Origin of the sequence: Lysinibacillus mangiferihumi, assembly GCF_003049665.1 — a bacterium.
GTDB lineage: Bacteria > Bacillota > Bacilli > Bacillales_A > Planococcaceae > Lysinibacillus > Lysinibacillus mangiferihumi.
In genome coordinates, this window is sequence record NZ_PYWM01000002.1 from 1 (window position 1) to 115,343 (window position 115,343).

A 115,343-nucleotide genomic window follows, 5' to 3' on the forward strand; every position below is an offset into this window, starting at 1 on the left:
TTAGTCGCAATAACCTTAACAGAAATGGATTCTTTTTTCATCTTTTAAGTGAAAAAGAGAATCCCACAGAAAAGCTGACAAATAAGCTTTTCCGTGGGATTTTGTATATGTTGATGAATAATCTAGGTATAATATTATTGTTATTAAATATTATTATAATAATTAATTTGTTCTAGGAGTAATTACACATCGTTAAATAATGAATACAATAGATGAGGAAGTACCAGTTTGTATGAAAAATCGTAAAATTAAACTAATATTAGTATTAGCGACAGTCTTATTGTCATTGTTCACAAGTTTAAATGTGCTCACCTCATATGTGAAAATGAAAAAGACGGTGGAAGAATCCATTGCTAACCAAAGCCTAGAAGCGGCTATTTCCATCGCATCATCAATTGATGTTAAGTTGTATCAACAATTTTCAAATAATCCTGTGAAAAATGCAACTTATTGGGAAATAAGAAAATACTTAAATGATGCAAGAGAAAAATTAGGGGCCTTAAATGTCTATACTTTAGAAATTGATAATCCTAAAGTGTCAAAAACGATGATTGCTGGTGTTCCTAATCATTTCACAGAAGGCTTTGATATTGGACAAATTTGTACTGTTCCAGAAAAGCAAATCAATCAAGCTTATCAAGGGTTGACATATGTTACGAATGTCATTAATGACCCTCAACACGGAGATTATCTTTCCGTAGGCGCTCCTATTAAGAATGAAAAAGGTCAAATTATTGGCTATCTTGGGATTGATATAAGCGCAGACAAACTTAATGGTATCAAAGGCAAAGTATTAGAAAATAATTTGTTCTTGTTTATTTATAATGGAATATTTATATTAATCGTTATTGCATCATTTTTCTTTTTACAGAAATGGTATCAAAAAGAAGTGACAAAAGAAGTAGAGGTAACGGAAGATACCTACCAAACTGAAATAAAAGCGTTAATTACCTCTGTATCTTCTTTAAGACATGATTTTACCAACCATATTCAAGTGTTGCATGGGCTTTTACAATTGGGAGAGCCAGATCAAGCGAAACAATATTTATCATCATTATCTAAAGAGGTACAGGAAATAAAGTCATTAAAATTAAATATTAATCATCCAGGGCTGTCGATTTTATTGCAAACAAAAAAGTTAGCCGCTCAAAATCATAATATTGAGATGGATATATCGGTTTCGCAGGATACTTTCGATAAAATAAAAACGACTGATATCATTAAATTATTATCAAATTTAATCGATAATGCGATTGATGCGACAATTGAATTGCCTGAAAGTGAACGTAAAATAAAAATTAGTTGTTATGCAGATGAAATGAAGTATGTGTTTGAAATTGTTAATACAGGACCAACAATTACGGACCCGGATCAAATCTTTAAGCAAGGGTTTACAACGAAAAAAGCTGAACTAGGAAAAATTAGAGGTCAAGGCTTGTTTATTGTGAAAGAAGTTGTGAAAAAATACAACGGCAACATTTCTATCCAATCGACAGGGGAATTTGAGACAATGGCGATTGTAATTATTCCTTTAAAGTAAATAGGGAGTTGTTATCTCCTTCACGGCTAATCTTCGCGTGAAAAGACACTTTTTAACTGAATAGTATAATAGCTTAAGCTTCCTACTTATTAGCGTAGGAGGCTTTTGTTGCTAAGTAAATGTGCATGTTCTGAATAGCATGTATTAGCTAATATCAATCATACATTAACAGTAAATCTAAGAGGGCAGGTTAGGAGGATAAAAACCATTTGGAAAAGCCAATCCTTGATTTACTAAGAGCAGGTGGATTGATTTTATATGTTAGACATGGAGAAGCAACTGTTGGTGAAGATCAGCCATATGTTAATTTTCAAAACTGTTATACACAAAGAAATTTATCTGATTACGGTCGGCGAGAAGCCGTTTACTATGGACAAATGCTACGTTATTGGCAAATTCCAATTCGTTCACCTATAATGACAAGTCCGTTTTGTCGAACAATTGAAACGGCACAGCTTGCATTTCCAACAATGTATCTACAAATTGACCCGTTTTGGTTTTCAATTACTAAATTAGCAGAAACGATTTCCACAACTGAACAACAACAAATTTTAAAGGATGTCCAAAAATATTTAGAAGTAAAACCACCACTTGGAACTAATCAAGTAATTATTGCGCACAGTTTTCCGAAAGGGACTGCCTTAGGTGAAATTACAAGCATGGGAACCGTTATTATCAAGCCCAAAGGTGTGGGCAATGGCTATGAAATTGTAAAACAGCTAACATTAGCTGATTTAGCAACCTTAGGGACGTCACAATAATAATTTTGGGGGATAGAAATGAAACGAGAAGGGAAGGGATTGCAAAATGATATAAAAAGAAAAAGGCTATGGACGTATTGTGCTTAATGATGAGAAAGACAATCATGTCTTTGTTCATTTTAGCTCGATTTTGCTGGATAAGGAAAGATTTCCAAATACATTTCGCTTTCTGAAACAAGGCCAAAAAGTCTCCTTTGATTTACTTGAAATACCCAATTCTACTGATCAAAAGCAGGTTGCAGAAAATGTCATTGTGCTGTCAGACTAATGTGCACCAATCTTTTTAGAGAGCATTAATTCCAAGTGCAGAATTAGATTTAGGAAAATGATGAAATCAGCGACAATCAGAGTAACTTACTTTTCACAGATAGGGATGGCACACAGTAATATTTTAGATAGTAATATTGATTAAATATACATTTAACCTTATGATTATTTACAGTTTTGAATACTAAAAGGGCAGGTCACTTACAATTGAGTGACCTGCCCTTTTTAGTTTGTACTGTTTCTGGCAATAAATATATTAGGAAAAATAAATTACTTGATGTATATATTATTTAAAAAATAAAATATTCTAATAATTTTTGTCGTTGTATGGTAAACTTGATTGTGTTATATAACAATATAAAGAAAAATATTTGTAAGTCGTATAGGATTTCCTTAAACAGGAGGAAATGAATAAAACCAAGGTTTAAGTCTTGATAGATTTAATGGAAGCGTATACAGTAACTAATGAGGCAGGTGACAGACAATCGTTTGATTTATAAAACTTAGCTTAATGAGAAAAAATAATCGTCGAGCTTTTGTTATTGAAGATGATTGGAAGCAATTGTTTCGTTTGTTGAAAGAAGTGTGTCTTTTGACCTTTATACATAATTGGAGTGAAAATGCTGGAATATCCCGTCGAAAAAGCGAAAATTAGTTTGAAGGTACCTTGTGAATGTTAGCAAATCATGTAAAATAGAGTCGATTAAGCACTTTTAGACTAAAAGGTCTAGTGCTTTTAGTATGAGTGAAGTTAAAAAATATCTTTCATTAAAAAATGATGGATAAATTATTTTAGTAGTAGCATACTAAAATTCAATCAGTTGACTTTATACAACATAAACATCTTTCAGGCGATGCATTTATCCGATTTGATATGTAACGGCAGATCAATGCACCATACTCCTGGAAACAGGGGGAAGGTTTTTGTTTTAAATATGTACAAAGGACATTATGAGCGGACTTCGCACTTTTTACTACTTTTTGATTAGTTTATTACTATAATATTGTAGTAGATATTTTATTCTTTAAATAGTTGTGATAGACTATTGTAAGTTTATAGTTGATACAGAAAAGGTGTGTGACTAGTTTACACCTACATCATTTCTGCAAATCTTAAAATATAAGGATGGTAAAAATGAGTAACAGAGTAACTAAATCAGACGTCATCTTAATTGGTGCCGGAATTATGAGTGCGACTTTGGGGACAATGCTCAAAGAATTAGCACCGGACTGGAATATTACTGTGTTTGAAAAACTTTCAAACGCCGGTGAGGAAAGCTCTAATGAATGGAATAATGCAGGAACAGGGCATGCAGCACTATGCGAGCTTAACTACACTTCTGAAAAACCAGACGGTACTATTGATATTAGCAAAGCAATTAATGTTAATGAACAGTTCCAGGTTTCGATGCAGTTTTGGTCATATCTTGTAAAGAACAAGCTGATCCAAAATCCGCAAGATTTTATTATGCCATTACCACATATGAGTATGGTAAGAGGTGAAAAAAACGTTGAGTATTTAAGAAAACGTTATGAAACAATGTCAAATAATCCTCTTTTCAAAGGGATGGAATTCTCTGATAATCCAGAAAAACTGAAAGAATGGATTCCACTTATTATGGAAGACCGCCCAGCAAATGAGGCCATTGCTGCAACAAAAATTGACACTGGTACAGACGTTAACTTCGGTGCTCTAACACGTATTTTATTTGACCACCTAAAAGCGAAAGATGTAGATATCAACTACAACCATAGTGTCGAAAGCATTAAACGTACGAAAGACGGTTTATGGGAATTAAAAGTACATGATAAAGATGGCTGTAAAATGGAATACCATACAGCAAAATTCGTCTTCCTTGGAGCTGGCGGAGGAAGTCTTGAATTATTACAAAAATCAGGCATTCCTGAAGGAAAACACATTGGTGGATTCCCAATTAGTGGATTGTTTATGGTATGTAAAAACCAAGAAGTGGTTGAACAACATCATGCAAAAGTATATGGTAAAGCTGCAGTTGGTGCACCACCAATGTCTGTTCCACATTTAGACACTCGCTTTATCGATAACAAAAAATCATTACTATTTGGACCATTTGCTGGTTTCTCACCAAAATTCTTAAAAACAGGTTCAAATATGGACTTATTTGCTTCTGTAAAACCGCATAATATTACAACATTATTAGCGGCAGGGGTTAAAGAAATGTCCTTAACAAAATATTTAATCCAACAACTGTTATTATCAAAAGATCAACGTATGGAAGAGTTACGTGAGTTTATCCCAACTGCTAAAAGTGAGGACTGGGATATTGTCGTTGCAGGTCAACGTGTACAAGTTATCAAAGATACTGAAGCTGGCGGTAAAGGAACATTACAATTTGGTACGGAAGTAGTAAGTGCTGCTGACGGATCAATCGCTGCATTATTAGGTGCTTCACCAGGTGCATCTACTGCCGTTCACGTTATGCTGCAAGTCATTCAAAAATGTTTCCCTCAACAAGCAAAAGAGTGGGAGCCAAAACTAAAAGAAATGATTCCATCTTACGGTATCTCATTATTACAAAATCCAGCGCTTCTTGAAGAAGTTCATACTTCAACAGCAGAGGCTCTAGGTCTAAATAAAAACTAATCAACTTATGAACCTTTGATCCATTTTGGATTGAAGGTTCTTTTTACAATAGGGAATGAGTTGTTACGTTGAGAAAAAGGAGAGAAGCTATTCTTTTTTTATATTGCTGTTGTTTCTAAATTTCCAATATATCGCTAAATAAGGAACTAATATAACAAAAAAGTAGTTAGAATGAAAATTATAAATGAACTAGCTTCTGTTGTAAACAAAATAAATATCCAGTATACTTTTTTCGTATGGCATATTAGAAAAGATTGATAAAGGATGAGTATAGATGACGTTTGAAGAAGTATTACCGCGTTTAAAGGCGGGCGAGAAAGTGATTCGTGAAGGATGGGGCGGTGCTGAATTATATGTCAAGCTTGTAGGTCAAAGCGAGCACGACGGAGAGAATTTGAACCCCTTTTTTTTAATTAATGTGCGTGGCGAGGGCTACACGATGTTCACACCAACAGTATGTGATTTATTAGCCGAAGATTGGAAAATCGTAAATTAAATTTAGTGTCGTTTAAAAAGGTTATAATAGTATGCTAAGTGATTCTTAGTATGCTATTTTTTTGATATGAAGGTTAAGCTTTTAGGCGGTATAGTTTATAAGAGCTGGCACATTGCATGTAGAGTTGCGACTTGAAGGGCTTTAAAAAATGTCTCTTCTTTCAGTATTTTTAGTAGTAGATTACTTTTTTAAAAGGAGAGATCCTATGAAGTTTGCAGAATATAATGGTAAAACAGTGTTTATTACAGGTGCTGCGTCAGGTATTGGTCAAGCACAAGCTATTGCTTTTTTAGAAAACGGTGCTAATGTTTTTGGTTTGGATGTAGATGAGCGAGGGTTAGGGCAATTACACCAGCAATACCCTGAGCGCTTTGCTTATACGCTAGGAAGTGTCTGTAAGAAAAGTGATGTAGAGCACGCTTTTCAAGCAGTAATGGCAAGCTTTAAAAGCGTAGATATCTTACTGAATACAGCTGGCGTTTTAGATGGTTTTGCCAAAACGCTAGATACCGATGAGGCGCTATGGGACAAAATTATAAATACAAATGTAAAGGGTACTTTTTTTGTAACGAATACGATTTTACCTCATATGTTACAACGGAAATCGGGCATCATCGTTAATATGGCATCTATTGCAGGGCTGATTGCAGGAGGTGGGGGTGCGGCTTATACAGCATCCAAGCATGCCATTGTGGGCTATACGAAACAGTTAGATTTAGATTATTGTCGCGAGGGGATACGTGCGAATGCCATTGCACCAGGAGCTATTCAAACAGCTATGACCAAAGCTGATTTTGAAGGCGATGGTGAAATGGCAAAATGGGTTGCCAACGAGACACCTGCTGGTCGCTGGGCACAACCAAGCGAAGTGGCGAATTTAACGCTTTTTTTGGCGAGTCATGCCGCTGATTATATACATGGAGCTGTTGTACCAATTGACGGTGGATGGATTGCGAAATAGTATTGGTCAATGAATCAATCTTCTGCTATAATACGCAAGTAAGCAAAAATAAGCTTACACTACGGCACTTCAGTTAGGGCAATATGCTCTCTTCCTTTGGTCGTAGTTATTACTAAAATAGCAACTTGCTATTTTACAAAGGAGAATGTAAATTGAATACATCTATTGTAAAAGATTCATCGCGTACTTCTGTAAGGGAACTTACAAAAGTAGCACTTGTCGCAGCCTTATATGTGGCTGTAACTGTATTATTGTCAGTGATTAGCTTTGGAGCAGTGCAGCTACGTTTGTCGGAGATGTTCAACTATTTGGCGCTGTACAATAAACGGTATGTAGTAGCTGTAACCCTAGGTGTTGTATTGGCAAATTTTATGTCGCCGACTTGGATTCTTGATGTGCCTATCGGCGGAATTGCAACATTTCTAGTATTAATTCTTTGTCGAATGGTAACTAAAAACATTAAGCAGGATAGTTGGAAAATGGTCATCACAGCAGTGATTTTTGCACTATCGATGTTTACTGTTGCAGGCCAATTAACGATACTGTATGATCTGCCATTTTGGGCGACATGGTTTACGGTTGGTGTCGGAGAATTATTATCGATGACTGTTGGTGGCGTGACCATTTACTTATTAAATAAAAAAATAGATTTATCCAAATAGAAAAAACACATTCGCGCAAGCGAGTGTGTTTTTATTTGTAAAGGGAACAGGCGTGTATTGCAAATAAAAAATTCTCGCTGATTTAACAGCGAGAACAACTCCAAATTTATTTGAAAATCGGTGTTTTTCTTAAGAGAATACAAACCGGAATTGCCACAATCATTCCTAAAGCATTTTGAACTAAGTCTCCAGGAATAGAAGTCAATGGTGCAACCCAATTGGCATATAAAATACCTTCCCCAACATAATAAACGGCTACCATAAATGGAACTGAAATAATCATAGCAAGAACATTAATGGCAATGCTGTTTCCTTTGCGTCCGTTCGACCAAGCGATTTTCCCTACGATATAGCCTTGTAAGCCACGAGCTACGATTGTAATAGGCGCCCACAATGTCCATCCAGATACAACGTCAAATAAACCCATGCCTATTGCACCTGCAATGGCACCTTTTTTAGGACCAAAAAGAATAGATGCGATAAAGAGCATACCTGTACCAAGATGAACCAATCCACCATTTGCTTTAATAGGTAGTTTAATATTCAATGTGAGTGTTGCTACAAACACAAGTGCAATTAACATGGCTGATAGAATTAGATCAAAAGTGCGTGAATGTGAATAGCTTATTGATTTTTGCATAGTTGTAAACCTTCCTTATTTGCTTTTTCAATATCAAAGAATAGTTGCGCAAAACCTTACTTCGTAAATCAATGCTGCATGCTAGGATAACATTAGCAAAGGCTTGGCCTATTTAAAAGTATCAATTTTGCAAAAAAAATAGTGGTCAGTTTTACATCTTGCACTAACCTGTACTTAGAGATATGAAGTAAACGCTGCTTGTTAACGGAAATTGATAAAAAGAATAGAGTCGAAAATGGAAATAATTACTTATCTAATTATAAGAAGATTTGTCTTGGGATTTGCTATTTTGAAATAATTTATTCAAGTAAATAGCTAGGTGAAAATATGATTTCAATACACAACATAATTTCACTTTCTTTAGCCAAACTAATAGAAATGACTAAAGGAGGATGAAGAAATGCAACAGCAATCATATAATGCAGGGGATATTGTTTATATCTTTTACCGCAATCCACATATTCAAGATGTCGCAAATATACAGGAAGCGGCAGTTGTTAATAATCCAGAAAATCCAAATGAATTGGCGTTATTTCTTTTTGAAACTTACTATCCGTTAACGAATGACTTTGTTATTTTTTCAAGTGAGATGGATGCGGAGCAAGCGTATCATCAATATTTTCATTGATGGAGGTAGAGGATGCGAAAACCATTTACACCTCAGCTCGTTTATTTTGAACCTGATGCGCTCGACTATCCGCTTGGACAAGAACTAAAAGAGAAGTTTGAGCAAATGGGCGTAGAAATTCGTTATACTACATCACATAATCAGGTGCGCAATCTTCCTGGAGACAATGATTTGCAAAAGTATCGGATTGCCAAGTCAACGCTCGTCGTGGGTATTCGAAAAACATTAAAATTTGATACATCTAAACCGTCAGCAGAATATGCTATTCCTTTTGCCACTGGATGTATGGGGCATTGTCATTATTGTTATTTGCAAACAACGATGGGCAGCAAGCCTTATATTCGCACATATGTCAATGTTGAGGAAATACTTGAAGCTGCAGACAACTATATGGCAGAACGAGCACCTGAAATTACGCGCTTTGAAGCATCGTGTACATCAGATATTGTTGGAATTGATCACTTAACACATACGTTAAAAAGAGCGATTGAGCATTTTGGACAAAGTGAGTTTGGTTTACTGCGATTTGTAACGAAATTCCATTATGTGGACCATTTATTAGATGCCAAACATAATGGCAAGACAAGATTTCGTTTTAGTGTAAATGCGGACTATGTGATTAAAAACTTTGAGCCAGGCACATCTCCTTTAGATAAGCGCATTGAAGCGGCTGGAAAAGTAGCGAGAGCAGGCTATCCTTTAGGTTTTATTGTTGCGCCCATTTATCTGCACGAAGGTTGGGAGGAAGGCTATTATCATATGTTTGAGCGTCTAGATGCGGAATTGCCCCATGATGTAAGGGACGATATTACCTTTGAATTTATTCAACATCGCTTTACAAAGCCTGCGAAAAAAGTAATCGAAAAAAACTATCCAATGACAAAATTAGAATTAGATGAAACTGCGAGAAGATACAAGTGGGGGAAATATGGGATTGGTAAATATATTTATCAAAAAGAAGAAGAGGAAGACATAAAAGAACATCTTTATGGCTATATGAAAAAATTTTTCCCCAATGCGAAACTAGAGTATTTTACGTAAACATATCGTAGAATTCCGTTCCAGGCGCTCCCTTTCCGCAGGCACGGCTTCAACTAATTTTTGCGACAAAAGCCGCAAAAATGGATTTTCAGCTCATGCTGTTCATGCTAGAGTGTCGCGCCTTCCACTCCAATCAACTAGTAAAGCTCCTAGCATGCCGAATATTTTTGAGGTAACAATAAACCTACCTCGCCTTTGCAAAGAATTCTACGTGGCCATGAGATTGTCATAGTAAACGTTTAAAAGAAGTATTTCATTTTTTGATGTTCCTTGAAAGCGTCCGCACGAAGTGGAAATCCAGAAACAGTTTCATTCTATGAGTTTGTTTACACTTTCAGACACACCGTTATGTATGGTGTGTTTTTCTTGTAGCGCTGCATCGTATAATCTTTAAGTTGCTGGTAAGGCTAACAATAATCGCGACGAAAAGGGGGAGTTACTATCATGATGTCATTTCAACCAAGCTGTTGGTCGGAGCACGGAGAGCTTACTGCGGTTATGCTTTGTGCGCCTTCCAAATTAGATGTACCCGATTTAAAAACGGCAGAAAATGTACAATGGAGTGCGGCTGTTTCACATACCCAAGCAATGGAAAGTTTTATGGAGTTGAAAGAGACTTTACAACAGGCAGGCGTGCACGTAATAGATTACGCAACACATCTATTAGCAGATGCGCAGCACCTTAGCGAACAACTTCTAAATCGTTATTTTGTGCGTGACCTTGCATGTGTATTTGGTAACCGAATGCTACCAGGTGCAGCGGGTAGCTCGATTAGACGACCGGAATATGGACATGCGCACACATTACTTCAGAAATGGTTTCCGCAACACTTTATGCCGGCTAAGGAAAGTAGCCATGTATTAGAGTTTGGAGATGTGATGGTGTTAAATCGTGATGCTGTGCTTATCAATATAGGTGTAAGAACGACTAGGCAGGGTGTAGAGCATATAAAAGACAATATTTTTGAAGCAGGTTTCTCTGAAATAGGCATTATTGATTTGCCTCGAAGCTCGGATACACTGCATTTAGATATGAATTGTAATATTGCCAACAACGATGTCGTAATAGCGAAAAGTTTTATGCGTTATTTTCCTATCCAAGTAATTACAACAAGTGCGACTCGTTTTGATATGACAGAACAATTTTTCAATCGTCATGGGTTTGAGTTGTATTGGTTAGAAAAATATAACACCATTCCTGATATTAATTTTTTAAATCTCAATCCCGAAACATTGTTAGTCAGTAAAAAAGCGACGAAACAGCATTTTAAAACGCATCCAAAATTACAAAAGAAAAATATTGTGGAAATTGACGTGACAGAGCTTGAAAAAGGCGGTGGTGGTATTCGCTGTATGACATTACCATTAGTGCGAAAATCAGTATAGAGGTGATTTCTATGGAGTCAAAAACAAGCAAAGGCCAAATGTCTTGGTGGCAGTTGTCCCTGTTAGGTGTAGGGTGTACGTTAGGGACAGGTTTTTTTCTCGGAACAAGCATGGCCATTGCAAAGAGTGGACCTGCTGTTTTAATTCCATTTATTTTAGCAGCCATTGGCACGTACATTGTCTATGATGCACTCGTGAATATGTCTGTTGCCAATCCTGACAAAGGATCATTTCGTACGTATGCAAAACAAGCCTTTGGCAATTGGGCAGGTTTTAGTAATGGTTGGGTCTATTTAATTTCTGAACTATTAATTATGGGGAGCCAATTAATGGCATTAGGTATTTTCACGCGTTTTTGGTTTCCTAGCATACCGCTATGGATGACTGCATCAGGTTTTGGTGCACTTGGCTTGCTCATTATACTGACGGGAATGAAAGGCTTTGAAAAATTTCAAAATGTATTTGGGGCAATGAAAGCCGCTGCTGTTGTAATGTTTATTGTAGTTGCTGCTATCCTAGTGATAAAGGGTATGAATAGTGGGCCAACGCAAGTAGATGTTATTCTAGCAAACTTTCAAGGCTTCTTTTCGGAAGGAGTAAAGGGCGTTTGGCTTGGTTTACTCTATGCATTTTTTGCTTTTGGTGGCATAGAGGTGATGGGGCTACTCGTAATCGATTTAAAAGATCCCCAGCAGGCACCGAAAGCCGGAAAAGTAATGATTGTTATCCTTACTACGATTTACGTAATTGCACTAGCCTGTGCCCTTGCATTAGTACATTGGGCATCATTTACAATAGACGAAAGCCCGTTTATTACTGCCCTTGCAAATTTTAATATCCCATTTGTGGCGGATATCATAACCGGTATTTTAATTATTGCTGGATTTTCTACAATGGTTGCGTCCTTGTATGCTGTTGTCACGATTTTAACGGCTTTAGCTGAAGATCACGATGCACCAGCGGTATTAGCGAAAAAAGGAAAAATGAAAGTACCGTTACCAGCCTTTCTGTTCCTCACTGGTGGTTTAATTATCACTATTACAATCGGCTTCCTGATTCCAGAAAAGATTTTTGAATACTTAATAACGGCAGCGGGATTAATGTTAATTTATAATTGGCTTTTTATTTTAGTAACCTATGCAAAACTTATGACATTAACGAAGTGGCAACATGTAAAAAATATCGTTGGGATGCTGCTAATTGCGGTGACTGTTTCTGGCACTTTAGGTGAAAAAACAAGCAGACTCGGTTTTTACATAAGCTTACTGTTCATCGTCATCATTGCACTGGCAACATTATTTGTTATGAAAAAACGGAGCAACAATCGCTCCGTTTAATTTTTTCGTTGTTGTGGCAAAATGAGTGGTAAATTTCCTCTTACAAACGGACATTGTGCAGGGCTATGTTCATCATCACTTAAAAAGTATTGCTTCCATTCAAAATTATCTTTTTGCCCATACCATTTTAAGTCAGGGTGTTCTGGAATAGCATCATATTGTTCGATGCGCTTTCGTATTAACTTTTTTAGTTTTTGGCCTAGCACGGTCGTGTCATTTATATCTTCAAAGACCCAGCGTGGTTGAAAGGCCATCAGTAAAGTTGAAAACTGGCGGCTTTTACGCAATTGATGGGCAGGTGTTGCGCAAAAGACAAAATAAGGCTCCCCATTAAAACAAAATTCCCATGTATGATTAGACGGATTTACGGGGATTTCTCTAGGCCATTCTTTTTCGTCAAAGGCAGTTACATGATTTAGCATGGTCCAAAATAAAGCTCTGTAATCTTCTACATCATAATTTTCAAGCATATCTTTTGGCGTCTCAAAGAAAATGGCGTGCGAAGTATATTTCCCAGCAGATCGAGCACAGTCACCATATTCCTTTAAGCAATTTGCCAAATCTTTAGCTGATTGTAACTCTCGGGGATCGCCAACGAAACTGTAGCGTAGTTGATTTGAAATAAACCCTGTGCGCGCAGGAATACAGGGGAATGCATTTGCATCTTCAGCAACCATTGAAGCAAAATCTTGAAATGCCGTCTGTTGCCATAAGGGAAGGGAAGCCAAATGCTGTTCAAGCCAAATTTTATCAAAAACTGCTCCCATATGAGTCACCTCCTTTATACATCTTTAGACTATTAAGGAAAGTGTCATTGGGTGACGATTATTAGGGATTATTTATAACTAGTCTACATAGCGCGCGATATTTTGCCGTTCAAAAGGTGTGTAAAAAATTATGTCAAACCGATAGTTGCATACCATTGTAAATAACCAGATATTCTATATTTAAATAATTTGAATTTTTTGAATTTTTTAATTATTATTCATTTTTAACTTTCGTATATTTTCATGATTTGATAAGATAAAAGTATTATATAACATATAAATATACGGGAGGTCTGTACTATGAAATTTCGTTCAATTCTTTTAACATCAGTAGTTATTCTTGGTCTTTCAGGGATTGGATTTGGAACTAATTATGTAAAAGCTATGCCATTAGATGCAAATCAAACGAAAGAACCAGCCCTTTCTGAGCATGAATTAATGACAATCAAAGCAAACCAACTAAAAATGGGAAGCGATGAAAAAACTGCTAACCAATTGATCGAAAAGTATAAAAAAGGAGAACTAGCTGATGCAGATTTAATGAGTTTTAGGGATGCTGTAAGCTCAAATACTACCGTTGAAGGTGATACTACTACAACAACTTATGAATTTCCAGATGGCTCTAGAGCCCAAATGCAAATTACTGAATTAAAGCTACTAGGAAGAATAACTCCATTTGCTAGTATTAGCGGAGGCCGTTGTCAAACAACAACAGTTGGAACAGAGTGTAAGTCAGTAAAGGTTAGTAATAATACACCTTTTTATGGGATGTCCTATTATGTTAACTACTACCTAAATCGTTTTGGAACTGATTCTATTACTTGGGTAGGAAACTTCAATGTTTGGACAGTAACGGGTAGTTATGCCAATCCATCTCTTCGAATACTTAAACCAGTAAATACTTCTTGGCACGATGAAGCGCGATTATCAGCACAATTTAACATGATTTTTGAAATAGGTTCCTTTAATAGAAGTCTATCTTTCTATGTGGGTAATAATAGAACTGGCTGGGGCTGGAATTCGTATTATTAATGTTAAGTAGGAATTTGAAAAATAAAAACTGTTTTAAATGAAAGAGTTGGTGTCCTCTTTTTTCGTAAATAAAAGGAAGGCTGTCCTCTGTTAAAAACGTAGTTTATCGAATTATAAATGATGTGCAAGGGGCTACATGCCTTCCTACATTAAAATTAAGAATTATTTATCGATGTCAGTGTGATGAGTTTAAGTAGATAAAAAATTAAACATATTGAAGACCAATAATCGCAACATTAAAATCATTAATGTAGAACTGAGTCAATGTTTTTTTATTCTTTGATATTACAAAAATTTACAAGGGGAGAATTTTAATAATGCCAAAAATACTTGTTGGAGATATATTTGCAGTTATTGCTACATTAGTTGCACTTTCGATACCACTAACAATTATTGGATTATTAATTTATATCGCTAAACTAATTAAAAATCTTGAAAAAAAGTGACCTCAAATCAGTTTGTATTTGAGGTCACACGTATGTTAAAGCCTATCTTCTTGTTTAAAAACCTTCTGTTGCAAAATATCCAAAGCGTGTTTGATTTCCTCTAAATCTTCTTCTGGAACATGTTGAATGAGCTGTTGAAAGCGTTCTTCGATACGGGCAAACGCTTCATGCATCATTTGTTCACCATCTGCTGATAGACGTACAAAAAATTTACGACGATCCGCTATATCACTTATTTTTTCAATTAAATTTTTTTCTTGAAGTTTCTTAAGCTCGCGACTTGTATTGGGTAACGACATATGATGACAATCACTAATTTCGGTAATCGTAACAGGTTGGCTTACTTTTAAATACTCTAAAATTTTGTATTGAACAGGCGTAATAGCATCCGTATTGATGTTTTGTGTTAAGTCACTTGTTACTTGGTGGACGGCTGCGGTAAACGTAACAAATTGATTGAATAATGCATTCTTGTCCAAATATCTCACCTCTTACTGACAAGATATCAAAGAACTTATCTTAAAACAATTATCATTTGACAACTAAAAAGGTGTTCGGTATTATTTACTTATCAAATGATAAGTAATGGAGGATGTTATGAACACGTTAGTTATTTATACGTATCCAAATCATCAAAGTTTGAATTACGCTTTTTTACAGCAAGTCCTTAAAGGGTGTAATGAAAATCCGTACATAACCGAATTACAAGTGTTAGATTTATATGAGGATAAATTTGATCCAATTTTACACTTTCACGAACATAAACGAAGACGTGATATGTATCGCGAGCCTAACTTAGAGAAATATAGAGAACAACTTACATGGGCAGATCAGATTGTTTTTATCTATCCAATTTGGTGGGGAAGACCGCCCGCAATGCTTTTAGGCTATATCGATCAACTATTTGCCTCTAATTTTGCCTATAGAGATAAAAAAGGCTTGTTTCCAGAAGGACTTTTAAAAGGGAAGTCGGTCGTCTGTGTGTCTACAATGAAAGGCCCGACAAATTATCCGCTCTTTTGGTTGAATAATGCGCATAAAGTGTTAATGCGAAAAGCATTGTTTAATTTTGTAGGAATTAAAAAGGTGAAGTTTTTTGAATTTGGAAATATGGAAAGTAAAAAGGGAGGGCAACAAAAAAAGTTAGAAAAAGTCTATCAGTATTTTAGGCAGTGCCAGTCACCCAAACAATTCTGAAAATTTTCTTGATATCTATTTTACAAATTGAGGTATTTGACAAGCTAATGTCAAATACCTCGTTTTTATTTGGAATTATATAGGTTGAAGTAGGTTGCTACGAACGTCTTCTACGCCATCTATTTGCCGTGTGGGGTTGTGCTTGGCTTTCTTTTGAAGGATAAATAGGTTGTGGTACAAACTGTGAGACATTTTGTGTATGAGTCGCAACATGAGGCGCTGTTTCCTTCGCAACGGACAATTGCTTATTAGCCCTTCTAGATGCGTGCTGTGTTGGCTCAGTCGCTGCTGTAATACTTTGCGCATTATTCAACAAGGGGGGAGTGGTGTCAGGAGGATGTGACATGGTCGTTGCTGTGGTGCTATGGCTTTCTGTAACATGCGCTATTTCAACATGGGGCTCCGATACGGGATGCACATCTTTCATTACGAGAATAGGTCGCATCATATCATGATCCTCATGTTCAAGGAAATGGCAATGCCACATATAATTCCCGATATGGTCTTTCCAGTGCATAATAATTTTTGTAACCTTCCCTGCATCAGCTTTGACGGTATCTTTCCAACCTCGTTCGTAGTCACGCGGTTTTTCTGCAGGACCAGTAAATGCTAGCCTACCTTCATTTTGATAGAGTTCCACGTCAAATGGTCGTCGTTCAAGAATTTTAAATTGAATTAAATGCAGATGAATAGGATGTATAAACGGCGTAGCATTAATAAAATTCCAAACTTCTATACTATCAAGCGCAGGCTTTTCGGTAGCAGGGTCATGGTACATTCGGTCATTTAATAACAACATAGGTCTTCCGAAGTCATCCGTAGTGGCACTTAACGGTAAGTTGCGTTCAATCTGTGCATGATGAGGGTGTAAATCCATTGACATTGCAAGTCTTGCAGGCACTTCACTCGTATCCTCATTTCGAAGTGGGCAATTTACATTAAACTGCATAATGACGCTAGTATGCTCATCAAAAAAATCGGTATCACCATTCATTAAAGTGATTTCTTGACCTTCGCATGTTGAAAAGTCAATGATGACATCTGTTCGCTCAGCTGGCAATAATTCAACCGAGTAAATTGCATTTGGGGCAGTTAAAAAGCCACCATCTGTGCCAAGCTGAATCATTGGCTGCTTGTTGGACAGGCTTAAAACATAGCCTCTTCTATTTGAACCGTTTAACAAACGAAAACGATATTTGCGAGGTTCAACATTTAAATAAGGCCATATTTTACCATTAACAACGATCGTGTTTCCAACAAATCCAGGTGTAATGGATGGATTCACCGGCACTGGGAATGGAGGACCTTCTGGATAGAACAGTGAACCGTCTTCATTAAAGGATTTATCAGCAATTAATAACGGATATTCATAATCGCCACATGGTAAGTTTGAACGTTCTTCTATGGAGTCTCGAAGCAGGTAAAAACCTGCAAGTCCAGCGTAAACATTTAGGCGCGTTAAAGCCATTGCATGGTCATGATACCACAAAGTTGTACCTGATTGATGGTTCGTATATTCATGTATTTCTTTATTAAATTTAGGACCAGTATACGTATAGTCCCTTGTATACCAAGCTTCAGGATGTCCATCGCTTTCCCAATCTACATTGGCACCGTGAAGATGAGTTACTGTTCGAACCTCTTGGGAGTCATTAGCCGCATGAAGAGTAAAATCAACTGGCAAAAAATGTTTGGTCGGCAATTGATTTTTATATTTGACATAAATCGTTTTGTCTTTTGAAGCCTCGATGGTCGGACCTGGATAAAGCCCGTTATATCCCCAAATCGTGGATTTTGGAAAGTTTTTATGAAAACTATGCTCTGCTTCCATCATCTGCAACTCGTAATAATCTTTCTTCGGATGTCTGCTACTGAATTTTGGTTTTGCGGTAACGGGTTTCGGTAAGGCATCTACAAATTTGGGGATTGTTGCTGGGTCAGCAGGATTGATTTTTTTATTCAAAACATCACGTCCCTTACATTTTTACAAACTTAACTTCATCATATGGGTAAAAACAATAAGAAACGAGGACAATAATGGAAGTATTTGTGCTAATATATAAAAAATATTAAATTTCAAAAATTCATGCAATCTGCTAATGAGTAGCCAATAAGTCATATATTTACTATACATATAAACGAAAGCAGCGTTTTTAGTTGATAGCGTAAGGGCCGCTGATGAACGAGCAGTCCCTTTGCTTATTGTGGCTTACTAGCATAAAGGAAGGGCAAGTACTATACGCTCTTTGATAAAACATTCATCATTCGATATGTTTAGTAATTTATGGGATATGATAGAAATGACGGACGAGTGTATAGGACTTCGCTTATAATTAATGAATAGGCTAACTGCTACATTAAGGTGTGATGGATAAGGGAAAATCCGAGCATAGAGAAGTGGTGATGAATTGGAGTTAACATTAGAACAATTAAACAAAACAATCCTGGAAATGCGGACGAAAGGGCGTTTGACAGAAGCTCTAACTCTTGCTGAACAGGGACTTTTAGTAGCAGTAGAAAATGATAATCATAGGCACGGACTAGATTTATTCTTCCAAAAGATATTAATTCATCATGCTCTAGGTGATACATTAAGCATGGTACGTCATATCCAAGAATATGAGGAGTGCTGCCAAAAGTACGGCACGAAAAAGGACTTTATGAATTACAATCTGGTCATGTCCTTAATATATGATCTGGTTGGTTTCAGAGAAAAAACGGTGGAAATGACAAAAAAGTCTATTGAATATGCTACGCAGTTAAAAGATATTAAAATGCTTGTACGTTGCCATAGTAATCTATGCTATTTAGAAGTTGAAAATGGCTGTTATATGGAGGCTCTTGAAGCGGCTTTTATTGCAAGAAATTATAATGTGGAGCTTGCAAAGACTCTTCCAGAATTAGCAAAATTACAAGAGATTCGCATTCATAATAATATGGCGGATGTGTATATTTTAGAGGGCGATTTTGTTACTGCTCAAGCTTTGTTGGATCAGACATTGAATTCTGAAATTATTCAAAATCATAAACGAGAAAAGGTAGCCGCATTGTTTGGCTATGGTTTTTTATACGAGCATCAACATCGACTTGAAGAAGCGGTAGACTATTATAAGCAAGCGATAGAATTAGCGCAATCCTATGGTGATAACCCCATTACGAAGAAAGTTATGCGCATGCTTTTAAACGTACTTTATCAATTGGATTATCGTAATGAAATATTTGATGTGCAACGCGCCTATATAGAGCTATCAGAAAAAATGAGTGCAGATAATCTGCTTCAACAGGTGATGAATCTAGAATTTAATCGACAAAAAGAGACTCTGGAAAAAAGGGCGCTATATGATCCGTTAACAGGTGTTCTAAATCGTCATTTTCTTGATATAGAACTGAACGATTGGTTAAATGAGGCACAGGCATGCCACCAATATGTCGGTGTAATTGTACTCGATATTGATTATTTTAAAGCATACAATGATCAATATGGCCACTTATTTGGCGATATGGTGTTGCAACTACTTGCTACGGGGCTAAAAGATTTTTTGCATAATCAAGAAGCGGTGATTATCCGTTATGGTGGTGATGAATTTATTATTTGTCTTCGGCATAAGAGTAAGATGTTTTTAAATGATAGTATAAAAGAATTGCATGCCTTCATGTTAACTTTAAAATTAGAACATGAATATGATAGCTATCCACTAAAAGTTAGTTTAGGTGCCTGTTTGAATGACCAAAAAAATTATGAATATATAAAGCTTTTTAAGCAAGCAGATCGCAACTTGTACAAAGCCAAAAATAACGGGCGTGCTAGTTATGTTATTAGTGTACAATAAAAAGTTTTACAGCTTTAGTATCATTGTCAATTTTAGTAAAAATCTATTTTCATCATTCCCACTGTCAATACTAGGCAGTGGGAATAAATTTGTTTTCAATGATGGTCCTTTTTAATTATAGAAAAAAGAGATTTCCCTCAAAAAACTTTTCTCTTTGTGAAAAAGAATAGGAACTTTTGACGGGAAAGGGCTGTCTATTTTCATGAAAGAGTAAAAATTGAAAATAGATACTCTAATCATTTGAAAACGTTGGTTTATCAACGTACAATAAATGAAATTAGCAAACACGACAACGAGATTTTGGTGTATAATGTTGTGGTATGAGGAAAGAAAGCAGGTTGGCAAAAATGGTAAGCAAAATGAAAGTGTGCGCAGTGATAGACACGCAAAAATATCAGGCATTCTTAGCAAACAAAAAGCTAGGTGTGAAACATAAGGTGAATATATGAAAAACTGGTTGATTTTCATTTCTGTCTTTATGGTTTCCTTATCACTTGTCATTAGTATTTTAGTACTCTGGAAAGCCGAGGCTCCGTTTAGTTCAATTGAAGAAAAGGCTGAACAGTTGGCGCTTGATGCCAAAGCTCTAGCAATTGTCACGGAGTCCTACACATATAATGGCAAAAATTCGTATGTTACTGTATTTGGGGTAGACGAATACGGTGACAAAAAGGCTGTCTTTGTTCCAACGAATCTAGAAGAGGATTCCATTCAGGAAGTATTTTTGAAAGATGGTATTACGGAAAAGCAAGCATTATCGGTTTTTAAAAAAGAAGGAAATGTACAAAAGGTTCTTCATATGAAATTAGGCTATGAGGAGGCTGGAGCTGTTTGGGAAATTACATACCTAAACGATCAAGATAAACTCAACTATGTCTATATTTTGTTTAAGGACGGCGACTGGTGGAAGCGCATTAAGAATTTATAAGAGGAGTAGATCCCGTATGAAAAAATTATTAGCAAATCGAGTGAAAACTTTAACACCATCTTCAACATTAGCAATTACTGCAAAAGCAAAAGAATTAAAAGAGCAAGGTATCGATGTAATTGGTCTAGGTGCTGGTGAGCCAGACTTCAACACACCACGCAATATTCTAGATGCGGCTATTGACTCTATGGAAAAAGGTTTAACAAAATATACACCTGCAGGCGGTCTTCCAGTTTTAAAGAAAGCCATTATTGACAAACTTCAACGCGACAACAATCTTACATATAAACCGAACGAGGTTATCGTAGGTGTTGGGGCAAAACATATTCTTTACACATTATTCCAAGTGATTTTAAATGAAGGCGATGAAGTAATCATCCCTATTCCTTATTGGGTATCGTATCCAGAGCAAGTGAAACTAGCGGGTGGCGTGCCTGTATATGTTGAAGGAACACGTGAACAAGGTTATAAAATTACTGCGGATCAATTACGCGCAGCTGTTACGGAGAAAACGAAAGCAGTTATCATTAACTCGCCAAGCAACCCATCTGGTATGATTTATTCTCGCGATGAGCTAGCAGAACTTGCGGCTGTTGCAGAAGAAAAAGATATTTTAATCGTGTCAGATGAAATTTATGAGAAGCTTGTATACAATGGTATTGAGCATTATTCAATTGCACAACTTTCAGATGCATTGAAAGCACGTACAATTGTAGTCAATGGTGTAGCTAAATCTCACTCTATGACAGGCTGGCGTATCGGGTATGCAGCAGGTGATGCAGACATTATTAAACCAATGACTGACCTTGCTTCACACTCTACATCAAACGCGACAACAACTGCACAGTATGCAACAGTGGAAGCGTATAATGGACCACAAGACACTGTAGAAGAAATGCGCCAAGCATTTGAATCTCGTCTTGAAAAAATCTATCCACAAATTAGTGCAATTCCTGGCTTCAATGTATTAAAACCGCAAGGCGCATTTTACTTATTACCAGATGTAGCAGAAGCGATGGCTCATACTGGTTATGATTCAGTAGATGCATTTGCTGCGGATATTTTAACTGAAGCAAACGTAGCAGTGATTCCGGGCTCTGGCTTTGGTGCACCAACTACAATGCGATTATCTTATGCTACATCTTTAGAATTATTAGAAGAGGCAGTCCGTCGTATTGATGCATTCGTAAAATCAAAATGGCAAGACTAATCCTTCTAACCAACTTTGGAGGATTTTTATGAAAAAAATTATGATTCAAGATATGCCACAGCATATCGGTGAAACAGTCAAGCTAGGTGCTTGGTTAGCTAACAAACGTTCAAGTGGTAAAATTGCTTTCTTACAACTGCGCGATGGTTCAGGTTTTGTGCAAGGCGTTGTTGTGAAAGAAGAAGTAGGCGAAGAAATTTTTGCGATTGCAAAAGGTATGACGCAAGAAACGTCGATGTACGTGATTGGCGAGGTGAAGGCCGACGAGCGTTCAAGCTTTGGCTGTGAACTAGCAGTTACAGGCATTGAAGTGTTACATGCAGCGACTGATTTCCCAATTACGCCTAAAGAGCATGGCCCTGAATTTTTAATGGATAACCGCCACCTATGGTTACGTTCTCGTAAGCAACATGCGGTGATGAAAATTCGTAACGAAATTATTCGTGCCACTTACGAGTTTTTCAACAATAATGGCTTTACGAAAATGGATCCACCAATTTTAACGGGTTCAGCGCCTGAAGGGACTTCAGAGCTATTCCACACGAAATATTTTGATGAAGATGCGTATTTATCTCAATCTGGTCAGCTTTATATGGAAGCAGCTGCAATGGCGTTAGGGAAGGTTTTCTCTTTCGGTCCGACGTTCCGTGCGGAGAAATCTAAAACACGCCGTCACCTTATCGAATTCTGGATGATTGAACCGGAAATGGCTTTTGTGGAATTTGAAGAAAATTTAGAAGTACAAGAACAATATGTGGAGCATATTGTACAGTCTGTTCTGGCAAACTGTACGCTAGAATTAGAGCGACTTGGCCGTGATACATCTACACTTCAAAATATCAAAGCGCCATTCCCTCGTATTTCATACGACGATGCCATTAAACTATTACATGAACAAGGTTTTGATGATATTGAATGGGGAGATGACTTCGGTGCGCCACATGAAACTGCCATTGCCAATTCATTTGACAAACCAGTATTCATTACGTGCTATCCAACAGGCATCAAACCATTCTACATGCAACCACATCCTGATCGTGATGATGTTGTGTTATGTGCTGACTTAATTGCACCTGAAGGTTACGGTGAAATTATCGGCGGTTCAGAGCGTATTCATGACTACGAATTATTAAAATCTCGTCTAGAAGAACATAACTTATCATTAGATGCTTATGCATGGTATTTAGAACTTCGTAAGCAAGGATCCGTACCGCATTCTGGATTCGGTCTAGGGTTAGAACGAACAGTTGCATGGATTTCTGGGACAGAGCATATTCGTGAAACGATTCCATTCCCACGTTTATTAAACCGCTTATATCCATAATCGGTTAGCAATAAACAGAAACAATTGCAAAGTCGCGTAGTGAAATTTCTACGCGGCTTTTCTACTTACTTAGAAAAAAGGAGTCATGTCTACATGAATACAAAAAATAATCGACTCCGTACATGGACTGAGCAGAGAACGATACACATTCCTCAGCTCTTTTTTCAGTTTTATAAGGAGTTAAATATTGAGGATGATGAGGCGCTTATCGTCTTGCATTTACTTGCCTATCATGTTGAAGGAAATGATTTTCCTACACCAACAGACCTGATGAATCGTCTCACGATGCCTAGTAATGAAATTACATCGCGCTTACAAAGACTTATGCAAAAAGGCTTCCTTGAGATTACACGTGACGTTGATAAGACTACTGGCAAGCTGTACGAAAAATATTCGGTGTACCCTCTTTGGGAACGTATCTTGCATATTATAGAATTGAAAGAGCAACAAAAATCAGCAGCTACGCTTCGTCAAGAAGAGGGCGAGGTATTCCGTTTATTTGAAGAAGAAATGGGGCGTCTTTTATCTCCTTTAGAGCTAGAAAAAATTGGTTCTTGGTTAGATGAGGATAGGCACAGTCCTTCACTTATTAAAGAAGCGTTAAAAGAGGCTGTGTTTGCTGGAAAACTAAGCATTCGCTATATCGATCGGATTTTGTTGGAGTGGAAAAAGAAAAATATAACAACACCACAAGCTGCACATAAGCAAGGCGAACAGTTCCGTGAAAAGCAAAACTTGACTAGACCGCAATCCCGCACGTTACAGCAAGAAACGCAGTCGACAAATAAAGTACCATTTTATAACTGGTTAGAAGAAAGAGAATAGGGGGATTTTAGGGAATGTTAACAAAAAAACAGTGGGAGCATTGTTTAGCTGAAATGGACCGCATGTTTCCTGATGCACATTGTGAACTTGTGCATGACAACCCGTTCGAGCTGACAATCGCCACGTTATTATCTGCACAATGTACAGATGTACTTGTTAATAAAGTAACGAAAACGTTGTTTCAAAAATATAAAACACCCCAAGATTATTTAGCGGTGTCCTTAGAGGAGCTACAACAGGATATTCGTTCTATTGGTCTTTATCGAAATAAAGCAAAAAATATTCAACTTTTATGTGAGCGACTTTTGACTGAATATGGTGGGCAAATTCCTGCAAGTCGAGAGGAACTTGTTACCTTGCCAGGTGTAGGTCGTAAAACAGCGAATGTTGTGCTATCCGTAGCCTTTGACATACCAGCGCTTGCAGTCGATACACATGTAGAGCGCGTATCTAAACGATTAGGCTTATGTCGCTGGAAAGACTCAGTTCTTGAGGTGGAAGAAACGATTATGAAAAAAACACCGATGGACAAGTGGTCGAAAACCCATCATCAGCTAATTTTCTTCGGTCGCTATCATTGCAAGGCACAAAATCCAGGTTGCGCAACATGTCCGTTATTAGGTGATTGTCGTGAAGGACAAAAGCGTTTTAAAAAAGGACTGGTGACCAAAGCATGAATATTGATGCAATCACAAAAGAAAAAATTGATGAATGGTTTGCACAGTGGGCATTGCTAGAAGCGCAAATACATGCAGCCCATCAAGCACGTAATGGGAAAGCAAAAGGCCTTATGGAAGAGGCTATACGTTTGTTTGAACGTTTAGTTAACGAAGCAGGTGAAGAAGTATTGCCCATAAATGGAGTGGAACGTTTAACTTTTATTAAAACGAAACCAGGTCAATATGCGTGTTATCGTCAAATAGATGAATTATTTAAAGAAACGAAAAAACGAACGGCACGTTTGCGCTTACAGGCGACTAAACGCTAAAGTATACATGATAAATAAAAGGTTGTCCGATAAGTGATTGAACTTAAAAAGGACAACCTTCTTTTATTTATAAAATATAAAAACAGGTGGAGAAACATTTCGGTTTCTGCACCTGTTTTTTAGTATTTAGTAAATCTTAAATTAATTATTGTTCACTATCATTCTCTTGGTTTGGCACTACGGGGTCAGTTGGTGTTACAGGAGGTTGGCTACCAGCATCGTTGCCATTGTTGCCAGTACCATTGCCAGTATTTCCATTGTTACCGTTATTGCCGTTATTACCACCGTTGTTATTGCCATTATTGCCGTTATTGCCATTGCCGTTATTGTTGCCATTGTCCTCACCATTGCCTTGATCAGGCGGTGTAGGTTGTTCTATATCCGGATTATCTGGATCTTCTGTTCCTAAATCCTCATCAGGCATGCTCGAAATCTCGAAAGATGTCGTTCCTGGTTCACTGCGTGTACCATCTACAATCGCTACGACAGAAATCGTGTAATTCCCATCTTCTAATGTGTTGCTAACAGTTAAATCTTTTTTGTCAGTAGTTCCAAGCACTACTGTTTCGCCACCTTCGCGTGTAGCAGATACTTCAAAAGTAGTAGCCATTGGTTCATCTGTTTCTGGGTCAAGAATAGCATCATGTTCCCAGCCAATATTAATAGATTGACCTGCTAAATCTAAACTTGCACTTACATTGTAAGGTGTAGAAAGTTCAGGTGCTTCATACTCATTTGAAACCTCTGTAGGTTCTGTACCACGAACAAATAGTTCTGTTTGGCGCAATTCACTTGGTGTATAATCACTAGCTAGTTTCAGTGGGCTAGAGCCTACTTCAATCGTCGCTTCTACAACCGAGCTTGGTTTTTTGAAACGTGCAGTTTCAATGTTCGCAGAAAGGTCTTTCATAATATTTTTAAATAAATGTTGTGGTAAACGGCGTTCATCCCATGTTGTGATTGGATCTGAACGTTTTTCGTATCCACTCCAAATAGCGATTGAATAATTAGTAGTGTAACCAGCGAACCATGAATCTGGCACACTTGTATCTGGTAAATTATATTTATTAAACTCATCTTTTGAATAGTTGGTTGTACCTGTTTTACCAGCAATATCTAAGCCTGAAACATTTGCGGCCGTACCTGATGCATCTGGTTTATTGCTGACTACATCACGTAACATATCTGTGACCATATAAGCCGTGTAATCTTCCATGGCAACAGTTGGTTTTGGTGTATAATCTTTCGATGATTTGCCGTCTCGATAAACAATTTTTGTAATTGAATAAGGATCAGTGTATACACCGTTATTCCCAAATGCCGCATAAGATGCTGCCATTTGAATAGGGGACATTGTAATGTCACCACCGCCAATTGCATCTGTCTCGTAAGCATTTTCTGCTTCAATTCCTAAGCGGCCGATAAATTCTTTCGCTTTGTCAGCGCCAACTTCTTTAAACGTTTTAACAGCTGGTACATTTCGAGAAGCATATAACGCTTTACGTACTGTCATAGCACCTAAATATTTCCCATCCCAGTTTGTAATCGTTTGGTTTGTATCTGTATATTTCATTGGATCATCGACAAGTGTTTTACCTGTTGACCATTTTAAATATTCAATTGCTGGACCGTAATCGAGTAATGGCTTCATTGTTGACCCAGGGTGGTTAATCTTTAAGTCATCTGCATAGTTAAATGTACGGTTGCCGTAATTTCGTCCACCGCCGACTGCTTGAATTTGACCAGTTTTTGTATCAACAACAGCAACGCCTGATTCAATTTTCTCTGTTGGGAAATTGCTATCGTCGTTCATGATGTTTTCTACAATTTGCTGTGCATTCGGATCAAGTGTTGTGTAAACTTTAATACCTTCAGCCATAGCAGAACCATCGCCATTTTTCTCTAGTTCATTAATGACGATATCTAGGAAGGCATCGTATTTAGAACCAGCAAATGATTGGCGTGTAGCGTCGTCTGAAAGACCTGCTTGCACATCAACTTTTTTCGCTTCTTCCATTTCAGCTTTTGTAATTTTTCCATGCTGGTACATTAAGCCCAAAACTGTATTTCGGCGTTTCTCTGCCAGCTCTGGATTTTTTAATGGATTGTAAGCGTTTGGACGTTGAACTAAGCCAGCAAGTAGCGCTTCTTCATCCAATGATAAATCTTTTAACTCTTTACCATAGAAGTATTGAGCTGCTGTCCCAAAGCCGTAAATACGGCCGGACATCAACATTTTATTGAAGTACATTTCAAATATTTCTTCTTTTGAATATTTGCGTTCAAGTTGAAAAGCAAGCCATGCTTCTTGTGCTTTACGTTTTAATTTTTTCTCATTTTGTAAAAATGAATTTTTGACAACTTGCTGTGTTAATGTTGAAGCCCCTTGTGCCCCAAAACCATCACGGAAGTTGGCAAGTATTGCACCACCAAGACGATAAAAGTCCATACCATGATGTTTAAAAAAGCGAACATCTTCTGTTGCGAGAATGGCGTTAATCATATCTTCGGGAATGTCTTCGTATTTTACGTATTTTCGATTTTCCGCACCGATTGTGGCGAAAATTTCACCGTTTTTATCATAAAATTCAGAGGAAACGGGGTCCTTCAATAAATCTTCATCAAGTTCAGGAGCGGTACTTGCATAATAGGCAAATACACCTGCCCCGCCGACTAAGCCAACAATCCCTATAATAAGTATTGTTAGAACAATACGCTTCAACCAAACCTTAGTCGAAGATTTCGTTGCTTTCGGCGCTTTCTTTTTATTTTTTTGAGCGAGAGCTTTTTGATGCTCCCCGCGTGTTTGACGACGTTCACTCATTTTTTTATCTCCTCACTTTCAGAGCCATGACTTGTTGCTTCAATAAACTGCTGGAGAACAGGCAAATAATCGATACGTGGATAATAGCTTGTTGGAATTTCATAAGCTTCCTTTTCAATGGTTGAAAAGGGAATCGATTTACGTTCACCATTGTTCATTGCATGCCAGGCCTTTTGTAAAACTTCGTATGGCACTAAAAAATAACGCTCAAAAGCTGAAAAACGAACGATAATAAATGCCACACCATTTTGTTCCTTCACTTGCTGCATATGTTTCATTTGATGTGTGTGTATATTTTTTAGTGGAAAGCTCGTCTTCGAGGCGGTCTCCTTTGCATCAAAATCAATATAGTGCCCATTCCAAACACCATTGTAGTCAGTTGTAGAGGGCGTTCGGAAATAAGCTTCACGAATAACGGCAGCACTTCGTGATGGATACTCTACTTTGACGATTTGTACGGGAACAGGTTTCTTATGAATAATAGCAAGTCGCCTTTCTAAATAATAGTCGTTTGCTTCATTAATTTCATCCTCAAGCGTCTTCCCTCGATTACTATAGGAGAAATCCTTCTTTCTCCCCTTTTTTTGTGTTTTTTGAATAGCTTGTGCAGGGGTATAGATTTTCCCATTTGGATAACGAATTGTCACTTAGCTCACCCTCTATAATACTGCTATTATACACAATAGTTTACCATGATTTTTGTAGAACTTCACCACAGTCAGCACATTGCTCTAAAGTTAGATGACAATTGCTAATTCATAGCATAATTCGCTGTTTAAAGTAGAAAATTCGTCAAGTAAACAACTGCATTCGTCATAGAAATTGCCATATTAATGCTTTCATTTATTGCTAGATTCGTATAGAGATAGAGTCTTTTATCAGCCTATTTACCAATGCTGCTCATGGGTAGCATTTATTAAAAATTTATCGAAATACTTCTTCTTTCAGCTAACTTACGCTTTTTTTGTCACGCATGAAGGTTATTTTATACATGCGAGGAATACATAAGTAAAGATAAAAGGAGGCGTTGTATTGAACAAATTAGGACAATTAGTTGCGCAGTTGGATCTGGTCAATCAATTACTTATCACGAGGGTGTCATTAGAAAATAATGCACATAGCCTGCAATTTTTTATGCAGCTCAAATCTGTTAGCCAGAAAGTAAGCTTAGCAGAAAAGAACTGGCAAGTAAAGAATGCTTGTTCGCCTATTAGTAGTGAAAAATGATAGACTTTGGTACACTAACCTCATACCTATAAAAATGATTCATTAGATGCAATCGTTTAATGCTTTTAGCGAGTGTTATGAATGACGAAGAGACGCTTTCAGGTAGTTTGAAGTAGTATGTCGTAAAGATAAGAGTAAGGCATATGAACCTGAACTTTTGTTTTATCAACATTTGACACAGTGTATTATTGGTTGTGAACGATAATCACACAATCATTAGCTAAAGGTACAATGAAAGAGATGAGGTGCGAAAATTGTTATTAATACAGCAAACTTCCATATTAATAGATGAATGTGAAAAATGTGTTGCACGCTTTTGGCAAATGCGCGAGGAGGATCGGACGCCAGATTTTTTTGCAGAGGTCAAGCCGCATGTGGATGTCATCCATCAACTGCTGAACGAGTGGCAGCAAGAGGCAACTGCTTGGATTCAAAAAAACAGACCGAAATATATGCATATAGGACAAATTGCTTCAGCGGTTGAATCGATGGAGCAATTTGTTGTGCAATCTTTTTATAAAGAAACAAGTAAAAAACGCTTTTTAGATGCAACGCATTCTACTTCCTATACGTTAAATAATTTTTATCGCTTAGTGAAGGAGGCGCAATATAATGTTATCGAAAAAACGGACAATTAGTGAATTGTTAAATGAATGGCGCTATGATGACGAATTAAAAGAACGAATCATTCATTGGCACACTTTAGAAGGCCGCGATGCGAAGCACGCGCCTTTCCCAGAGAATTTACACCCTGCGCTTGTTAAAGCATTACATGCCCGAGGAATTACACAATTGTATACACATCAACGGGAAGCTTTTGATTTGGCGGCGAGTCACAAATCCTTTACTGCCGTAACACCGACAGCATCAGGGAAATCTTACTGCTATCATTTACCTGTATTACAAAAAATTTTAGAAGACCGCAATGCACGGGCAATTTATCTATTTCCAACGAAAGCGTTAGCACAGGATCAAAAAAATGATTTAAATGAACTGATTGAACAGAGTGGAGAGGACATATTAAGTTATACGTATGACGGTGATACGGCTCCTGGTATTCGGCAAAAGGTGCGGAAGGCAGGGCATATTGTGATGACCAATCCAGATATGTTGCATTCAGGTATACTACCGCATCATACGAAGTGGGTATCACTCTTTGAAAATTTAAAGTATATCGTTATTGATGAATTACATACATATAAAGGTGTATTTGGTTCACATGTGGCACATGTAATTCGCAGATTGAAACGTATTTGTGAATTTTATGGTAGTAAACCTGTTTTTATTTGTACGTCAGCAACGATAAAAAACCCAAAAGAATTAGCTGAAAATTTAACAAATGATACCCACGCTTTAATTGCTGATTCAGGTGCTCCAGTTGGTAAAAAAACATTCCTTTTTTACAATCCTCCGATTATCCATAAAACATTTGGCGTTCGGCGTAGTGCGGTTTTAGAGGTAAGTGATCTTGCCAAAAGACTTTATATAGCTGGCATTCAAACGATTATTTTTGCTAAAAGTCGAGTGCGTGTTGAAATGATTGTTACTTATTTGAAAGAACTGACGCGCAATAAGCTACAAGACGAATCTGTGCGTGGCTATCGAGGAGGCTATTTACCGTCAGAGCGACGTGTGATAGAACGTGGGCTTCGTGATGGTACAATTCAAACCGTTGTTAGTACGAATGCGCTGGAGCTAGGGGTGGATATTGGTCAATTACAGGCATGTATTATGACGGGCTACCCGGGAAATATCGCAAGTGCATGGCAACAAGCGGGCCGTGCTGGTCGACGTCAAGACGAGGCGCTTATAATTTATGTTGCACAGTCTACTGCACTAGATCAATATGTGGTAGATCACCCACTATTTTTACTAGGGAGTGACCCCGAGGAGGTACGTATATATCCTGAAAATATGTTAATTTTAATGGATCATCTTAAATGTGCGGCGTTTGAGTTGCCTTTCACAACAAGCGATATGTACGGAGAATATGACATACAAGAACTGCTCGACTATTTAGCAGAAGAAGGTGTTATTTTTAAAACGAGTGAAAAATGGCATTGGATGAGTGATCGTTTTCCTGCACATGATATAAGCCTCCGTTCAGCATCTCAAGAAAATGTAGTAATTATTGATATGACAGTACCTGCACGTACGAAAGTCATTGGGGAGATGGATCGCCATAGTGCTATGACATTACTACACGAAGAAGCAATCTATTTGCATCAGGGCATTCAATATCAAGTAGAAAAACTCGATTGGGAAGAAAAAAAAGCTTTTGTGCGAGAAGTAGATGTTGATTATTACACAGACGCGAATTTAGCAGTAGAGATGAAAGTACTTGAAGAAGATCGAAGTCGCAACTACCAAGGTGGGACTATTAGCTTTGGTGATGTAGGATTAGTCGCACAAGCTACCATCTTTAAGAAAATAAGCTTGAATGATAAACAAGATAATATTGGCTCGGGTCCAATCCATCTACCACCAGATGAAATGCATACAAGCTCGTCATGGTTGTCCTTTAGCAATACACTACAATGGTCAGAAGCAGAATTAACAGAGGCGATGACAGGTGCAGCCTATGCGATGAATGCTTTTATCCCGCTATTCATACAATGTGACTCCAGTGATGTAGCAGTAGTACCACAGGTAAAGGCTACACATAATAATCTGCCAACGTTTTTTGTGTACGACAAGTATCCAGGCGGAATTGGTTTAAGTGAAAAAGTGTATGATTTATGGGAAGACTTATTGACCAAGACAATGAATCATGTCGTAAACTGCCCTTGTGAATCGGGCTGTCCATCATGTATTGGGCCTCAAAATTCTTTAGTAAACATGAAACGGAAAGTTAAAGAGTTACTGCAAATTTTATATTAATATACACAAAAAGGGGGGTTGGGGTGTACTATACATCCCGAACCCCCTCTTCTTTTGTTAGTTGTATTTTGCTATTAATGCATGTCAATTTTCAAACTTATTGGAATGGTGCCATAAATACTTTTGACATGCATTGTAACATTCTTTAGTTTATTAATATTGTTTCTTGAATTATTCCATCCGTCGATTGTCTTAGTAAGTTGGTGTTGGTAGTGTTATTCCTTGAGGTAAAGTCCATGAAGGATTAGTCTTTCATCTTCAACATCGAGGGTTGCTGTAGGGAACAGCATTTTAATTATTGTTTCATTTTAATATCCCAGCACTTAAAAAGCTAACTACGGAATTATCATTCAACTTGTTTACGTTAAGAAGTGGAATCTTATTCTTTTCATGTTCAAGAGCCTTTTATATCTCTGTTAGCTCCTTAACTAACTTTACTTTGTACCTGGTTGAAGAAATAAATGAAGCTTAATTGTTTAATATCTTACATAATGAATTTAGTTGGTATATATTGAAATTTATTGCTCAAATTGTTACTTTAAATACAGTGTTGTAAAGAGGAGTGTATAAGTGTAATTAAAAACGTAGTGACTAAGAAAATAAATTATTAAAATACTTAGGAGATGTTGAAGATTGAAAGAAATTATGAACATGACAAAAGAAGTTTATAATAATGCTAATGATAGATATCCTGAATTTCTGAAAAATTTAAAATGTTATTTTGAAAAAGCGATTAGTGGTAATAAAAATTTATTTAGAACGAATGTTTGTGATTTATTTAATCTGTACTTAGATAATCTACCAGTTGAAGCTAGAAATCACTATAATTGTAGTTCTTGCAAGCATTTCATTGAGCGATTCGGTGGTCTTGTAACTATTGATGAAAATGGAATAATCGCTTCGGCTATTTGGGATGAAGATATCACCCCTCCATTTTTTAAAGCTGCTGTTTCAGCAATAAAGTCTGAAGTGTTAAATTCGAAAGTTATTGGCGTGTTTATTCCAAGTTCCATTGTATTAGGTCGCCCTCGTACTGGAGAGTGGAATCACTTATCTGTTGAAGTTCATAGTGAAATGGTGAACAGCTCAAGATTAAAAACGGCGGGGCAAGTAATGGCTGAGAAGTTGGAAGAATTCAAAATGCTAACTAACACATTACTTGATTATTCTTTTGATACAGCTAAGCAAGCAGTATTACTTTTACAATCAGAAACACTATACCGCTCGGATAGGGTATTAGGTATTGCAGAGTGGTTTGAATCTTTACATGAAAAACAAAACCGTACTGTTAATAATAATCAGAAAACTAATATTGTCTGGTTAGCTGTTGCATCAGCTCCTGCTGGATTTTGTCACATAAGAAGCTCTATGATAGGCACGTTATTAGATGATATTGCTTCAGGAATGCCAGTTGAATCTGTTGTTCGACGTTTTGCTGAAAAAATGAACCCAGCGAACTACATGCGCTCACAATCTGCTCCAACTCAAAATGCCATTTTAGAAGCAGAAAAAATTGTTGAAAAATTAGGGTTAACTAATGCATTACAAAGACGATATGCTACATATGAAGAAATCCCATTTTATTTATGGGAGAATCATTCTGAAACTAAAGTTGTCGAACCGAAAAAAGGTGTTTTTTCAAGTATTTTGCCTAAAGGAAAAACCACATCTAGAGTTTCTCTTCCGAATACCGTGATGACGTGGGACAAATTCAAACGAACAATACTACCTTCAGCTGAAATTATTGAAGTATTAATAGATAATCCTAGTCGTTTAATGGCGTTAGTCACTGCTTCCGATGAAACAGCACCAAACATTTTACAATGGAGTAATCCATTTAGCTGGTATTATCACGGAGGAATAGATGGTGAAATTAAAAGAAGAGTAGAAAATGCTGGCGGAAGATATGAGAATAATGAGATACGAGCATCTTTAATATGGGAAGGGTACACGGACTTAGATTTACATTGCGTAACACCACATGGGGAACACATCTACTATGGAGATAAAAGTGACAAATTTGGTGGATGGCTAGACATTGATATGAATGGTGGAGGTCATAGAGACAGTTCTCCTGTAGAAAATATCAGATGGAGTGAAAATGCCCCAGTGGGACACTATAGATTTTATGTTCACAACTATTGTGAAAGAGGGAAAGGAAGCACCCCTTTCAAAGTTGAACTAGAAGTAAATGGGAAAACATACTCGTTTATCGGAGTTGCTGGTGGAGAAGGTTATGTAACGGATGTATTTGAGTTTAATTATGCAAAAGGTCAACAGCCGAATATCAGTAATAATTCATATTCTAGTGATGATTCATGGAGCGTTCAATTAAATAATTTTATAAGGGTAAATGGTATTACAACATCACCAAATTTATGGGATGAAGTACAAGTACCTCATTCAGGAAGTCATATTTTCTTCATTCTGGATGGAGTAAAGGACGCTTCAGAAGGAAAAGGCAGAGGATTTTTCAATGAGACGCTTAAATCTGAACTAAGACAAATTAGAAAAACATTAGAAGCCTACACTGCTACTACAGCAATTGAAGGTGCTGATAATGCAACTGCATGTGGAGTGGGGTATTCCAAAGATATTGATTGGAATCTAACTGTTAAAGTGACGGCGAATAATTCTACAAGAATCATTAAGATTGATAGATGGGATTAATAGGGGGGAGAAAAATCTTCCGTTCTCAATTATCAGATCTAGGTCCACAAGAATCATTCATTCATTCGAAAAGTAAAGTTACCAAACTGCTCAATTTCTAAGCAGAAATTATTAGTTTATAAAATAACACACGCTACAAAGGAGAATGGAATTCTTTGTAGCGTGTATTTTTATATTGTTAATAGATGCTAGCATAAATAATCCTTGTAGTTTTACAATTTTAACAATTATAAAAAAATGAGCATGAATCTGAAGGAATTGCATTAGGGGATGATGGCTATTTTAAACCGAATGATCCTCTGACACGGGCACAATTTGGTGCATTGATGTACCGAGCAATGAATCGCTAATCGAAAAAGCACATCTTCTCTCTTTTACATAAGTGAAAAGATGTGCTTTACTAATGATTAAGATTTAAAATGATAGTTTTAAAGGACCTGTTTAATTGAGAGAAGTAGTAGCATAAAAGCGTTTTTGGTTGGAATATTCATTTTTAAACAATTTAAACAGCGCCTTTGTCATTATGAAATTACCTAGAATAGAGGCTTGTATAAAAATAATGCATGGTAGCTTTTGTAAATGAAGATATTCATATGCAAACAATCGGCGCATAACAATTCATTAAAATTCATTTTGGTACGTATGATAACATTGGCTTATTCACCATATCTAAAAGTAACGTGATTATCGTACACCTTTTTTGACTAACAAATTGAGGCAATGATAGGTACAGTATAGCGCGAAGCCTTTTAGTCGTCTAGATTTGGTATGATAGTATGTAGCATAAGAGATTCTAGGTAATCTATAGGGTTATTCAGTGGAACATATTTTTACAAGGTTGCTTTGGCAACAGCCTTTCCACCTTAATTGATAGCACGAAATGGATGGCTTGCTAACAGTATTAAAAAATCTTACAGGTAGAAAATGAGTGAAGTCGATGTCTTACGAAAATAAAATACTACAAATGAAAAAAATGCTCGGAAAAAAGGTGCAACAACCAGTTACAAATGAGCAATCAACTTATCAAAAGCCGATTATACCAAACTATGTTAATCAGTGGGAGAAAGCTGGTCTTACGCGTATCGATAACGAGTTCGGTATTGTTTTTAAGCGACAAGTGCACTATCCTTTCCATTATCAGCACGGTCATTATCCATTACAGTCATTTTTTGACGCGCTAATTAAATGGCAATCTGCTGATTTTGATCATCCTTATGCATTAGATGTGGATGAAAATGTCCTGTTTTTTGATACAGAAACGACAGGATTAAAGGGTGTTGGAACACAAATTTTTCTTCTTGGTTTTTTAGAAGTGACCAAACACGATTTTGTATTAACACAATATGTCTTAGCCGATCCAGCACATGAAGCAGCCTTGCTGTTTGAGTCAAGGCTTTGGCAAAAAACAGCGACGATTATTACGTATAATGGCAAAAGCTTTGACTGGCCACAGCTAGAAACACGTTGGACACTCAACCAAAAAGTTTTACCTAAACTTCGTACCCAGCGCCAAATCGATTTATTGCATAGCTCGAAGCGATTATGGAAAAATGATATGGAGCGGTTGAAACTAAAATCAGTAGAAGAAGAAAAGCTTGGTTTCTCACGCGTTGGGGATATCCCAGGCCACTTAGCGCCAATCATTTACTTAGATGCTGTGAAAAGCGGTGTGCCAGATGCGCTTATGAAGGTACTTGTTCATAACGAGTGGGATTTGCTGTCGCTCATTACCTTGTATGTTCATTCTACTTACTTATTATTTGAACAATCGAGTGATGAATCAGCCAATACCTACACGAATATCGGGAAATGGTATGCTGATTTAAAGAAACGTCCGCAAAGTGTTAACGTTTTAGAAAAGGTAACAGCTCAATTTGATGCGCGTGAAGCGGGAAATGCTCAATTTTATCTAGCTTTGCAACTTAAAAAAAATAAGCAGTATAGCGAAGCAGTTGATGCCTTCGTTGCTTCACTCCATTTTATAGAGCCACGAAAAAAGTTGCAGGCACTAGAACAACTAGCCATAATCTATGAGCATCACTTAAAAGATATGAAACAGGCCCTTGTTTATACATTAGAAGGCATACAACTGATTACTTCGACTGAGGATTGGCGAATGGAACAAAAACAAAAATGGGAAATTTCTTGGGAAAAGAGATTGCACAGATTAGGAAATAAGCAATAATTTCCCGGGGAAGCGCAAGAAACGACAAGTTTAGCCTTACAATTAATGTTTTCAGACGATATAATGTTATGAAATATGCTATAATGAATTCGTGTATGTAGTGCGAGGAAGGGCGATGTGTATGGACATTAAATTAACTTCAAAAATGATTCTTGAAAAGGAATTTAAGAAAAATTTTAAAGGCTATAATGTAGAAGAGGTCGATTCTTTTCTTGATGAAATTATTCAAGATTATGAATCGTTTGAAAAAGTAGTTGCTCAATTAAGAGAAGAGAATAGACAACTAAAAGAAGAAATTGAGAATACACCAAAGAGACAACCACAACCAGCCGCATCCGCAGCGGGTACAACCAACTTTGATATTCTAAAACGTCTTTCAAATTTAGAAAAACATGTATTTGGTAGTAAACTTTACGAATAATTTTTATCATTTACATTGTATTTATCATAAAAGTCTAGTATAATCTTCGTATCATCATGAAATTCGAGTAATCGCTGCGGCGCTAGACGTCGTAGAGGAAAGTCCATGCTCACACGGTTCTGCGATGGCCGTAGTGTTCGTGCTTACTGAAAAAATAAGGTAAGGCAGCTTAAAGCTGACGGCGGAAGGAAGACCTAAGTCTATTGGATATGGTCGACACTTCCTGAAAGTGCCACAGTGACGAAGCTTGTTTGGAAACATACAAGGTGGAACGAGGTAAACCCCACGAGTGAGAAACCCAAATTATGGTAGGGGCACTCTCTTGAAGGAATTGAACGGATAGAGGGACAGAGTTCGCTCTGTAGATAGATGATTACTACCCGGTCGTACGAGGCGTAAGCTGTTTGAGTACTCGGGAACAAAACATGGCTTATTGAATTTTTTGATGCTTATCTAAGAAATAACAAGCGCTCTCCAATTCGGTGGAGAGCTTTTCTTTTGAACTAATAAAAGAAGTATCTGTTACTTAACGATGTCTAGTCATACGCGATATAGGCCTGAGGTAATGTGAATACCATGGATTGTGCCTCTGTCGATACGCTTCGAAGTTATAACATCACCGTTATCGTATGAACGCGACATACATACCTACTAAATGAGTAGGAACGCGCTTTTCTAAAAATAAGGGTAGTATCGATAAATAGGATGGAGCGGAAATATGGGCGGAGTAATTACTAATCTGGAGAAGATTAATTCGATTTCTAAATACCCCACTTCCTTACTGAAGAAAATTTTTGAAAATGTATCTGAAGGCATTATGATTACGGATAAACATAAAAAAATAGAGATGGTTAATCCAGCATTTGAATTCGTTACAGGCTATAAACGCGATGAAGTGATAGGAAAAACGCCCGCGGTATTGCAGTCAGGTGTACATGAGTTATCATTCTATTTGACAATGTGGGAAAAGATACGACAAGAAGGAATATGGCAAGGGGAAATTTGGAATCGTCGTAAAACAGGAGATGTATATCCTGAATGGTTAACAATTGTTAGCATAACGAATGATAGTGGAGAAATTACTAACTATTGTGGCATTTTCTCAGATTTATCTGAAAGAAAAATAGTAGAAAATGAACTAGAAAAACGTTTGTTAACTGATTCATTAACAGATGTATCGAATCGATTTGCTTATATTGAGAGAATGGATAGCTTACTGGAATCGTCTTCTACTATTTCTCATTCAGTACAGCATGCTGTCTATTTCTTGGACTTGGACAGATTTAAACAAATAAATGATACTTTAGGGCATGCGGTGGGAGATACGATTCTGATAGAAGCAGCAAGACGTATTCAAACATTGCTCAAAAACAAAGATATCATTGCAAGATACGGTGGAGATGAATTTATCGTCACATTGACGAATGTAAAAAATGTTCGTGAAGCGGCAACATTTGCAGAGCAAATTATTGGTATTATGGAACAGCCGATGAACATTAATGGACAAGAAATTTTTGTTTCAACAAGCATTGGCGTAAGTATGTATCCGGCTGATGGCGAAACATCCGAGCAACTTATTACTTGTGCAGATAAGGCGATGACCTATTCCAAAAAGAATGGTCTTAACGGCTATTCGTTTTATTTTGATGAATTACAAACAGACACGCAGCGCGTTCTTTTGTTAGATTCTGAATTGCGTAGAGCGATTGAAAATCGTGAATTTGAGTTGCATTTTCAACCTAAAATTATGTTGGAAAACGAACATATACAAGGACTAGAGGCGCTTGTTCGCTGGAATAATGAGCGACTTGGCTTTGTATCGCCTGCAGAATTTATTCCTTATGCGGAAGAAACGGGCCTTATCATTCCTTTAAGCGAAGTAATTATTGAGAAAGCATGTGAAGCTGCAATCAAGTTACAACAATTTGGTCGCAAAATACCAATTTCTATCAATATTTCGAGCATTCATTTTAAACAGCAAAACTTTTTAGAGTCGATTCAAACAATATTAGAACGTTATAACACGTCTGCCAATAATTTTGAAATAGAGGTTACAGAACGCACTGTTATGAATAGTGCAACGGAAACGGTAAGCAAGCTTGTGCGTTTAAAGCAGCTTGGCTTTAAAATCTCTATTGATGACTTTGGTACAGGCTATTCATCATTGAGCTATTTAGTTCGATTCCCACTCGACTGTTTAAAAATCGACCGTAGCTTTATTCAGCATATTTGCTCGCTCGATGAAAAACAGGCAGTTGTAGATGCTATTATTCAAATGTCGCATCGTCTAAAAATGAAAGTTGTAGCAGAAGGTGTAGAACAAGCGCAACAAGTGGATATACTACGGAAAATGAACTGTGATATTATCCAAGGCTATTATTACAGCAAACCATTACCACTTCCCGAATTGCTGGAGTATATTGAGTATTGGGAAATTGAACATCAAGGAAGGAAATAATGTATGGCAAACTATAAATTAGTCGCAACGGCTGCAATGGGCTTAGAAGCGATTGTAGCACAAGAAGTACAGGCACTCGGTTATACAACGACAGTCGAAAATGGCAAAGTTTATTTTGAGGGTGATGAAACGGCCATTGCTCGTGCCAACTTATGGTTACGTGTAGCAGATCGAGTGAAAATTGTTGTAGGACAATTTCCTGCAAAGTCTTTTGAACAATTGTTTGAAAGTGTAAAGGCACTACCATGGGAAAAATATTTACCGGTAGATGCATCTTTTCCTGTTTCAGGGAAATCAGTAAAGTCTAAATTATTTAGTGTGCCAGATTGCCAAGCGATTACCAAAAAAGCAATCGTAGAACGCATGAAGCAACATTACAAACGCCTTGGTTTTTTAGATGAATCAGGTGCAACATACAAAATTGAAGTTTCAATCTTAAAAGATGTGGCTACACTTACTATTGATAGTTCTGGCGCTGGCTTACATAAGCGGGGCTACCGACAAGCGCAAGGGGAAGCACCGCTAAAAGAAACATTAGCCGCTGCACTTGTTCAGATTTCTAAATGGAATCCGAACCGTCCGTTTGTCGATCCATTTTGTGGTTCAGGTACAATTGCCCTAGAAGCAGCAATGTATGGACAAAATATCGCACCAGGCTATAATCGAGAATTTATTTCGGAAAGTTGGCCGTGGATGAAAGCGAAAATTTGGGATGCTGTGCGAGATGAAGCGGATAGTATAGCCAACTATGAGCAACCACTTGAAATTATTGGATCAGATATTGACCATCGCATGGTAAGTATTGCACAAGAAAATGCGCTAGAAGCAGGTTTTGGGGATATTATTACGTTTAAACAAATGCAAGCTCGTGATTTTACAACACAGCTAACAGATGGTGTAATGATTGGGAACCCTCCATATGGAGAGCGTATTGGCGATGTAGAAGTTGTAGAGCAAGTCATTCGTGATTTAGGACAAGTCATGAAAAACTACCCAACTTGGTCGGTATATATGCTATCCTCCATGAAAAACTTCGAAGAATTATACGGTCGTCAAACAACGAAAAAACGTAAATTATTCAATGGTTTTATTGAAACAAATTATTATCAATATTGGGGACAAAAGTCCAAGAGAGACTAACTAGAATAACGGAAGATAAGATTTTTTCTTATCTTCCGTTTCGTCGCGTATAATAGGAACAGATTGTATGAGGGGGAACGTCAATTGCGTAAATCTTTACCATTTGCATTAACGAAGGATCGCTCGTTTTTCGAGTCATTAGGTGACTGGATGGGCGATGTCCTTTATGATGAATTACCAGAAAAAGGATTTGAATGCCGTGATGAGCAAATTTTCATGGCCTATCAAATTGAACAGGCGTTAAAAGAAAAAAATGTGTTATTTGCTGAAGCTGGAGTAGGAACAGGAAAAACGATTGCATATTTACTGCCGGCTGTATCCTATGCACGCTATACAGGTAAGCCAGCGCTAATTGCCTGTGCAGATGAAACATTAATCGACCAGCTCGTGAAAGAGGGCGGCGATATTTATAAATTACAAAAAACACTCGGTTTAGAAATTGATGTCCGTTTAGCAAAATCGCGTGATCAATATTTATGCTTAAAGCGTTTCGAAGAAGCAGAAAAAGTCGAAACGGATGAGTGGATCGATGATATTGCTTTTTCAATTCCCGATGGTGTCTATGCACAAGGTTCGATGATTGCAGTGCAACCATATGGTGATCGCAGTGATTATCCAACGGTTAGTGATGAAGATTGGCATAAAGTGAATTATAATGCGATTATGCAATGTTCAGTCTGTGATTTGCGTAATCGTTGTGGTCAAACATTACATCGTGCACATTATCGTAAATCAACGGATTTAATTATTTGCTCGCAAGACTTTTTAATGGAGCATTTAGCAACGAAAGAGTCCCGTGAACGTGAAGGGCAGTTAGCGTTACTTCCCGAAGTATCAATGATGGTGCTAGATGAAGGGCATTTATTGGAATATGCGGCGCAAAAAGCAATGACATATAAGGTGCAGGCAACGACGATTGTTCCTCTGTTAGAGCGTTTAATGGTAGATGGAGTACGTGAACGAACTTTGTATGCAATGGAAAAATTGCAAGACGATCACGAACTATTTTTCGATCAGTTGCGTGATGATATTGTGGCGTCTGAGGAAGAACGGAAGCGTATTAATAAATCTGCAACACTTTTAAAGTATGGTAAACAATTGATTGCCGATGTAGATGTACTACTAGAAGAATTTGTTTTTGAATCAGAAATGTATATGATTCCAGAGTATGAGTTAAATATGGCAGAGGAATATTTAGAGCAATATCAAGCGTCGCTTCGCATTTTTACTGCACAAGGCGATGCTGTTGATTGGTTAGAGGAAACTGATGGTGAAGAAACATTGGTTATTATGCCACGACTGATTACAGAAGTTTTAGAAGAAAAGTTATTCTCAAAAAAGCTTCCAATCGTATTTTCTTCTGCAACATTATCCGTCAATAAGGATTTCTCATATATTGCTTATAGTCTTGGTATCCATAATTACCAATCTTTCTCAGTTCCATCACCGTTTGATTATGAAGCAGTGATGAGAATTTATTTACATGAGCTATCTCAAAATAATAAAACAGCCCGTGTCCAACAATTGTTGCGAGACGGTGAGAAAACATTAATATTATTCAAATCAAAACAAGCGATGTTAAACTTTAAAGCAGAATTACCACTAATGGAGCGAATGTATGTGGCGTTTGAAGGAGATCGTGAATTATCAGCTATTGTTCGTGATTTCCAAGAAGGTACAGTAAAAACGCTATGTTCCTACCATTTATGGGAAGGTTTAGATTTGCCAGAAGAGGCGCTAACACGTGTGATAATATATGACTTACCTTTCCCACCACATGATCCATTATTTGACGCAAAACGGACGTTTGCTGAAAATCCGTATGAAGAAGTAGAGTTACCATTTATGCAATTGCGTTTGCAACAAGGAATGGGACGATTAATTCGCACATCGAATGATCATGGCGATATTCATATATTGTTAAATGAGGAAGAAGCAAAACAGCAGAAAACATTTGAAAATATTTTAGCAGTGACACCAGAAATAAAGTGAAAAAAAGGCAAGTTTACCATTGGCGTAAACTTGCTTTTTGCTATTTTAAAATAATAATTATTGTGCCGATTTTAGAGATTGTCGAAAAAAGTGTTGAATATTTCTGTTTTAAACTATATAGTTCTTTGTAATGCAATGAATTTTCTTAAATTTTCTTCTTGAAAATAATTTTGCAAAAGGTTTATAATGATGACAAGAAATTTTAAGGAATAGTCACAATCACTGTTGAGTATTCTATGATAGGGGGTGGACCTGTCGAGCATTCAATCGTTGTGTAGTAAATATACAAGCTTATCAGGTAAGGATATCGAGAAGTTAGTAGAAATTGAAACTACACTATCTTATTATGCTGAGTTGACAGATTGCTATATGTTCATAGATTGTATGATGGAAAATTTACCACATGCAATTGTTGTAGCAGAGGCATTCCCTACAAAAGAAATTGGTTTATATGAAAAATCAGTGATTGGAAAATTTGTCTTTGAAAGCTTCGAGCCAGCAGTATTTGCAGCTTTTAAACATAAAGAAAGATCATCCATTTCTAGAGCAATCACACAGGAAGGTCTAACTGTAGAACAAAACGTTGTCCCCCTCTTTAATGATGATGGACAGGTTATCGCCGTGTTGATTCAAGAAAAAAAGGTTAAGATGCAAACTGCACCAAAGGATGATTTTCAAAATATGCCTTTTGCATTAATTGAACATATTGTCGAACCAAACGCGCAGCCAATTCCAGTTGTGTCTGATTTATTAGTAGAGTCAATTATTCTGACAAATCATGAAAATAAGGTCATTTATAGCAATCCTGCAGGATACCGATTTATAACGGAACTTTCAGGACTAGAAAATTTCGATAATGTTGCTTTGGATAAAATATTACCTTTTTTACAAGAGGTCTATGATAAAGGCGATGATGTCTTTTTCTTAGAAATTACGATTGATCGTAAATCTTTTATTGTGAAAAAAATTCCTATCCGCAGTCAAAATGATAAAGTGACACTGCTTATTATTCATGATCTAACAGAGCTAAAGCTGAAAGAAAATGAACTGATGATGAAAACATTTGCTATACGGGAAATTCACCATCGCGTAAAAAATAATTTACAAACGGTTACAAGCCTATTGCGACTGCAAATGCGCAATGACCTAGCAGCTTCAAATGCAAGTGCTTTTCAGGAAGCATTAAATCGCATTTATAGTATTTCTTCTGTTTACGAACTTATTTTAGAAAATGAGGATAATGCGGAAGAAAAAGTGGATGTTATCGCTTTGTCTAAAAAGATAGGGTATAAAATGGTTGGCACTTCTCATACAGCAGCCATTCAATTAATCTTCCATCACGATGAACTACAGCTATATTGTCATTCTAAAAAGGCGGTTTCACTCGCATTAATTATTTGTGAGCTATTACAAAATGCTTTAAAGTATGCTTTTATTGATCGTGAGGAAGGAACAATTGATATAAAATTTCTTCAGGATGCATCTTTTATTTCACTTCATATTTCCGACAACGGCGTTGGGATGCAAGAAGTGAAGGCATCTTTTGGAATGGAGATTATTACAAGACTTGTTGAATATGATTTAGCTGGCACATTTACAATTATCCCTAGTGAACAAGGTACACATACTCAAATTCAGTTTCCTGTAAGTGAGGAGGTATTTATCCTAAATGACTAGGAAAGTTATGATTGTCGAAGATGAATCACTTATTGCAATTGATTTGAAGTTTATGCTAGAAGATAATGGTTACGAAGTAGTAGCACAGGCAAATAATGGCGAATCTGCGATTGAACTAGCTTATACACATAAGCCTCAGCTGATACTAATGGACATCAAAATGCCGAAGCTAGATGGACTAAAGGCGAGTAAAATTATTGAACAGCAGCTCGGTATACCAGTGCTTTTTATATCTGCTTATAGTGAAAAAGAGTTGTTATTATACATGAAACAGGATAATATTTTAGGGTATGTTATGAAACCGTTTTCTGAGAAAAATGTCCTACCAGCGTTGGAAGTGGCGTTTCATCAAATCGATAAATTTAACCGTTTAAACGGAGAATTATTGCATAAGCAAAGCGAAATAGAAAAGCGAAAAGTCATCGAACGGGCGAAAGGTTTACTGATGCAAGCAGAAAATCTTAGTGAAGACGAGGCTTATAAAAAAATTCGCAATGAGAGTATGCAAAGTCAACAGGAAATGGTAACAATAGCAAAACGAATTATTCATACATTACAAGTAAATAATTGAAGCAAAGACGCTTTAAAGAGAATTTTTCTTTAATGCGTCTTTTTTTTATATATATTTATCAAAATCAAAGGGGGGATAAGTAGGATGGCAATGATAGGAACGATCATCGTTTATATTATTATGATTTGTGCAGTTTTAGGTGCAATCGGAGCGATTCGAGATGCAGAGTATGGAATTGGTAAAGAATTTATGAATGGACTCCATACGGTAGGTCATATTTTTGTACCTGCGGCAGGAATCATGGCAGCTATACCTTACTTAACGTGGTTTATTAGTCATTTTATTAGTCCGATTTTCGAATTGATTGGAGCTGACCCAGCAATTGCAGCTACAGCAATTTTAGCGTCGGACATGGGGGGATATCAATTAGCAAATGCTTTAAAGGAGTCGTATGAAGGATGGGTGATGGCGCTTGTCGTCGGTTTTATGTCAGGTGCAACCATTGTATTCTCGATTCCAATGGGGCTTGCGATGTTAGACAAGCGTGATCATAAGTATATGGCATTAGGCATTATGGCAGGCGTATTAACTATTCCGATTGGTGCATTTATTTCGTCGATTATGATTGTGATGTTTAACACAGAGGTTCGTGAAGTGATTAGTACAACATCTGCACCAACCTATGTGTTTGCCATTTCTATTTTACAAATATTACTTAATTTATTACCGTTATTTATTTTTGTTATCTTAATTGCGTTAGGGCTAAAGCTTATCCCGAATGGCATGATCAAAGGGTTTATGATTTTCGGTCGTGTGATGGATGCAGGTATTAAGCTTGTGCTTGTATTCTCTATTGTCGAAATTTTTACAGGCATTTTTACTAAGATTTTTGGGGCATGGGGCTTTGATCCCATCATGGCAGATAGTGTCGACCAATTCCGCGCATTAGAAACGGCTGGTTATATCGGTATTATGTTAGCGGGTGCCTTCCCAATGGTGTACTTAATAAGAAAATATGCTTCTAAACCGCTCGAGACAGCAGGGAAGAAATTAGGTCTTTCTTCAGTAGGAAGTGCAGGGATTTTAGCGACAAGTGCTAATATTTTGGCTATGTTTACGCTTGTTCGTCAGATGCCACCAAAAGATAAAGTGATCAACATTGCTTTCGGGGTTTGTTCAGCATTCCTGTTAGGCGACCATTTATCCTTTACGGCTAATTTCCAACCAACGATTATATTACCTGTTATAGCAGGGAAGCTTTTAGCAGGGGTGCTTGCCATAATTTTAGCTTACAAGCTATCAGTACCGACCGCATTAAAACTAGAACAAGAGGATCGTAAGGCAGGCATTATTAAAGAGGGAGAATATTTAACAGATCAAAAGTCATGATAGAAAGAGGTGATGATATGTGAGTGAGGAAAAGAAACGTTTTATTCAGGAGTTTGTGCCGGGTAAGCAACTAACATTGAGTCATCTAATTGCAAATCCCGATCCAGATATGTTTCAAAAGCTTGGGATTCAAGAAGCGGGTGCACTCGGGATTATGACTTGTACACCGAGTGAAACAGTCATTATAGCTGGGGATTTAGCCACAAAGGCAGCCAATGTAAAACTAGGTTTTTTAGACCGTTTTACAGGTAGTCTCGTTATTGTTGGTAGTGTATCTGAAGTAGAAATGGCGATGTTGGAAATCAATCGTTTTTTATCGGAAATGCTCGGTTATACGCCATCTAAAATAACGAAGTCATAGGATGTGTCAAATGAAAAATCGAGTAATGATAATAGGTGGTGTGCAAGCTGGTAAATCAACGCTAATGAATGCGTTATTAGGCAAAGATAGACAAGCTATTAAAACCCAAGCACTCGTATTTGATGACTGGATTGTTGATACACCTGGAGAATATATAGAAAATCCAATGTACTACAGAAATATTATGGCAACATCACTTGAAGTAACACATGTGATTTATTTGCAAGATGCCACGTCATCAAGGAGTGTTTTTCCTCCGCAGTTTAGCTTGGGTATACCCAAAATTCAAATTGGTGTGATTACCAAAATTGATGCACCCCTTGCAGATGTAGAAAGAGCAACAGCATTGTTAAAAAATGTGATGACGCACGGTCCAATTGTGCAAACATCAGCATGGCAAAAGCTTGGCATTGAGTTGATTGCACCACTTATTCAACTTCGGTCAGACGAAGAAATTCGCCAGTTTGTCAAGGACCGTGATAGTCCCTATCTCATATATTGCCCATAGTGGCATAGAGGAGGCATAGGTTGAAGACAGAAAAAATTTATAGTGCAGGCATTGATATTGGGACAAGTACAACAAAGATGGTTGTCAGTCGTTTTCTGTTGAAAAATGTTGCTGGGGTGACCCATGTGCCACGAATAGAAATTATTGAAAAAACGGTGTTGCATCAAAGTCCTATTATTAAAACACCGTTTCTTACGAAAGACATTATTGATATGGAACAAATAGAAAAATTTATATTTCAGCAATATCAAGTGGCTCAAATTTCACCGGCGGATATTTCAACAGGCGCCATTATTATTACTGGTGAATCTGCTACGAAAGAAAATGCTAGAGAGGTTGTCCATACCCTTGCAGATGCAGCTGGACAGTTTTTAGTTGCCACTGCGGGTCCGGATTTAGAAGGGATTATTGCTGCAAAAGGGGCGGGGACTGTGCAACAGTCCAAAAACACGGCTAAAGTAATTGCCAATATAGATATTGGTGGCGGTACGGCGAATATTGCAGTGATGCAGTTCGGTGAAGTGATCGGCACATGCACCTTACATGTTGGTGGTAGATTAATTGAATTTCAGCATGGCAAAGTCTATTCTATCTCACCTCCTATAAAGCAATTAATGAAGCATTGGTCTAATCCATTACAAGTAGGTGACTCTGCAGAAGACGCGCGCGTTGCACAACTTATTCAAGAAATGGCGGACTTTTTAGCTAACACGTTAAGCGGACAACTACAAGATGCACAACATCCATTATTGTTAGGACATTTACCAAATTGGCATAAGCCTGTGGATGCAATCGTTTTTTCAGGTGGTGTAGCTTCTTGCATTTATGATCATGATTGTTCGCAGCGCCAATATGATGATATTGGTGAAAAACTAGCGAACATGCTTCTACAACATGAGCAACTTCAAGCGTTTTTATGGCTACAGCCGCAGGAAACTGCTCGCGCTACAGTGACTGGAGCAGGAACCCAAACAACCGAAATTAGTGGTGCAACGATTCAAGTTGATGCGGATGTATTACCGTTAAAAAATATTCCTGTATTTAATTGCTCAAGTGTTGCAACGAAAGCGTTTGATCAAATAGTGAAGACAGCTGTGGACAGAGCAGATGCACTTTTTTCACTGGATGATCACCGCGTACCTTTTGCACTTTATTTTAGTGAGTTACCGTATTTGAGTTTTGATGATGTCCATGCATTGTGCGAGGCCATTTTACGATACTTAGGAACAAGAAGCTCCAAGGACATACCAATTATCATAGTCATTCAATCAGATTATGCAAAGGTCATAGGGCAAACGCTACAAGCCATTAATCCAACAGTTCCTATACTATGCATCGATCAAATTAAAGTAGAAACAGGCGATTACATTGACATTGGGGAAGTGCTACCTTCTGGTGTTGTCCCCATTGTAGTGAAAACACTTGCTTTCCACTCAAAGTAAGGAGGATGAACGTGAATCTATCGGTGATATTTGGTGGAGAAAAATATAATTTTCATTCATTAAAAGATGTGATGGCTAAGGCCAATGAGGAAAAATCTGGAGATCAGCTAGCAGGGATTGCTGCTGAATCTGTCCAACAACGAATTGCGGCAAAAGCTGTTTTAAGTGAATTGTTAGTCAAGGATATACGTGAGAATCCGCTAGTTCCACCTGAAAATGATGAAGTGACACGCATTATTGAAGGCGATATTAATGAACAAATATATGGCGAAATAAAAAACTGGAGTATTGAACAGCTTCGAGAATACATTTTATCGAATGATACAGGTGATCGAGAGTTAAAACGTTTAAGTAAAGGCATGAATTCAGAAGTAATTGCAGCCGTTACGAAATTGATGTCTAACTTAGATCTTGTTCATGCAGCCAATAAAGTAGAAATCTTATCAACTTGCAATATTACGATAGGGCAAAAGGGCACGCTTTCTTCAAGATTACAGCCGAACCACCCAACAGACAATATCGATGGCATTATTGCCTCATTAAAAGAGGGATTGTCCTATGGAATCGGTGATGCTGTTATCGGCATTAACCCAGTAGATGACTCGGTCGAAAGTGTTAAAAAGGTGTTACAGGCGACAAAAGAATTTATTACTGATTGGTCGATTCCAACGCAGAACTGTGTATTGGCTCATATTACAACACAAATGAAAGCCATTAAGCAAGGAGCTCCTGCCGATATGATTTTCCAAAGTATTGCCGGGACAGAAATTGCAAACCGTTCATTTGGCATTTCTGCTGACTTAATTCGAGAAGCAGAGGAACTCGTGAAGAAACAGGGAACGGCAACGGGCCCGAATTTATTTTACTTTGAAACTGGGCAAGGTTCCGAGCTCTCGGCTGAAGCACATATGGGCATAGACCAAGTAACACTCGAATCACGCAACTATGGATTTGCTAGACATTTTAATCCGTACATAGTCAACACAGTTGTTGGCTTTATTGGCCCTGAATATTTATATAACAACAAGCAAGTCATTCGGGCAGGGTTAGAAGATCATTTTATGGGTAAAATGCACGGCATTCCGATGGGCGTTGATATTTGTTACACCAATCATATTAAGGCTGACCAAAATGATGTGGAAGATTTAAGTGTGTTACTAACTGCAGCTGGTGTCAACTTTATTATTGCGGCACCGATGGGAGACGATATTATGCTGAACTATCAGTCTATGAGCTTCCATGATGTTGCAACATTACTCCAAACATTTGGTAAAACACCAGCACCTGAATATTTAGCTTGGTTAGAAAAAATGGGCATTTACGAAAATGGTCGTCTTTCAGCTAGAGCTGGCGATTTATCGATATTTGAAAGGTAGGTGAGACCATTGAATGAACAGCTAGTATCTATGATTACACAGCTTGTGATGGAGAAAATGACCAATACTTCGGGCACTTCTTCAGAAACAGCTCCACCAGCTGAAGAACAAAAACAACCATTAATTAAATTTTATGATAGTGCGGCTAAGCATACAGAAGAACTATCAAGTCCACAGGCAACATCAGATCAATCGTTAATTAAGCTTTACCAAACAGCTTCAACAAAGGATTATTCGCACAATACTACTAATTATGATGTTTCCACAACTGTAGAAACGGCGAAGGCTTTTCAATTTGAAGAGCAAAATGTATCAGAAAGTGTGCAAGCAGCTAAAAAGCATACACCTGCAAGAATTGGTGTTGGTAGAGCGGGGACAAGACCAAAAACAAAAACTTGGTTGAAATTCCGACTCGATCATGCGGCTGCAGTAGATGCAGTGTATGGAGAAGTGACAGAAGCACTATTACAAAAACTGAATGTCTTCCAAGTAACAACAAAAGTAACGGATAAAGAAGAATACATTACGAGACCTGATTTAGGTCGCCGCTTATCTGATGAAGCGAAGACACTTATTCAATCAACATGTAAAGCACGCCCAACCGTGCAAATTATTATTTCCAACGGCTTAAGTGCGAGTGCGATTGAAGAAAATGTCCAAGATGTATATTTAGCATTACAACAAAGTCTTAACAATTTAAATATTGAAATAGGCACTACTTTTTACATCGATAAAGGGCGTGTAGCGCTGATGGATGAAATTGGCGAACTATTGCAAGCAGAGGTCATTGTTTACTTAATTGGTGAACGTCCTGGTCTAGTGTCAGCAGAGTCGATGAGTGCGTATTTATGTTATCAGCCAAGAATAGGTACGGTTGAAGCAGATCGAATGGTTATTTCGAACATTCATAAAGGTGGTATTCCTCCATTAGAGGCAGGAGCTTATTTAGGAACTGTCGTGCAAAAAATATTGCAATACAAGGCAAGTGGCGTAAACCTTGTCGCAAAAGAAGGTTAGGGGGAACAAGCAATGCATCCTCATAAAATTATGGCTGATATTTTGGCTATGCAGATGATTCCTAGAGTGAATAGAGACTTGGCAGCACAGCTTGCGTTGAAGCCAAATCAGCATAGCATTGGGCTAGTCACACTAACCATTGATGATGTCGGATATGTGGCTTTAGATGAAGCGACAAAAAAAGCAGATGTGGAAGTGGTTTATGCAAAAAGCTTCTATGCAGGAGCGGCTCATGCGTCAGGACCATTATCTGGTGAAATGATTGGCATTATAGCGGGTAGCTCCCCAGATGAAATTCGCAGTGGGCTGGAGGCAATTGAGCAAAAAGTGCAATTTGATACGTATTTCGAAGCCATTAATAATAATGAAAACCATGCACTTTTTGCGCATACTGTGGCAAGCTGTGGCAGCTATTTAGCACAGTTAGCAGACGTTAAGATTGGCACTGCGCTCGCTTATTTAATTGCACCACCACTTGAGGCAGTTGTCGGTTTAGATGCCGCTTTAAAGGCAGCGGACGTAGAGCTAAAGCTATTTTTTGGGCCACCTTCCGAAACCAACTTTGGTGGCGGCATAGTTAGTGGCAGTCAGTCTTCCTGCCAAGCTGCTGCAGATGCATTTAGAGAAGCAATTGAACATGTTGCGAGAAATCCGGTTATTTAGAAAGGAGGCGGCTTTATGGCGACATTAGATAAAGACTTATTAGCCATTCAGGAAATGAGAGACGCTGTTAGTCAAGCAAATGCAGCACAAGCGGCCTATATGCAATATTCCCAACAACAAGTGGATAGTATTGTGAAGGCTGTTGCGGATGCCGCATTTAAAGAGGCAGAACGATTAGGCAAAATGGCTGTCGAAGAAACAGGGATGGGTATCCAAAATCATAAAAAAATGAAAAATGAAGTAGCGTCTAGAGATGTATATGAAGATATTAAAGATTTAAAGACAGTTGGCGTGATTGGCACAGATCGACTAAAGAAAGTAACAGAGATTGCTAGTCCATTTGGCGTTATCGCAGGAATTGTGCCAACAACAAATCCTACATCTACAGCCATTTTTAAAACGCTTATTTCTTTAAAAACGAGAAATGGCCTTGTGTTAAGCCCGCATCCATATGCCGTTAAATGTACAAAGGAAGCTTTAGATATTTGTAGGGTTGCGGCAGAAAATGCTGGTGCGCCAGAAGGGTTGTTACAATGTTTAACAATGTCTTCAATGGAAGCGACACAACAATTAATGAAACATCCACAGATTCACTTAATTTTAGCAACGGGCGGTGGGGCGTTGGTCAAAGCGGCATATAGCTCTGGAAAACCAGCCTATGGGGTAGGTCCTGGCAATGTACCGGCTTACATCGAAAAATCAGCCAATATTCAAAAAGCCGCTCGTCAGCTAGTGCAAAGTAAATCCTTTGATAATGGCACAATTTGTGCGACAGAGCAGGCCATTATTGTGGATAAAGTGATAGCTGAACAAGTTTTAGCAGAATTAAAGAAACAGCATGCTTATATATTGAATGCTGAAGAAAAATTAAAGATGGAAAAGTTAATATCTCCTGTTCCAGGCAAAGTGAATCCACAAATTGTTGGAAAATCAGCGGTGAGTTTAGCACATTCTATCGGCATTATGGTGCCAGAAGAGACGAAAGTACTTGTTGGGTTGGAGACGATGATTGGAAAAAACATTCCATTTTCATTAGAGAAGCTATCACCAATATTTGCTTTCTACACAGTAGAGGATAGCACAGAGGCCAAACAAGTGATGATTGATCTACTAAATATTGGAGGACGAGGACATTCTTGTTCTATTCACACGGAAAATACAGCGTTAGCAGAGCAGTTTTCGCTTGATTTACCAGTGTCGCGTATTGTTGTGAACACGCTATCTTCAATTGGTGCGGTTGGTGGTACGACTGGATTAGCACCATCCTTTACATTAGGTTGTGGGACATTTGGAGGTAATATTACGTCCGATAACATTACAGCTAGACATTTATTAAATATTAAGCGCATGGCTTATGGCATGAAAGATATTGAGGTGCCAGCTCCGGAATTTGATTTACATCCGGTAGTAGAAAATATAAAGGCACAAGCACCATCATTGGATACAGAAGTGGTGCAACAAATTGTTGATCAAGTTTTAAAGCAAATTACATTACAAACTAAATAATTGGAGGAATGACAAATGAGTACAGCATTAGGAATGGTAGAAACAAAAGGTCTTGTAGGAGCAATTGAAGCGGCGGATGCAATGGTCAAAGCGGCAAGTGTCAATTTAGTAGGGAAAGTCCATGTTGGTGGCGGAATTGTTACTGTCTTGGTTCGTGGCGATGTAGGTGCAGTAAAAGCAGCAACGGATGCAGGTGCAGCAGCAGCTCAACGTGTTGGAGAATTGCTATCTGTGCATGTAATTCCACGCCCTCATAACGAATTAGAATTAATTTTACCAAAAGCAGAAGCTTAATTACACGACTGAAGAGGCATTCATCGCTTGTAAATTAATGTGATGAATGCCTACTATCAACAGTAAAAAAATCAGTTACTAGATTTAGAGGTGGCTAACTTGAATATAAAATCACAAGCATTTCCAGTTGCCATTTCAGCCCGTCATATACATGTAAGTGAAAAAGATTTACAAGCACTATTTGGTCCAAACGCTACGTTGACAAAGGATTTTGACCTTTCGCAACCAGGGCAGTTTGCAGCAAAAGAGCGTGTCTCCATTGAGGGACCAAAAGGAGTCATTCACAATGTGCGTGTATTAGGACCTGTAAGGGCAGCAACGCAAGTGGAAATAAGTCGAACAGATGCGATGAAACTAGGTTTAAACCCTCCCCTAAGACAATCGGGAGATATCGAAAATTCAGCTAGTATTAAACTTATCCATCAACAACGAGAAGTGTTAATCGAGCAAGGAGTCATTATTGCACAGGCCCATATTCATATGACAGAAGAAGATGCGAAAGCATTGGAAGTACACAATAATGAAATCGTCTCTGTAGAAGTTGACAGTGAAAGACCTGTAACATTTCGTGCTGTAGTAGTACGTGTCTCAAATAATTTTAGCTTAGAAATGCATATTGATACAGATGAGGCCAATGCGGGCTTTATTGCACAACAAGCACAAGGAAGAATTGTGAAGTCATGTTCGTAAGGAGGAGGTTTGATGCAAGAACAATTAGTGCAAAAAATCGTCGAAGAAGTTTTACAGCAAGTATTAAAAAATCAGCCTTCCCGCCCAGATGACGGTAAAATTCCAATCGGCGTATCCGCGCGACATGTACATCTTGCACAGGCAGAAGTGGAGCAGCTTTTTGGAGAAAACTATCAATTAACGCCGAAGTTTGAGCTTTCGCAGCCAGGACAATTTGCTGCAGAAGAAACGGTCGTCATTGCAGGACCAAAAGGTTCTATTGAAAGAGTTCGCATATTAGGTCCAGCCCGAACGTTAACACAAGTAGAAGTGAGTTGGACAGATGCGATGAAACTCGGCGTCAAGCCGCCATTAAGAATATCTGGGGATATTAAAGACTCTAGCCCTGTGACGTTAATTGGTCCGAAAGGTAGTGTTGTTTTGCCAGAAGGTCTTATTATTGCACAAGCGCATATTCATATGTCCCCTGCAGATAGCGAAAGATTCCAAGTAGTAGATGGGCAGTCCGTACAAATCAAAGTGCAAGGACTACGACCGATTATTTTATCCAATGTGATGATTCGTGTATCTGAGCGCTATCGTTTGGAAATGCATATTGATACGGATGAAGCAAATGCAGGCTTAATTCAGCAAGGTGCTTTTGCAGAAATTGTTAATGGACAAGTGATGGAACCTTTGACTGTAAAGGAAATGCCACTAGTCTCAAAGCAAGCGCCTGCAAAACAATCTATCTATCACTTTGAAAAAAAGCTACTTTCACAGGTAGATGTGCTGGAAATCGAAGCTCAAGAAATTGTCGTGCCCAAAAGAACCATCGTGACAGCATTAGCTTATGACAAAATACGAGAGCTGAATAAAAAAATAACGATTCGCTCTGAATAATAAGTATTATCCAGACAACCTAAAGAGGGTGAGTTTATGCAGATGGGAAGAGTGATTGGCAGCGTATGGGCAACACGTAAGGAAGAAGGGTTAAATGGCTTAAAACTATTAATTATCCAACCAATTGATTCCAACCAACAGCCAATTCGTACGGAAATAGTAGCAGCTGATCGCATCGGTGCAGGGATTGGTGATGATGTACTGATTACGAGTGGAGGGTCTTCCCGTTATATTATGAAGGACAATCCCCTCCCTATTGATGCAGTTGTAATCGGAATTATAGACTCTACAGATGTAATGCGAGGTGAAGACAATGAGTAGCGCAATTGGCATGATTGAAACAAAGGGATTAGTGGGGTCTTATGAGGCTGCGGATGCGATGATTAAAGCATCTGATGTCACGATTGTTAAACAAGAATTTGTCGATGGTGGTATTGTAACAGTCGTCGTAACAGGCGATGTTGGCTCAGTACAAGCAGCAGTCGATGCTGGTAAAGAGGCGGCAAAACGCGTTGGAGAATTATTAGGCGCACACGTCATTCCTAGACCAGACGAAGATGTTTTCAATATGATTAAAGGACCAGAGACGCCAAAGAAAAAAACGGTCTCAACACCGGCACGTGCTAAAAAAACAACAGAAGCAGCAACTACGGACAATTGAGGTGAAGCATAATGGCATTTCGCAAAAATAAAATTGCTGTTATTGGAGCCGGTCACACGGGTGCAACATTGAGTTTATTCCTCGCACAAAAGGAATTAGGCGATGTTGTGTTGCTAGATATTCCAGAAGCTGAAAATCCAACAAAAGGGAAAGCACTGGATTTATTACAAACAGGACCGATTGAAAAATTTAATGTGTCGATCCAAGGAACAAGTAATTATGAAGATATTGCAGGAGCATCTATCGTTATTATTACAGCCGGTATTCCACGTAAACCTGGGATGAGCAGAGATGATTTAGTGACGACAAATGCGAAAATTATTCAACAAGTTTCGAGACAAATTAAACACTATGCACCTGATAGCATTGTGCTTGTATTAAGCAATCCAGTAGATGCGATGACGTATGTATGTTATAAAGAAACAGGATTTCCTAAAAATCGTATTATCGGGCAATCCGGTGTATTAGATACCGCACGCTTTAATGCATTTGTAGCACAAGAGTTACAAATTGCACCCGAAGATGTATCAGGATTTGTATTAGGTGGACATGGTGATGACATGGTGCCATTAATCCGTTATTCCTATGCAGGAGGCATCCCGTTAGAAAAACTTATTCCCCAAGATAGACTACAACAAATCGTCGAACGTACACGTAAAGGCGGAGGTGAAATTGTAGGCTTATTGGGCAATGGTAGTGCTTATTATGCGCCAGCTGCTGCCTGTGCGCACATGGTGGAAATCATTATGAAAGATCAACGGAAAATTATTCCTTCCATTGCCCTGTTAGAAGGAGAGTACGGCTACCATGAATTATTTTTAGGTGTACCGACGATTTTAGGCGGTAATGGCATTGAATCGGTCATTGAATTGCACCTTACACAGGAAGAACAAACGGCGCTCAATCAATCAGCACAAGCCGTTAAGCAAGTATTACAAATTTGCCAAAACATTTAACTAGTATCTTTGAAGACAAATAGCGTTTCCCCAACGTTATATGTCTGCTTTACAATATGTTTGATTGGAAACCGAGCATAAAACTAGTTGAAAACCCCATTTTAAAATAAATGCTCCCTTCAAATAGAAGGGAGTTCTTTGCTTTTAAGCCTAAAGATTACTAATGATAATTTGCGCAATCGCTGATAAGACATGGGAGATGCGCATTCCACAAAAGGCTACATGTTGGTAGTGCGAGGATTCTGAATTATCAGATTTGTTTTAGTGACTGGCACTCAAATATACAGAAATATGCTAAACTAGTAACGTAAAAAAGGAGGATGATTGGATATGACTGTACAGCAATTTACAGACTATGTGAAAAAAATGCAGCACTATCAGGAAGCATTGGGGGTAATCTATTGGGATATGCGTACTGGTGCACCTAAGAAAGGGGTAGCGCAGCGTTCAGAAGTAGTTGGCACATTATCAGCCTCCTTGTTTGACATGCAAACAAGTGAGCAATTAGGGGGACTACTGACGGCTTTAGAGGCACAAAACACAGAACTGGACTATGTAACACGCCGTTTAGTCGAGGAAGTACGCAAAAATTACGATCAAAATAAGAAAATTCCCGCTGAAGAATATAAAGAATATGTTATTTTACAAGCGAAAGCGGAAACAGTTTGGGAAGAAGCAAAAGCGACAAATGATTTTGCGCAATTTTTACCTTATCTAGAGCAAATCATTGAATGGCAAAAGAAATTTATACAATATTGGGGCGTTAAAAACGGTTCTACATACAATACGTTACTCGATTTATACGAACCAGATATGACGACGGAGGTGTTAGATCAAGTATTTGGCGAATTACGTGAAACGATTGTGGCGCTTGTCCAAAAAATCGCAGCTTCTCCAAATAAGCCAGATACAACGATGTTATTTAAACAATTTCCGAAAGAGGCACAGCGAGCATTGTCATTAGAGATGCTAACGCAGCTTGGCTATGATTTTGACGCAGGTCGCTTAGATGAAAGTGTCCATCCATTTATGATTGGCATTAATCATGGAGATGCGCGTATTACAACGAAATATGACGAGCATGATTTCCGTTCTGCGATCTTTGGTACGATTCATGAATGTGGTCATGCGATGTATGAGCAAAATATTGATGCCAAGCTTGCCGGTACACTATTAGCAACTGGGACATCGACAGGCATCCATGAATCGCAGTCACTATTCTATGAAAATCTGGTCGGTCGCAATGAAAAGTTCTGGGCGCACAACTATGAGCGCTTGCAAAAGCATTCACCAGCACAGTTTGGAGATGTTCCGTTAAATGATTTTCTGCGTGCTATTAATATGGTAGAGCCATCACTAATTCGCATTGAAGCAGACGAGTTAACCTATCCACTTCATATTATGATTCGTTACGAAATTGAACGTGATTTGTTCAATGGGGATTTACAAGCAAAAGACCTTCCAGAAGTGTGGAATGCGAAGTATGAGGAATATTTAGGCATTCGACCTGACAACGATGCCAAAGGCGTTTTACAAGACGTACACTGGGCAGGGGGGATGTTTGGTTACTTCCCATCTTATGCTTTAGGGATGATTTATGCGGCACAATGGAAGCATGCGATGGATCAAGATCTTCCAAACTTTGATGACTTACTCGCAAAAGGTGAGCTCCTTCCAATTCGCGAGTGGCTAACAGAGAAAGTACATCAATACGGTGCGCTGAAAAAGCCGTTCGAGCTACTACAAGATGCGACAGGGGAAGGCTTAAATGCCAAGTATCTTGCAAACTACTTACAAGAAAAATATACAAAATTGTATCAGCTATAAACAACAAGCGATTTCTCAATTACGAGAAATCGCTTGTTTTTAAAACATTTTACCAGAACTTAAAGCCTTTTGAGCCTGCTGGTGAATTTGAAATAATATCAAAGATTGGAATTGTGTAAGCGAAAATGATTAACGCTACTAAAATGACCAGCCATACTTTAAAGTTTTCAAGCATGGGTGGTGTTGGACCACTGCTTTCATGAATTGAAGCAATTGGGAATTCCTCTTCGCCTTTTGGTGCAAACCAAGCTAGCTTAATCACGATATACGTAATAACTAAAATCGCAATAAATAAAATGGTACCACCAACCGCTTGCGCAATTTGATAGGGAATCCAATCATATGCTTGTTGTGCACCGCCATATTCTGAATAGTCAGAGCGACGTGGAGCACCGAGTAATCCCGCAATATGCATGGCTGTTGACATGATTGTCATACCTACTGCCCATAAAACGCCAGAAACAATACCAAGCGAATTTAATGACTTTGTCAGTTTACGACCTGTTAAATGAGGGATTAACCAGAATGCTGCCCCAAAGTATGTTAAAACAACTGCACTTGCAAATGTTAAATGGAAGTGCCCTGTAACCCAAATAGTATTATGAATAAGTTGGTTCATCTGGTAAGATGCATTGACAATACCACCGGCACCACCAGGAATGAAAGCAAGCATACCGATAAATGGAACGATAAAACGTGCATCTTTCCAAGGTAATTTTTTAAACCAACCGAAAAGCCCTTTACCACCAAGCTCACGACCACGTAATTCAAACGTTGCGAATAAAGAGAAGGCGGTCATTAAGGAAGGCACAACAACTGCCATTGTTAACACTACTTGAATAAATTTCCATGTTGTATCAATACCAGGCTCTGTTAATTGGTGATGTAAACCAACCGGTACTGAGAAAATTAAAAACAGCATGAATGATAAGCGAGCTAATGAGTCAGAGAAAACTTTTCCGCCAATGACTTTAGGAATGACTACATACCACACCATATAGGCTGGCAATAACCAGAAGTAAACGAGCGCATGGCCGAAATACCAGAAAAGTGTACGAGAAAGTAATACATCTACGCGTTCAATAAGACCAAGTGACCATGGTAACAGTTGGAATAAAACGGAAACGGCTACACCTAAAGAAGCAACGAACCACAGTAAATTATTGACTACTACCATAAAAGATAGTAGGGGGGACGTTTGGCCTTTATGTTCTTTGCGCCACTGAACATAGCGTGAAATTTGTCCTGCCGAACCAATCCAAGAGCCAACAACTACGAGTGTTAAACCGAGATAAAAAATCCAGTGCGCTTGCAATGGTGCGTAAAATGTATAAAGGACAGTTGCTTTATTTAATAACACCATGACTGCAGCCGCAACTGTACCGATCGTCATTAACCAAAAACCAATCCATCCAAGTAAGCGCTGTTTATCTGTAAAAGTACCAGATGTACGACTAACACCTGCGATTTGAAAACCGAATATAAAGAACGTTGTTAAAATAAGACCGAGTAAAACACCATGAACTGTTAATACTTGATAATAGCCAATACCAGCTGGCAATTTGAATTGACCTGAACGTACAAATACTTGTAATAAACCGGCGAGACCACCTAATAATAATGCGATAAATGCCACATAAACATGGGCAAGCGCTAGTTTCGCATCACGACGATCCACCTTTGTCATAGCGTTATTTAGACTCATTTGGATCCACCACCTTTAGCATAGAATGCATAAGCGTATGTCCTGTACCGCAGTATTCATTACATACTATTAAAAATTCACCAGTTTGATTGATTTCAGCTACATATTCAGAAATATATCCAGGTTCAAGCATCATGTTAATATTAGTGCCTGCAATTTCAAACCCATGAATCACGTCTTCACTTGTTGCGATAAATTTTACTTTTGAACCAAGTGGTACTTCAATTTCAGGTGGATTGTAAAAGAAAGCAGATGCTAAAATAACCACCTCATAATCCCAATCCTTTCCTTCCACTTTGTGTACACCTGGATTTGTAAATGGTGCAATTTCTTTTACTTTTTCATAATCGATGGTTTTCTTATTACTGTTCGGATGTGAGCCTTGATGGAATGCACCGATACCAAGAATAATAAGAAATGCAACTAACGTAGCTACGCCAAATACCAACCAGTACTTCTCATATTTATGTATATGCATATCTCTGTTGTCCTCCTCTGTTGTATTACTTACATCATGCTAATGAAATAGTGCCTTTTACTAAGGAAATTAAAAGCGGTCCATAAATAAATTGAAGCAGTAAATCCAAATTAAAATAATGATAAAGCCTACTCCGAACACGCCATAAAGTGAACCTTTTAGATTATCTTCTGGTTTTTTATTATTAGCCATTCTTACTCCCTCCTAAGCTTTCATAGTGCTTTCTTAAAGTCATAATATTAAAATTCAATTCAATTTGATGTGAAAAAAATCACACATTCAAGTAGAATGTGTGAAAAAAATGTGAAATATTGAAATGCGAAAGGAGTTGGCTCTAACATAAGCCAACTCCTTTTTATGCGTGTAACAAAGCGTATTCATAAATACTAGCTGTAGTTACATAGAATGTATCGTTTGAAAGAGCCACGGTTAACTTGTGATGACTTCTTCTTCAATCGTCAGTAATACCGTAAGTGCACCAATGTTGGGAATCGTAACAGGTAGAACAAATGCTTTTTCAAAGCCATAAAGTTTTGTGTTACCGACCATAACAGTAGGTGGTGTAATATCAATTTCTAAATTTTCCTGTCCTACTGCTGTACATAAATTACCTGCAATCATATTGCCAAATTCACCAGTGAAGGATTCTAGCATTTCTCCTTCTAATGGCATACCAAACATTGTACTGCCGATACCGCTAAATACTTCAGGGGAGGAATCTATAATTACACGTCCCTTTACATCTCCAATTAGGCCAATTAATACACCCATTTGCTGTTGTTGAAAGGGCTCAGAAATAATACTTGGCGCTTTCACTTGGATGTCCATAGGTAGGATTGTTTTTAATGCATGGATTGTCCCGTTTAAAATAGTTTGAAAGTACTTCGAATTACTCATCATTACCGCATCCTTTTTCCGACTTTTCTACATCTTACCATGCTGAAAGGGTAAGATGAAAGTATGTCTTGACGAAATCGGATGAAATTTATATTATATTAATGAGAATGATTTTCAAAATCAACGAATTTGTGCTATAGTGTACATAATAATAAGAAAAGGAGCGGTCAGCAATGACATTCGTTTTCATTGGAGCAACATTAGCAATTTATATTGGAGTAGGGAAATACGTTATGAAGCAGGCGACTGCACATTTAAATTAATAGTACTATAGTTTGTGGTACTGATTTTCAATCGTTTTTACAGTACATTAATATTTAATTCAAGAGTATGACTTGTGTCATACTCTTGAATCTCTTTAGATTATATATTTTATGCACATTTTTCGGGAGTGGAATTTATGGGTTCATTATGTAATTGCAAGGAACTTGTGCAAATAAAAGTGGAAGCAGATATTGGTGCTGATCCATTATGGTGTAAGGTTTGTGGCTTTAATTTGGATATGGATAAAATGGAGATTTCTGATTCTTTAAAGATACAGTTAAGATCATGGATAAATGATTATGGAGCTTGGATAAATGTGGACTCTGATAGCTTAATTGTTGGAGGTGAGAATCTAGAAAAACAACATAATGAAATAGGACTAAGATTAACGGAAAAAGTGATAAGTGAAATAAAAAATAAAAAAATTGTTTTTCAACCTTCTTCAATATATGAATCATTTGGAGATTATACTAGTGATGAAAAGTTAATCTAACCTAATCAATGTAGGGAAATAATTTAAACAATTCTATAAGACCAGAGTTTTGAATTCTATCAGACTCTGGTCTTTTAATTTTGCCTGCATATATTTGTGATTACCCCAATTAATAGCTGGATACAGTTTAATGAAATGACATTATAACAGAATAATTTAACTATATTAAAAATTTATTTTTTTCTGAAAACTGTTGAAATAGAGAATTATTTTTTGTAATATTTTAAAAAATGAAATTACATTTCATATTTTGGAACGGAGGTTAAAAATGGGAGTTAATATTCTTGAAGTAAAAGATTTGAAAATTGGTTTTAAACACGACAAAAAAGAAATTGCAATTGTGAACGGCATATCGTTACAACTTGAAAAAGGAAAAACTTTAGGAATTGTTGGTGAATCAGGGTGTGGAAAAAGTATGACTTCACTTTCACTTATGGGGTTGTTACCTAGTGGTGTCGATTGGCAAAACGGCGATATTTACATAGATCAAATACAAATTAATAAAAACTTAAAAAAGGACTGGCGGAAGATTCGAGGTAAAAAAATTTCAATGATTTTTCAAGAACCAATGAGTTCGTTAAATCCAGTCTATAAAGTTGGGTCTCAAATTGTTGAAATGATTCTTAGCCATGAAAGTATTTCTAAAAAAGAAGCTCATGAGCGTGCGGTTGACATGATACGACTTGTTGGAATCCCTCGTCCAGAAAGAGTAGTAAATGAATATCCTCATCAACTGTCAGGAGGTATGCGACAGCGGGTCATGATTGCTATGGCATTAGCTTGCAATCCAGAAATATTAATTGCAGATGAACCCACGACTGCATTGGATGTGACGATACAGGCGCAAATATTGGAATTAATGAAAGACCTTCAAGAAAAACTACAAATGTCTATTATTTTAATCACTCATGATCTTGGGGTAGTAGCAGAAATTTGTGAGCGAGTGATTGTTATGTACGCTGGGGAAATTGTTGAAGAAGCAACAGTGTTAAATTTATTTAATCATCCTCTCCATCCATATACAAAGGGGCTAATAAACTCATTACCAAATATAGATGCAGAACAAGAATATCTATCATCAATTAATGGGGTTGTACCAGCACCAGCAGATATGCCATTAGGATGCAGATTTTTCGATCGATGTGAGTTTGCAACCGACAAATGTCAAAATAAACCGAGCTTATTTACGACGAATATAGGTACTAGCGTACGATGTTGGATTTATGAAAATGGTGAATTAGAAGGGGGAATGTAAATGACAAATCCATTACTAGAGGTAAAGCATTTAAAAAAATATTTCCCATTAAAAGGCTCACGAACGGATTATTTAAAAGCGGTAGATGATGTTTCGTTCACTGTAAATCAAGGCGAAGTTTTAGGGATAGTTGGTGAATCAGGTTGTGGTAAGTCCACGATGGGAAAAACACTAATCCAGCTTTTTACGCCAACAGAAGGTGAAATTTTACTAAATGGTGAAAATATTACGGTACTTAGTTCAAAAAAGGTGCGCCAAAAACGACGTGAAATGCAAATTATTTTCCAGGACCCATTTGCTTCACTTAATCCTCGAATGAAGGTTTTTAAAATTATTGAAGAACCTTTAGTCAATTTTAGGATTGGTACAAAAGAAGAAAGAAAACAACGGGTCTATGACGTTGCTAAGCAGGTGGGACTAACACATAAACAACTAGAACGTTTTCCTCACGAATTTTCGGGGGGACAAAGGCAGCGTATTGGGATTGCAAGGGCACTTGTGTCAAATCCAAAACTAATTGTTGCGGATGAGCCGGTTTCAGCACTGGATGTCTCTATACAATCTCAAGTATTAAACATTATGAAAGACTTGAAAAAAGAATTGAACCTTACGTATATTTTCATTTCACATGATTTAAGTGTAGTACATCATTTTTGTGACCGAATTGGGGTGATGTATTTAGGAAAGATAGTGGAAATAGCAGATAAACATGAATTATTTAATAATCCAAAACATCCTTATACAAAAGCATTATTATCTGCATTACCAAAATCTCATCCTTTGCAAGAAAAGGAACGTATCGTGCTAAAAGGGGATGTTCCAAATCCTGCAAATCCCCCATCTGGTTGTACATTTCATACAAGATGCCCTAACTGTATGGAAATATGCAAAGTGACGACTCCAGTTTTAAAAAGTATAAGCGACAAGCATGAAGTATCTTGTTTACTTTATGAAGAGCTCGAGGAGAGAGTGTTATGAGTAAAACTATAGAAAAAGGTTTAAATATTTTAACTTTATTTACAGAAGAAAAACCTTCATGGCGTTTAGATGAACTAGCCAATGCAACAGATATTCCTAAATCTACCTTGCATCGATTTCTTAAGACATTTACGGATTTAAGGATATTAAAACGTCCTTATATTCAAAGTGGTAGCCAATTAGTATTGAGTGATTATTATTTGCTAGGGAATAAGTTAATAGAATTAGGAGCCATTGCTGCTAATTCTATTGAAATTCGTTCACTTGCTATTCCGTATATGAAAATGCTACAGCAAAAATTTGATTTGGCAGTTCAACTTATTGTGATGGATGATACAGATGGTCTGTATATTGAAAAAATCGAAAGTTTAAAACCTGTTCTATTATATACACGAGTAGGGAGAAGGGCGCCACTTTACGCAGGCGCATGTTCACGAATCATTTTATCTTTCCAATCAGAAGAAAAAATTAAAAATGTATTACAAAAACCGCGCAAAAAATATGCAAGCGGGACACCTGTTACAGATAAAGATATTTATGAGCATATTGAGTTTGGGAAAAATAATGGATATGCCTATAGTGTTTCAGAATTAGAGGAAGGCACAGTATCAATAGCAGTGCCAATATTTAATAGTAATCAAGAAGTTGAATATTCCATTAGTATTGCAGGAATAGAATCACTATTACCTAAAGAAAAAATAAACGTTTTTCTAGAAGGATTGTGGAGTACTGCTGCTTTGATTTCATCTGAATTAGGTTATTCAATGCCATATCCATATGGCGTATAAATAATAATACAACAGAGGGGGAAGTACAATTATGAAGAAATACAACTGGCTTACAATGCTACTTGTATGCATAATGCTATTGTTAGTAGCATGTAGCGGTGGAACATCAACGGAAAATGGTAATAAAAACAATGGAAAATCGTCTGGAAAAAATCCAGCGACTACACGCGGTAATGAGTTGGTCGTACGTGTTGCTGGTGATCCACAAAACTGGGATCCAATCGATACATATTTAGTTGCTTGGAGTACAGTTGGAACATCTGTCTTTGAAGGTTTAGTAAGTCGTTCACTTGATTTGGAAATTCAACCAGGTTTAGCGGAGTCTTGGGACTATGTTGATGATAAAACAATTGTATTCAAATTACGTCAAGGTGTTACATTTCATGATGGAGAACCTTTTAACGCTGAAGCAGTTAAATTTACATTTGATCGTTTACTAGGAGAAGAGGGCCAAAAAGGGCCTCAATATTCAAACTATACATCGATTAATCGCGTTGAAGTAACGGGTGAGTATGAAGTGACAATGCATCTTAACTCGATTGATCCTGTCTTATTAACTAAATTATCTGGTTATGGAGCTGTAATTGTTCCTCCAAAATATATTGAAGAACATGGAGCAGCGTACTTTGATATGAACCCTGTTGGTACAGGTCCATTCAAAATGACAGATTATCAACGTGATAAACAAGTAGTCATTGAGCGTTATGAGGATTACTGGAATAAAGACGCAATAAAACTAGATAAAGTGACATTTAAGGTAATTCCGGAAACGGCAACAGCCTTAGCAGAATTACAAACGGGAAATATCGATATTATGACACGTCTGGAAGTTTCACAAGCTCCATCAGCAGAGGATACAGACTTTATAACTCTTATGGATGTTGCAACACCAACTGCGTACTCAATTCGCTTTGATACTTCAAAAGCGCCAGTAGATGATGTCCGTGTACGTCAAGCAATTAACTATGCAATTGATAAAGAAACAATTGTAAAAGAAATTTTAGGCGGTTATGGTAATTTAATTAGCTCATTCCAAAGCGAACTTTCTTTTGGCTATAACAAAGATTTACAACCATATCCTTATGATCCTGAAAAGGCAAAAAAACTACTTGCTGAAGCAAAAATTGCAGAGGGAACTACTTTAGATTTCTTTATTCCAGGTACAGATGGAACATTTAAAGAGATAGCCCAAGCAGTAGCTTTTTATTTAGAAGAAGTCGGTTTAAAAGTGTCCATTAATAGTGTGGAGAATACAACCTTCCAATCGGAGTTAATACCAAATGGTGAAGCAGGCCACATGTATAAAAATGGTTGGGGTGGCTGGACTTTAGATTTCGATAATACAGCCTATTTAATGTATCACGAAGGAGAGTTCTGGAACCCATCATATAAAAACGATGAGGTAGAGCAATTATTAGCAAAGGAACGTGCCACGAATGATAGTGCAGAACGTGAAAAAATCTTCAAAGAATTGACAGAAGTATTGTATGAAGATGCGACAGAAGTAAACTTATATTCTGAAGTTGAAATATATGCAGTTAATAAAAGAGTGAAAAATTTCCAACCACCACATGATGGCCGCTTTAGATTTGAAAATGTCACTGTTGAGTAAGTAGCAAAAGGGGGAGGTAGTATGCAATCTACTATCTCTTCCATTTTAAGTGAGGAGGATGGGTGTATGCTTTCTTATATATTGAGACGTTTATCGCATACCGTGTTGGTGATAATTGCTGTTTCATTAATAATATTTTTCTCAATTCGTTTAACAGGAGACCCGGTAAGTATTATGTTCGGTGCAGGTGAACCATCACAGCAGGCGATAGATGAGCTTACAGCGAAATTAGGTTTGGATAAGCCCGTTTGGGAGCAATATTTTATCTTTATGAAAGACTTATTAATGCTTGATTTTGGTACATCGTATCGCTCGAATAGTCCGGTTCTAGACTTGCTATTGGAACGTGCTTGGCCTACTATTGCTCTCGCTTTAGGTGGTATGTCAGTAGCATTGACAATTGCCGTTCCAATTGGAATTCTGTCAGCGGTTAATAAAGGAAAACCGGTTGATATTTTTGGACGCATTTTCTCATTGCTTGGCATATCATTTCCAAACTTTTGGTTAGCGTTTATGTTAATTTTAATTTTTGCAGTAAAGCTAAAATGGCTACCTGTATCAGGATTTGATAGTTTTAGTTCGTTAATATTACCCTCTATTGCTTTAGGTCTTATTTTATCAGGTATATTAGTGCGTTTAATACGAACGTCGATGCTTGATGTACTTAAAATGCAATATGTGACAACTGCAAGAGCTAAGGGAATTAGAGAATGGCTTGTAATTGTAAGGCATGCATTCAGAAATGCGTTATTACCTACAGTAACATTTGTTGGCTTACAGTTTGGCGGATTATTAGGTGGTGCGGTTATAGTTGAACAAGTATTTTCTTGGCCAGGCATTGGTCGATTAATTGTAGATTCCATTAATCAGCGAGACTATCCAGTGGTACAGGGCGGAATAATCATTTTAGCACTATTGATGATTATAGTTAATTTGATTGTAGATTTATGCTATTCATTGATTAACCCGAAAATTAGAACAGGGAGAGGTGACAATTAATGACCCGAGCCATAGATACAATGACGACAAAAAAGACAAGTATAGTTTTGCAGTTTATTAAAGACAATCCGACAGGGATTATCGGTTTAATCTTAGTATTTTCTTCAATTATATGTGCAATTTTTGCACCCTCTATTGCGCCCTATGATCCTGGTGCTGCTAGTTTAGGTCATCGCCTAGATATGCCTAAGTGGATTGATGATACTGGTAAATCCCAATATTTATTGGGGGGAGATCAGGTAGGTCGTGATTTATTAAGTAGAATTATTTATGGGGCGCGCATATCACTTTTAGTTGGGCTTTGTGGTGTTGCCATCTCTTTAACTCTTGGTACATTTTTAGGAATTGTGGCTGGTTATTTTGGTAAATGGTTGGACGATTTAATTATGCGCTTAGCTGAAGTTCAATTAGGGTTACCATTTATTCTATTAGCTATCGTTATTATGAGTGTTTTTGGAACAGGTATTGAGAAAATTATCGTTATTTTGGGACTTACATACTGGGTCAGTTTTGCAAGATTGATTCGTGGTGAAATTTTAGCTCTTAAAGAACAGGAATATATTCAAGCTGCTAAAGCAATTGGGGGAACAGATTTTAAAATCATTATTAAGCATATTCTGCCGAATGTTGCATCGCCTATTTTAGTATTAGCAACAATGTGTATTGCTGAATTCATATTATTAGAGGCATCTTTAACATTTTTAGGTTTAGGAGTTGAACCTACAGTGCCATCTTGGGGTGGTATGCTTGCGGATAGTCGAAATTATATGACATCTGCATGGTGGATTTCGGTATTCCCTGGTATCGCAATTATGTTAACTGTTTTAGGTTTTAACTTATTAGGAGATTGGTTACGTGATCGCTTAGATCCTAATATGAAAGTTTAGGTGATAATGTGCATACTACTATATTTTCAACTTTATTTAATACGAATCTATCGGTAAAAAAACCTTCTTTATATATCGATTTGCCGCCACACCTTGCACCATTAGGATTAATTGATTTTTGTGTACGTTTAGGTTTAGAAGCTAATGAGATTGACTTTGATTTATTTGAACCTGCCAATCAAAACTATTCTATGGTATTTTATCAGCATCATACAACATACATGACTAAAATGAACACTACTTTTGTTGTTTATTATGAAACAGAAGAAGCATTATCAACTTTGTTAAGTGAAATAGCGAGGGAAGGCTTATCAGATAATAGTGACATAAATCCAACTACTTATTATGAGAGTTTAAGTCACCTTTGGTCAGCCTATGGTACTGGTGAAAAAGATGAGGCACATCCTTTACAACATTTAAGTGTCCAAATAAATTTACAACAAGATATTAAAAGCCATACCATTTTAAAAGAAACTTGTTATCTTGGATTGCGCTTAGGATTGTACTCTACTTCGGTTTCTTTCCCTGTAGTAACCGAGGAAGCACGTCATTTGTCGATTGTTGTTAAACAAGGGATAGAAAATGTGATGGAGCTTGTTGCTCAAAATACAATTCATATTGTAGGATTTAAAGAAAATCTTCCAGATGTTCTGCGTACGATTGCAAAAGAAAAACATGCTTCAGAAGGCGGTTTATTTGGTGTTTGGGAATTCAATGAAAAGCAAGTCACCAGAGAACAACTTCTACATGAAGAGTCATGGCAAGATCAATCAGAAGCTACGTATTTATTAAATGCATTACAAGGTGAAAATAACACCATGGTAGATGCAGAGATTTATCTTACAGCAACAAAAGTTAATCGTGAGCGTTATCGTTTAGATTTATTGGAGAAATTACCTAATTTAAAGTCGGTTAAAGTACGTTCTGCATTTAAGACAGGACTTTATTGGTTATTAGAAGAAGTTCTTCCATCAATTCGAAAGCCTTTTAAGCAGGTGAAAATTATATGTAAAGATGGGAGAAAGGAACAAGGTTTGGAGCAACGGAATCGCTGGATTATGGAGCTTTATCCGATAGATGAATTAATCGAAATGCATTATGGGGTGCCTAAAGAAAATGTCATATTTGAACTTTCGCATTCCCAACAACATGTTTATAGTGTTTATGTAGATGACCAATTAGTAGATGTTTTAAACCCTCTAATTAGTGAATTAGATTATGTAGATAGCAAGAAAAAAACCTATCCAACGACAGCAGGTTACCGTCTTTTTAAAGATGGAGTATTTATTCAAGAAAAAGTTGTATTGTCTGATCGGGAACGTTTTTATAAATATTATATGAATAAATGCTTACCACATATAGTTCAGAAATTAACCATTGATAAAGACAATAGCAATCAAGGGCATCTGTTTCCTTTGTTTGATAGAATTGAAATAGATTTTACTTCTTCGGGAATTGAAGAAGAATTACCCGTTAAACAAGAAGCAAACTCATCTTTTGAGGCGTTGTATGAAGACTTGTATTTTAATACACTGGGCTATTTTAATGTTTTAGGAAACCGTATTGCGAATCGTCCTTATAAGGCACCGGGCGGAATAATTCCATATATTCACATACAACAAGATATCTATCAATCCATCAAAAGTTTTATAAGGTTGTATCAATGGCATGAAGAAGAATATAAAGCCTGCGTAACGAAGCGAATCGTTTTTGATGAAAAAGGTCATTTTGATCGAGCTGATATGACTAAAGGACATGAACAGAAAATAGTTTCAGTGAATCAGCGACTGAATTTCAATATGATAGATACTTATCAGTTATTAAGTAGGTTTAATAATTTAGCTGAAGTGAAGATGAATTATGCAGATTTATCTTATAAAGGAAACTTAATTCCTTTTATTGAAGTGATGCAACCTAGCACAAGTGAGTTTTTTTCGGGGCTCAAGAAATCTAATGACAAGCATACAATTGTTTTTGAAGCGGGGCATCATCCAAATGAAGTATCGAGTACACCTGCAATATTAGAACTTATAGAGGATATTATTCTTCGACAACAAGAACTATTAAACAAAATTAATATTATTGTCATACCTTTAGCGAATCCAGATGGCTATGAAATTATGAGAACATTAACACAAGAGCATCCTAAATGGAAGCATCATGCTGCGAGATACAATGCAGTAGGGTTAGAATTTGCTCATGTGAAATTTCAAAAAAGTGTATTTGGTGAAGCGAATGTTTTACCAATGGTTTTAAAAAAATGGGCGCCAGATATTGTCGTTGACGATCATGGAATTCCTGCACGTGAATGGGTACAACCATTTGCCGGATATGCTTGTCCACCAATATTTCCAGTCTCTTATACATTACCAAGTGCAAAGATATATGGTATAGGGCGTTATGCAAATAGTGATACAAAGGAGATTCAAGCAAAAAATTTAGAACGTATTGCAGAGAAAGTGAATGCCATTTTTGAAGGTACGATTTTTGCGCAGGAAAATGCCTATTGGCGTGCTCGATATTTTAAATACGGTACGGCATGGGAACCGCAAAAATACCCTATTGAAGAAATGGCCAATATTAATTTTTATCGTAGTATGGAAGTGACACCTACCTATTCATCTGTTAGTATATTACGTTACCCTCAATGGGTAGCACTTGATATTATTTCTGAAGTTGCAGATGAAATTGTGTATGATAAGGAATTACAATCATGTATAGAGGCTCATAAGCTTTTCAATCAAGCCATTATTCAATCAGCAGTATCCACTAAAGTTAAAAAAACAAAATTAAAGGGTCGTGAAATCAAACAACGACCGATAGAAATTAGGTGAAGAATATGAAAAAAATACTATTAACGGGCTTTGTCCCATTTCTAGATTATACAATCAATCCAACGATGCAAATTGTAGAAAGTTTAAATGGGAGTATAATGGACGGCTATGAAATTGTTGGACGGACGCTATCCGTTGATTTTCAGCAATCCGCGCAGCAGTTAAAGGAATATATTGCGGAAATACAGCCTGAAATTATTATGTCCTTAGGGTTAGCTGGTGGACGATTTAAAATCACACCAGAGCGCATAGCGATTAATGTGAAAGATGGAGAGCCTGATAACAATGGCTACGTGCCTGTTGATGAAAGCATTGATGATGGGGGGCAGGATGCCTATATAACCAATTTACCTATTCGGAAAATGGTTGATCGATTATGTAAAGAAGGCTATCCTGCAGAAATTTCAAATACGGCAGGTACCTATCTATGCAATAATATTATGTACGAAGGGCTAGCTTATGCTAAGCAACATACAGGGATTCGTGCTGGCTTTATTCATATTCCGGCATCTTTTGAATTAGCGATTCAGCACGGCAAAATACCAGGGTGGAATATGCAAGATTTAATGACTTGCGTTAAGCTTTGTATCGAGGAAACCATTCGTGAAACAAATCATTGAGTTCCCTCATACAATGTGGATTAGTCAATACACAATCCGATTTGCCTTTGATGAAGTCATTTCGCAAGAAAATTTTCAGCTAGTCCAACAGTTTAACCGCTTTTTGAAAAAAATGCTACATACCAATCTTATTGAAAGTGTTGCTAGTTATCATACGGTTACAGCATATGTGAAACATCAAGTGGATATAGCCTTCTTACAAGAACAATGGCTTACAATGCAAAGGAACGCCTATGTTGGTGAAGCAACAAGCCAACCATTACAAATACCAATTTGTTATGATGAAGAATTTGCTTTGGATATGCACCGTGTGATGAATGTTACAGCTTTGCCATTTGAGGCCATAAAAAAATTGCATATGGATAAAGTATATAGTGTCTATTTAATCGGCTTTTTACCTGGATTTCCTTATTTAGGGGACTTACATAGCCAATTATTTGTCCCACGTTTAACAAAACCACGCTCGCTTGTGTCCGCAGGCTCTGTCGGTATTGGCGGGTTACAAACAGGGATATATCCCCTCGATTCACCAGGGGGATGGAATATTATCGGTAAGACACCTTTCACATTATTTGATATTCATAGGAAAGCCCCTTTTCTCTTTACTCTTGGAGGTCAAGTGCAATTTTACGAAATAACCAAACAGGCATTTTTAGAAATAAAAGAAAAGGAGTGTAGCAATTGAAGCCACTTCTTATAGTTAAAAAACAAGGTGTTTATGGGAGCTTACAAGATCAAGGGAGGGAGGGCTACCGAGCATTTGGGGTCCCTCGATCAGGACCAATGGATAGCGTATCATTTCAAGCTGCGCATACTATTGTTGATAATGCGACAGCAGACCAAACATCGTTTGAAATGTTTATAGGTGGTTTTGAATTTCAAGCGTTAAATGATGGAATTTATGTATTGACCGGTGCAACTTGTCTGTGTTTATTAAATGGTCGTCCCATTGAAATGTGGAAAACCTTTCAATTATTTAAGGGAGATATTTTATCTATCAAAAGCGTAAATAACGGCTCCATTGTTTATCTCACACCTAAAGGTGGATTTCAAACAGACCTCATACTTGGTAGTAAAGCCAGCTTACCAATGGTAGGTAGTACTCCAGGTGTGGGCAGTGTGTTATATGGGCAATATGTTGCGGCATTACCATTGACAAGAGGGCTGTATGCACCTTATCGCCCTTATTTTCATACGGCTATTACAGTAAGAGTTTTTAAAGGACCTCATTTTCAATTATTTACAGAAGCAAGTAGACAACAATTTTTATCTAGCCCCTATCAATTTTCTGGCGGGAATCGTATGGGCTATTATTTAAAAGGGAACGTCCTCGATTTGAAAACGAGGAAAGATATACTTTCAGAAGCGACCCAATTTGGGACAATTCAAGTGCCACAAAACGGTCAGCCTATTGTTTTAATGGCAGATGCCCAAACAGTCGGTGGCTATCCAATCATTGCTACCATCCATGAAGATGATTTACATAAAGTTGCCCAAATGCGTATGTTTAACACAATAAGATTTGTACTAATGGAGGAATCGTATGCCAATTGATATTAATTGTGATATGGGCGAAGGTATGGATGTTTTGACACTCGACAAAGATGAAGAAATTTTAGACTATGTAACGTCGATTAATATAGCCTGTGGGTATCATGCAGGGAATCATACAATTATGCATAGGACTGTACAAAATGCTATTCGTAAAAATATTCGTATTGGAGCGCATCCAGGCTATCCTGATTTTCAAGGATTTGGGCGTCGAAATATGGATGTTAGTGCGGAAGAAATTTATAATATGATGGTCTATCAAGTTGGTGCTTTGCAAGCATTTGTCTCGGTAGAAAAAGGCATTCTTCATCATGTGAAGCCACATGGCGCACTGTATAACCAAAGTGCCAATGATATAGAAAAAGCAACAGCCGTTGTCAATGCGGTATATGATTTAAACCCAGCGTATGTTTTATATTGTTTAGCTGGTAGCAAAATAGTGAACATTGCGAAGGAAAAGGGCTTACGCGTCTATGAGGAAGTTTTTTCGGATCGTCATTACAATGACGATGGGACATTGGTAAGTAGAGAAGAGCCGAATGCATTAATCCAAACAGAAGAAGAAATGCTTGTGCATGTCAAAGGTATTTTAACTGCCAATGAAGTGATGTCTGTCCAACAAAAGAAAATACAACTTTCTGCCCAAACATTATGTATACATGGAGATGGCCCACATGCATTGACTTTTGCAAAGAAGATTTTTGCGTTAAGAAAACAAATAGGATAACAAAAGAGAAAAGGTGTTAGATTGATGGCAGTCAATCTAACACCTTTTTTTCTGCGCCGTTGTTGTCCGCTTCGGCGGTGCTTTCCGCTCAGCACAGTAAGCCGCAACCCTCGCTATCGAGCGGAATGCCCGCGTCTTACGCTGTGTGCGTTCTGAACAGGAGTCACCACCTCCGCTACCAACAACTAGTGAACTCGAGCAAAATACTTATACTGATGCTATTAAATAGTTGTCACTAATTCTACAGCTTCAATAATAATTGGAGTGCCTGCTGAGATAGTCGCTGTCACAGTGTTAAATGTAATTTCTGTTGCGGAAACTGTATAGGCATCACCTTCTTGAAGGACACCATTGATATATAAATTATAGTACCCATTAATTACGACTGGGAAAGCAGTTGCTGCAGTACCACTGTCAGTCAAAAACGTTGTTGCAGCAAGTGTTGTACCATCTGTAATGGCAAGTGGTGTTGCTAAAATATTAAAAAATTTCGTGGATGTGCCAGAAACATTGACATTAATATTAATAATGGAAAGTGCCACGTGCATTCACCTCCTTTCAATAGTGCTAGTGAATTTCGTTAAAAAAGCCGAGAGATTCAATAATAATGGGTGTTCCTCTATAAATAGTTGCGTTATCAGCATTTAAGATGAGTGCATTTGGTGTTACGGAATAAATGCCACCTTCCTGCATAACGGCGTTAATATAGAGATTTACATAGCCATTTGGATAGGTGATAATAAATTCTGGTACATTTACGCCGTTATCATCAGAAAATAGATTCGCTGCTAAAGTGACCCCATTTGTCAATTGAATATCGGATGTTACTATATAAAAATATCTATTTACTCTAGGAATAACCATCCCTTCAGGAACAATGATGGAAGGGGGTTGGGGAATAGGGACATCACGAGCTATAATACGAGGCCATCTAAATTGATTTTCACAATCGCATAACGGTGTAATCTGAAAACAATGTTTTTGCTTTACCATTTATATAATCACTCCTTTTATTTTGATCTTTATGCCCCTATATTTGTATCAGATTTGTTTAGTGCTGAACCTCAAATTGTTATTTTGTAACAGCTTTTTAACCTTCACTCTTATTTAAAATATGAAAAAAAAGAAGAATTGCTTAGTTAACTATCCATTTTGCAGATAAAAATAGTAGATTTTCTACAAGGATCATGCTACTTCATTTTGGATAAACATGACTATGTTGACGAATATTACGTCTGAAACCTTGATATATATGCTTTTTAAAGTAAATTAGTGTTATACTTTGCATATCTAATAAGGTAGAATACTAATTGTGAATAATTAAAAGGATAAAGGGGTTACAGTTTTATGAAAGAATTTGACCAACAACTAGAGGGGCTTTTAAAGCAAGCTTCATTACAATACATAATCTATCAGCATAATGGTGATACAGAGCGTATGGATAAAACCTCGCTATTTGCACGTAAATTACAACAGAAAGAATATGTCATCGGTTTTGCTGGCCATTTCTCTGCTGGTAAATCAAGTATGATTAATGCCTTATCTGGTGAGAATTTACTTGCGTCAAGCCCGATACCAACAAGTGCAAATATCGTGAAGGTGCATAAGTCAGAAGAAGATTTCGCCATCGTTTATATGCATAATGAAAAACCTGTTAAGTTTGAAGCGGGATATGATTTTAAAACCGTTAAAGAACTCAGCAAAAATGGAGATCTTGTATCACAAATTGAAATTGGTCATAGCGCTTCTACATTACCTCTTGGCGTAACAGTGATGGATACACCTGGTGTTGATTCGACAGATGACGCACACCGTATGTCTACAGAATCAGCTCTTCATATTGCAGATATTGTATTCTATACAATGGACTATAATCATGTTCAATCGGAGTTGAACTTTCAATTTACAAAACAATTAATGAAATATAATCCAAATGTATATTTAATCGTTAATATGATTGATAAGCATAAGGAAAATGAATTAAGCTTTGAAGACTTTAAAGCGACTGTTCACAATTCATTTTCAGCATGGGGCGTTGTGCCAAAAGGCGTCTTTTTCACATCTTTACGAGAGCCAGAGCATCCAAATAATGATTTTGAAACAGTGAAAAAAATTGTGATGGATAGCATGAACGATTGGCAAGATCAGCTTGTACAGACAGCGACCAATACGTTACGTTTATTGCAAAGTGAGCATGACAACTTCTTAATGGAAGAAAAGCAAGATCGTTTAGATATTGATGAAGATATTTTAAGTGCCGATGATTGGGCACATCATCAGGATATTTTAGAGCAATATAATAAGTTAAATCGTCAAGTAGAATTATTCTCAGTTGAAGCTTGGAATGAAACATTCGAGGAAGAACGTAAAGAGTTACTTGCCAATGCAGCCATTATGCCGGCCGATGTGCGAGATAAATTGCGTCTTTATTTAGAAAGTAAGCAGGAAGGGTTTAAAGTAGGCGGTTTATTTTCGGCGAAGAAGAAAACTGAGGAGGAGCGTAATCGTCGTAAAGAAGAAGCATACAGTGCCTATCAAACAGTTGTACACGCTCAAATTACGGGTCATTTAAAAGGGCTAATGAAAAAGGCATTAAAAGATGTCGGGGCGTTAAGTGAGGAACGTGCGCAAGCAGTGGATGCTTATGTATTTGATTTACCATTTTCGTTAATTGAACAGCAAGTACAAGTCGGTGCTATATTAACAGGGGAGGCTGTTCTTAATTTTGCCAACCGTGTTGCAGAAGCAACGAAACGTTATTTTATACAGGAAACAGATGTGTGGAAGGATGCCCAAGCAACAACATTACAAGCTGTTGCAACTGAAACGGCAGCACCATCTAAGTTGAAAATGGCTGGTATGCAGGCGAAAGTAGATGCCATTCAAGCTGTACTAGAAATCGAAGGTTATCAGCAATATAGTGCAGGTGTTATGCATCAAGCAAGCAATGAAATTCGAAAAGAAGCAAATTATCAACTCACACTTTGGGAAAAAGCGTTTGAGCAGGATTTAGCAGAGATTCGATTATTTGACGAGTCGATGCTCAAACCAAAAGAAGAGATTATACAGCAAGAGGAAACGCAACATGCAGTGAGTACATCTAGTCTCCCTATTGAAGGTGTTATAAAACGGGCACTTCATACAGCCAATGCGGTGAAAGAGGTCCAAGGTTTTGCAGAAGTAGCAAGCTATTTAGAAAACAAAGTAGAGCGATTACAGAAAAAGGACTTTACGATTGCATTATTCGGTGCGTTTAGTGCAGGGAAATCTTCCTTCTCGAATGCCCTAATGGGTGCAAAAGTGTTACCAGTATCACCTAATCCTACAACAGCGGCTATTAATAAAATTCGTCCGGTGACACCAGAGCATCCTCACGAAACAGCAGATGTTCAGTTAAAAACGGCAGCACAAATGCTTGAGGATATCCAAGGTTCTTATGCGGCGATTGGTTTAACGGTTTCGTCTTTAGATGAAGCATTTAACCGTGCAGATGAAGGACTAGCGGTACAGCTTACTGATGAACGATTAAATGTGCATAAATCATTTATTCGTGCATATAAAGAAGGCTATCCAACATTTAAAACGGAACTTGGACAAGTGTTACGTGTAGAGCGTGAAGAGTTTGAAAAATTTGTAGCACAAGAAAATAAATCATGCTTCGTCGATAATATTGACTTTTATTATGATAGTCCGTTAACGCGTATGGGTGTAACGCTTGTCGATACGCCGGGGGCAGATTCCATCAATGCGCGTCACACAGGGGTTGCCTTTGAATATATTCGTAATGCGGATGCCATTTTATTTATTACGTACTATAACCACGCATTTGCTAAAGCGGATCGAGAATTTTTAATTCAATTAGGTCGTGTAAAGGATGCCTTTGAACTTGATAAAATGTTCTTTATCGTTAATGCGATTGATTTGGCAACGACAGAAGAAGAACAAGAAGATGTAAAGGGTTATGTTCGTTCAGAATTACAACGCTTTGGTATTCGTTTCCCACGTTTATACGGGGTATCTAGCTTAATGGCATTAAAAGAAAAAGTAGAGGGTGCTTCATTTGCATCGGGCATGCCTCCGTTCGAGGATGCTTTCCATACATTTTTAAATGATGAGTTAAGTGCATTAGCGGTGCAGGCACTTGCAGAAGAAGTGGACAAAACAGAGCAACGTTTAGGTGATTTAATTGCTCAAACAGAGGAAAACTTAAAACGTAAAGATGAGCGTTTAGCTGAGTTGACTACGCTTGAACAGCACATTAAATCGAAGTTTAATGCGTTAAATACAAGCATGATGGAAAGTGAAACAAAACAGGAACTAGATGAATTATTGTATTATGTTTTACAACGCGTCTTTTATCGCTACCCTGAATTCTTTAAAGAAGGTTATAACCCCTCAACCTTTGCGGCTATGCCTGCACAGCAAGCATTAGAGCATGCGTTGAAAGAAGTCTTGCAAAGCTTACGATTTGATTTTACACAGGAAATGCGTGTTACAAACTTCCGCTTATCCCAATTTATTAGTAAGAAAATGCAACTTCGTTTTAAAGATGAAGTCCGTGAGCTGAAAGAAATGAACCGTAGCTTCTCGTTTTTAGCCTTTGAATCATCTGAGCCAGATTTATTAGCATTTGAAGGTCCATTTGCAGATGTTACAAAATATGCAAGTGTGAAATCGCATTTCCGCAATCAAAAAGCATTCTTTGAGAAAAATGAAAAAATCAAGCTAAGTGAAGCGTTAGAAGCATTAACAAAGCCAGATGCTCAAAATTATTTAGATGGACAAAAAGTAGCACTCATGACTTGGGCCATCTCCTATATTGGTGAAGAAGCGGAAAGATTACGCTTGCATATTTACCATCAAGCACTAGAGCAAATTGCAACTGAACGACTTGTGTTACAAGAGGAAAGTCGATTAGCTTCGTGGAAATCAATTTACGCACAACTACAATACGCATGAGGTGATTCACATGGGAAAAGTGTTCAAAACAGTTGAGGAAATTCAAGTTGACAGTGTCCGTTTTGTAGATGCTCGCTATGATTTACAAAACAAACAATTTGGAAAGCAAGCATTTGAAGCAGGTCATGCACCAGGAGCGGTATATATTGATTTAGAGCAGGATTTATCGGATATGGAAAGCGAAAACGGCCGACATCCGATGCCGAGTAAGGAAAAGCTTACGTCTGTCTTTCAAGAATTAGGTCTGCGCTACGAAGATCAAATTGTCGTTTATGACCAAGGAGCATCACCGTTTGCACCGCGCGCTTGGTGGATGTTAACCTATGCAGGTTTCCCAAATGTGGTCATTGTCAATGGTGGAGCGACGGCATTGGAAGAAAAAGTGACGTTCACAAAGGATATTGTGAAATATGCGCCGACAACGCTTGATTTGAATTGGCAAGATCATCTGTATGCGCCACGTGAAGTAGTAAAGGCAATTGTTGATGGAGAACAGTCAGCAACGCTATTAGATGCACGAGCTGCTGCCCGTTACCGTGGTGAAGTTGAACCGCTTGATAAAGTGGCGGGTCATATCCCAACTGCTAAAAACTTTGATTGGGAGCAGTTAAAAGTTGAAGGAACACTGCAAGCTAATGATGCGCTTCGTGCGAAGGTTGCACAAGATGAACACATAGTGGTTTATTGTGGCAGTGGTGTCACAGCATCACCGCTCTACGCAGTACTTGCAGATGAAGGGTATGAAAATATTCAGCTCTATACAGGAAGCTATAGTGATTGGATTACAGCATACGATGTAGAAACTGGAACAAATGAATAATTAGGAGAAGACGCTCACCTTGGTGGGCGTTTTTTTCTTCAGAAATACGGGCCAGATTAAAATATATCGCTCAGGGGCTTCAAATGGAAATTTACGCTAAAAATGACTCATCATTCATTTTATGCTACACTTTTTTTACAAAGGGGAAGGGGGCAACATATGTATAAATTAGAGAAAAGTATTGAAATCGAACAACATGGTAACGTGCAATGTGCACATGGTAAAGTAGCTGTTCAAGGTATAGGAATGAGTGTCTATAGCTTTTATGTGGATGGACTACTGATTGATACAGGTTCTAATTCGCTTGCAGAGGAGTTTCAATCTTTTTTTCGCGAGCTGTCGGTTGAACAAGTTGCATTGACTCATGCACATGAAGACCATTCAGGCAATGCTGCTTGGATTCAGCAACAACAGAAGATTCCGATTTACGTTCATCGTGAGTCCATTGCGAAATGTGCGGAAGACGGAAACTATCCATTCTATCGTCAGGCGCTCTGGGGACAGCGACCAGCATTTATTGCACAGCCATTTGGGGACACGCTCGAAACGAAATCTGCCACTTGGGACATTATTGCGACACCAGGACATACAACAGACCATCTGTCGTTTTACAATCGGGCAACAGGTGCCATGTTTACAGGAGATTTATATATTCAAACGAAGACAAAGGTTGTGCTTGATGAGGAAAACATCGTACATACTTTGGCATCGTTAAAGAAACTATTACATTTTGATTTTGAGCAGGTCTATTGTTGCCATGCAGGTTTTCTTGCGGATGGTCGAGCGAAAATAAGCGAAAAAATTGCTTATTTAGAGGACTTGGAGGGAGAAGTGCGAAAGCTCTATTCTCAAGGCTACACAGACGATGCCATAACGAAAGCCATCTTTCGCCGAGAGTACCCAATTACCAAGGTGTCGGGGGAGCAATGGTCATCCAAACATATTATTACAGCTTTTACTCAGCAATTTAAGCAAGAGTCCTAAAATACACTCTTGGATGCCTGTAGAATTATTTTCATGATTCGCGGGTATTTTCACTCATACCGCGGGTAAAGCGTGCTTCTTCGCGGGTATTTTAGCTCTTTCCGCGGGTAAAGCACTCGACTTCGCGGGTATTTTCCTTTTTAATATGAGTTTGTCCTCGTTCTGAGAGTCCTTACCGTAAGGACTCTTTTTTCTGTTGTTAAAAAAGTTTGTGAAAAAATGTGAATAAAATGTGGCGGATTTAGATGTAACAATGGATGCGCTTACATGAGTTTGTGAAATTTTTCTCATTTACTGCAGTAAAATACTATGTGAAAAACTGAACAGGTTGATTGCTGTTATGACTACGTTTTTACCAAGCTGAAAAAAATATTTGTTATATCAAAATAATTGATTGTGAAATTAATAACAATACAATAAAACGTTATAAATGATAGAAAATATTGATTTATCAAAGAAAATACTGCTTTTTAAAGTTTTTTGTTGACTGCAATTTCACAAAGTATTATGATACTGACATACAATAAAACAGAAGAAAAAGGGGCGGATTGAATGGATATTATGAAAAAAGCGTTAGATATGCATGCACAATATAGTGGGAAATTAGAGGTAATTTCAAAGGTGCCTGTGCAAGACTCTTATGATCTTAGCCTTGCGTATTCTCCTGGTGTAGCGGCACCGTGTATTGAAATTGAAAAAAATCCATCGCTTGTCTATGACTATACAATGAAGGGCAATATGGTGGCTATTGTATCTGATGGCACTGCGGTGTTGGGGTTAGGCGATATTGGACCGAAAGCAGCACTACCTGTAATGGAAGGTAAAGCAATTTTATTAAAGCGTTTTGCCAATGTTGACGCTTTTCCACTATGTTTAGATACAAAAAGTACGGATGAAATCGTCAGCATTGTGAAGGCGCTTGCGCCAACATTCGGTGGTGTTAATTTGGAAGATATTTCTGCACCACGTTGCTTTGAGATTGAAGATCGGCTACGTCAAGAATGTGATATTCCGGTGTTTCATGATGATCAGCATGGTACGGCAATTGTTGTAGGTGCAGGGATGATAAATGCAAATCGTATTGTGAAGAAAGATGTAGCAACGATGAAAGTAGTTATTAACGGAGCTGGTGCGGCTGGTATTGCCATTTTACGTATCCTTGTACAAATGGGCTATAAAAATATTTATATGTGTGATACAAAAGGAATTATTTATGAAGGCCGTGCGGAAGGCATGAATCCGATTAAAGATGCTGTGGCGCATTTAACAAATCCGGAAAAATTACATGGTACGTTGGATGATGCTCTCGTAGGTGCCGATGTCTTTATTGGCGTATCCGTTGCGAATTTACTAACAGAGGCACATATTGCATCGATGAATGAAAATCCAGTTGTCTTTGCACTTGCGAATCCAAATCCAGAAATTACGTATGAAAATGCGAAAGCGTGGGGTGTTCGTATTATGGGGACTGGTCGTTCTGACTATCCAAATCAAATTAATAATGTCCTAGCTTTCCCAGGGATTTTCCGCGGAGCATTAGATGTACGCGCAACAGATATTAACGAAGATATGAAGTTAGCAGCAGTAGAGGCGATTGCTTCTCTTGTGAGTGATGAAGAATTAACTGAGGAATATATCGTGCCTAAATCATTAGATGAGCGTGTTGTTGAAATTGTTTCACGTGCAGTTAGTGGGGCAGCCGTTGCATCTGGTGTATCTGAGTTATTCCAGCAACAAACCGTCCTTTCGGTATAATGTAAATTGTTATGGTCCAAAAAATCTCCCGCTCTCAATAATTTGAGAGGGGAGATTTTTTTAAATCATACTGATACCGATTATTCCGATGAATATGATAATAAGAAGGATAAATAGAATGATTATACTAACAACTGAAGGAATAAGGACTGTAAAGAATGCCTTCCAATTTGAAAATCGATGTGCTTCTGCTACAACACCAACTGTAATAACCATAGACCAAATGCTAGTAACAGCTGTCATAAGTATTGACGGCCAAAAAATCCAAGGGGCTGATTCCATGTAGTTAGCATCCATTAAAGACTCAGGTGATGTAAATAGCCATATTAAGTAGAATGGAATAAGCGTAATAAATGGTACACCCGCTAAGCTCAATCCTTTAAACATTTCGGAAAACGTTGCACTACCTTTAAATAATTTACCGACTAACCAAAGAAGTAGGGTAGAAAATGCTGTACCAATAATTGCTGAGATCGGTGCTAAAATCACACAGAATAGCACGATAATCCAAGGGGATACATTAAGTAAAAAATTACTATCTATAAGACCAGTAAGCATAGCTCCAATATAGGCAATGGACATAACAAGAATTGCATAACCGATTGATTTGGCATCAATCATATAGCGAGCAGTTTGCTTTGGATGCATCCAAGTAGACAGAAAAGGATTCACTTTAGACCTTTCTTGTTGTGGTGTTTCATTATAGTTTTCCATTAAAGTACCTCCAAAGATGATAATATATGTTTCTATTCAATATACGAGTGAAGTGGTAAAAGGTTTCAAAAAAATTTATTAGATTGGAAATTTTGGATTGAATGTAAAAAACATTACTACTGCACACACTAAAAAAACCCCCTCAATGCATTGGTTGCATGAAGGGGGAAACAATGATTAGTCAGCTAACATAATTTTTTCAAGCTCTAATGGCTCAATATATTGTTCACCTTTGTAAGCGCGCATATTGCCGCCAGAAATTTCATCAATTAATAATATTTCATTTGTTTGTGCGTCACGGCCGAATTCTAATTTAATATCGTATAATTTTAAGCCTTTTTTCGCAAGCTCTGCACCAACAAATTTAGAAATTTCAATTGTGCGTTGTTTTAAAATAGCATATTCTTCATGTGTTAACAGGTTTAACATCGCTAAAGCATCTTCAGAAATTGGAGGATCTAGACGATCATCATCTTTGATTGTTACTTCTACGAAAGAGTCTAAAGGTTGACCTTCTTGTACGTAAGCACCATAGCGACGTAGGAAAGAACCAACAGCTTTGAATCGGCAAATGACTTCTAACCCTTTTCCAAAAACAGTTGCGGGCTTTACAGTCATTGTAGCATCATCGAAGTTTGCGTCTACGTAGTGAGTAGGGACACCTTGTTCGTTTAGTTTTGAGTAGAAATAAGAAGTTAGGCGAAGACCTGCAAGACCTGCACCATCAATTGTTAAACCAACAGTATTTGCGCCCGGATCAAATACACCATTTTCACCAGTTACATCATCTTTAAATTTTAATAAATAATGACCATCTTCTAATTTGAACACATTTTTCGTTTTACCTGTATACAATAATTCCACAAAAAACCCTCCAATATTTCATAGTACACAATAATTATAACACGAATGTTTTAAATATATAATATAAATAATGTTCGTTTTAATCTTTGTTATACTTATTTTTTCACCTATATTCTACAAAAAAATAAGATGATAACGAATGTTCGTTATCATCTTAAGTGAAATTAAGAAGATTCTAAATTTTATCAATAGATTCTAGTTACTAGATGCTAGAATGATTGAATAAATTGTAAAAGGATTTTATTAATATACGCCTTCAGATAGCATACCATCAGCAACTTTAATAAAGCCAGCGATGTTTGCTCCAACAACTAAGTTGCCTGGGTAACCGTATTTATCAGCAGCAGCTTTACTATCTGCATAGATATTTTTCATAATTTGGTGTAACTTCGCATCTACTTCTTCAAATGACCAGAATACACGGCTTGAATCTTGTGCCATTTCTAGTGCAGATACAGCAACACCACCAGCATTTGCTGCTTTAGCAGGACCAAATAATACGCCAGCATTTAAAAATTCGTTAATTGCTTCAAGGTCAGATGGCATGTTAGCACCTTCACCAATTGCTTTTACACCGTTTGAGATTAATGTACGAGCAGCGTCGCCGTTGATTTCGTTTTGTGTAGCACATGGAAGCGCGATATCACATGGAATTGACCAAATTCCTGTACAACCTTCTGTAAATGTAGCATTTGGACGGTAATTAACGTAAGTTGATATACGGTCACCTTTTACTTCTTTAATTTCTTTAACGGCATCAAGATCTAAACCTTCTGGATCATAGATATAGCCTGAAGAGTCAGAGCACGCAACTACTTTTGCACCATAAGCTTGAGCTTTTTCAATTGCATAAGTCGATACATTACCAGAACCAGAAACGACAACTGTTTTACCTTCAAAAGAATCATTTGCATCTTTTAACATTTCTTCTACAAAGTATACTGTACCGTAACCAGTTGCTTCTTTACGAGCTAATGAACCACCATAACCAGGAGTTTTACCTGTTAATACGCCAGATTCATTTGCTTTTGTTAAACGTTTGTATTGACCCCATAGATAACCCACTTCACGAGCACCTACACCGATATCACCAGCAGGAACATCGACATCTGGCCCAATATGACGGTATAATTCAGTCATGAATGCTTGGCAGAAGCGCATGATTTCTGAATCGGATTTACCTTTTGGATTAAAGTTAGATCCACCTTTACCACCACCGATTGGTTGACCAGTTAAAGCGTTTTTAAAGATTTGCTCAAAACCTAAAAACTTAATAATTGATTCGTTTACAGAAGGGTGGAAACGAAGTCCACCTTTGTAAGGACCCATTACATTGCTGTATTGAACGCGGTAACCACGGTTCACTTGTACTTGGTTGTTATCATCTTGCCAAGCGACACGGAATGAAATGATGCGATCTGGCTCAACGATACGAGAAAGAATATTTGCTTTAATATATTCAGGGTGTTGTGCAAATACAGGCACTAATGAAAGGAAAATTTCTTCAGCTGCTTGTAAAAACTCCGCTTGATGGCTATTTTGTTGTTTTAGTTGCTCGAACACGCCGTCAACGTATTCTTGTGCTAATTGTTCATTGCTTAAAGTTGTTGTTGTCATAATGAAAACCTCCAAATTGGTTGATAGGTGTATCGTATATCTATTTTTCGCACTATTCAATAAAATACTTTTTCCAAGTTGGATAAGTTTGTGAAAAAATGAGCAAACAGGGTCGAGAAAATATTATATTAAAATAATATTAAGGTACTTGATTTATCTAATAATGAGAAGGGAATGATGCCTTATTGTGAAGGTATTAATTGATGCTGATGCCTGTCCAGTCGTGGATTTAGCGCTATCTATATCATCTGAGTTTGAGATTGAAACTATCTTGTTTTGCGATACATCACACCGTATTGAACGTGATAATGTAATAACAATTATTGTACCAAAGGGTCCAGATTCGGTTGATTTTACGCTAGTGAATGCGCTTTCAAAACATGATATTGTTATTACACAGGATTACGGTTTAGCGGCCATGGTGTTGGCACGTGGAGGTTATCCAATTGATCAAAATGGCAGGGAAATGTCTAATGAAAATATCGAACGTTTGCTCGAGATGCGTCATGTTGGGCAGAAAATTAGACGTGCTGGAGGACGAACCAAGGGACCTAAAAAAAGAACGAAAGAAAATAATATGCTGTTCGAAATGAAATTTCGACAAATTTGTGAACGAGCAATTTTAGCGCAAAAAATGGAGGAATCAGCAGATGGAAAATGACCTAAAACACGAATTATTTCACCAATATCCACTATTAGAAACGATAAAAAATCGGGAGACTGTATTTTGGGAGAATACAAAATGGACGAAAAAGGCAAAAACAACACTCTTTTCTAACGAGGAGGTTAAAGATGCGGAAGAAACGCTGCAACGCTTTTCTTCATATTTAACTATTGCTTATCCTGAACTATTACACAGTAAAGGGCTGATTGAATCCCCTATTCAACAAATTGCACAAATGAAGAACGCACTCGAGAAAATGTTCGCACTATCCATCCCAGGTAAATTCGTTTTAAAATGTGATCACATGTTGCCTATCTCTGGCTCCATCAAAGCTCGTGGTGGAATCTATGAAGTTTTAAAGCATGCAGAGCGTTTGGCAATTGCTAATGGTAAGTTAACAATAGAAGATGATTATGCGGTGTTTGCCACTGAAGAACTACGGACGTTTTTTCAGCAGTATACGATTGCCGTAGGTTCAACTGGTAATTTAGGGCTCAGTATCGGCATAATGGCTAAAAAATTAGGGTTCAATGTCGTTGTACATATGTCTAGTGACGCAAAAGAGTGGAAGAAAGCGTTGCTAAGAGAAAAAGGTGCAAGGGTTATTGAATATAAAGCAGACTATAGTGTTGCTGTAGAACAGGGGCGTCTGGAAGCTTCACAAGATCCGATGTGTCATTTTATTGATGATGAAAATTCAAAAGATTTATTTGCTGGCTATGCAGTAGCAGCAAAACGCCTAAAAGTCCAGTTAGAAAAGACAAACATTCAAGTGGACAAAGCACATCCATTGTTCGTTTATTTACCATGTGGGGTAGGGGGTGGACCTGGTGGGGTTGCATACGGTTTACGTGAAATATTCGGGGAGCATGTTCATATCTTCTTTGCCGAGCCAACTGCCTCACCTTGTATGATGATTGGGCTTATGACAGGCTTACATGATGAAATCAGTGTAGAGGATATTGGCTTGGACAATCAAACAGAAGCAGACGGTCTTGCTGTAGGGCGTGCTTCTAAATTTGTAGGAAAAGTGATGGAATCGTATATTAGCGGTTGCTATACCGTAAAAGATGAAGAATTGTTTATGTCTCTTGCTTTAGCAATGGAAAGTGAAGGGGTATTTTTAGAGCCTTCTGCACATGCGGGAATGTTTGGACCCATTCATTTGCTAAAGAACGGACAAAGCTATACAGAAAAGCATCATTTACAGGATAAAATGGAACAAGCTACACATCTTGTCTGGGCAACAGGGGGAAGTATGGTACCACAAGAGATGCGAGAAGAGTACATGGCGAAGGTGAACATGTAGCAAAAATAAATAATGAAACACAGTTAATGATAAAATGATGAGTAAAGTCAATAAAAAGACAGATATGCTCTGTTAGAGTGGTATCTGTCTTTTTATTTAGCAACTCTTTTACAGGATGTTAATTAGGAAATTATTTTTAGTTAACAGGAAAGGATTGAACGTTATTGAAGGATTCATTAAAACAGGCGATTATTTTACGAGCAGTAGAGGAGTCCGTTACTTATACAGATAGTAAATTAGGTGGAAGACCATATTGTAAATTAGGTGATGACTTCCCAGTACATAGTAGTGGCATACCGTATATGTTTATAGCACAGCTTAATTTTGCAAAGCTACCTAAGCTAGAAGGTTATCCACAGCAAGGGCTTCTACAGTTTTTTGTGTTGGCGGATGAAGGTTATGGTGTTTACAAGGATGGCTATTATTGTCGGTATTATTCGGACTTTGATTCCTCTCATGATATCGAGCCATTTTCAGATGAAGAAATGGAGTATGAGCTATGTGAACCCATTATTTTTGGGGGTCCTTATGCATTGAAGGCAACATTACTTCAAGAGCTAGTACCGTATACGGATCCTCGCTCCGTTCATTATGACTTACCAACAGAGAATCCTGCTTATTCAAAGTACTTTGATGAAACAGATGGTAGTGGAACGAAAATAGGTGGCTATGCATTTATGGATAAAAATAGCTTTGACGAAAAAAATAGCAATGCTGAGTTACTATTTCAATTAGATATTGAAGGTAATGCCAAAAAAACATATGCTATGATAGCAGACTCGGGTACATTACAATTTTTTATAGAACGAGATTCGTTAATTGCAAAGGATTTTACTCAACTTTATTATTATCTTTATAGTATGTAAGAAAATTGTCTAGATAAGAAAAATGTTAGAGCGACTTTAGTCAATCTAACATTTTTTCTCTTTTGTCCAAGCTCATAGGTTAGCTAATTAGGGGTTTGTAATCGTATTCGCCTGTGCGGCTAAAAACACTTTATGTGCTGCGCTGACACCTGCACCTGGCTCAAAGTCATAGGCAAAGTCTTGCAATGCCGCTTCCATTAAAGAAACGGCTTGTAAAATATCGCTAGGGAAGCAGTAGCCCATATGCCCAAATCTAAAAATTTCCCCTTGTAAAGGCCCAAGACCACCGGCAAAATCTAAATGATAGTGTTGTTTAAGGTGATGTAAAAACGCATCTAATGCAATTCCTTTTGGCGCCATGATAGCAGTAATTGTTGGTGAAGCGAACTCATCCGTTGTCAATAATTCAATGTGAAGAGCTTTCATTGCACTGCGCACCATATTTTTCATCAATTCATGGCGTGCAACAGTATGAGCAAAGCCACCTTCTTCTTCAATGAGTTTACATACTTCACGTAATCCATAAATAAGTGTGATGGTAGGGGTATTTGGTGTCATCCCTTTGCGAGCCCAATCACGATAGCTCAATAAATTTAAGTAATAAGATGGCATAGTATTTGCTTCGATAACTTTCCAAGCTCTGTCACTAACGCTAACGAGAGAAAGCCCAGGTGGAAGCATCATCGCCTTTTGCGAGCCTGTTACGAGGATATCAATTCCCCATGCATCCATCTCAGCAGGAGCTCCACCAATACAGCTTACGCCATCAACAATAACTAACGCATCGCTTTCTTCACGCACGACTTGTGCTAACGCTGCAATGGGATTTAAAATACCTGTTGACGTTTCGTTGTACGTAATAAAAACAGCTTTAATATGTTGTAAAGGTTGTAAAAAAGTACGCAACTCTTCAGCTGTGCATGCTTGTCCCCATTGTTTTGCCAGCTTATGTACGTTAAAGCCATACTTTTCGCAAATTGAAACGAAATAATCTCCAAAAGCCCCTACGGTAATGACAACAACATCATCGCCCGCATTAACGGTATTGACAGCTGCAGCCTCCAGTGCTGCTGTGCCACCAGATGGAAGCAATAATATGTCCTGCTTCGTGCCGAAAACAGCTTTAACTAGCTCTGTCGTTTCACGGTATAGCTCAACAAATTCATTGCTTCGATGGCTGAAGATATCTCGGTTCATCGCAAGTTGCACTTTTTTAGGAATCGGTGTAGGTCCTGGATGTCTTAAAATATTTTCATACATAAATAAAATCCCCTTTGTTTAAAAATTAGAAATTCTAAATTTTCTAACTATAATATAGCATATTCATCGGGAACGCTGGCTTCATTTTGGAAAAAATATTGGAAATAGGAGGGGGGATGAACAGAAACGATAGGGTATAAGCACAAAAAAATCCCTTTCCGTCTTGCTGGACGAAAAGGGATTTTAAGAGGCTCTTTACACTAAAACTATACGATAAATGGTCGTTTCATACGCATTAAGCCGTAGATGGCATAGAATAAGCCACATGTAATAATAGATAAAATAATGTAGAGAACTGCTTTTCCAGACTCACCAGTCCAGCGGAATAGAAGACGATATGTGTAGTAAACCCAATAGCCAAACATAACAAGTGAAGCAATAAGTCCAACTAATGGGACGAACGAAATAATAAATAATGCTGCATAAATGAATGTTGTTTTTTTCGCTGCTGCACGGATTGTCGCATCATCATCACCATTGGCGGTAAGTAGAAATAAACTATAAATATTGATAATCGGAATCCATGCAATATAAGCTACATCGCTAAAACCGTTTGTTTTCGAAGCCATAAAATAAATAAGTGCATTCACAATGTACCCAACAATTAACATGCCCAATAATACGAAAAAGAAAACCACCATGAAACCACCAAAGACTGCATCATAATCACTATAATACGGATCATAATAATTCATTAAAACTCTCCCCTTTCAACACGTTTATTAGAGCACATAAAATCCAAACCATTTCCCAAGAAATAATCGTAATAGTCCTATAAAAATGGACTAATTACTTTAGGGAACATTAAATCACTTTATGATATCATCCAGTTCAACATGCTCTGTAAGTAAATAAAAAAAACAACTATTTTTTATAAATATCGGTATAATTGTAAGCAAGATTTAATGTATTGAAAATAAAAATATAGAAAAATAAGTTATTCACTATAAAAATTTGATAAATCTAAATCCCCCTGATTTATCAGCTAGCAGAAGGAGACCGTTTGTATGAATCGTCCAATTTAAAATCGCTCATTTTAATGAATGGTATTTCGTTAAAAATGGGGGAGGCAAGTTTCATGAATCGTCCAATTTAAAATCGCCCATTTCAATGAATTTATTTTCTTAAAAAATGGGGGATAGTTTATGAATTTGGGTAGAAATTTTTGGTTATTACTTGTAGGGCAGTCACTTGCCAATATAGGTGACGTTTTATATATAGTAAGTGTTATTCATATCATTTATCTTTTAACGGGATCAGCTATTGCCGCATCCTTTGTGCCATTTACGATTGCAACATCGATGTTTGTGTCCAGTATATTGACGCCGCTTTTGTTCGAGAAGGTAAATTTAAAGTGGTTAATGGCAGGTTCGCAAATCGGAAAAACGTGTTTATTATTTGCTTTAGGGCTATTGTTAGTTAGCATCTCCACAACAAATTTTTACCTGTTGTTTATTGTCATCAGTATGATTGCATTTCTTGATGGCTGTGCCAACCCAATAAGACAGACATTGGTTCCTCATTATGTGAAGGATGAACAATTATTGAAAGCAAATGGCATAGATGAAGGAGTCACGCAATTTATTCAATCGATTATGTGGTTTGTAGGTAGCCTATTTTTACTTGTTCTCAGCTCTCAACAACTTATTTGGGTTGTGGGGTGTTTGTTTGCCATAGCGAGTTTTGTATTATCTTTATTAGAAAATGTAGACCAGCAATCACTCGAACAACAAGGGAAAATAGATCAGGTTGTTAAGGGCTGGAAAACATTGTGGAAGACCCCTTTGTTACGTCAAATCGTATGGATTGATATTCTTGAAACCATTGCGGGTACGGTATGGATTGCAGCCATTATATTGGTATTTGTCCATGATGCTTTGCATGTTGACAAGCGGTGGTGGGGCTTTATCAATGGCACATATTTTGTGGGATTAATAGTGGGCAGCATTTATTGTGTGAAATATAGCGCATCCATTGAAAAGAACATAGCGCAAGTCATGGTGATGGGATCATTATTTACGTGTTGTGCCACCATTTTGTTCAGTGTCAACAGCATGCCGATGATTGCATTATTTTTAACTTTTTGTGTGGGGCTTTTTGGGCAAATAAAGAGCATCCCGCAGCATACTGTTATTCAAACAAGTGTTTCAAGAAATGAATTATCTGCTGTTTATACGGCTTTAAGCGCTATCTTAACGGGGGGATTTGGCATTGCCTCTTTAGTAATGGGCATAATAGCAGATGTATTCGACATAAGATTAGTATTTATGATTTCGGGTCTATTACTAGCAATAGTAAGTATCATAATCGGTAAAAATAGACAGTTGTTTGTGATCAAAATGAATCAATAATAAAGAGGCTTACATCTCTTCTATGGGATGTAAGCCTCTTTTATTTGGAAATAAGGCTATTATTTAAATTTAAAAGCTTCAAAGTTGATATCGATATCGTTAGCGCTAGATTGTTTAAACTGTTTTGTAAAACGTTTTACCATTTTTTCAGGCCCACACATAAAGATACTCGTATGGGCTGGCACTGAAACATCATCAAATGTCAGCCTGTCCATAGTAGTCGTATCAATAAAATTCACTTTGAAATGTTTATTGTTTTCTGCATATTTTTGCAAAAGATCTTTGTGAATCGCATCGTTGTGCCCACGGTAAGTATAAAATAATTCAATGTCTCGATCGGTAGGATTAGATTGTAAATACGATAAAAAAGGTGTAATACCTACACCGCCAGCTATCCAAATTTGCTGCTGATAACCTTTGTCAAAGTCTAGATGACCATAGGGGCCTTCAACGGCTACTTTTGAATCTAATTGTATCAGTGCGTTGACCTTTTTAGTAAAATCTCCAAGTGCTTTAATCGTTACATATATTTTTTGCCCATCTCCACCTGAAATAGAGAAGGGATGTGGCGCTTTTTCTAGCCCCGTTTGGAAAATTTTTAAAAAGATATATTGGCCATTTTGATAACTCAGTTTGCGATCTAAAGTTAATTCTAATTCAACAGCACTGTCACCTAATTTTCGAATGCCCGAAACTTTACCCGTATGTTTAAAGCGCATGTCCTGATACATTGTCAGCATGTACAGAGCGGACATAGTCCCGACAATAGCAGTAATGGCCGTAAATATCCCTAAAGGTGTCGGTTGAAATAAATCATATCTACTTGAGAAGTATGCATGGTAAAGACCTAATGCATAAGGAATTAGCAATAGGCGGTGGATATAGCGCCAATGCTCATATTTTAGAAATTTAGCAAATAATGCTATCACTATAAGTCCGATAAAGCCATTTTGCGCCAGCTCTCCAAGTTCTTTTGCAAATTCACTCAGCGGCGTTTCAATAGCTAGGTCTCCATGAGGGACCAAATCCTGTAATTGACTGTGTAGAATGACCAACCCTAATGACAAAATCGCCAAATATTTATGGTACATATAAACATAGTCTAAGCCGTGAAACCATTTTTCAAGAATTTTCACTCGTGTTGCTAATAAAAATACTAGAAAAAATCCAGTAATCGCCAATCCGCCGACGATGTGACTAAGCTTATTTAACACATGTATCGTTTCAATCGGAGTGGCAAAATACCATAGTAAGCCGCTGCCACACATTGTTATTAAAATAAATAGCATTCCTTTATACGATTTCATAGTAACCTCCAGTAATCATTTTTCTCTCTCGACATACTAGATATACACTAAGTTACTGAATTATTTCTGATATTTTGATGTTCGTGTAATAAATTTTTAAAAAGATAGAACGTTGTAAAATAAAAACGTATGTTTGGAATGTATGTTCTATTTTAATGAGGAATATGGTACAGTAGAAAAGTAACACGTTTAATACATAAAAAGTGAGGTAGATATCATGCAAGGAAATACACATATTATTGGAGGCATCACAGCTAGCCTTGCTTTTGCACAAATTTCGAATGATAATCCATTTGTATTAGTAGGAGCGGGTGTAATAGGTGCATTACTTCCAGATATTTGCCACGGAGGAAGTAAAATCGGGAGAACCTTTCCTCTTATTTCAAAAATGGTAAACAAGCTATTTGGACATCGCTCTTTTACACATAGTTTATTGTTTGTGGTTCTTGTCGCGCTATTGTTACAGACAATTATTCCATATCCGTCGATTGTTGCGGGACTTTTAATAGGGATGTCGAGTCACATTATACTGGATATGGGGACGAAACAGGGAGTGAAGCTTTTCTTTCCATTCAACATGTCGGTTCATTTTCCACTAACAACAAGAACAGGTGGAAAAGTAGAAAAGATTGTATTTACATTATTATCTGTACTTTCGCTATACTTGAGCTATGAGCTGATTAGTCGATTCATCAGCGAAATATAAAAGCAAAGCCCTTGTCTTAAGCTTACTTAAGACAAGGGCCTATGCATTTTTATAAATTGAAGTGAATTGTTTGAATTGTTTGGGTGTCAGGCACCTCTAATCTACTTGCACTTCTTCTACTGTTTGCTCCACTTCAGCGCGTGTCATTTTTTCACGACCTTCTTGCATCGCTTTTAATGTTTTGTGCGCTAGCGCAAGTGGGAGTCGGCAGAACAATAGAATGGTACGCTTATTAATAGCCTCCATATAAAGGTCTGCTTTGGCTAAGTTTTCCTCTGCATAGGCAAATAAATCTTCTCGTGTCCAACCGTCCGGCACGAAGCTTACACCACGCTCATCTAAATCTTCATGCTGGTTACGTAAAATATTGACGGCTTGAAGTCCGCGACCATAGCCAATCGCTAAATCACGATCTGTTTGAATGCCTGCACCCCACGCCCATAACTCTGACAGCATCGTTCCAACGAGACCTGCCACATAGTATGTATAGTCATCCAAATCTTCACGTGTATGCACTTGCCAGTTGGCTTTTGCCCATTTTGCCATACCATAGGCCATTTCACTTGTAGAAGCTTGGACAATTTTTCGAGAGCCATCTGGACAAAATGTTAACCAATCTGCTAGGCGAAGGGAAACTTCCGGCAGTTGATCAGCATATGGAGCTACTAAGGTTTGATATGCTTCAGCATCGAATTCATTTTTTAATAATTCACTTATTGCTGAAAGTAAATCAAACTTCACATCATTCGATAGCTTTTCATGGTCTTCAATTTCGTCAATGGCACGCATCGCTAAATAAGCAGCGGCAACAGACATTTTTAAATCATTTTTTAAAAAAGTAATAGGTATATAAAATGTGCGACTCGTTTCTTTTAAAACATGCATCGCTTCTTTATAAAGTGTTTTTTGATCTTTCACTTGTATTCCTCCGTTCAAATGGTCAAGCCTGTATCTATATCGTATCGCAAAACAGGAGAAAGATAAAACAGATTGTTTAAATTCTGGTCATAATCTTTGAAAACACTTCAAATATGTGATAAAGTTTAATAGTAAACTATTTAAAGCTATACAGCATTTGAATATCGGTAATAGTTTTAAAGTACTTGGTGACTGTTGGTATAAAAAGATACGTTACAGCGCTTAAGACGCTTAGGCGAAATAGAACAGAGAGGAAGTTTTTATTTATGGGTCGTTTAGACAACAAAATTGCAATTATTACAGGTGGCGCATCAGGTATGGGTGCTTCAATGGCAGAATTATTCACTAAAGAGGGCGCAATCGTTATTGCTGCGGATATTAACGAAGAAAATCTAGCTAAAATTTCTGAATTAGAAAATGTAGAAGGTATGAAATTAGATGTTTCATCTGATGAAAACTGGGCTACATTTACAAAAGCAGTTATTGAAAAATACGGTCGAATTGATATTTTGATCAACAATGCTGGTATTTCTTCACAAAAATCTCCACAAGATATTACAGACCAAGATTGGGCCATTATGCACAAAATTAACTCATTCGGTCCGTTTTTAGGAATTAAACACGTTTCTAAATACATGAAAGAGGCAGGTAAAGGCTCAATCGTTAATACATCTTCATACACAGCTATTATCGGTTCTGGCTTAAATTCATATACAGCATCAAAAGGTTCTTTACGCGCCATCGCACGTGCTGCGGCTGCTGAATTAGGAAAATCTAATATTCGTGTAAACACAGTATTCCCAGGTGTAATTGAAACACCAATGACTGCGAACATCGGTCAATTCAAAGAAGCAATGGATATGTTAGTTCGTGCTACTCCAATGGGTCGTCTTGGACAACCAGAAGAAGTTGCCAATGCTATTTTATTTTTAGCATCTGATGAAGCTTCTTATATTACAGGTGGCGAACTAGTAATTGATGGCGGATATTCTGCACAATAATTATGTTTGCTTGTTAGAATTCATACGATTTCAAAAAGAGTTCACTGTTTTGACAGTGGCTCTTTTTTACATAAATTTCAATAATTTGTTTAATTTATCTATTTAACGTGCTTTTTTTCATGTTATTTTACATGAAAGTTTGCCAAGTTATTGCACAATCATTTCAACAGCGGTAAAGTTTAGGGAGAGCGAATATTCAATTATGCCTCGGCGTAATGATCGCTGACCTTTCGCTTTCGCGCAAAATAAAGTGCGTCAGGATTTTGAATTGTGCATACACAAAAAACTCCTTTTGAAATCCGTGACAATCGCCGGAGGCATGAACTTTTATTAGTTAGCGTTTAGACACACGCTGAATAAAAGAGTAAACTAGTATTCATATTCAACTAACCATCTATTTAGGTAGAAAAATTTCTGCTGAATAAAGTTAAAGGAGAATGGTATGCCAAAGGCTATAGGTATTGATGCAGGTGGCACATTGACGAAGGTTGCTTATTTAGACGAGCACAATGAGCTTATTTTAACAACTTTTCCGTCTAATGATTTGCAGTCTGTAATGGAGTGGATTCGAAATAATCCAGATATTGAGGATATTGGTGTTACGGGGGGGCGTACAGAACAATTACTTGATGTCATCAAAACAATGAAATCGATTCATTATATAGTAGAGTTTGAAGCTACATTGAAGGGAGTTCGTTTTTTACTAAATAAAGAAGGATACTTCTTCGAGCGTAGTATGATTACCAATATCGGTACAGGAACTTCAATCCATTATATGGAGGGGAACACCCATATACGTGTAGGAGGGACAGGCGTTGGCGGTGGAACCTTGATTGGATTGTCAGCGCTTACAACAGGAATTACAGATTACAATGAAATCCGAGAGATGGCTACAAAGGGTAATCGTGAAGGTGTAGACTTGCTTGTCAAAGATATTTATCAAGGTATGGATACACCTATTGACGGGCATTTAACGGCAAGTAATTTTGGTAAAGTCAGTATTACTGAGGAATTGAAACAGCCTGCTGAGGATATTATTGCGACTGTTCAAGGCCTCGTTGGTGAGGTTATTACGACGCTTAGTATTCAATATGCCGAGGAAAAAAATGCACAACATATTGTGTATATTGGCTCTACCTTAAGTTATAATGAACATCTTGCACAAGTCATTGCTAATTATACACGCACGAAAAAGCATACACCTGTTTTTATCAATGACCACGGTTTTTCCGGTGCAGTCGGTGCCTTACTTAACATAACTGAATATACAATTGTCTAAAGGACAAATAAAAATGTACATCCCTAACGATTTTAGTGATGTACATTTTTTTTATGAATGGCTATCGTTGGTTTTTAAGTGCAATTACTTTCGCTCTTGAATTGACACCTAGCTTACTATAAATAGTAGATAAATAAACGCGAACTGTACCATTAGATAAATGCAGTTGTTTGGCTATTTCTTGATTGCTCAGCCCTTTTGTTAATAAATCGAAGAGTTCTTGTTCGCGCGGGGTAAGTAAATCATTCGGTTCCTTCTTCACTGTACAATTTTTTTGTAAATAGTCAAAATAACTTTTAGGGACAGGATTCCATTTAGATGTTAAGGACTCTAATTGAAAATACTGGTTGAGAAGGGGCAGTATTTCTTTTTCGTCTAAAAGGGTTCGTACGTAGTAAAACTTTGCTGCCAATTGTAGCGCTTCGTGTAAAGTATCTAAAGCAATATCATGGTTGTCTAAACGAAGTTGGCAAACGGCTTCAAGAATGGTTGCTTCAATAATTGTCCCAACTTGCTCGTCTTGTTGTGCTTTTGTTTTAACTTGTACAACGATAGATAATGCATCATTTGGTTGTTTCTTTAATAATAATAACCTAGCATACACTAGCATCCAAAATGGCTGTTTCGTTTTTGTAGCCTGTAGGATAGACTCTGCACGCTCGTCATCACCCTCTATAATGTAACAAAAAGCAATCATAATTTGGATAGTATTTCGCCAATGTTTTTCAACAGCATCTTCTAACAATTGTGTCAGCATAGCGCGCGCTGTATTGGTTTGCTGTTGATGCGTGTAAATATTAGCCTTTAGCAAATACATAGGAACAAATAAGTTAGGATCTGGCTGTTGTTGAGTTAATTGGATTGCAATATCAAGCTCCTTTTGCGCATCTTCTAGTAAATTTCTCTCATAGTACACCTCAGCAGCAATGCCAGATATATAGGCGGTCACATATAATGTTTTAAAATTTGTATCCCGAAATAGCTGTGTAATTTTTGGAACTTCATCCATTGCGGGTAATTTGCCTTTTGAAGCTAAATTTGTGCGCGAAAGTTTATATTCAAAATTGTTGTAGGGCATTCGTACTTTATCCCAACGACAAGGAGCTTGTTGTGTAGTGAGCTGTCTTTCTAATATTTCTTTCACCGTTTGTAATTTCCCACCCGAGGCAACTAAGGCATATGCTTTGGTTCGTTCGTAAATATTCGCGATAGCTATATTTTCTTTTTGTTCCATCCATTGATCACTGTGTTGACGCTGTTCAAGCTCTTCCATTATGGAGGTAGCAGTTGTCATTTCTAATGTTGAAATTGCACGTTCATAGCCCAAAATAAGCATTTCATAACGGACTGTTTGTTGATTGTCTCTTAGCTGTTGTAACCAGCGCATGAAAGTTGCAGTTTGACCTGATAAAAAAAGTTGAACAAGATGATGAGAAATCCATTGTTGGGCTTGCTCATACAGCTGATGTTTTAATGCTAATTCAATCGCGGAAGTGTAATCACCTTTTCCATAAATTAATTGAACCGTTTTTTCGACAAGGGACTTTATTTCTTGTTCGGTATATTGCTTCATCAGTTCCTCTTGTAATGCTTCAGCAAATAAATGGTGATAGCGGAAAACAAGTTTTGATGATTGAAGACAAACTGTGAACAAGCCATTTTCTTCTAAATAAGCTAATAGTTCTGCACTATTCGTCCCCTCTATTAATTGGTCACATATAGCAGGCTCTAATTCATGTAAAAAAGAGGTTCTCAACAGAAAATTTTGTATTGTTTTTGGGAGTTTATGAATAATGCCTTGCCACAAAAAATTAGAAATAAATGGTTGTACTTCATTAAAATTAGTTAGACTCGTTAATAGTAATCCTGCGATCCATCCTTCTGTTTTATTTTGTATTGTTTGTAATTGTTGTTCGTTTAATGAGATTGAATTTTTTAAGGAAAAAAACTGCTTTGTTTCTTGGTAAGTAAAGCGTAAATGTTCGGTATTACATTCATGTATCCATTGTTTTACTCGCCATATCCCAATTGGTAATGGAAGAGCTGTTCGAGTAGTCAAATATATGTGAACATAAGATGGTAGTTGTTCGATTAGTTTAATCATCGTGCGGTGAATTGTTTCGTTTTCTATTAAATGGTAATCGTCCATTACAAGATGAAAGCTTTTTTTAGCCGTATTTAGTTCATGGATAAACGACTCCATCAGAAAATCGAAAGTGGAAACATCTTGCCCTTGTAATAGTGGTGCGAGCACTTTATCGACATCGGTTTCACAGGCTTTCGCTACTGCCTGAAAGACAAAAGTCCAATATCTGATTGGATCATTATCTGCTTGGTCTATCGCGACCCAAGCAATTGGTTGTTGAAAATGGATAAGCCATTGACTTAAAAGTGTTGTTTTGCCGTAGCCTGCTGGCGCGCGAAGTATTGTAATCCTTTTCTGGTCATTTTCACGAAAGAAATCATATAATCTAGGTCTTTCAATTGTTTCGGTCGTACTATAAGGCACATTTAATTTAGCGGATGATAGAGAACTTGACATGGTATGTCTCCTTTTGTGATTTAAGTTATGACGTACAGTGAAAGTATTATGTAGTATATCTTCTTATAATATATGAAGTTTGCTAGATTGTTTATTCCAATTTGTCAGTATGGTCAGTCTTGCAGTAGTTGGAATTTTTCCATTGAAGTTTTCACCATAGCATAAAACCTTCACGCGTGCGCACATTACAAGGAGGAGGTGAAAATCTGTGGGAAATAGAAATAATAAAAATAACAATAAAACAATGAATAAAAGAACACATAATCCTTTTGGAACGTATAAAAGTAAAGACCTTGATTATAGTAATAGTAACAACAACAACCCAAATGATAATTTAAACGAAGAATTCAGTGCGGAATTTGATGCTAAAGCGAAAAACAAAAACAATAAAACGAACCATGATAAAAACCAACAATCCAATAAAAAGAACTAAAGTGGGGGCGTTAGCAATGGCAAAGAAAAGTAAAACAAGCTTCAAAAAGAAAAAGAAAGAAGATACACATAAAAGAAATGATCGGGAAGAATATTCAGCCGAATTTAATCAAGTTATTCATAATAATCCCCAACAACCAAGCAAAAAAAGTCGTTAAGTAATTTAAGTGGAATGCTCCAAGTTACTATTTGGAGCATTTTTTAGTTTCAGCAAGGCTAAACAAATACATACATTTTAACGAGACGATTTTCTTTATTTTTGCTTAAGGCATAATGATTCTGAGGATGTTGCACATTCTATAAAAAAGAAAGGGGCTTACAACATGCGAAAAATACTTGCAGCACTTGGGATTATGATGACAGTATTGGCGCTTCCACAACAAATGCCAGATGCCAATGCTCAACAACAAACGCCTGCTTATGCAAAATGGGGCAAGCTTGCGATTGAAAAAACACAGTCATCCTATCCTAATTCAAAAATTATTGACTATTTGCATGAAGGCAGTGAAATAAAAGAAGGTGCAACGATTGAAAAATTTAAACTTTGGTTACAAGAGGGTGACAAAGAATTTGGTGTTTATGTAACAATAAAATATACGACCAAAACACAGCAAGTAGTTGATATCGAGCTTCAGGAAACGTCTAAATAGAGGATACCAAATGAGGTATCCTCTTCTTCCTTATGCTTCTATTTTTTTGATAAACTCACGCATTAATCCAGGTAAATCTGGCCACGCATGACGTTTATTTGCTTCTATGCCCATATGCCGGACGCTCGACCGTTTGCATCTTTTTTACTGACGAAGCGGGGATAAAACAGATATATCGCCACTAAACTCGTGAGAATCGCCACAAAACTAAAAGAAATCGCCACTAAACTCGTGAGAATCGCCACAAAACTAAAAGAAATCGCCACTAAACTCGTGAGAATCGCCACAAACTATAAGAAAAACGCCATTAAATGCATGCGCAACGCCAGTATAAATATCTTCCTTTACAACATAAAAAATGAGGCGTATAGTATTTATTTAGCTAGGTAAATAAATAAGGGGGAGATACAATGAATCCGATTTTTCATGCATTATTTCAAAAAAGTCGTTATTTAACGAATTGTTTAAATGAGGTTTTAAAACAACATCAGTTGTATAGTTCGCAATGGACCATTTTATATTGTTTACATAAGCACGGTTCAATGACTTTGACACAAATTTGGAAGTATTTAAATGTCGAGGCGCCAAGTATAACAAGAGCTATATCACGGCTTGAAGATTTAGGCTGGGTGGAAAGAGTTGAAGGAGAAGATAAGCGCGAAAAAATTGTGACATTATCAGCCATGGCGAAAGAACGTTTACCGATCATTACAAAAACAATATTAGCATTTGAAGCAGAAATGGTTGGTTCCCTGACTGAAGAAGAACAGTTACAATTTATAAATCTATTGCAAAAAATGAAAGGTTGATTGATATGCAACAAGAGGAAAACACACAAATATGGACGAAGCGGTTCATTAGTTTATTTTTAACAAATATAGCGGTATTTTTTGTTTTTTATGGTCTAGTCACAACTTTACCATTATATGCGATTGGTGAACTGCACCAAACTGATAAAGAAGCGGGATTATTACTATCGGGGTTCTTGTTATCTGCCATTATAGTACGCCCGTTTTCTGGTAAGTTATTAGACGTGTTCGGTAAGAAAAAGCTATTAGTTATCGCAATTGTAGGCTATTTTTTATGTACCATTTTATATTTATTTATTCATCCATTTGGCCTTTTATTAACTTTGCGCTTTGTGCAAGGGATTTTCTTTAGTATTATTACGACAGCAGCCGGTTCTTTAGCGGCTGATATTGTGCCGGCAAGCCGTAAAGGAGCAGGGCTAGGCTATTTTACAATGTCCACAAATTTGGCGGTAGTTATTGGTCCTTTTATCGGTTTACTCCTGATTCAATATAGTAGTTTTAATGTTTTGTTTATCGTTATGAGTATCTGTATTTTAGTAGGGGGTATACTAGCTGTAACAGTTGATACAGAGGATTTACCCAAGCCTGAACATACGGGGAAATTGACATTTAAGTTTGATGATTTATTTGAACGGAAAGCATTGCCAGTAGCTGCCATTGCAAGTATGGTCGCGTTTTCTTATGCAAGTGTGTTATCATTTTTGTCAGTATACGCACAGCAAAAAGATTTAATGGCTGTGGCAAGTCTTTTTTATGCTGTGTTTGCAGCCGCTATGTTAATTACACGACCTTATACTGGCAAGCTTTATGATACGAAAGGACCGCAGTTTGTTATTATCCCCGGTATTATTTCTTTCGCAATTGGACTAATCCTCCTTGCTAATGTTTCAGGAGCAGCACTATTTTTAGTTTCGGCCATTTTTATTGGCTTTGGTTACGGTGCTGTGACGACAAGCTTGCAAGCACTAGCAGTTCAATCAACCGCCCATACTCGTAGTGGCTATGCAACAGCAACATATTTTACAATGTTCGATCTTGGTATTGCCCTTGGATCCTATATTTTAGGTATGGTCGCGGTGCAAGTAGGGTACGCTTCTATCTATTTTACAGCAGCAGCAGTACTTGGTATTGTCTTTATTATCTATTTGCTTCGCTTAGCAAAATTAAAAGCCAAGAAAGTAGCACACACGTAACATATTTGTCAATGCTGATAAACCTAGAAATTGCCCATTACGATTGTAAAGGGCGATTTTATTTTGGGATTAGCCTGAATGCTATAAAAAAAGATAAACAGTTAGGGCATGCCTAACTGTTTTATAAATCATGATAAGCGTCCATAACCTACAAAATGTTTCTTCCAGTAGGAGCTGTGAATGTTAGCAATGCTAACACCGCCATCACTGGCATTAATCATTTGGTTATTGCCAATATAAATACCTGCATGTGAAATGCCTGCTTTATAAGTATTTGCGAAAAATACTAAATCCCCAACTTGTGGTGATGTTATTTTTTTTGCAGCATAATAAAAGCCTGCTGCTGATTTGCGGCTTGTCGCAATACCAGCATTATTATAAACATAAGTAATGTAACCCGAGCAATCAAATCCTGTACTCGGTTTGCTACCACCAAATGTATACTTTACACCCAATTGCTTTTTGGCAACTTGAACAAGGCTTTTTGGTGCGCTCGGGGTTGCTGGAGCTTTTGCAGGCGTGCTATTCAGCGTTAATTTTTGTCCAACACGAATATTTGAAGAAGTTAAGTTATTCCATCTCATCAATGTTTGATAAGAAATGCCGTTTTGACTGGCAATTTTCCATAGGGAATCCCCAGATTTCACTGTATATGTTGCAGCAGATGCTGTGTCAATTGTTGAAAAAAGTACAGAAGAGCTTAACGCTAATACTGCTAATTTCATCCCCCACTTATTTCGTTTATTCTTTTTCATGATATGTATCCTCCTAAAAACATTAAAACGTATTACTTGGTACAATAATGATATTAACACGCTAATATTACAGTTCTATGTCAACAAAATAACATTAAGGATACAATTCATATAATAATGGAGGAACGCTAATATAGCTTATGACTTAAGCAATAGAAAAAACTAGCACTGCGCATACAGGGCTAGTCCATTGTTACTTTGTATTTAATTGTAGTGCGGGACCGAAAAATTCGTAATGGATTTGACTGTCTGCGATATTGCATTCGTGTAAAGCATTTACTGCTGCTTCCATAACACAAACATGTATCTATAATACTTCTTTTTTTGAATTTCGTTCGCTTGGTTTGAGGCTACGATGATATAGTAGAATTACGATAAAAGGAGACATTTATAGAGAGTGTTTGCTGAAAAACTATTAGTAAATGTGAACGATTACCTTGAAATGAAACTAAATAATTATTCAGTCGTAAATAATAGTTAGAAAAAGCATACATTTTTTAACCATGAATAATATGGCATTTATTGAACTTTTATATATATCCAATAAGGAGGTTTTCGCGTGAATCAGTATCCGACAATAACGGAATGTCCAAAATGTGGTGGACTAGAATTAGGGAAGGGAAAACATAGTGGATATGCATTAATGCACCCAGTGAACAAGATGAGCTTTGGCTCAGAAGTTGAATATATTCTTTGTACAGACTGCGGATTTATTATCGAAAGCTATGTCAAAAAGCCTGAGAAATTTAAAGGGACACTTTAAGTTTTATTACGATTTAGGAAGGTAATTTAAATGAAATTACATATACTAGGGGAAAAAAATGAACGAATAGAAATTGAAGCATTAATAAGAAGTTACCCTAATAACACAGATTATTGGAATGCCAATTGGATTACATCAACGATAAAAATCGAAATCCCAGGTTACTTAGTTCAATTTACTGCAGATTTAAGAACAGACGAATTAAGGGATTTTCTTGCTGAATTAACTATGATAAGTAGTGATTTAAGTGGTAAAGCAATGCTATTAAATATGGAAGATTATATACAACTTGAATGTCAAATGAACAAGATGGGACAACTATTGTGGTCAGGTCAAACATGTTATCCAGTAGGCAACGGAGCGGTGTTAAAATTTGAATTTAAATCTGATCAATCCTATTTACAAAGATTAGTAAAGGAATTAGAAGACATTTTGTTTGTTTTTCCAGTAATAGGTAATCCTGAATAGGTGAGGGTAAGAGGAGGAAGCTTTGTGACGAAAATTGCAATTATCTCGGATATCCATGGAAATAAAACGGCATTGGAAGCAGTTTTAAAAGATATTCGCTTAAGAAAAATTGAAAGAATTTTTTGTTTAGGTGATTTAATTGGCAAAGGTCCACGTGGATCTGAATGTATAGAACTTATCCAAAAGAATTGCGAACGAGTCGTGCGAGGCAATTGGGACGTATTTATTCAATCGCCTACAGACAATGATTTTATTCAGTGGTTCAAATATAGATTAACAATAAAAGATTATCAGTATTTAAAATCGTTACCATTTCATATTGATCTCGAATTAAATGGACAATTGATAAGGTTTTTCCATGCGTCTCCAAGAAGTGAATTTGAGCGTATTTTGGATAGTCATCCACTTGAAAAGCGATTATCTATGTTTGACAATAGTACAATAACTGATCCAAACCATAACAATAAAATTCCTGATATTGTATTCTACGGCGATATTCATACAACTTTTTTACATACATATACAAATGGTATTTTGTGTAACGTGGGGAGCGTCGGCAATTCACTGGATTTAACTTCAGCTTCCTATGCAATACTAGATGGAACCTATGCAAACAATGCTATTCAATTTATTAGGGTAAAGTACGATAGAGAGGCTGAGCTTCAGATTGCACAAGCGTTGGGATTACCTCAATTCGATAAATACTATGATGAGATTATGTTAGCGAAATATCGCAATGTATAATGGTTTTTTAGCATATTTGTAAAGTAACGTAAGAGGGAAAGCGATTTAACAAATAAAAATCCATTTCATGACTATGGCTAAGATACTTGAAAAAAGTGTATAGTAGATAAAAAGGATTGTAAAAATATTATTAAATAGAGGTTACTTTATGAATAATTATTTATCGTTAAAAGACCATGTTTATAATTATATCGTAGATCAAATCAACAACGGGAATCTGATTGCTGGAAAAAAGGTCAATGAAAGTGCGATTAGTGAAAGCTTAAATGTTAGCAGGACACCAGTTAGAGAGGCATTAATACAATTGTCTTCTGAAGGGTTATTAGAAAATGTGCCAAGAAAGGGTTTTGTAATTAAAAACCTAACAACAGAAGAAGCGAAAGAAACGTATTTTATTATTGGGGCATTAGATGGTTTAGCTGCTTCATTAGCAGCCCCTTTTTTAACCGAGAAACATATGAATGAAATGGAGTTTTATATTCAAAGTATTGATTTAGCCATTAATACTGGTAATTTCTCGATGTATCATAAAATGCAGGAAGCCTTTCATGGCGTCTATCTTTCTGTCTGCCCAAATAAAAGTCTTGTAAATCTGCTTTTACAATTACAAAAAAAGTTTTTGAAAAACTTCGCTCATTCTGGTGAGGCAGAACTGACAAAGAAAAGATTGTCTCAAACAAATAATGAACATCGAAAAATGATGGAATTATTTGAAAAAGGTGAGCTAGCTGAACTAGAGAGATACATGAAAGAAGTACATTGGAATATTGATAAAGCAGAGCTTATCCCACTTTAGGATGAAAAATGCTCGCTTATACACAATAAATAATTCTGTCTTTAAAAAGGCAGAATTATTTTTTTGTTGAAAAAATTAAAATGTAAAATATAATATACAATATACATTATACAAATTTGTATAAATTGAAAGCGTTAGGGATTAAAAAATCAGGTTATTTTTAGGAGGGAATTACACAGTGAAAAGTTTAAATTTCGATTTAGCAAAACAATTGCGACACGAATTGCATCAACATCCGGAACTTTCGAACGAGGAAGTATGGACAAAGCAACATTTAATCAATTTTTTGAAAACGTATACAAATCTAGAAATTGTAGATAAAGGAAAGTGGTTTTATGCCATTTACTATGCAAAATCAGCTACGCAAAATATCGCGTTCCGTGCAGATTTTGATGCACTTCCGATGGATGAAGTAATTGATCTTCCTTGGGCTTCTCAATTTCCAGGTAAAGCACATAAATGTGGACATGACGGTCATGCAGCGACTTTAGCGGGTTTTGCACTGGAAGTCGATCAAATGGGCGCCGATAAAAATATCTTTTTCCTCTTTCAGCCTGCGGAAGAAACGGGCGATGGAGCCATTCAATGTGTAGATTTTATTAAAGAACATAATATCGATGAAATTTTCGCCTACCATAATATGAGTGGGCTCGCTTATAAAACCGTCGGAATTATTGATGGTACAGCATTATGTGCTTCTAAGGGTATGACCATCCATATGGAAGGTTCACCTACCCATGCCAGTCAGCCGGAAAAGGGCATTAATCCAGCATTTGCGATTGCGAACATTGTCCAAGCAATTCCTGATTTTACAGCTCCAGAACGCCATAATGGGCTTATCCTTTGTACAGTTGTACATATTGATGTTGGAGAAAATGCTTTTGGTATCGCAGCTTCGAAAGGGGATCTACGTTTAACGATACGTGCCCTATATGAAGAGGAACTCAATACGCTTCAAGAAAACCTTGAACATTTTGCCAAAGTTCAAGCGCAACAATACGGCTTACAGGTAAGTTTTCACTACAATGATGAATTCCCGGAAACGGTCAATCACAAAGAAAGTGTAGACAAGATTCGTTGTGCTGCAAAATCGGAAGGTATCGCATTCGTTGAATTGAGCGAAGCTTTTCGAGGATCTGAAGATTTTGGACATTTTACGAAGTTAACAAAAGGAGCCTATTGTTTCATAGGGAATGGTGAAGATTACCCACATGTCCATACACATGAATATGATTTCCGTGATGAATTAATTGAATCGGGCGTGGAGCTTTTTAAAGCATTAATTAAATACTAATTTTGCTAATAACAAGAGGGATTTGGAGGATTTCACATGTCATCAAAGGACAAACAAAAGGGAATTAACTTTCCACATGTTTACATTATGTTCATGCTCGTCATGATGCTCGTTGTAATATTGTCTTGGATTGTTCCAAGTGGGGAGTATGAGCGAATTGTCAACCCAGATACGGGCATTACTGAACTTAATACAGAAAAATTTACGTATGTGGAACAAGCAAAACCAATAGGGTTTATGGATTTTTTCACAGCTTTACATAACGGGGTAGTGCAATCAGCAGATATCATTGTCATGTTGCTGTTTGCAAGTGGCGCCCTATTTATTCTTGAAAAGTCTGGTGCGATTGCAGCCGGTATCCATAAATTATTAAGCATTGCAGCAGGAAAAGAAAAACTTATTATTATTACTTTACTTATATTGTTTTCCGTATTAGGAACAATTGGCTTCGGAGAAGGAGGCATTCCATTTATTCCACTTGCGATGGCTGTTGTGATGGGCTTGGGGTATGACCGCATCACGGCTTTTGCCATTCCAACTGTGGGCTTAGCCATTGGTTTTACATCAGGAGTTGTTAACTTTTATACGACGGGTGTTAGTCAAACAATTGTCGGATTGCCAATTTATTCGGGTTTAGCATTCCGTATCGTTGCCTTAATGGTCTTTGTCATTATTTCAATCATTTACATTCTTCGCTATGCAAATAAAACAAAGGAAGATCCGAGTAAAAGTATTGTGGCTACAGAGTATTTGGAAGAGCTGGAGAATTCAAAAACAGCAGAATATGAAGAAGAAGAATTTACACTGTCTAGAAAGTTAGCATTAGTAGGTTTAGTTTTTGTATTAGTTGGTAGTGCTTTCGGTGCGATTAAACTAGGATGGGGCATGCCTGAACTATCGGCTGTCTATGCGATTTATGCGATCGTACTAGTCCTAATTTTAAAACTTAAACCAAGCGAGGCTGCTGAAACATTTGGAATTGGAGCGGCGAGATTATTGCCTACAGGTCTAGCCATTGGGTTTGCACGTTCGGTGATGATTTTAATGACGCAGGCTCAAATAATTGATACAGCAGTCCATTCATTATCGAATCTATTAAGTAATACAGGAACTATTATTACTTTATTAGTCCTTTTCATCGTGGTGATTTTCTTTAACTTCTTCGTTGTTTCAGGAAGTGGGAAGGCCATTATTTTAATGCCGATTATGGGACCTTTAGGGAAAATATTAGGCATTAATCAGCAAGTAATGGTTGTCGTCTACCAATTTGGTGATGGCTTTACGAACTATTTATGGCCGACATCAGGAGGGCTAATGGCAGCGCTTGGTGTGTCAAATGTTAGTTATTCCGCTTGGGTGAAATTTTCAGTGAAACTATTCCTTTTACTACACTTCGCGGCATTTGTCTTAATATTAATCGCTCAATATATGGATCTAGGACCATTCTAGTAGATTAGTTCATTCTAAAAAATAAAGGGGATTGCAACATGATGAATATTTTAGAACATGCTAAGAAATATGAAGAACAAATTATTCAAGATCGGCGCTATTTACATCAATATCCGGAAATTGGCTTTGAACTACCGAACACACAAAAATATATTCAACAACGTCTTGATGAAATGGGGCTAGCCCATAAGCAATGTGGAGTAGTCCCCCCTGATATAAAAGAAAAATATGCAGTAGCAGGATTTGGTTCGCAAGATTATTGTACAGGCGTAGTTGCGACAATTGGGCAAGGAAGCCCTTGTATACTTTTGCGCGCTGATATGGATGCACTACCCATTGAGGAACAAGTAGACTGTGAATTTACTTCAAAAAATCCAGGTGTGATGCATGCTTGTGGTCATGACTCCCATGTGGCAATGCTTTTAGGCGCTGCACAAATTTTAAAGGACCGGGAAGCAGAGTTACAGGGCACGGTTAAATTATTGTTTCAACCTGGTGAAGAGTGGGGTTATGGTTCTAAACTAATGATTGATGATGGTTTACTACAAAATCCAAAGGTGGATGCTGCTTTTGGGATTCATATTATGCCCGATCAACAAGCGGGCACATTATCTGTCCATAAAGGGACATTAACACAAGCGATGGATACGTATATCGTTACAATTCAAGGTAATGGTGGCCATAGCTCGCAGCCCCATAAAACAATTGATGCGAATATGATTATGAATCAGTTATATACAAGTTTAAACCTATTAATGACACGAGAAGCAGATCCAAATCATAGTGTCACCTTTTCGGTAGGTGCTATGAGCGGCGGTACAGCGACCAATATTATTCCTGACAAAGCTGTGTTACAAGGCAATATGCGTAGCTATGACCAACAAACACGCGACCACTTATGTAAACGTATTCCAGAGATGATTGACCATACGGTAAAAGCATGGCGTGGAGAGTATCATACAATCGAATTCCATACACCAACAACATATAATAATCCACAATTTATTGATGCCATTACGCCGTTTTTAGAAAATATAGTAGGAGCCGAAAATGTGGTGGACAACGGATATCTTGGCGGTTCAGAAGACTTTTCTTACATTTCACAGGAAGTACCTTCTGCATTTGTTGTGTTAGGGACAGGCAAAGAAGGCGAGGCTCCAGTGCACAACCCGCGCATGCGCCAAAATGAAGATATTTTTAAATATGGCGCTGCTTTACATGCAAATGTGGCAATTGAATGGCTAAAACAACAGCATAAATAACTTCTTGAAAAAACAGTTCAGCTAAGTCGATGTTGAACTGTTTTTGCTTGGAACAAGTTGCGCATCCGTTATATTCGAACGGTGCTAATAGGAAAGTTTTTATTGAATAATATTCTAATAATTCAATCAGGATATTGACAACAATGCGCCAGTTTGATATTCTTTAACACATTAGTAGTTTAGCAAGGGAAAGCGTATTTTTTGCTATAAAACAAATTACAATGTAAGGGGATATTAAATCATGAAGCGTATTTTTACACTACTTTTTATGCTTACAGCTATTCTTGCTTTAGCAGCGTGTGGTACTTCTGGAGATAAATCGAGTACGACGGATAGCTCGAAGGAGACAACGAAAGCAACAGACAAAGATACTATTATTATAGGAATCGATGACAAGTTTGCACCAATGGGATTCCGTGATGATAAAAATGAAATCGTAGGTTTTGATATTGACTTAGCACGTGCTGCTGCTGAACATATGGGAATGGAAGCCCAATTCCAACCAATCGCTTGGAAAACGAAAGAAGCAGAATTGATTAGCGGTCGTATCGATGTAATTTGGAATGGTTACACAATTACAGATGAGCGTAAAGAAAAGGTTTTATTTTCAAAACCGTACCTAGAAAACTCACAAGCTGTAATGATATTAAATAAATCTTCTATTAAAAAATTAAGTGATTTAGCAGGAAAAGAAATCGGTATTCAAGCACAATCATCTGCTGCTGAAGCACTGAATTCAAATCCAATCCACAAAGAAGTGAAAAACGTAACAGAATTTGGAGACAATGTATTAGCTTTAACAGATTTAAAAACAGGACGTGTAGATGCAGTCATTATTGATGCTGTTGTAGCAGAATATTACATGACGCAAGAGCCTGACACATTCAAATTATTAGATGAATCATTAGCACCAGAACAATATGGAATTGGTGTCAAACCAGGTAACGAAGCATTATTAGAAAAGCTGCAAGCCGCTTTAGATAAAATGAATGAAGATGGCACAGCCGCAGAAATTTCTACAAAATGGTTTGGTGAAAACAAGGTTTTAAAATAATGGTAATAAATCGTGTACTTACGTGGGCACGTTTTAATTAAATGTTATCAGTCGATAAGAGTTTCCTCGTGAAACTCTTATCTTTTTGGAGGGAAAATAATTATGGCGGACTACTGGCAAACAATGATTTTGCCGATGCTTGAAGGCGCAAAAATGACGGTGTTGCTGTTCATTATTGCCATTTTGGTATCGATTCCACTAGGTTTTTTGCTTACATTAGCTGTGAAAAGCCGTATCAAACCACTGTCTTGGCTAGCCAATACGTATATTTATGTCATGCGCGGTACACCGCTATTACTACAATTGTTATTAATTTGCTTCGGTTTACCTATGGTGCCGGTAATCGGTGAATATCTGGTACTTGACCGCTTTGTTGCCGCATGTCTTGGTTTTATTTTAAATTATGCTGCCTACTTTGCAGAAATATTCCGTGGTGGCTTATTAGCAATTGATAAGGGCCAATACGAAGCAGCGCAAGTGTTAGGTCTGTCAAAATGGCAAACAACAACACGCATTATATTGCCACAAATGTTCCGTGTAGCGTTGCCTGCTTTATCGAATGAATCTGTCACATTGATTAAAGACACAGCACTTCTTTATGCGGTGGCTGTACCTGAACTGTTGCATTTTGCACAAACAGCTGTCAACCGTGACTTTACCATTGTGCCGTTCTTTATTGCGGGCGCTATTTATTTGGTTATGACGCTTGTTTTAACGGTATTCTTTAAGTGGCTTGAAAAACGTTTTAAATTTGAATAGAGGTGGACACAGATGGCATTGCTTGAAGTATCGAATTTGAAGAAATCCTTTGGCAAGTTAGAGGTGCTAAAGACCATCACATTGAACGTAGAGAAAAATGATGTCGTGGCTGTTATTGGGCCTTCTGGATCGGGTAAAAGTACAATGCTTCGAAGCTTGATCCATTTAGAAGAAATTAATGGCGGCAGCATTTGTGTAGATGGTGATTATTTAGTACAAAACGGGGCATATGCTAAGCAACAAGACATTAAAAAAATTACGGCAAAAATGGGCATGGTATTTCAACATTTTAACCTATTCCCTCATTTAACAGTACAACAAAACCTTGAAATTGCACCAGGCTTACTAAAAACGGAGTCATCGGATGCAATTAAAAAACGTTGTCAAGACTTATTACAAAAAATTGGTCTTGCTGATAAGGCACAGGCCTATCCGGCGAATCTATCTGGAGGGCAAAAACAGCGTGTGGCCATTGCACGAGCACTTATGATGAACCCACAAATTTTATTATTTGATGAGCCCACTTCTGCTCTCGATCCAGAACTGACAGGAGAAGTATTAAAAGTCATGAAAGATTTAGCGGAAGATCAAATGACGATGATTGTGGTGACACATGAAATGGGGTTTGCACGAGAGGTCGCAAACAAAGTAGTCTTTATGGACGGCGGCGACATTATCGAGGCCAACCATCCAGAAGCGTTCTTTACGAATCCACAACACGAACGGACAAAAGCATTTTTACAAAGGAATTTAAAATAATCTAGAAGCTGTCTCATTTGAGATGGCTTTTTTTGTTGATAGAGTCATGAGGGACTCGCCAGTAAAACTTGAGGTAACGCCACAAAAACCTCGGGAATCGCCACAAAACCTACAGAAAACGCCACAAAACCAATACTTTGTACATTCTCCCCGTTAAAAACATAATCAATTTTTCCAATAGCTGAAAAAGAGGATCGTTTATTTTTTTCATTAATAGAACCTATTGACAATACACCATCCAATTTTGCTGGATAGTCAGTATTCATCATAATGGGCAAGCATCTGTCTTTACGGGAACCTCTTTTGCAGCTGCCTATGCAACACATCTATTCATTCAGTTGAAAGAAATATATAAGGAGGTTGAGTCAAAAGAAAATTTTAACGCTATCTTACAACAATATACTGTGACAAAAGATTTTTGGAATGCAGCTGAATATGGAAAAGGTACGATATTTATACAATAATAAAGGGGAAATGAAACGATGAAATGGAAAAAACACTTTATATCTATTATTATTGCAGCGTTGCTATTTGCAAATATTGCACCCAATTTGATTTCTGCACAGGAATATGATGTAGTATCTGAAGAGCCGATTGTGACGATTTCCATAGATGAAATACAGGATGTGAATACAGAAGAATATCAACAAGAACTATACGATGAATTAAATAAAAATCTTATTTATTCAGACGATAGTACGATAAATATTCAGAATATTGAAATACATGATAACGAATTACTTGTCCAAACAACTTTTGAGTCCGAGGATTTGAAAGCAGATTTAGACATCAAGTTTGATAATGAAAGCGAAGAAATATTAATCGATAGTGTCATCGAAGAGAACGGCACTGTAGAGCAAAACCAATATCGTGTGACGATGCAACAACTGGAAAACGACCATTACAGTACAATCTTTACGGATTTAGAAACGGATGAAACCTTTGAAAGCAATCCTGTAAGGTTGCAGGCATCCATTATACCTGCCATTGTATACAGAATTGGTAGTGCGATTATTCAATATACAATAACAAAAATCGGGACTAAGAAAATCCTGAAAATTGGCAAACGCTCATTTTACAGCAAGTCAAAAGATGTAGCGAAAAAAGCGGTAGCAAACTTTACAGATATCACTTTGGATGTAGGCGGTGGTAAAAAGGTTTACTTTACGAAAGCTAAAATGAGACATATTTTAGAAAGACATCATCCAAATTATTGGACTGGGAAAGAGAATAAGTCATTTTTTGATCCAGATTTATCTGTTAATGATATTAAAAATATTGTCACTACGGTAATTAATAATAATATTCTGCGATATCTAGGAGATTAATTGACGGAAAGGATGTAAATGTGTTTGCTAAAGTAAATGGAATTGAATATAAAGTTGCAATTAATAAGTATGGGCACGTCAGTTCTGCATACCCTGTTGGAAAATAAATAGAAAGTATGGTGTTTAGTATGGATACTCTAAAGATTGCAACATTTATAGGAGAAGAAGATATAACTGCTCCTGTTTATAAAATCGAAAGTTTTCCTATTACCAATCCACTAGCGGTGGAAATGGCACAGAAGATATTAGAAGAAAACGAAGGTGATTACTTATGTGGCTTTGTGAGCTTAATTTATAATAATGTGGTGATTTTTGGCGAAGAGCAAATAACGGAAAGTTTATTAGATACATGGAGTAGTTTAAGTAATATTTTAG

109 protein-coding genes, 1 other RNA gene and 1 pseudogene (1 of these 111 running past the window's edge) are annotated in these 115,343 nt (G+C 37.3%); 89 read left to right on the forward strand and 22 right to left on the reverse strand.

Features of this window, described 5'->3' with window-relative positions:
* Positions 1-232: 232 nt before the first annotated feature.
* The 7 genes and pseudogenes from C9J37_RS02035 (at position 233) to C9J37_RS02065 (ending at position 7,310) form a co-directional block, all read left to right on the forward strand.
* The gene (locus tag C9J37_RS02035) at positions 233-1,540 is read left to right on the forward strand and encodes a sensor histidine kinase (protein ID WP_107894294.1); all 1,308 of its coding nucleotides are present in this window, start codon (positions 233-235) and stop codon (positions 1,538-1,540) included.
* 209 nt (positions 1,541-1,749) lie between these two features.
* Entirely contained in the window at positions 1,750-2,301 is a 552-nt protein-coding gene (locus C9J37_RS02040) for a histidine phosphatase family protein (RefSeq protein WP_107894039.1), read from the forward strand.
* A gap of 70 nt (positions 2,302-2,371) precedes the next feature.
* Positions 2,372-2,569, forward strand: a pseudogene (locus C9J37_RS02045) (cold-shock protein); the annotation flags it as partial.
* Positions 2,570-3,703: 1,134 nt separating this feature from the next.
* Positions 3,704-5,191 (forward strand): malate:quinone oxidoreductase, encoded by a 1,488-nt coding sequence (locus C9J37_RS02050; RefSeq protein ID WP_069511624.1) that lies wholly within the window; start codon positions 3,704-3,706, stop codon positions 5,189-5,191.
* A 274-nt stretch (positions 5,192-5,465) separates the two neighbouring features.
* Positions 5,466-5,687 carry a DUF2829 domain-containing protein gene (locus C9J37_RS02055; protein WP_107894041.1) on the forward strand — a complete coding sequence of 74 codons (222 nt, stop codon included), beginning with the start codon at positions 5,466-5,468 and terminating at the stop codon, positions 5,685-5,687.
* 205 nt (positions 5,688-5,892) lie between these two features.
* Complete coding sequence (locus C9J37_RS02060; RefSeq protein ID WP_107894042.1) at positions 5,893-6,648, forward strand: 3-oxoacyl-ACP reductase; 756 nt, start codon at positions 5,893-5,895, stop codon at positions 6,646-6,648.
* A 152-nt stretch (positions 6,649-6,800) separates the two neighbouring features.
* Positions 6,801-7,310, forward strand: a complete 510-nt coding sequence (locus tag C9J37_RS02065) for a QueT transporter family protein (protein ID WP_107894043.1) — start codon at positions 6,801-6,803, stop codon at positions 7,308-7,310.
* Between the two features lie 106 nt (positions 7,311-7,416).
* On the opposite strand, the gene C9J37_RS02070 is transcribed toward C9J37_RS02065, so the two are convergent.
* Positions 7,417-7,950: an ECF transporter S component gene (locus tag C9J37_RS02070; RefSeq protein ID WP_107894044.1), complete on the reverse strand. Its 534-nt coding sequence runs from the start codon at positions 7,948-7,950 to the stop codon at positions 7,417-7,419.
* A gap of 400 nt (positions 7,951-8,350) precedes the next feature.
* Between C9J37_RS02070 and C9J37_RS02075 the strand changes: the two genes are divergently transcribed.
* From C9J37_RS02075 to C9J37_RS02090, 4 genes are all read left to right on the forward strand, one after another.
* Positions 8,351-8,578 carry a transcriptional regulator SplA domain-containing protein gene (locus tag C9J37_RS02075; protein ID WP_069511614.1) on the forward strand — a complete coding sequence of 76 codons (228 nt, stop codon included), beginning with the start codon at positions 8,351-8,353 and terminating at the stop codon, positions 8,576-8,578.
* 12 nt (positions 8,579-8,590) lie between these two features.
* On the forward strand, positions 8,591-9,619 hold the full coding sequence (splB, locus tag C9J37_RS02080) for a spore photoproduct lyase (protein ID WP_107894045.1): 1,029 nt from the start codon (positions 8,591-8,593) through the stop codon (positions 9,617-9,619).
* A gap of 444 nt (positions 9,620-10,063) precedes the next feature.
* Positions 10,064-11,005, forward strand: coding sequence for an arginine deiminase family protein (locus C9J37_RS02085; protein ID WP_107894046.1), 942 nt, complete (start codon positions 10,064-10,066; stop codon positions 11,003-11,005).
* Positions 11,006-11,016: 11 nt separating this feature from the next.
* Positions 11,017-12,342, forward strand: coding sequence for an amino acid permease (locus tag C9J37_RS02090; RefSeq protein WP_107894047.1), 1,326 nt, complete (start codon positions 11,017-11,019; stop codon positions 12,340-12,342).
* Here the strand turns inward: C9J37_RS02090 and C9J37_RS02095 are convergent.
* Positions 12,339-13,109, reverse strand: coding sequence for a YqcI/YcgG family protein (locus C9J37_RS02095; protein WP_107894048.1), 771 nt, complete (start codon positions 13,107-13,109; stop codon positions 12,339-12,341). The genes C9J37_RS02090 and C9J37_RS02095 overlap by 4 nt on opposite strands.
* 300 nt (positions 13,110-13,409) lie before the next feature.
* On the opposite strand from C9J37_RS02095, the gene C9J37_RS02100 reads away from it, so the two are divergent.
* Both C9J37_RS02100 and C9J37_RS29355 read left to right on the forward strand, forming a co-directional pair.
* Positions 13,410-14,141, forward strand: a complete 732-nt coding sequence (locus tag C9J37_RS02100) for a hypothetical protein (protein ID WP_107894049.1) — start codon at positions 13,410-13,412, stop codon at positions 14,139-14,141.
* Between the two features lie 317 nt (positions 14,142-14,458).
* Complete coding sequence (locus C9J37_RS29355) at positions 14,459-14,587, forward strand: hypothetical protein (protein WP_256093166.1); 129 nt, start codon at positions 14,459-14,461, stop codon at positions 14,585-14,587.
* A gap of 35 nt (positions 14,588-14,622) precedes the next feature.
* Here the strand turns inward: C9J37_RS29355 and C9J37_RS02105 are convergent, their stop codons facing one another.
* Entirely contained in the window at positions 14,623-15,066 is a 444-nt protein-coding gene (locus C9J37_RS02105; RefSeq protein WP_069511602.1) for a MarR family winged helix-turn-helix transcriptional regulator, read from the reverse strand.
* A gap of 118 nt (positions 15,067-15,184) precedes the next feature.
* On the opposite strand from C9J37_RS02105, the gene C9J37_RS02110 reads away from it, so the two are divergent.
* A complete protein-coding gene (locus C9J37_RS02110; RefSeq protein ID WP_107894050.1) occupies positions 15,185-15,784 on the forward strand; it encodes an NAD(P)H-dependent oxidoreductase in 600 nt (199 codons plus the stop codon).
* Positions 15,785-15,881: 97 nt separating this feature from the next.
* Here the strand turns inward: C9J37_RS02110 and C9J37_RS02115 are convergent, their stop codons facing one another.
* Entirely contained in the window at positions 15,882-17,747 is a 1,866-nt protein-coding gene (locus C9J37_RS02115; RefSeq protein WP_235617000.1) for a multicopper oxidase family protein, read from the reverse strand.
* A 445-nt stretch (positions 17,748-18,192) separates the two neighbouring features.
* Here C9J37_RS02115 and C9J37_RS02120 point away from each other — a divergent pair, with 445 nt between their 5' ends.
* The 7 genes from C9J37_RS02120 to C9J37_RS02150 all read left to right on the forward strand — a co-directional run bounded on the left by C9J37_RS02120 (position 18,193) and on the right by C9J37_RS02150 (position 24,889).
* Entirely contained in the window at positions 18,193-19,614 is a 1,422-nt protein-coding gene (locus C9J37_RS02120; RefSeq protein ID WP_107894051.1) for a tetratricopeptide repeat-containing diguanylate cyclase, read from the forward strand.
* Positions 19,615-20,059: 445 nt separating this feature from the next.
* The gene (locus tag C9J37_RS02125) at positions 20,060-20,542 is read left to right on the forward strand and encodes a cell wall elongation regulator TseB-like domain-containing protein (protein WP_069511594.1); all 483 of its coding nucleotides are present in this window, start codon (positions 20,060-20,062) and stop codon (positions 20,540-20,542) included.
* A gap of 16 nt (positions 20,543-20,558) precedes the next feature.
* Positions 20,559-21,752 carry a pyridoxal phosphate-dependent aminotransferase gene (locus C9J37_RS02130; protein WP_107894052.1) on the forward strand — a complete coding sequence of 398 codons (1,194 nt, stop codon included), beginning with the start codon at positions 20,559-20,561 and terminating at the stop codon, positions 21,750-21,752.
* Positions 21,753-21,780: 28 nt separating this feature from the next.
* Entirely contained in the window at positions 21,781-23,076 is a 1,296-nt protein-coding gene (gene asnS, locus C9J37_RS02135) for an asparagine--tRNA ligase (protein ID WP_024363361.1), read from the forward strand.
* Between the two features lie 93 nt (positions 23,077-23,169).
* Positions 23,170-23,901 (forward strand): DnaD domain-containing protein, encoded by a 732-nt coding sequence (locus C9J37_RS02140; RefSeq protein WP_107894053.1) that lies wholly within the window; start codon positions 23,170-23,172, stop codon positions 23,899-23,901.
* A 14-nt stretch (positions 23,902-23,915) separates the two neighbouring features.
* Positions 23,916-24,578: an endonuclease III gene (nth, locus tag C9J37_RS02145; protein WP_107894054.1), complete on the forward strand. Its 663-nt coding sequence runs from the start codon at positions 23,916-23,918 to the stop codon at positions 24,576-24,578.
* Complete coding sequence (locus C9J37_RS02150; RefSeq protein ID WP_107894055.1) at positions 24,575-24,889, forward strand: YpoC family protein; 315 nt, start codon at positions 24,575-24,577, stop codon at positions 24,887-24,889. Before nth ends, C9J37_RS02150 begins: the two co-directional genes overlap by 4 nt.
* A gap of 145 nt (positions 24,890-25,034) precedes the next feature.
* On the opposite strand, the gene C9J37_RS02155 is transcribed toward C9J37_RS02150, so the two are convergent.
* Together C9J37_RS02155 and recU are read right to left on the reverse strand one after the other, a co-directional pair.
* On the reverse strand, positions 25,035-27,713 hold the full coding sequence (locus C9J37_RS02155) for a transglycosylase domain-containing protein (protein ID WP_107894056.1): 2,679 nt from the start codon (positions 27,711-27,713) through the stop codon (positions 25,035-25,037).
* Positions 27,710-28,360, reverse strand: coding sequence for a Holliday junction resolvase RecU (gene recU / locus C9J37_RS02160; RefSeq protein WP_107894057.1), 651 nt, complete (start codon positions 28,358-28,360; stop codon positions 27,710-27,712). Before recU ends, C9J37_RS02155 begins: the two co-directional genes overlap by 4 nt.
* Before the next feature lie 385 nt (positions 28,361-28,745).
* On the opposite strand from recU, the gene C9J37_RS02165 reads away from it, so the two are divergent.
* The 28 genes from C9J37_RS02165 to C9J37_RS02300 all read left to right on the forward strand — a co-directional run bounded on the left by C9J37_RS02165 (position 28,746) and on the right by C9J37_RS02300 (position 58,446).
* Positions 28,746-28,940 carry a hypothetical protein gene (locus C9J37_RS02165; protein WP_024363367.1) on the forward strand — a complete coding sequence of 65 codons (195 nt, stop codon included), beginning with the start codon at positions 28,746-28,748 and terminating at the stop codon, positions 28,938-28,940.
* A gap of 254 nt (positions 28,941-29,194) precedes the next feature.
* Positions 29,195-29,578, forward strand: coding sequence for a YppE family protein (locus C9J37_RS02170; RefSeq protein ID WP_107894058.1), 384 nt, complete (start codon positions 29,195-29,197; stop codon positions 29,576-29,578).
* A complete protein-coding gene (locus C9J37_RS02175) occupies positions 29,553-31,820 on the forward strand; it encodes a DEAD/DEAH box helicase (RefSeq protein ID WP_107894059.1) in 2,268 nt (755 codons plus the stop codon). The genes C9J37_RS02170 and C9J37_RS02175 overlap by 26 nt, the downstream gene beginning before the upstream one ends.
* Before the next feature lie 633 nt (positions 31,821-32,453).
* Entirely contained in the window at positions 32,454-34,490 is a 2,037-nt protein-coding gene (locus C9J37_RS02180) for a YfaP family protein (RefSeq protein WP_235617002.1), read from the forward strand.
* A gap of 257 nt (positions 34,491-34,747) precedes the next feature.
* Positions 34,748-34,840, forward strand: a complete 93-nt coding sequence (locus C9J37_RS02185) for an S-layer homology domain-containing protein (protein WP_107894296.1) — start codon at positions 34,748-34,750, stop codon at positions 34,838-34,840.
* Between the two features lie 587 nt (positions 34,841-35,427).
* A complete protein-coding gene (locus C9J37_RS02190) occupies positions 35,428-36,675 on the forward strand; it encodes a ribonuclease H-like domain-containing protein (protein ID WP_107894060.1) in 1,248 nt (415 codons plus the stop codon).
* A gap of 121 nt (positions 36,676-36,796) precedes the next feature.
* Positions 36,797-37,096: a cell division regulator GpsB gene (gpsB, locus tag C9J37_RS02195; RefSeq protein WP_024363374.1), complete on the forward strand. Its 300-nt coding sequence runs from the start codon at positions 36,797-36,799 to the stop codon at positions 37,094-37,096.
* A gap of 59 nt (positions 37,097-37,155) precedes the next feature.
* Positions 37,156-37,534: RNase P RNA component class B (rnpB, locus tag C9J37_RS02200), an RNA gene on the forward strand.
* Between the two features lie 280 nt (positions 37,535-37,814).
* On the forward strand, positions 37,815-39,554 hold the full coding sequence (locus tag C9J37_RS02205; protein ID WP_107894061.1) for a sensor domain-containing protein: 1,740 nt from the start codon (positions 37,815-37,817) through the stop codon (positions 39,552-39,554).
* A 3-nt stretch (positions 39,555-39,557) separates the two neighbouring features.
* Positions 39,558-40,694, forward strand: coding sequence for a THUMP domain-containing class I SAM-dependent RNA methyltransferase (locus C9J37_RS02210; RefSeq protein WP_107894062.1), 1,137 nt, complete (start codon positions 39,558-39,560; stop codon positions 40,692-40,694).
* Positions 40,695-40,778: 84 nt separating this feature from the next.
* Positions 40,779-42,686 carry an ATP-dependent DNA helicase gene (locus tag C9J37_RS02215; protein ID WP_025219162.1) on the forward strand — a complete coding sequence of 636 codons (1,908 nt, stop codon included), beginning with the start codon at positions 40,779-40,781 and terminating at the stop codon, positions 42,684-42,686.
* Between the two features lie 270 nt (positions 42,687-42,956).
* Positions 42,957-44,363: a histidine kinase N-terminal domain-containing protein gene (locus tag C9J37_RS02220; protein ID WP_025219163.1), complete on the forward strand. Its 1,407-nt coding sequence runs from the start codon at positions 42,957-42,959 to the stop codon at positions 44,361-44,363.
* Complete coding sequence (locus C9J37_RS02225; protein WP_107894063.1) at positions 44,356-44,934, forward strand: ANTAR domain-containing response regulator; 579 nt, start codon at positions 44,356-44,358, stop codon at positions 44,932-44,934. Before C9J37_RS02220 ends, C9J37_RS02225 begins: the two co-directional genes overlap by 8 nt.
* Positions 44,935-45,018: 84 nt before the next feature.
* Entirely contained in the window at positions 45,019-46,263 is a 1,245-nt protein-coding gene (eutH, locus tag C9J37_RS02230; RefSeq protein WP_024363380.1) for an ethanolamine utilization protein EutH, read from the forward strand.
* A gap of 19 nt (positions 46,264-46,282) precedes the next feature.
* On the forward strand, positions 46,283-46,624 hold the full coding sequence (gene eutS, locus C9J37_RS02235; RefSeq protein WP_024363381.1) for an ethanolamine utilization microcompartment protein EutS: 342 nt from the start codon (positions 46,283-46,285) through the stop codon (positions 46,622-46,624).
* Positions 46,625-46,634: 10 nt separating this feature from the next.
* Positions 46,635-47,132: a EutP/PduV family microcompartment system protein gene (locus C9J37_RS02240; protein WP_107894064.1), complete on the forward strand. Its 498-nt coding sequence runs from the start codon at positions 46,635-46,637 to the stop codon at positions 47,130-47,132.
* 20 nt (positions 47,133-47,152) lie between these two features.
* Complete coding sequence (locus C9J37_RS02245; protein WP_107894065.1) at positions 47,153-48,574, forward strand: ethanolamine ammonia-lyase reactivating factor EutA; 1,422 nt, start codon at positions 47,153-47,155, stop codon at positions 48,572-48,574.
* A gap of 5 nt (positions 48,575-48,579) precedes the next feature.
* Positions 48,580-49,950, forward strand: a complete 1,371-nt coding sequence (locus C9J37_RS02250; RefSeq protein WP_107894066.1) for an ethanolamine ammonia-lyase subunit EutB — start codon at positions 48,580-48,582, stop codon at positions 49,948-49,950.
* A 9-nt stretch (positions 49,951-49,959) separates the two neighbouring features.
* Complete coding sequence (gene eutC / locus C9J37_RS02255) at positions 49,960-50,967, forward strand: ethanolamine ammonia-lyase subunit EutC (protein ID WP_107894067.1); 1,008 nt, start codon at positions 49,960-49,962, stop codon at positions 50,965-50,967.
* Positions 50,968-50,979: 12 nt separating this feature from the next.
* Complete coding sequence (gene eutL / locus C9J37_RS02260; RefSeq protein WP_024363386.1) at positions 50,980-51,630, forward strand: ethanolamine utilization microcompartment protein EutL; 651 nt, start codon at positions 50,980-50,982, stop codon at positions 51,628-51,630.
* Positions 51,631-51,645: 15 nt separating this feature from the next.
* Positions 51,646-53,136: an aldehyde dehydrogenase family protein gene (locus C9J37_RS02265; RefSeq protein ID WP_107894068.1), complete on the forward strand. Its 1,491-nt coding sequence runs from the start codon at positions 51,646-51,648 to the stop codon at positions 53,134-53,136.
* 15 nt (positions 53,137-53,151) lie between these two features.
* Positions 53,152-53,430, forward strand: coding sequence for a BMC domain-containing protein (locus C9J37_RS02270; RefSeq protein WP_024363388.1), 279 nt, complete (start codon positions 53,152-53,154; stop codon positions 53,428-53,430).
* Positions 53,431-53,529: 99 nt separating this feature from the next.
* Positions 53,530-54,120, forward strand: a complete 591-nt coding sequence (locus tag C9J37_RS02275) for a phosphate propanoyltransferase (protein WP_107894069.1) — start codon at positions 53,530-53,532, stop codon at positions 54,118-54,120.
* A 12-nt stretch (positions 54,121-54,132) separates the two neighbouring features.
* Positions 54,133-55,002: a phosphate propanoyltransferase gene (pduL, locus tag C9J37_RS02280; RefSeq protein WP_107894070.1), complete on the forward strand. Its 870-nt coding sequence runs from the start codon at positions 54,133-54,135 to the stop codon at positions 55,000-55,002.
* 36 nt (positions 55,003-55,038) lie between these two features.
* On the forward strand, positions 55,039-55,323 hold the full coding sequence (locus tag C9J37_RS02285; RefSeq protein ID WP_024363391.1) for a EutN/CcmL family microcompartment protein: 285 nt from the start codon (positions 55,039-55,041) through the stop codon (positions 55,321-55,323).
* Entirely contained in the window at positions 55,316-55,663 is a 348-nt protein-coding gene (locus C9J37_RS02290) for a BMC domain-containing protein (RefSeq protein ID WP_107894071.1), read from the forward strand. The genes C9J37_RS02285 and C9J37_RS02290 overlap by 8 nt, the downstream gene beginning before the upstream one ends.
* Positions 55,664-55,674: 11 nt before the next feature.
* Positions 55,675-56,619 (forward strand): malate dehydrogenase, encoded by a 945-nt coding sequence (mdh, locus tag C9J37_RS02295; protein WP_107894072.1) that lies wholly within the window; start codon positions 55,675-55,677, stop codon positions 56,617-56,619.
* A 330-nt stretch (positions 56,620-56,949) separates the two neighbouring features.
* On the forward strand, positions 56,950-58,446 hold the full coding sequence (locus tag C9J37_RS02300) for a carboxypeptidase M32 (RefSeq protein WP_107894073.1): 1,497 nt from the start codon (positions 56,950-56,952) through the stop codon (positions 58,444-58,446).
* A gap of 49 nt (positions 58,447-58,495) precedes the next feature.
* On the opposite strand, the gene C9J37_RS02305 is transcribed toward C9J37_RS02300, so the two are convergent.
* The 4 genes from C9J37_RS02305 to C9J37_RS02315 all read right to left on the reverse strand — a co-directional run bounded on the left by C9J37_RS02305 (position 58,496) and on the right by C9J37_RS02315 (position 61,526).
* The gene (locus tag C9J37_RS02305; RefSeq protein ID WP_107894074.1) at positions 58,496-60,151 is read right to left on the reverse strand and encodes a b(o/a)3-type cytochrome-c oxidase subunit 1; all 1,656 of its coding nucleotides are present in this window, start codon (positions 60,149-60,151) and stop codon (positions 58,496-58,498) included.
* Complete coding sequence (locus C9J37_RS02310) at positions 60,138-60,629, reverse strand: cupredoxin domain-containing protein (protein WP_024363396.1); 492 nt, start codon at positions 60,627-60,629, stop codon at positions 60,138-60,140. Before C9J37_RS02310 ends, C9J37_RS02305 begins: the two co-directional genes overlap by 14 nt.
* A 69-nt stretch (positions 60,630-60,698) precedes the next feature.
* Positions 60,699-60,821: a hypothetical protein gene (locus C9J37_RS29360; RefSeq protein ID WP_255313800.1), complete on the reverse strand. Its 123-nt coding sequence runs from the start codon at positions 60,819-60,821 to the stop codon at positions 60,699-60,701.
* Positions 60,822-61,058: 237 nt separating this feature from the next.
* On the reverse strand, positions 61,059-61,526 hold the full coding sequence (locus C9J37_RS02315; protein ID WP_024363397.1) for a chemotaxis protein CheX: 468 nt from the start codon (positions 61,524-61,526) through the stop codon (positions 61,059-61,061).
* Positions 61,527-61,926: 400 nt separating this feature from the next.
* On the opposite strand from C9J37_RS02315, the gene C9J37_RS02320 reads away from it, so the two are divergent.
* From C9J37_RS02320 to C9J37_RS02375, 12 genes are all read left to right on the forward strand, one after another.
* A complete protein-coding gene (locus tag C9J37_RS02320) occupies positions 61,927-62,283 on the forward strand; it encodes an immunity protein CdiI family protein (RefSeq protein WP_107894075.1) in 357 nt (118 codons plus the stop codon).
* A 268-nt stretch (positions 62,284-62,551) separates the two neighbouring features.
* On the forward strand, positions 62,552-63,538 hold the full coding sequence (locus C9J37_RS02325; protein WP_107894076.1) for an ABC transporter ATP-binding protein: 987 nt from the start codon (positions 62,552-62,554) through the stop codon (positions 63,536-63,538).
* Positions 63,539-64,516 (forward strand): ABC transporter ATP-binding protein, encoded by a 978-nt coding sequence (locus tag C9J37_RS02330; protein ID WP_107894077.1) that lies wholly within the window; start codon positions 63,539-63,541, stop codon positions 64,514-64,516.
* Entirely contained in the window at positions 64,513-65,304 is a 792-nt protein-coding gene (locus C9J37_RS02335; protein ID WP_107894078.1) for an IclR family transcriptional regulator, read from the forward strand. Before C9J37_RS02330 ends, C9J37_RS02335 begins: the two co-directional genes overlap by 4 nt.
* Positions 65,305-65,335: 31 nt before the next feature.
* Positions 65,336-66,916 carry an ABC transporter substrate-binding protein gene (locus tag C9J37_RS02340; protein WP_107894079.1) on the forward strand — a complete coding sequence of 527 codons (1,581 nt, stop codon included), beginning with the start codon at positions 65,336-65,338 and terminating at the stop codon, positions 66,914-66,916.
* 66 nt (positions 66,917-66,982) lie between these two features.
* The gene (gene nikB, locus C9J37_RS02345) at positions 66,983-67,915 is read left to right on the forward strand and encodes a nickel ABC transporter permease (RefSeq protein ID WP_107894297.1); all 933 of its coding nucleotides are present in this window, start codon (positions 66,983-66,985) and stop codon (positions 67,913-67,915) included.
* Positions 67,915-68,802 carry an ABC transporter permease gene (locus C9J37_RS02350; RefSeq protein ID WP_107894080.1) on the forward strand — a complete coding sequence of 296 codons (888 nt, stop codon included), beginning with the start codon at positions 67,915-67,917 and terminating at the stop codon, positions 68,800-68,802. Before nikB ends, C9J37_RS02350 begins: the two co-directional genes overlap by 1 nt.
* 8 nt (positions 68,803-68,810) lie before the next feature.
* On the forward strand, positions 68,811-71,636 hold the full coding sequence (locus C9J37_RS02355) for a M14 family metallopeptidase (protein ID WP_107894081.1): 2,826 nt from the start codon (positions 68,811-68,813) through the stop codon (positions 71,634-71,636).
* A 5-nt stretch (positions 71,637-71,641) separates the two neighbouring features.
* The gene (locus C9J37_RS02360) at positions 71,642-72,256 is read left to right on the forward strand and encodes a pyroglutamyl-peptidase I (protein WP_107894082.1); all 615 of its coding nucleotides are present in this window, start codon (positions 71,642-71,644) and stop codon (positions 72,254-72,256) included.
* Positions 72,240-72,941, forward strand: a complete 702-nt coding sequence (gene pxpB, locus C9J37_RS02365; protein ID WP_107894083.1) for a 5-oxoprolinase subunit PxpB — start codon at positions 72,240-72,242, stop codon at positions 72,939-72,941. The genes C9J37_RS02360 and pxpB overlap by 17 nt, the downstream gene beginning before the upstream one ends.
* Positions 72,938-73,810: a 5-oxoprolinase subunit C family protein gene (locus C9J37_RS02370; protein WP_107894084.1), complete on the forward strand. Its 873-nt coding sequence runs from the start codon at positions 72,938-72,940 to the stop codon at positions 73,808-73,810. Before pxpB ends, C9J37_RS02370 begins: the two co-directional genes overlap by 4 nt.
* Positions 73,800-74,534: a 5-oxoprolinase subunit PxpA gene (locus tag C9J37_RS02375; protein WP_107894085.1), complete on the forward strand. Its 735-nt coding sequence runs from the start codon at positions 73,800-73,802 to the stop codon at positions 74,532-74,534. The genes C9J37_RS02370 and C9J37_RS02375 overlap by 11 nt, the downstream gene beginning before the upstream one ends.
* A 221-nt stretch (positions 74,535-74,755) precedes the next feature.
* On the opposite strand, the gene C9J37_RS02380 is transcribed toward C9J37_RS02375, so the two are convergent.
* Both C9J37_RS02380 and C9J37_RS02385 read right to left on the reverse strand, forming a co-directional pair.
* Complete coding sequence (locus tag C9J37_RS02380) at positions 74,756-75,076, reverse strand: DUF4183 domain-containing protein (protein WP_024363402.1); 321 nt, start codon at positions 75,074-75,076, stop codon at positions 74,756-74,758.
* A gap of 25 nt (positions 75,077-75,101) precedes the next feature.
* Positions 75,102-75,527 (reverse strand): DUF4183 domain-containing protein, encoded by a 426-nt coding sequence (locus C9J37_RS02385; protein ID WP_107894086.1) that lies wholly within the window; start codon positions 75,525-75,527, stop codon positions 75,102-75,104.
* Between the two features lie 354 nt (positions 75,528-75,881).
* Between C9J37_RS02385 and C9J37_RS02390 the strand changes: the two genes are divergently transcribed.
* The 4 genes from C9J37_RS02390 (at position 75,882) to C9J37_RS02405 (ending at position 83,052) form a co-directional block, all read left to right on the forward strand.
* Positions 75,882-79,493, forward strand: a complete 3,612-nt coding sequence (locus C9J37_RS02390) for a dynamin family protein (RefSeq protein WP_107894087.1) — start codon at positions 75,882-75,884, stop codon at positions 79,491-79,493.
* A gap of 10 nt (positions 79,494-79,503) precedes the next feature.
* Positions 79,504-80,313 carry a sulfurtransferase gene (locus C9J37_RS02395; protein ID WP_107894088.1) on the forward strand — a complete coding sequence of 270 codons (810 nt, stop codon included), beginning with the start codon at positions 79,504-79,506 and terminating at the stop codon, positions 80,311-80,313.
* A 159-nt stretch (positions 80,314-80,472) separates the two neighbouring features.
* The gene (locus C9J37_RS02400) at positions 80,473-81,297 is read left to right on the forward strand and encodes an MBL fold metallo-hydrolase (protein WP_107894089.1); all 825 of its coding nucleotides are present in this window, start codon (positions 80,473-80,475) and stop codon (positions 81,295-81,297) included.
* Positions 81,298-81,849: 552 nt separating this feature from the next.
* On the forward strand, positions 81,850-83,052 hold the full coding sequence (locus tag C9J37_RS02405) for an NAD(P)-dependent malic enzyme (RefSeq protein WP_024363407.1): 1,203 nt from the start codon (positions 81,850-81,852) through the stop codon (positions 83,050-83,052).
* 60 nt (positions 83,053-83,112) lie between these two features.
* Here C9J37_RS02405 and C9J37_RS02410 read toward each other — a convergent pair whose 3' ends face one another.
* The 3 genes from C9J37_RS02410 to gdhA form a co-directional block, all read right to left on the reverse strand.
* Complete coding sequence (locus C9J37_RS02410) at positions 83,113-83,766, reverse strand: Yip1 family protein (RefSeq protein ID WP_107894090.1); 654 nt, start codon at positions 83,764-83,766, stop codon at positions 83,113-83,115.
* A 177-nt stretch (positions 83,767-83,943) separates the two neighbouring features.
* Positions 83,944-84,630, reverse strand: coding sequence for a phosphoribosylaminoimidazolesuccinocarboxamide synthase (locus C9J37_RS02415; protein ID WP_024363409.1), 687 nt, complete (start codon positions 84,628-84,630; stop codon positions 83,944-83,946).
* Between the two features lie 243 nt (positions 84,631-84,873).
* Positions 84,874-86,247 (reverse strand): NADP-specific glutamate dehydrogenase, encoded by a 1,374-nt coding sequence (gene gdhA / locus C9J37_RS02420; RefSeq protein ID WP_024363410.1) that lies wholly within the window; start codon positions 86,245-86,247, stop codon positions 84,874-84,876.
* 187 nt (positions 86,248-86,434) lie between these two features.
* Between gdhA and C9J37_RS02425 the strand changes: the two genes are divergently transcribed.
* The 3 genes from C9J37_RS02425 (at position 86,435) to C9J37_RS02435 (ending at position 89,086) form a co-directional block, all read left to right on the forward strand.
* Positions 86,435-86,908, forward strand: coding sequence for a YaiI/YqxD family protein (locus C9J37_RS02425; protein ID WP_107894091.1), 474 nt, complete (start codon positions 86,435-86,437; stop codon positions 86,906-86,908).
* Positions 86,898-88,220, forward strand: a complete 1,323-nt coding sequence (locus C9J37_RS02430; RefSeq protein ID WP_107894092.1) for a D-serine ammonia-lyase — start codon at positions 86,898-86,900, stop codon at positions 88,218-88,220. The genes C9J37_RS02425 and C9J37_RS02430 overlap by 11 nt, the downstream gene beginning before the upstream one ends.
* Before the next feature lie 164 nt (positions 88,221-88,384).
* Positions 88,385-89,086: a YwqG family protein gene (locus C9J37_RS02435; protein ID WP_107894093.1), complete on the forward strand. Its 702-nt coding sequence runs from the start codon at positions 88,385-88,387 to the stop codon at positions 89,084-89,086.
* An 87-nt stretch (positions 89,087-89,173) separates the two neighbouring features.
* Here the strand turns inward: C9J37_RS02435 and C9J37_RS02440 are convergent, their stop codons facing one another.
* Entirely contained in the window at positions 89,174-90,346 is a 1,173-nt protein-coding gene (locus C9J37_RS02440; RefSeq protein ID WP_107894094.1) for a pyridoxal-phosphate-dependent aminotransferase family protein, read from the reverse strand.
* A 206-nt stretch (positions 90,347-90,552) separates the two neighbouring features.
* On the reverse strand, positions 90,553-91,041 hold the full coding sequence (locus tag C9J37_RS02445; RefSeq protein ID WP_107894095.1) for a hypothetical protein: 489 nt from the start codon (positions 91,039-91,041) through the stop codon (positions 90,553-90,555).
* A 450-nt stretch (positions 91,042-91,491) separates the two neighbouring features.
* On the opposite strand from C9J37_RS02445, the gene C9J37_RS02450 reads away from it, so the two are divergent.
* Complete coding sequence (locus C9J37_RS02450) at positions 91,492-92,697, forward strand: MFS transporter (RefSeq protein WP_107894096.1); 1,206 nt, start codon at positions 91,492-91,494, stop codon at positions 92,695-92,697.
* A gap of 59 nt (positions 92,698-92,756) precedes the next feature.
* Here C9J37_RS02450 and C9J37_RS02455 read toward each other — a convergent pair whose 3' ends face one another.
* Positions 92,757-94,004: a ferredoxin reductase family protein gene (locus C9J37_RS02455; protein WP_107894097.1), complete on the reverse strand. Its 1,248-nt coding sequence runs from the start codon at positions 94,002-94,004 to the stop codon at positions 92,757-92,759.
* A 217-nt stretch (positions 94,005-94,221) separates the two neighbouring features.
* Between C9J37_RS02455 and C9J37_RS02460 the strand changes: the two genes are divergently transcribed.
* The gene (locus C9J37_RS02460; RefSeq protein ID WP_107894098.1) at positions 94,222-94,710 is read left to right on the forward strand and encodes a metal-dependent hydrolase; all 489 of its coding nucleotides are present in this window, start codon (positions 94,222-94,224) and stop codon (positions 94,708-94,710) included.
* Positions 94,711-94,806: 96 nt separating this feature from the next.
* On the opposite strand, the gene C9J37_RS02465 is transcribed toward C9J37_RS02460, so the two are convergent.
* Positions 94,807-95,628: a squalene/phytoene synthase family protein gene (locus C9J37_RS02465; RefSeq protein ID WP_201262120.1), complete on the reverse strand. Its 822-nt coding sequence runs from the start codon at positions 95,626-95,628 to the stop codon at positions 94,807-94,809.
* A 266-nt stretch (positions 95,629-95,894) separates the two neighbouring features.
* Here C9J37_RS02465 and C9J37_RS02470 point away from each other — a divergent pair, with 266 nt between their 5' ends.
* A complete protein-coding gene (locus tag C9J37_RS02470; RefSeq protein WP_107894099.1) occupies positions 95,895-96,629 on the forward strand; it encodes an SDR family NAD(P)-dependent oxidoreductase in 735 nt (244 codons plus the stop codon).
* Positions 96,630-97,071: 442 nt separating this feature from the next.
* A complete protein-coding gene (gene coaW, locus C9J37_RS02475) occupies positions 97,072-97,908 on the forward strand; it encodes a type II pantothenate kinase (protein ID WP_024363421.1) in 837 nt (278 codons plus the stop codon).
* A gap of 61 nt (positions 97,909-97,969) precedes the next feature.
* Here the strand turns inward: coaW and C9J37_RS02480 are convergent, their stop codons facing one another.
* Entirely contained in the window at positions 97,970-100,450 is a 2,481-nt protein-coding gene (locus tag C9J37_RS02480; RefSeq protein ID WP_107894100.1) for a winged helix-turn-helix domain-containing protein, read from the reverse strand.
* Between the two features lie 208 nt (positions 100,451-100,658).
* On the opposite strand from C9J37_RS02480, the gene C9J37_RS02485 reads away from it, so the two are divergent.
* The 5 genes from C9J37_RS02485 (at position 100,659) to C9J37_RS02500 (ending at position 103,537) form a co-directional block, all read left to right on the forward strand.
* A complete protein-coding gene (locus C9J37_RS02485) occupies positions 100,659-100,883 on the forward strand; it encodes a hypothetical protein (RefSeq protein WP_107894101.1) in 225 nt (74 codons plus the stop codon).
* Between the two features lie 16 nt (positions 100,884-100,899).
* Positions 100,900-101,040 (forward strand): hypothetical protein, encoded by a 141-nt coding sequence (locus tag C9J37_RS28150; protein ID WP_162832722.1) that lies wholly within the window; start codon positions 100,900-100,902, stop codon positions 101,038-101,040.
* Positions 101,041-101,205: 165 nt separating this feature from the next.
* A complete protein-coding gene (locus C9J37_RS02490; RefSeq protein WP_107894102.1) occupies positions 101,206-101,532 on the forward strand; it encodes a DUF3889 domain-containing protein in 327 nt (108 codons plus the stop codon).
* Between the two features lie 410 nt (positions 101,533-101,942).
* Positions 101,943-102,341, forward strand: coding sequence for a MarR family winged helix-turn-helix transcriptional regulator (locus tag C9J37_RS02495; RefSeq protein ID WP_107894103.1), 399 nt, complete (start codon positions 101,943-101,945; stop codon positions 102,339-102,341).
* 5 nt (positions 102,342-102,346) lie between these two features.
* Positions 102,347-103,537 carry an MFS transporter gene (locus C9J37_RS02500; protein ID WP_107894104.1) on the forward strand — a complete coding sequence of 397 codons (1,191 nt, stop codon included), beginning with the start codon at positions 102,347-102,349 and terminating at the stop codon, positions 103,535-103,537.
* Between the two features lie 128 nt (positions 103,538-103,665).
* Here the strand turns inward: C9J37_RS02500 and C9J37_RS02505 are convergent, their stop codons facing one another.
* The gene (locus C9J37_RS02505; RefSeq protein WP_107894105.1) at positions 103,666-104,292 is read right to left on the reverse strand and encodes a C40 family peptidase; all 627 of its coding nucleotides are present in this window, start codon (positions 104,290-104,292) and stop codon (positions 103,666-103,668) included.
* Between the two features lie 559 nt (positions 104,293-104,851).
* On the opposite strand from C9J37_RS02505, the gene C9J37_RS02510 reads away from it, so the two are divergent.
* From C9J37_RS02510 to C9J37_RS02555, 10 genes are all read left to right on the forward strand, one after another.
* Positions 104,852-105,055, forward strand: a complete 204-nt coding sequence (locus C9J37_RS02510) for a hypothetical protein (RefSeq protein WP_024363430.1) — start codon at positions 104,852-104,854, stop codon at positions 105,053-105,055.
* Positions 105,056-105,085: 30 nt separating this feature from the next.
* Entirely contained in the window at positions 105,086-105,523 is a 438-nt protein-coding gene (locus C9J37_RS02515) for a WapI family immunity protein (RefSeq protein WP_107894106.1), read from the forward strand.
* Positions 105,524-105,547: 24 nt separating this feature from the next.
* Positions 105,548-106,267 (forward strand): metallophosphoesterase family protein, encoded by a 720-nt coding sequence (locus C9J37_RS02520; RefSeq protein ID WP_107894107.1) that lies wholly within the window; start codon positions 105,548-105,550, stop codon positions 106,265-106,267.
* Positions 106,268-106,415: 148 nt separating this feature from the next.
* Positions 106,416-107,063, forward strand: a complete 648-nt coding sequence (locus C9J37_RS02525) for a GntR family transcriptional regulator (protein WP_025219194.1) — start codon at positions 106,416-106,418, stop codon at positions 107,061-107,063.
* A gap of 178 nt (positions 107,064-107,241) precedes the next feature.
* Complete coding sequence (locus C9J37_RS02530; RefSeq protein ID WP_107894108.1) at positions 107,242-108,357, forward strand: M20 metallopeptidase family protein; 1,116 nt, start codon at positions 107,242-107,244, stop codon at positions 108,355-108,357.
* A gap of 36 nt (positions 108,358-108,393) precedes the next feature.
* On the forward strand, positions 108,394-109,806 hold the full coding sequence (locus C9J37_RS02535; protein ID WP_107894109.1) for a YfcC family protein: 1,413 nt from the start codon (positions 108,394-108,396) through the stop codon (positions 109,804-109,806).
* Positions 109,807-109,844: 38 nt separating this feature from the next.
* A complete protein-coding gene (locus C9J37_RS02540; protein WP_107894110.1) occupies positions 109,845-111,068 on the forward strand; it encodes a M20 metallopeptidase family protein in 1,224 nt (407 codons plus the stop codon).
* Positions 111,069-111,309: 241 nt separating this feature from the next.
* A complete protein-coding gene (locus C9J37_RS02545) occupies positions 111,310-112,122 on the forward strand; it encodes an amino acid ABC transporter substrate-binding protein (RefSeq protein WP_107894111.1) in 813 nt (270 codons plus the stop codon).
* A gap of 102 nt (positions 112,123-112,224) precedes the next feature.
* Positions 112,225-112,881 carry an amino acid ABC transporter permease gene (locus tag C9J37_RS02550; protein WP_025219199.1) on the forward strand — a complete coding sequence of 219 codons (657 nt, stop codon included), beginning with the start codon at positions 112,225-112,227 and terminating at the stop codon, positions 112,879-112,881.
* Positions 112,882-112,893: 12 nt separating this feature from the next.
* On the forward strand, positions 112,894-113,640 hold the full coding sequence (locus C9J37_RS02555) for an amino acid ABC transporter ATP-binding protein (protein WP_024363439.1): 747 nt from the start codon (positions 112,894-112,896) through the stop codon (positions 113,638-113,640).
* Between the two features lie 44 nt (positions 113,641-113,684).
* Here the strand turns inward: C9J37_RS02555 and C9J37_RS02560 are convergent, their stop codons facing one another.
* A complete protein-coding gene (locus C9J37_RS02560) occupies positions 113,685-113,909 on the reverse strand; it encodes a hypothetical protein (protein WP_107894112.1) in 225 nt (74 codons plus the stop codon).
* Between the two features lie 213 nt (positions 113,910-114,122).
* Between C9J37_RS02560 and C9J37_RS02565 the strand changes: the two genes are divergently transcribed.
* Both C9J37_RS02565 and C9J37_RS02570 read left to right on the forward strand, forming a co-directional pair.
* Positions 114,123-114,968: an SAR2788 family putative toxin gene (locus C9J37_RS02565; protein WP_107894113.1), complete on the forward strand. Its 846-nt coding sequence runs from the start codon at positions 114,123-114,125 to the stop codon at positions 114,966-114,968.
* 128 nt (positions 114,969-115,096) lie between these two features.
* Positions 115,097-115,343, forward strand: the start of a protein-coding gene (locus C9J37_RS02570; protein WP_107894114.1) for a hypothetical protein. Its footprint extends 266 nt past the window's final position; 247 of the gene's 513 nt are visible here — the first part of the coding sequence; it begins with the start codon at positions 115,097-115,099; its stop codon lies beyond the right edge, outside the window.

Excerpts from the sequence above, each read along its gene's own strand:
- C9J37_RS02035 (WP_107894294.1), top strand. The coding sequence starts at position 233 with ATGAAAAATCGTAAAATTAAACTAATATTAGTATTAGCGACAGTCTTA.
- C9J37_RS02050 (WP_069511624.1), top strand. The coding sequence starts at position 3,704 with ATGAGTAACAGAGTAACTAAATCAGACGTCATCTTAATTGGTGCCGGA.
- C9J37_RS02055 (WP_107894041.1), top strand. The coding sequence starts at position 5,466 with ATGACGTTTGAAGAAGTATTACCGCGTTTAAAGGCGGGCGAGAAAGTG.
- C9J37_RS02060 (WP_107894042.1), top strand. The coding sequence starts at position 5,893 with ATGAAGTTTGCAGAATATAATGGTAAAACAGTGTTTATTACAGGTGCT.
- C9J37_RS02070 (WP_107894044.1), bottom strand. The coding sequence starts at position 7,950 with ATGCAAAAATCAATAAGCTATTCACATTCACGCACTTTTGATCTAATT.
- C9J37_RS02075 (WP_069511614.1), top strand. The coding sequence starts at position 8,351 with ATGCAACAGCAATCATATAATGCAGGGGATATTGTTTATATCTTTTAC.
- splB (WP_107894045.1), top strand. The coding sequence starts at position 8,591 with ATGCGAAAACCATTTACACCTCAGCTCGTTTATTTTGAACCTGATGCG.
- C9J37_RS02085 (WP_107894046.1), top strand. The coding sequence starts at position 10,064 with ATGATGTCATTTCAACCAAGCTGTTGGTCGGAGCACGGAGAGCTTACT.
- C9J37_RS02090 (WP_107894047.1), top strand. The coding sequence starts at position 11,017 with ATGGAGTCAAAAACAAGCAAAGGCCAAATGTCTTGGTGGCAGTTGTCC.
- C9J37_RS02095 (WP_107894048.1), bottom strand. The coding sequence starts at position 13,109 with ATGGGAGCAGTTTTTGATAAAATTTGGCTTGAACAGCATTTGGCTTCC.
- C9J37_RS02100 (WP_107894049.1), top strand. The coding sequence starts at position 13,410 with ATGAAATTTCGTTCAATTCTTTTAACATCAGTAGTTATTCTTGGTCTT.
- C9J37_RS29355 (WP_256093166.1), top strand. The coding sequence starts at position 14,459 with ATGCCAAAAATACTTGTTGGAGATATATTTGCAGTTATTGCTACATTA.
- C9J37_RS02110 (WP_107894050.1), top strand. The coding sequence starts at position 15,185 with ATGAACACGTTAGTTATTTATACGTATCCAAATCATCAAAGTTTGAAT.
- C9J37_RS02125 (WP_069511594.1), top strand. The coding sequence starts at position 20,060 with ATGAAAAACTGGTTGATTTTCATTTCTGTCTTTATGGTTTCCTTATCA.
- C9J37_RS02130 (WP_107894052.1), top strand. The coding sequence starts at position 20,559 with ATGAAAAAATTATTAGCAAATCGAGTGAAAACTTTAACACCATCTTCA.
- asnS (WP_024363361.1), top strand. The coding sequence starts at position 21,781 with ATGAAAAAAATTATGATTCAAGATATGCCACAGCATATCGGTGAAACA.
- C9J37_RS02140 (WP_107894053.1), top strand. The coding sequence starts at position 23,170 with ATGAATACAAAAAATAATCGACTCCGTACATGGACTGAGCAGAGAACG.
- nth (WP_107894054.1), top strand. The coding sequence starts at position 23,916 with ATGTTAACAAAAAAACAGTGGGAGCATTGTTTAGCTGAAATGGACCGC.
- C9J37_RS02150 (WP_107894055.1), top strand. The coding sequence starts at position 24,575 with ATGAATATTGATGCAATCACAAAAGAAAAAATTGATGAATGGTTTGCA.
- C9J37_RS02155 (WP_107894056.1), bottom strand. The coding sequence starts at position 27,713 with ATGAGTGAACGTCGTCAAACACGCGGGGAGCATCAAAAAGCTCTCGCT.
- C9J37_RS02175 (WP_107894059.1), top strand. The coding sequence starts at position 29,553 with ATGTTATCGAAAAAACGGACAATTAGTGAATTGTTAAATGAATGGCGC.
- C9J37_RS02190 (WP_107894060.1), top strand. The coding sequence starts at position 35,428 with ATGTCTTACGAAAATAAAATACTACAAATGAAAAAAATGCTCGGAAAA.
- gpsB (WP_024363374.1), top strand. The coding sequence starts at position 36,797 with ATGGACATTAAATTAACTTCAAAAATGATTCTTGAAAAGGAATTTAAG.
- C9J37_RS02205 (WP_107894061.1), top strand. The coding sequence starts at position 37,815 with ATGGGCGGAGTAATTACTAATCTGGAGAAGATTAATTCGATTTCTAAA.
- C9J37_RS02210 (WP_107894062.1), top strand. The coding sequence starts at position 39,558 with ATGGCAAACTATAAATTAGTCGCAACGGCTGCAATGGGCTTAGAAGCG.
- C9J37_RS02225 (WP_107894063.1), top strand. The coding sequence starts at position 44,356 with ATGACTAGGAAAGTTATGATTGTCGAAGATGAATCACTTATTGCAATT.
- eutH (WP_024363380.1), top strand. The coding sequence starts at position 45,019 with ATGGCAATGATAGGAACGATCATCGTTTATATTATTATGATTTGTGCA.
- C9J37_RS02240 (WP_107894064.1), top strand. The coding sequence starts at position 46,635 with ATGAAAAATCGAGTAATGATAATAGGTGGTGTGCAAGCTGGTAAATCA.
- C9J37_RS02250 (WP_107894066.1), top strand. The coding sequence starts at position 48,580 with ATGAACGTGAATCTATCGGTGATATTTGGTGGAGAAAAATATAATTTT.
- eutL (WP_024363386.1), top strand. The coding sequence starts at position 50,980 with ATGCATCCTCATAAAATTATGGCTGATATTTTGGCTATGCAGATGATT.
- C9J37_RS02265 (WP_107894068.1), top strand. The coding sequence starts at position 51,646 with ATGGCGACATTAGATAAAGACTTATTAGCCATTCAGGAAATGAGAGAC.
- C9J37_RS02270 (WP_024363388.1), top strand. The coding sequence starts at position 53,152 with ATGAGTACAGCATTAGGAATGGTAGAAACAAAAGGTCTTGTAGGAGCA.
- pduL (WP_107894070.1), top strand. The coding sequence starts at position 54,133 with ATGCAAGAACAATTAGTGCAAAAAATCGTCGAAGAAGTTTTACAGCAA.
- C9J37_RS02285 (WP_024363391.1), top strand. The coding sequence starts at position 55,039 with ATGCAGATGGGAAGAGTGATTGGCAGCGTATGGGCAACACGTAAGGAA.
- C9J37_RS02290 (WP_107894071.1), top strand. The coding sequence starts at position 55,316 with ATGAGTAGCGCAATTGGCATGATTGAAACAAAGGGATTAGTGGGGTCT.
- mdh (WP_107894072.1), top strand. The coding sequence starts at position 55,675 with ATGGCATTTCGCAAAAATAAAATTGCTGTTATTGGAGCCGGTCACACG.
- C9J37_RS02300 (WP_107894073.1), top strand. The coding sequence starts at position 56,950 with ATGACTGTACAGCAATTTACAGACTATGTGAAAAAAATGCAGCACTAT.
- C9J37_RS02305 (WP_107894074.1), bottom strand. The coding sequence starts at position 60,151 with ATGAGTCTAAATAACGCTATGACAAAGGTGGATCGTCGTGATGCGAAA.
- C9J37_RS02310 (WP_024363396.1), bottom strand. The coding sequence starts at position 60,629 with ATGCATATACATAAATATGAGAAGTACTGGTTGGTATTTGGCGTAGCT.
- C9J37_RS29360 (WP_255313800.1), bottom strand. The coding sequence starts at position 60,821 with ATGGCTAATAATAAAAAACCAGAAGATAATCTAAAAGGTTCACTTTAT.
- C9J37_RS02315 (WP_024363397.1), bottom strand. The coding sequence starts at position 61,526 with ATGAGTAATTCGAAGTACTTTCAAACTATTTTAAACGGGACAATCCAT.
- C9J37_RS02320 (WP_107894075.1), top strand. The coding sequence starts at position 61,927 with ATGGGTTCATTATGTAATTGCAAGGAACTTGTGCAAATAAAAGTGGAA.
- C9J37_RS02325 (WP_107894076.1), top strand. The coding sequence starts at position 62,552 with ATGGGAGTTAATATTCTTGAAGTAAAAGATTTGAAAATTGGTTTTAAA.
- C9J37_RS02330 (WP_107894077.1), top strand. The coding sequence starts at position 63,539 with ATGACAAATCCATTACTAGAGGTAAAGCATTTAAAAAAATATTTCCCA.
- C9J37_RS02335 (WP_107894078.1), top strand. The coding sequence starts at position 64,513 with ATGAGTAAAACTATAGAAAAAGGTTTAAATATTTTAACTTTATTTACA.
- C9J37_RS02340 (WP_107894079.1), top strand. The coding sequence starts at position 65,336 with ATGAAGAAATACAACTGGCTTACAATGCTACTTGTATGCATAATGCTA.
- nikB (WP_107894297.1), top strand. The coding sequence starts at position 66,983 with ATGCTTTCTTATATATTGAGACGTTTATCGCATACCGTGTTGGTGATA.
- C9J37_RS02350 (WP_107894080.1), top strand. The coding sequence starts at position 67,915 with ATGACCCGAGCCATAGATACAATGACGACAAAAAAGACAAGTATAGTT.
- C9J37_RS02360 (WP_107894082.1), top strand. The coding sequence starts at position 71,642 with ATGAAAAAAATACTATTAACGGGCTTTGTCCCATTTCTAGATTATACA.
- C9J37_RS02375 (WP_107894085.1), top strand. The coding sequence starts at position 73,800 with ATGCCAATTGATATTAATTGTGATATGGGCGAAGGTATGGATGTTTTG.
- C9J37_RS02385 (WP_107894086.1), bottom strand. The coding sequence starts at position 75,527 with ATGGTAAAGCAAAAACATTGTTTTCAGATTACACCGTTATGCGATTGT.
- C9J37_RS02390 (WP_107894087.1), top strand. The coding sequence starts at position 75,882 with ATGAAAGAATTTGACCAACAACTAGAGGGGCTTTTAAAGCAAGCTTCA.
- C9J37_RS02395 (WP_107894088.1), top strand. The coding sequence starts at position 79,504 with ATGGGAAAAGTGTTCAAAACAGTTGAGGAAATTCAAGTTGACAGTGTC.
- C9J37_RS02400 (WP_107894089.1), top strand. The coding sequence starts at position 80,473 with ATGTATAAATTAGAGAAAAGTATTGAAATCGAACAACATGGTAACGTG.
- C9J37_RS02405 (WP_024363407.1), top strand. The coding sequence starts at position 81,850 with ATGGATATTATGAAAAAAGCGTTAGATATGCATGCACAATATAGTGGG.
- C9J37_RS02410 (WP_107894090.1), bottom strand. The coding sequence starts at position 83,766 with ATGGAAAACTATAATGAAACACCACAACAAGAAAGGTCTAAAGTGAAT.
- gdhA (WP_024363410.1), bottom strand. The coding sequence starts at position 86,247 with ATGACAACAACAACTTTAAGCAATGAACAATTAGCACAAGAATACGTT.
- C9J37_RS02430 (WP_107894092.1), top strand. The coding sequence starts at position 86,898 with ATGGAAAATGACCTAAAACACGAATTATTTCACCAATATCCACTATTA.
- C9J37_RS02440 (WP_107894094.1), bottom strand. The coding sequence starts at position 90,346 with ATGTATGAAAATATTTTAAGACATCCAGGACCTACACCGATTCCTAAA.
- C9J37_RS02445 (WP_107894095.1), bottom strand. The coding sequence starts at position 91,041 with ATGAATTATTATGATCCGTATTATAGTGATTATGATGCAGTCTTTGGT.
- C9J37_RS02450 (WP_107894096.1), top strand. The coding sequence starts at position 91,492 with ATGAATTTGGGTAGAAATTTTTGGTTATTACTTGTAGGGCAGTCACTT.
- C9J37_RS02455 (WP_107894097.1), bottom strand. The coding sequence starts at position 94,004 with ATGAAATCGTATAAAGGAATGCTATTTATTTTAATAACAATGTGTGGC.
- C9J37_RS02460 (WP_107894098.1), top strand. The coding sequence starts at position 94,222 with ATGCAAGGAAATACACATATTATTGGAGGCATCACAGCTAGCCTTGCT.
- C9J37_RS02470 (WP_107894099.1), top strand. The coding sequence starts at position 95,895 with ATGGGTCGTTTAGACAACAAAATTGCAATTATTACAGGTGGCGCATCA.
- coaW (WP_024363421.1), top strand. The coding sequence starts at position 97,072 with ATGCCAAAGGCTATAGGTATTGATGCAGGTGGCACATTGACGAAGGTT.
- C9J37_RS02480 (WP_107894100.1), bottom strand. The coding sequence starts at position 100,450 with ATGTCAAGTTCTCTATCATCCGCTAAATTAAATGTGCCTTATAGTACG.
- C9J37_RS28150 (WP_162832722.1), top strand. The coding sequence starts at position 100,900 with ATGGCAAAGAAAAGTAAAACAAGCTTCAAAAAGAAAAAGAAAGAAGAT.
- C9J37_RS02490 (WP_107894102.1), top strand. The coding sequence starts at position 101,206 with ATGCGAAAAATACTTGCAGCACTTGGGATTATGATGACAGTATTGGCG.
- C9J37_RS02495 (WP_107894103.1), top strand. The coding sequence starts at position 101,943 with ATGAATCCGATTTTTCATGCATTATTTCAAAAAAGTCGTTATTTAACG.
- C9J37_RS02500 (WP_107894104.1), top strand. The coding sequence starts at position 102,347 with ATGCAACAAGAGGAAAACACACAAATATGGACGAAGCGGTTCATTAGT.
- C9J37_RS02505 (WP_107894105.1), bottom strand. The coding sequence starts at position 104,292 with ATGAAAAAGAATAAACGAAATAAGTGGGGGATGAAATTAGCAGTATTA.
- C9J37_RS02515 (WP_107894106.1), top strand. The coding sequence starts at position 105,086 with ATGAAATTACATATACTAGGGGAAAAAAATGAACGAATAGAAATTGAA.
- C9J37_RS02525 (WP_025219194.1), top strand. The coding sequence starts at position 106,416 with ATGAATAATTATTTATCGTTAAAAGACCATGTTTATAATTATATCGTA.
- C9J37_RS02535 (WP_107894109.1), top strand. The coding sequence starts at position 108,394 with ATGTCATCAAAGGACAAACAAAAGGGAATTAACTTTCCACATGTTTAC.
- C9J37_RS02540 (WP_107894110.1), top strand. The coding sequence starts at position 109,845 with ATGATGAATATTTTAGAACATGCTAAGAAATATGAAGAACAAATTATT.
- C9J37_RS02545 (WP_107894111.1), top strand. The coding sequence starts at position 111,310 with ATGAAGCGTATTTTTACACTACTTTTTATGCTTACAGCTATTCTTGCT.
- C9J37_RS02550 (WP_025219199.1), top strand. The coding sequence starts at position 112,225 with ATGGCGGACTACTGGCAAACAATGATTTTGCCGATGCTTGAAGGCGCA.
- C9J37_RS02555 (WP_024363439.1), top strand. The coding sequence starts at position 112,894 with ATGGCATTGCTTGAAGTATCGAATTTGAAGAAATCCTTTGGCAAGTTA.
- C9J37_RS02560 (WP_107894112.1), bottom strand. The coding sequence starts at position 113,909 with ATGATGAATACTGACTATCCAGCAAAATTGGATGGTGTATTGTCAATA.
- C9J37_RS02565 (WP_107894113.1), top strand. The coding sequence starts at position 114,123 with ATGAAATGGAAAAAACACTTTATATCTATTATTATTGCAGCGTTGCTA.